The organism is Leptospira koniambonensis (genome assembly GCF_004769555.1).
GTDB classification, from domain to species: Bacteria; Spirochaetota; Leptospiria; order Leptospirales; family Leptospiraceae; genus Leptospira_B; species Leptospira_B koniambonensis.
Window position 1 is genome coordinate 57,672 of record NZ_RQFY01000004.1, and the last position, 115,343, is coordinate 173,014.

Consider the following 115,343-nt stretch of genomic DNA (forward strand, 5'->3'; position numbering starts at 1 on the left):
CGTATATACCGCTCTAGCGTTTCCATAGAATACAGGTTCTTTTTCGAGGACAATCACGCTTAATCCTCCTTTACCTAAAATATGGGCCAAGGTAAGTCCAGCTGGGCCTAATCCTATAATCGCAACATCGTAAATAAGTCCGTTTGAGTTACTTAAAGTTTCCATAATATAATATTCCTCCTAGATTAAAATGGGATATATTCTGAACGAAATAGAGAAAGAATTCCTCTTCTAAATTCATTTAATCTAGATAATGCAGTGGAGATCTCCGGTTCATGCCCCCAAGCACTGATCTGCTTATATTTATTTTGCTTCCATTGGATTTCGCTTACTGGGATCGGATTCCATCCCACTTCGAACTCAAAACCAGAAGGAGAAATCACATAAAAAGATAATTCTAGATCATTCGGATGTTGTCCGATCCCATGAGCGATCTCAAATCCTAACTCCTTACATCTACGATAAGCTTGAGTCATATCTTCTAAATTTTTCGCTTCTATATTCAAATGTTGGATCCGAGTAGAAAGTGGATCCATACGAAGCCCTCTTGTTGCAGCTATGGCTATAGAATGATGGCGAGGATTTATTCTCAGGAAGGTAATATCTAATACGACCCCAGACATTTTTTGTTCAATGTAGTCGCTAATCCTAGCTCCAAAGATCTCTTTCCAGAATTCGATTAACTTTTCAGGTTGTTTGGAAACCATGGCTACATGCCCCATCCCAAACTTCTCCGTAACAAAACCTTTAGATAACATATTCAAAGGTGTTTCAGTCAGAATAGGATTAGCGAAGATTTCGATCTTCAATCCCTTCGGCCCGAAAAACTCCCAATAGGATTCGACACCTCTTAGGCTTGATTCAATCCCGCTTCCTTTTCGAACTTCTATCTTTCGTTTTTTCAATATTTCTAATATGTTTTTTAAAGAATTTTCATCATTAACCTGAAATCCTAATGTAGTAAAATCTTCGGCGTCCCCTTTTTTAATCAGGAACCGTCGAGTATGCCAATCCATCCTAAAGGATAATGTATCTTCAGATAAATATTCCGCATGAAGTCCAATCGCTTCCTTACCGAATGTAAGCCATTTCTCCAAATGATTGGATTCGATGATCACATATCCTAATTGCGCGGAATTAAATAAATTTGCGGGTTCGGTCTCAAACATCTACTTGATCCTCTCCGGCATTTTCGATTGTGAATGTAATGTGATGAAAGTTTTCGTAATAGAATTGAATTCATCCGCTCTTTCCCATTGCACCCAATGTCCTGTTTTATTGAATAGATATAGATCACAATTTTGTAATCGTTTCTGTAAGGAAAGCCCACCGCTCGGACGGTTTACTTTATCTTCTGTCCCCCATAGAATTAATGTTGGGATTTCGCATTTAAGAAGTCTTGGATCTCTTGTAAAATCGATATTCTTAAAATTCGGAATTCTATTTGGTCTACGCAAAGGAGGAGCTTTGATTACTTCCGGATCTATGCTAGACTTATATCGTTCTTCGATCAATGCAGAAGGAATTTCGAGACCTTCATAAACCAAATACTCTCGAATGATTTCGGTAATCTTTTCTAAGCTTGGCCCTTTTCCCGAATAATAATCCAAAAGACGATTTAAACCTTTAGTGGGCAACGATCGAGTAGTGTCAATTCCTCCGGGTCCCATAAGGATTAGCGAAGAGATCATATTCGGTTTTTCTAATCCCATCCTGAGAGCACATGCCCCGCCCAATGAATTTCCGATCACATGAACTTTAGCGATATTAAGCACTTCTAAAAATTTCAGCATCGTGTCTGCAAGATCGCCAAAAGGGTCTTTTCTACTAATTCCCTTTGTTGATCCGCCATATCCGGGCATATCCGGAACGATTACTCGGAAATTTTGGCCAAGAACTTCTATATTTTTGGAATAATTCGATATTCCGGATGCCCCAGGCCCCCCTCCATGCAACATTAAAACCGGTTCACCTGAGCCAGTTTCATAGAATTGAATCTCTCTTTCTCCAACAGACAATTTCTTCAGTTCCATTTCCCCTTCCTTAAACTGTTTATAATCCTGATCGGTTACAGTTTCGAACGTTCGGATTATTTGACGTTCAAATTTATGAGATAACTCTCATTTTTATACATATAATTATTTTTTGCAACATTCCTCATTATCAACTTTTGTCAACGAAAAAGAATACCTTTGTGAAGAAATGGATACAAATTTTTGGTAAAAATGTTCAATTCAGATTGACTGATTATTATTTTTTGAGATATATCTCATTTTTAAGTAGTATACTTAATTATGAGTGTATACCTTTGCTGATCCCTTATCGCATTGTTTTATAGGATCGTTATTATTCATTAGGTTTGGAGTTTTTTATGCTTAAACAAATCAGAGCAATCGATGTGCATCATCATTTTATACCTTCTTTTTATACCGAAGCACTCAATCGACAGGGAATAAATATTGTAGCGGGTGCTCCTCTTCCGTCCTGGGATCCTGAACGTTCCTTAAATGTGATGGAGGTAAATGGGGTCCGAACCGCTATCACATCCATCTCTTCTCCGGGTGTTTACTTCGGAAATCGTGAAGAAGCAATTTCTTTGGCTCGCCGCTGCAACGAATATGCAAAAGAGATAAAAGAAACATATCCAGGAAGATTCGGATCTTTCGCTATCCTACCAATGCCTCTACCCAAAGAAGCAACAGAAGAAGCTATCTATGCTTTAGATACGTTAAAAGCAGAAGGGATTGTTCTTCTTGCGAGTACCAGAGGGAAATTCTTAGGAGATCCTGATTTTGAAGAACTAATGGCAGAATTAAATAAAAGGAATGCTGTCGTATTCGTACATCCTGATATTCATCCAAGCAGTGAAACGTTAGGCTTAAAAACTCCCGGTTTTATATTAGAGTTTCTTTGTGATACTACAAGAGCTGCGGTAAATTTAATCTATTCAGGTACACTTGAAAAATACCCAAGGATCAAATGGATACTTGCTCACGCAGGAGGATTTTTACCTTATGTTGTTTGGAGAGTATCTTTAGGGAATCTTCTACCTGAGATTTCCGAAAAAACCCCCCAAGGAATTCTAACCTATCTAAGAAGATTTTATTTTGATACTGCATTATCCCCTTCTCCTTTTGCAATGGCTGCTTTAAAAGAATTGGTAGAACCGGATCATATTTTGTTTGGCAGTGATTTTCCATTTGCTCCCGAACCTTTATTCGTTCACCAAAGAGAAGAACTTAGCCTATTAAAACAATTTGATACTTCCACTCTTGCCGGAATTGATAGAGATCATGCGCTGAAACTTTTCCCGAACCTATCAATGAAAGGAGAAATTTCGGGAGGAGCGCCCGTCTTTGATCGGATAAATCTAAGTACCGCGATCAAATTTCAAGTAATCAAACAATTTGTAAATTTGGCCTCGAAAGCTAGAAACCGTTAATTAAAATGAATATTGGAAGAGGATATTTATTCTTTCCAGACTCTATCAAATGCTTTTTGAGAGATATTCTTAGCATTGCTTGCGGAAACACCGAATGCTTTTAAAACAAAAGCGATCATTGCCATATCATGAGATTTATTTTTCACTCTACCTTCCAGAATATTTCTGATCCCATAATGCAAGGCGCCAATATATAAACCCAATGCGGATTCTTCCGAGTCGACTGTAAATTTCCCGGCTTTGATAGCCTTTTGCATATCTTTCAAAGGTTGAGCGCGAAGAAGTTCGCTCATCCTAGGTGCAACCGCAGCAACACGAATCAATGCCCAAGCCCAATCTGCATCGTTTCTTGCTCTTTTTAAAAAAATCATTCCGCCTACGGCCATTCTTTCAGCACCGTCAGCAATATCCGGCATCAATCGAACTGCTTCTGCAACCAAGGACTCTGCTAAGGCCAAAGCAGATGCTTCTAATAATTCTTCTTTTGTTTTGAAATAATTATAAAATGTTCCGTTTGCAATTTCAGCTTCCGCAGAAACTTCTGCGATTGAAGTTTCTCCTGCATCTTTGATCGCGAATAATCGTAGAGCCGCATTCATAATTTGCGCTCTTGTTCTTTCTCGTTTAGGAAGTAAAACTTTTCGACGTTTCGCAATTGCCATGACCACCATTTCGTTGCTGCTAACTACACGAGCAACTACAATATTGAGAGGGATCTCATTTATTGATTGTTTTATATCAAGATGTATTACTCGCTGACCTAATGGATTTACTTTCTTATAATACACCTGGATTACTTTTCCCTGCAATTTCCCTTTTGATGTTGGCATTCACGAATCGATTTTTCGGACTCACTTCTCTCGCGAGACAACTTTTAGAAAAATATAGGGAAACGAGAGAAGAACTACTTGTAGCTCAGGTAAAAAATTTAAGATTTCGGATCTCACTCGTCAGATATTCTCAATCTTTTGGGATCTTGAGCCTAATATCCTGTACGTTGTCTATCGGATCTATTTCATTATATAATAATTTGGCCTGGTTCTTCTTCGGCCTATCTCTGCTATTAATGATCATGTCTTTGGTCTACTCTTTGCTCGAAATCCACTTCTCGACCAAAGCACTAACGATAGAGATCGAAGATGCTCTTAAAAACTAATTGAACGAACGGCGAAATTCAATTGGAGAAAGATTCGTTTTATTTTTGAAAAATTTGCTAAACGACTGAGAATGTTCAAATCCCAATTCATAAGCAATAGCGCTCACTGATATATCAGTGGTGGATAATTTCTCTTTTGCTTTTTCGATTAATTTATCATGGATATGTTGTTGGGTGCTTTGCCCGGTCAATACCTTCAATAATACACTTAGATAATTCGGAGAAACACCTAAGGTTTCTGCTATGGTTTGGACCGAAGGTAAACCTTTTTCTTTTAAATCGTTACTTCTGAAATATTCAGTAAGTATCTCTTCTAATCGATCCAAAATTTTATGGTTCGTAACCTTTCGAGTGATAAACTGACGATGATAAAATCTTTCTCCATAGTTAAGTAAAAGATCTAACTGAGAGATAATGATACTCTGAGTAAACTGGTCAATATTCGATCTATATTCCCTTCGAATATTCTGCAGTACTTCTATAATTGTGTCTTCTTCCTTTTCAGATAGGAATAAAGCTTCATGCACGGAATAATCAAAATATTCAAATTGTTTAATGGATTTCGCTAAAGGGCTATTCCATAAAAAATCCGGATGGATCAATAGGATCCAACCGGAATGTTTTGGGACTGAGTTATTTTCAGTTTCCACACTAAAGACTTGGCCGGGAGCGATAAAGAACATGATACCTTCGTCAAAATCATATTCTTGCTGCCCGTATTTGATCTTTGCGCCAAAATCCCTTTTAAGAGAGATTGAATAAAAATCAAATACCCAGTTTATAGAATTATTTTCAAGCTTGTGCTTGATATCCCTGTAATCAACCAAACTGATCAGAGGATGCTCAGGCATTGCTAATCCTCTGACACGATGGAACTCGGTGATCGTTTTTATTCTATGAATTGGCCGATTTTCCATATTAGTATCCTACTCAATTTTGATGAAATACTGAAGCAAATTCTTTAGCAAACTCTGTCAATTTAACCTTACCCAAACTAACAGGTCGGTTACGATAATAGTTCTCCATTAAAGTTCCGTTATGCATTGAAGCGTTCATTTCAGTAAAGCCCTTAACGATACTTGGCGACATTCCGATCGCTTTTAGATGGTTTTGCATTTCCTCATCACTGATTAGCTCCCATTTTAAATCAGGTTTTCCAATTTCTGCACCTAAAGCATTTGCAATCTCATTACAAGTCGGCTCATCACTTGCCACATAGATTATTTTTCTTCCTTCGAGTGGAGTTACAATTTCCTCAGCAACTGCTTGAGCGATATCGATGGGGGAAACCCAAGGAACCCTATCTTCTCCTCCGTAATTGGAAGCAATCCTGCCTTCTTTTTTAATCCGAGCCAGAAAACCATAAAGATTATAGTAAAAAGCAGTAGGACGCATATGAGTTAATCCTACTCCAGAAAGTTCTTTAAGAATATTTTCTACAAAATGGTGGCCCACAATGATGCCGGAATTCTTTTCCAAATGAGCACCAATACTACTCAAATGAACAACTCGTTTAACTCCTGATTTTTGGATAGCTTGTGCGTAGTTTGTACCGATCTCTTTGTAAAAAGAAATAAGATCCAGCTCATGATCAAAATAATCATTCGGAGGGATCATACAATAAACAGCATCCACTCCTTTAAAAGTTTCGGTTAGAAAATTTAGATCCTCCAGGCTGCCTATGGCAGATTTCGCACCTAAAGCTTCTATTTCGTTTTTCTTCTTGGCATTACTGCTAATAACTGTAATCGAATGTCCTTTCTTCAGTAAATCTATAGTTAAAGGTTTGCTAATATGTCCTAAAGAACCAGTAATTACGATCTTCATATTTATTTCTCCTTTGAGAATTCTATATGAACCGTATTTCAAATTTTCTAATCCATCGGATAGTATTAGTTTATCGACCATCTCTTATTCTTGTAGCCGAATCTCAGATCCTGTAGTCTTTTCTTTCTTTGCCGATCGCAGCTTAGCATTTACGATAAAGATCCCAAAGATCACAAGAAAAGCTCCACCAAGATCATATACGTTAGGCGCTTCTCCCAAAACCCAGGAAGTCAACATCGCAACTACAGGGATCAGGTTCCCAAAAACAACCGCCTTATCAGGACCAACAGCTTGGATCCCGTAATTCCAACAAAGATATCCTAAGAATGTACTTAATCCGGCCATATATAAGATTGCTAGCCAAGCCGAATTTGGAATTTCTTTAAATTCAGTATTCCAATCTCCATTGATCAAAGTTAAAACGAGTAATGTGATAGTACCGAATAATGCAGTATATGCAGTTGTTTGAATCGTAGAAACTCCCGGAATATATTTTTTCATTCCAACAGAGTAAAAGCTCCAACAAGTAGCCGCCATCAGAATAAATAATATACCTTCTCCATGAAATGCATTTAAAAGAGCAGCTATACTTCCATCGGAAATAACAAGTATAACTCCTAAGAAAGAGATCAAGGTTCCAAGATAATGCTGAAACTTAATTTTTGTCTTTAAAAGAAAGTAAGAGAGAAAGATAGCGATCGCAGGACTCGCAGCAATCACTATAGCCGCATTCATGGGAGAAGCTTTTTTCATTCCAATAAAGAAGAAAAAATTAAATCCAAATACTCCTATAATTCCAAGAGAAACAAACACGAGTAAAGTTCTTCTGTCTACTTTTAGCAATTTTCGATTCGTAATGAATACAAACAAAAATAAGAAGAAGGTAGCGAATACAAAACGAAGTGCTCCTGCTAGGCTTGGCGAGAAGTAGGTAAGTGCTTCCTTCGCCACATGAAATGTTGTCCCTGTAATGAGGGCAAAAAATATTAGAGAAAGGTATGGTTTGATAGATGACATTTTGGAGTTCCTAATTTGTTTTTAAAAGATTATCGTATTCCTTTAATTTTGCTTTCGTAAGTCGGATCATCGATTCCAGATCCTTCTTCTTTTGTTCCAGCTTTTGAAGATGTGTCTCTAAGATCCGCATCCTTTTATTTAAAGGAGGTTTGAAATTTTCTCCGCTTTCCACTTTATCCAGGATACATCCTTCTATGAAGAATTCTTTGATATCATCCAAAGACATATTCATCTCTTTTAGAGTTTTTATTCCCTTAAGGTGCCGGATTTCTTTCTCAGAATATGTTCGATCCTTTCCATACATTCTTTCCGGTTTGCGTAGAATGCCGATCTTCTCGTAATAGCGAAGAGTATAAGGGCTAAAATCAGTAATCTCTGAAATTTCGGAAATACTTAGAAACTTGCTCATTCAACCCCTCTGGTGATTCTTTCGAATCTATAGATCAGACTCACCTAGAGTTAGCTCTAAGTGTAAATTTATATGGAAATTCAGAGATTTTTTAGTTTTCTTGGTGATGTTAGTTTTCTTACTAAAGGAAACAATCTCTCACATTTTTATTTACTAAACAACTGGCACTTCCAGAATCATCTTCCTATCTATAAATATAATGGTTTTTGCTAAAGCTCAAGAGGTCTGATGAAAAATTTTCTTTCTATTCTATTTTGCACGTTATTTCTGCTTACTTGCAGTTCCGGAAATATTAAAAAAGAAAATACTGCTCCACGATTTAATTTTGATAGCTATATCTCTTCTTCCTTCGAAGAAATTGTGAGACTCACAGATGGAGTCGATGCAGAAAAAGATCCCGGATTATCCATATTCACGAATAAATATAAGATACAAATGAAATGGAGCGACTTCCCAAAAGGTATATCAAATGATTCCCAAGGATCTGCCGAACTTATTGGTAAATTTATAAATTTAGATCCTAAATTTATTGAACTATTTCAACACGAGCTTACATTAACCGTTAAGAAAAAGAAGTTTGTTTTACTTTTTCAAAGAAATCTTGTTCCATTTCTTCATGAAGAAGTTAAAAAAGGAGAACCAATTACGTTATTCGTGTTCTTTGGCGGATACAATACCTTTGGAAAGGAACATACCCTATTTGTAAACGAGTTTAAGGCTGGCAAAGAGTAATCATATCCTCTACTCAAAAAGTATCCGCATCTTCTTGCTAAAAATATAATGCTGCAAGAAGACCATATCGTCCGGATTCGAATCAAAAAAGTTTACGCCTAATTGGTATTTCCCATTCCCAATTTCCAAGAATCGAACCACTTCTCCTCTTAGTACCAGATTTCTTTCGGAGATAGGAATAAACATTTTGATTATATTATGTTGTTTTAAATAATTAAAGGTTCTTTCATCTTCTATTTCGAATAGAAGACCATTCATACTAATGTCGAGTATACGAGTTACCGCTTCTTCATTTCTAAAGTTTTCCTGGCGAATATATACTTTAGTTAAAGCGTAAGTAAGAATATCTCCGAGCTCTTCTATATATAATGCCTGCTGCTGCACTATAGAAAATTTGTCCATTGCTGTAGAGAATACTTTTACATAACCGATGGGATCGTTGAATAAACGGATCGGAGTGACTATATACGAAATTAAGAAGTTACGAACTTCTTCTTTTTGAAGTTCTCTGAAAAATTCATCTGCTTTTGCCTGCCCTTTTGTTTGGATCAAACTTAAGTATTCATCTCTGAAATTATCCAGATACGGGTCCTTCTCTTCTCCTATATAACTTTTGATTAAAGAACAATCCGGGACATAGACAGATCGATTATACTTTTTAATAAAGTCTCCGAAAAATCCTCCGTCTTTTCCGGGCCCAAAAAATACGATCTCGTAATCTTTTGAAATTCCTAGAATATATTCGGTAACCATTAAATTGATCAACTTAAGGCTTGGATTATCCTTTTTGATCTCCTTCATCAAATGGAAAAATCTTTGTTCAACGCTTAGATTTTTTCCAAGTTCCCTTTCTCCACCGCTCAAGGAACGATAGAGGATCACGTAATTCATAAAGAGGTCGTCTACTGCAACCCTTAGGTTTTTACGGAATGCGGCTGCTTGTAATTCAGAAGGGATCTTGACGCGAACGTGGTCTTCCCAAAAGTCCAGAAGTACTACTTCGAATTGATAGAGTATATTCAAGATTTCGAAACTGATTTTTGCTCTTAATATTCCCTTTGGCTGGAGATATGGAACATATAGAACAAGAGTGTCTTCGCTTACTTCTTCTACTACAGAAGTAAGTTTCTCCCCTTCATAATCGAATGGGAACTCTCTTTGATCCGCTTTCAAACTATAGAATAGGTGTTTAACTAGATTAATATCAGAACCGATGATTGTTTCTCCAAACATCGTTTCTAAAATTGTAATCAATTCCTGGAGTGTATCCGATCGTCCTACAGCCATAGCGGTCCGGGTAAAATTCTCCCGTATCTTTATTTTCGACTTCGGGACTTTAGGAATCCAGTGCGGTCTTCTTTTTTTTCGTAAATGAGACATATACGAGTATTTTCCGGAAGGAAATTGTTCGGGGGATTTTTATGCTTCTGCCGAAAAATAAAGCATGGCAGAGAACAAGTCCGAACTGAATCCAGAACTTTTCGATATGATGCGTCGTGGACAACTTTCCGCGAATAAGATCCTTAACTTGATTTCACTTAGAGAACTTGTGGATAAATTCGCTTCCAAACCTTTTTTGGAAGAAGAAAAACTCCAAGAGATCAAGGAACGCACTGGAGTAGAGCCGGACATTCTTACTTGGGGTGATTATTTTCAAACTGAGATCGCATCCCGTTATTTTGATAAAGCTGATTCTGAATTTTCTAAGATCGTGGATACTATCCGTTTCGATCTTATCTCTGCTCATCTGATCTTCTCCGCCAAACCTGATTATTTTGTGGATTCTGTTAGAGGCCAGGCTCTGGTTTCTAAGTCTATCGATAGCTCTTTCTGGACTTTAGAAGATGAAGAGAATGTTCATTTAGAAATTTTATTAGATTATTATGACCAAATGGGTATAGGAGAGAAACCTCTTTCTATTTCTGATAGAGTTTGGTACGAAAGTTTTGAATTAAAACAGGAAGCTGTTTAATGGCATTAGTTGATTCAGAAACAGTAGAACTTTCTTCCGAATCTAGAATAGAAATTCTTTATCTGAACAACCCGGAAACCAAAAACTCCATGACTGTTTCCATGGGCCATGAGTTCCAAGCTCATATAGAAAAACTAAAAAAAAATCCACCTAGAGCGGTTGTCATCACAGGCAAGAACGATATCTTCTCCGCGGGTGGTAATTTCGAATTATTAAAATCTTTCGCTGAGAAATCATTCGAACAGAACAAAAAAGAAATGTTCGAATTCTATAATCTATTCTTAAGCGTTAGAGATCTGAATGTTCCTGTAATCTGTGCAGCAAATGGTCACGCAATCGGTGCCGGTCTTTCTATCACTCTTGCTTGCGACCTAAGAGTTTTTGCAGATGAAGGAAAATACCAATTCAATTTTGTAAAATTAGGAATTCACCCAGGAATGGGATCCAGTTATCTTGCAAAAGAATTATTCGGAATGGAAACTGCAAACAGACTTTTATTCTTAGCAGAAACTGTAAGCGGTAAAGAAGCTCTTTCTTTAGGAATTTGTTATGATTCAGTTCCAAAGGGAGAAGTTCTCCAAAGAGCAACAGAGATTGCAATCTCTCTGAGCGAAAGTGCTCCTATGGCTCTTAGTGAATTAAAGAAAAATATTTACGATCGTGAAAAATTGAATGCTGCTTTGCGCAAAGAAGCAGAATCTCAAGCTCTTAACTTCCTATCCCAGGATTTCAAAGAAACGATCAAATCAATCGAAGAGAAAAGAAAGCCAGTATTTAGAGGACGATAATCAAATTGCCTGTGAAAAAACAGGCAATAGGTGAATTATAAGAGCCTACCGGCTCTTGAAACTCGAAACGAGTTATAAATTCTTTAATAAAGGTTTTAATTCTAAAAGTATTTGTTCTTCCGGAATTGCCAAATCCAGCTTATCTACTTTTTTAGGGATTCTTCCGGAAGAAACATCATCTCCCAATGCTTTGATCTTAGTTAAGATTGTTTGATCTGTACAATTAGAGATAGAGATAATATTTGGGACTTCTTTTCCCCAAGAAAATTTTAGTCCAGGTGAATCTACAAAGAAAGATTCTGTGATACCATCTCCTTCTTTGTCTATCATAGTATAAACTGTAGAATCTCCTGTAACTACGGTAACCTTCTTTCCTTTTAGAAAACGATCCACTTTGATCCGAGTATTTGTCATGTCTCGGTTCCAAATATAATAGTATAATTTATCTATCTGAGAATCGATCAATCGATCCACTGCGGTTTTAAAAAGTTGCCCGTATTTTTTCCCGACTTCTTCTTCTCCTCTCATGAGGCCATCTACTTCCCTTGGAGTGCTGGAATGTAGATAAAAGTCAGGAAGCCCATTAGAATGATTCGTATAGAATATCTGCTCTTTTCTATCACCGGGATAAGGATTCGAATCTACAGAAGTATTATGCAAAAAACCTAATAGGAATTTTTTCCTTTCTTGGGTTTTGGATTTCAATTCTTCGAACCTTGCTCTAAGTGAACTTGTTTTAGGAGAATCTTTCCCATAAATACGTTCTGTTCTTGAATATTCCGCGTAGGCAGCCTTCTCCGCTGCATAAGATTTCAAAAGTTCATCATCATATTTTAATAGAAGATCAAACTCTTTATTCTTTTCTTCTGGCTCGGAAGAAGTGCCTGGACTATTATTCGCTTTAGTAGTTTCCGCCTGGTTTGGTTCTGTTTTAGAAGAAGGTTTGGTTCTTTCCGATTCAGGTAATTTATAATATTCTTGTTCCAGGTCTTTTAGTCTGGTGAATTTATAAATTTTATTTAAGTAATCCTTTTCCTTCTCTTTTATCTGAGCTGGATCGTCGAATCCATCCTTTAAAAGAGTAAGTTGTCCTCTATCAATGATGAGTAACGTGGATTCTGAAGTATCTCTATTCAAATTTCTTTCTGGAAGAGCCTTACCTTCTTTATCCACCAATTGTATATAATGAAATGCTACACGATCTGTGCGAAAATCGTTGATGTTTGTTACATCGGGAGAATTTTGCAGATCCGGAGCTGCAGATAATATGACCCCGGAGATCAAAAGAATGAAAACGACTAAGGTTGTACGTTTGGACCCGGACATATCCTTAATACTATCGGCTTTGAAAAGGGTCAAAACAACCCTTTCGTCTAGTTAATTTAGGGAGAAAACTCCGGAATACCGGATAAATATTAAGGCTGTCTTGTATGGGTAGAAGAGAGCAAATAGCTTAAACCAGGCAGATCTCCCACTTCTCCGCCTAACTTATATTCGATACGATTTAGATCTGGATAGTTTTCGAATAAGGTTCTTTCAGTCGCTAAGAATGCAGAAGATAATAGACCTAATTTTTTACGCTCTATCTCTGCAGATTTTTGATCTTCAGTCATCTGACTCGCGTAAGTATAATCAATCCTGAACTTCATGTCTGATAGTAAGTTTTCCAATGTGGACTTTCTCAAGTCCAAGATCAAAACATCTCCTCTTTTCCAGATAGAGATGACTGAGTCTTGCAAGTTAGGAAGTTTTTTCAGATTTCGATATTGTGCAGAAGCATTCGGAACAGTAGGATCGAAATAGCTGGATTCTCCTGCTTCTCCCACTAAGGTCAAAACATCATGTCTGAAATCTTCGCCAGTTAAGAGGACCTTTCTTTTAACAGGAAATACCTGACCTTCTCCATCCGAACCGTATATTACGATTTCTTTTCTAGGATCGAAGTTTGGAAGATCATATAATGTGAATGGAACAAGTAGTTTTAATGGATTTTTTCCTGCGAGGATGAAACCGGTTAGGAATAATAATACGATGATCCAAGAATAAGTTAAGAATAATATCCTTTTGGATTCTTTGGAATCGGCAGCTCTGGTTGCCAATTCGAAAACCCATGTATAGAAGGTGTCCAAATAGGTGAGGAAGCGATTCCAAATTTCCTTAATCTTTTGCAAGTTCATACGCTCTCACACCTTCTAATATACTTTTGGCCAATTTCACTTGATGAGTTTTATCAGCCAATACCTCTGATTCTTTATTATGGGTGAGGTAACCCATTTCGACTAGGATTGCAGGCATCAAACTTCCCCTTAACACGGAAAAGTCAGCTTTCTTCACTCCTCTAGACAATATCTTTGGACCAAGGTTTTTTTTCATCTCGGATTCAACACTTCTGGCAAGAAGACGGCTTCTTCTTTGGATCATAGAGGACATCATTCCGGCCTGGATCTTCCCGTAGGAGGTCCCACCTTTTTTACCCGAAATCCCATTTTCGAATAAAGAGACTTCTCTTGCGGTTTCTGTGCTGGGTGTCTGGGATAAATAATACACTTCGAATCCATTCACGTCCGAAGAAATAGAAGCATTACAATGCAAACTTACGAATAGAACAGATCCTCCCTTTTGGATCTCTTTATTCGCGATCTCTGACCTTCTCTCTAATTCTATAAATGAATCATTGGACCTGGTCAGGATGACCCGAACTTCTGGATATACCTTATTTAGGAATTTTTTTACGAAGCGGGCCACCTGGAGAGAAACCAACTTTTCCTGGGTTCCTTTATCTGAAGAAGTCCCCGGATCTTTTCCTCCATGTCCTGCATCCACTATGATCGCAGAAAGTTTTAATCTTTCTGCTTTAGGCAATAGATCGAATATCAGTTCGTCTTCTTTAAATTCGTAACTTACATCTCCAGGTAATAAGCGTACAAAGATCGCCTCTACCAAATCAGGAGGGAGCAAGAAGTCCTTATCTTTATAGACTACTGGTAAATTCGTTTTTTCTAAACTGCCATTGATTGCGTAAAAGGAAGCACCGATCCTAAATCGGATCTCACCGGAAGCATGTGATATAGAACCTACTAAAGTAGCAGACTCGAATTTGGATTGTAGCCCCGGGATCTTTTTATGGATCTCTTCAAAGGAAACGTATCCGTTCTTGCCGATGGTTTGTATCCTGGACTCGGCAAAAACAGGTGCGCTAAAAACTAAAAAGAATCCTAACCCCCAAAGAAGGATTTGATCCTTGTCCAAATTGATCCCTTCTTCTTATCTGAAGATCTTTTAGAATCGTTTATATCGAATAAGTTACGCTTGCTCTTATCGTAATTCGATTTTTGCTTTTTATTCTCGTGATTTTGATGATTTGGAGAATGTTGTTTTTGGAAATCGGAACGTTGTTTTCCTTTCTTCTGGTTTTGGTTTTTCTGGTTTCTGTCTTTACGACCGCCATTGGAACCAAATACACTGTCCGCTTTTTGTAAAAACTCTTGGGCTTCTTGGATAGCAGCTTCTGGTCTTTTTTTATGACCACCGTGTTGCTGCTTGCCGCCTGATTTAGAATCTCTATTGAAATCTTTTTTGCGATCTCCAGATTCTTTGTTCCAGGTTTTTTCCCCTCTTTGATTTCCGCCGTTACCGTTACGTTGGAAATCACCCCTTTGTTTTTTAGGACCTCTGTCGCCTCTTCTTTGGTTCCTGTTTCCATTTCTTTCGACAGGAGCATTATCAAATGCATCTCCACCTACAAAAACTTGGAACTCACCAGCAGGGAATGTAAGTGCTTCTTCGTGGACTGGCAGGACATCTATCTTTTGTTTCAGATATTTTTCGATCTTCTCCAATTCAACATAATCCGATTCGGAGCAGAAGCTGATGGATTTACCAACTCTTCCTGCCCTTGCAGTTCTTCCGATCCTATGCACATAATTCTCAGTATCCTGAGGAAGATCAAAATTGAAAACTACTTCGATATTTTCTACGTCGATACCGCGGCTTGCAACATCAGTCGCGACCATAAACTTGAACTTTCCGGATTTAAAATCCCTCATCAATCTAAGTCTTTTTTTCTGGTCAAGGTCAGAAGAAATCCCCGTGATAGGAATTCCATATTTTCTGAGAGAATAGACTATTTTTGGAATATTCGCTTTAAAATTTGTGAATATAATTCCTTGTCCTTCTAATTCTTCAGCAAGAATGGAGTTCACCATATAAGGTAACTTCTCCTCTCTTCCCAAATGAACTAGTTTCTGATCTATTCTTTCTGTGATCAGCTTATCTGGATTGATCTGGATCTCAACAGGCTCGTTCATAAAACGATATGCAAGTCGCATAACTTCGACCGAGAGAGTTGCAGAAAAAAGTAAGGTTTGTTTTCTATTCTTACATTTATGAAGAAGCCAACGTATATCGTAAATGAAACCCATGTCCAACATACGATCCGCTTCATCCAAAATGAAGAACTCGACCTTTTCTAGATCAGCGCTTCCGCTTCTTGCTAGATCGATCAATCTTCCTGGAGTTGCAACAATAAGACCGTTGAGTCCATTTAGATCTCTGTTCTGGACTTTATAATCAGTTCCACCAATGATTGGAACAACTCGATAGTCTGTATGTTTCAGTAACTTTTCGGCTTCTTCCGAAATTTGGATCACTAACTCTCTAGTAGGAGCAAGGATCAAAGTACTGACCCCTTGTATTCCTCTTGTCAAGATGGAGTGAATGGTTGGCACCAAGAATGCCACAGTTTTACCGGTTCCTGTTTGTGCTAAACCAGTAACATCCCTACCTTCTATTCCGGGCGGGATTGCTTTTTCTTGTATAGGAGTGAGCTCAATAAATCCTGCGTCTTGGATTGCTTTTTGCAGGTTAGGCTCTAGATTTAATTCTTCGAATTTCATATTTTTTTAATCGCGATTGAGTGGAATGTGTCGGCGTAGCAGGAGAGGTTTGCGTAGCGAACAAAGAGCCGATGTGTCAGGTATTTGCCTTTCCATCCCTTATCTCTATTAGGGTGGTATGACATTGGTTTCTTATATACCGTGACGAGACCGTACATTTTCAACAGTTTTTTAAGAGAATCGGGTGAGTAATCCCAAAAATGGTCCGACGGATGAGTACGAAACCATTCCTCAGGATTGGTTTGGAAAGAAGGTCCATTCAATGAAGGAAGACCTAAGAATAATAGCCCACCCGGCTTTAACAATTTATTAATCCTCTCGAGAACAAGCTCCGCATTCGGAAAATGTTCTATTACAAAAAACGCACAGACCGCATCGAAAGTTTCTTTGGGAAAAATGGAATCATCCAAGAAAGAACCGGAGACAACATCCAAACCTAATTTATCTTTGGAGTATTCCGCTTCTGTGGAAGAAAGTTCCAGACCTTTAACTTTGTATCCCTTTTTCTCCGCTTCGGATAAGAAGAAGCCAGCGGCAGATCCTATTTCGAAAAGAGTTTTACCTTTCGGATCTTGGAATGCGCTCATCATTTCTAAACGTGCCTTGGCTAAATTTCTAAGCTGAGGTTCGTCCTCGTAGTAGGTCTTTTTGTACTGATTCTTGTATTCTTCCTGAAAGTAGGAATCTTCGTAATCCCTTTCCTTTGCCAATTTATAGAAATGGACCCCCGTGCGACGGCATACCATATAGGCTTCCGGATATTCTGGGTGAGGTTCCAATTCGAGTATTGAGGACATGCTTGCCTACAAGAAGCTTGTCATAAAGTCTTCCCTACGTAAAGGAAAATCCCCGGGCCTGGAACGAAATACGTGCTTGAAAAAACGAGAAACCATCCAGGAATAGAAGAGAAACGGGAAAAGGAAGCCCTCATAGAATGAGCATACTCGAAAAAATCAAATCCCTTGGGTTGGAACTCCCACCGGCACCCAAGGCGATTGCAGCTTATATACCTGCCATACAAACAGGAAATCTGGTATTCACTTCCGGCCAATTGCCTTTAAAAGATGGCAAGCTCATGCTTACAGGAACTCTGGGGGCTGGACTTTCAATTGATGATGTAAAGGCTGCCACTGAACAAGCTGCATTGAACGGACTTGCAGCAATTGCAGGAGTCATCGGAGATTTGGATAAAGTAAAGAGTATTGTAAAGATAGGAGTATTTGTTTCATCTAGCCCTGATTTTATTGAACAACATCTAGTCGCAAATCATGCATCCAATCTACTCTTAAGTATTTTTGGAGAAGCAGGACGTCATGCACGCTTCGCAGTGGGGAATTCTTCTCTTCCATTAGGAGCTCCAGTAGAAGTAGAAATGACGGTTTCTTTAGGATGATCAAAAACCTTCTCAGAGATCTAAGCCTGGCATTGCCCGCAACATCTATAGTTTTAAATGGATGGAAAAGATTTCTTTCTCAACTTTTAGGAAGATTTATAGAATTCTATTCTGAAAAAAGTGGAAAGGAAAAGTTAATCTTTGTTTTAGCATTGTTACAATTATTCTTTAGCTTAGGAAGTTGGATCAATTATTCCATCAATTTAGGCGTAGAATCCCAGCAAGATCTGATTTCTAAACTAGGTAGCTTTTTCGGAATAGAACCAAATCGAAGTGGCTTAGAAGAAGTGAATGTAAGAACTGCGGCTAATATATTTTTCATCATCCCTTGCTTTTTGACATTCTTCTTTGGTGGTTTCTGGAGAAGTGAATGGGTAGGAAAAACAATTGTTATCCTGCAAGGATTTTCAGGTGGATTATTATTCTTAGGGATCTTATTGCCGGATGTATTCTTTGTAAGTTTTATTAGAGACCAGGACTATTATTATAATTTTAACTTTTATGCGTTTTGTTCTTTTTGGGCATTAACAACAATTTCTTCCCTAACATTATGGAATTCTAAAATTTAAGTGAATCTGATGGATACTTTCGACTGGGATTCCATCAGACATCCTTTATTTCTTACACTTAAGGTAACATTTTTTTCTACATTCTTGGCTGCATTACTCGGAATATTTTTCGCGTATTGGATGTCCAAGCTTAGATTTTTTGGAAGAGCATTTGCAGATGCAATATTGACCTTACCAATGGTCCTTCCACCGACAGTTCTCGGATATTACCTATTGGTGGTATTCGGCAAAAAAGGAATACTTGGACATCTTCTCCTAGAACAATTCCAATATTCTATATTATTTAATTTGCATGGAGCAGTTTTAGCATCTACAATCGTTTCTTTTCCTTTAGTATATAGATCTGCGAAAGCGGCCTTCGAAGATCTGGATCCAGAATACGAAGAAATTGCACTCACTTTGGGAAAATCAAAATGGGAAACTTTTTTAACTGTAATACTTCCACTTTCCTGGAGAGGAATTTTAGCAGGAGCTATGATGGCTTACGCAAGAGGAATGGGAGAATTCGGAGCCACATTAATGATCGCAGGAAATATTCCCGAAAAAACACAAACGATCGCACTTGCAATTTATGATTCTGTTCAATCTGGAAAAGATGAATTTTCTTTGGTCCTAGTATTTGTAGCATCTATTACTTGTGTATTGGTATTGACAGTTTCTGGGATCTTACTTAAAAAATCTCATTGGTAAGGATATTAGGACACGAATGATCAAAAGATTATATATATTACTCCCAGTTTTACTTCTACTCATCCAATCCCCTTCTTATTCACAAGAGAAGGAAAAAGAGATCACAATCTCAGCGGCATCTAGCTTAACCGATGTATTGAAAGAACTCGGAACAACATTCAAACAAAAGACAGGTATCAAAGCGGTATTCAATTTCGGATCTTCCGGAAGTTTATACCAACAAATAGAAAAAGGCGCTCCAGTAGATGTTTTCATCTCTGCCGATCAGGATATCGTAGATAAAGGGATCAAAGCAGAAGTTTTGGAATCTTCTACAAAGACGATCTTACTCAAAAATACCTTAGTCCTCATTCAGCCTAAAACTAGCGAACTCAAGATCAAAAAATTAGAAGACCTACAATTACCTGAGATCAAAAAGATTGCGATCGGAAATCCAAGTTCAGTTCCCGCAGGAAAATACGCAGAAGAAGCTCTAACCAAAAGTAATCTTAATGTTTCCTTAAAAGAAAAGTTTATCCCTGCAGAAAACGTAAGACAGGTTTTGGATTATGTTGGAAGAGAAGAAGTAGAAGCTGGATTTGTATACGTCACAGATGCAGCAATCGCAGAATCTAAAGTTAAGATCGCACTCATTCTAAGCGGGCACAAACCGATTTTATACCCAGGAATTTTAGTAACTGGAACCAAAAATTCAGAAGAAGCAAAATCCTTCTTAGATTTTTTAAAAAAATCTCCGGAAGCAAAAGAAGCTTTTCTAAAATATAAGTTTATACTTCCTTAATGTCTTTAACCGTAGATATCCGAAAAAAACTCTCCGATGGAAATCGAAAATTCGAGCTGGATGTTCAGTTCGAATTTTCTGGAGAATTTCAGGTATTATACGGTCCGTCTGGCGCAGGAAAAAGTCTCACCTTAAGAGCATTAGCCGGTCTTTTAAAACCAGATTCTGGAAAAATATCTTTTGCAAACACTGTCTATTTTGACTCTTCTTCCAAAAAATATATTCCTCCTCAAAAGAGAAATCTAGGCTATGTTCCTCAAAGTTATGGGTTATTCCCTCATCTCACTGTCAGAAAAAATATCGAATTCGGATTAAACAAATTCTTTCGCATTACTAGTCAAAAAGACAAAGAAACAGTTTCTTATCTGATGAACTTATTCGAGATACAGGAAACTTCTGAAAGTTATCCAAAACATCTTTCAGGCGGGCAAAAACAAAGAGCGGCGATCGCAAGAGCACTTGCAAGAGATCCTAAAATTTTACTTTTAGATGAACCGTTTGCAGCACTTCATACGGATCTAAGACAGAAGATGAGAGAAGAATTAAAAAGTTTAAGGAAGAAGATCAGTATGCCAATTCTTCTGATCTCACATGATCCCAAAGACCTAGAATATTTTGGGACTTCTGCTCTTTATATGGAAGATGGTAAAATAATCAGCAAACGTTCTTAATAATCGAAAATCCCAAGATCCATTTTAGCTTCTTCAGAAGCCATTGCGCGAGGATCCCATTTAGGAGTCCAAACTACTTCCACATCTACAGAGTTGATACCCTCTACTCTAAGAGCATTATCTTGGATGTCCTTTTTCATTTGAGGGCCGGCGGGACAAGCCATAGAAGTATAAGTCATTTCGATCCTGGCCTTATCACCTTCTACCTGGATCTTATAGATCAGACCTAACTCCGCCACGGAGATCCCTATCTCTGGATCTTCTACCCTATGGATCTCAGCGTAGACCCTTTTTTCGATCTCTTGAGTTGGTTGTTCTAATAATTGCATCTAACAATTAGTCTATCCAGACAGCGGCTTCGTGTAAAGAATTTTAAGGCTTCTATTGTTTTTCATCAGAACGGTTTTAAGAATGGGGCGATTAATCCAATGATCAATACCAACCAATTCGGAACTTTCAGAAAAACCATCATAGAAAACAATCCGCCAAATACGAATAGATCGTAAACAGAATATACAGAAGAAGTGAATACAGGAGTGCAGAATGCGGACAATAAAATTCCCAAAGCAGAAAACTGGATCGCATCAATCACTGTTCTCATTTTTGGATAATTTCGGATCTCTTCCCAAAGAGGAAAAAATCCAAATACCAAGAGAAAGGATGGAAAAAATACAAATAAAGTAGATAAGACCGCTCCACCTGGACCTGAGATCATATAGCCTAAATAAGAAGCGAATGTAAACAAAGGACCGGGCATCGCTTGAGCTGCCCCATATCCTGCTAAAAACTCTTCCTTTCCGATCCAACCTTGTCTTATCACTTCATTTTCTAATAAAGGAAGAACAACATGTCCTCCACCAAATACTAATGCACCCGATCTATAAAATGAATCAGAGATCGCAAAAGATAAAATCCCAGAGAATGATCTTAATAAAGGTAATATTAAAAGAAGAAAAAAGAAAGATCCTAAGGACCAGAATGCGATCTTTTTAGGAATGGAGAAGGAAACAGAAACATTAGGAAGATCAGACTCTTCTTTAAATAGAAAAAATCCAATACTTGCTCCGATCAAAATTACAATCAGCTGAGTAAATGCCCCCGAAAATACTAGTGCAATAATTGCAGAGCCAATGACCATATAGATCTTATAAGGATGGTTTTTGGAATTTTTCCACATGGTCAAAATTGCATGAGCCACAACTGCAGCAGCGACTAATTTTAAACCGTGGATCCATTTCAGATTTGGAACTATATTCGATTTTAATAAAATTCCAAAACCAACCATCAGTATTATAGAAGGAAGTGTAAATCCAATCCAGGCTATACATCCAGCTTTCCAACCGGATCGAAGAGTTCCGATACAGATCCCCAATTGGCTGCTTGCAGGACCAGGAAGAAATTGGCAGACCGCCAATAATTCTTTATAAACTTCTTCAGTGATCCATTTTTTGCGAATTACAAATTCTTGATAGAAATATGCTAAATGTGCAGTGGGCCCACCGAAAGAGATCAAACCTAGTTTTAAAAAAGTGAAGAAGACTTCTTTCATTCAAAAAAACTATTTAGGCCCTGCGTGTCGACTCCGCAAGACCTTTTGAAAAATTTAATCCTCTACTGGGATCCAAATTTCCAATCCGCCCATCCCTGTGATTGGATTGAATTCTTTGCCATATCTTTCTAAGTTCGCACCTTCGAATGGTTTTACCCCTGAATCAGGAAACCATTTACCTGCTGCTGCAAATGTTGCTCTGATCCCAGCGATATGGCCCTTATGAGTAAACACAGCATATTTCTGTGTAGGGATCTTTAATACCTGAAACTCTTTAGGTAAACCGGAAGAATTGGAAACTTCTACACCACACATATAATCGAAGTTACCTTCTGCATCGAAATTATAACAAACTCCGTATGCAGCATCTCCAACTTGAGAAGGAATGTTTCCAAGATATGCTCCAAAACTTTGCCATTGGTTTGGAATTCCTGCAGGCATTTGGCAATCGTAATGTTCTACAGTGCCTGCAAAAAGTCTAGGTGGGATAGTTTCGAATCTGGGTGGATCGATTTTAGGAATTGGTTCAGCGTTCAAGGTGATAGCCTCCACTAAGTTCACATTACCAAGATGACCCTGGGACTTAAGTTGTTCTGGAGTGATCGAAAACTGATCTCTAAAAGCTCTTGTAAATGCCTCGTGAGATCCGTAACCAATATCCAAAGCGAGATCTAAAATATTGGAGCTTTTTTCTACCAATATCTTTGCAGCCTCACTTAAACGTCGTCCTCTTAGATATCTCATCAAAGAAATTCCCATAGTTAAAGAGAAAGTTCGTGTCAGATGAAAGGGAGAAACCCCTGCATTCTTTGCGACATCTTCTAAAGAAATATCTTCTTTAGAATGACCTTCTATAAACCAGAGAGCTTTTTGAACGAAATCCATTACAGTCCTTGGTACTGTTTCTAAGTATCCTAAACTTTATCTTTTACTCTTGCTTGATAGTTCTTGCGATCTGAATTTTTTTTGGGATATAATTTAAAACCTAGTTTTTGGGCTACAGATCTGAATTTTTCGTCCATGGAACAAAGGATCAATTCGTCGGAGATTGACTTTCGGATATGCAATGCAGTCGCCAAATGAGCGGCATCCAATGATTTTAATTCCAGGACTTCCTTATTTTTTCGAATTTCCGTTCGAATATCGTCGTCTAGATTTTTTAAATTGATCTGAGAAATGAACTCACCCAGGAATCCTTCTGCATCTTTAATCCAATTTTTAGATAAATGTTTGGCTTCTTTAGAATAAATGAAATGTAAACTTCTGAAACTTTCTATCTCAAGTAAGATAGAACCGAATTTGAGATCCGATTTATTAAAATAATCTAAATGGTCTTCGTAACCTGCCTCTGCATAAAGAATATTTAATAGAAGACTAGTATCTATATATAAGACCATTTAATCCCTGTCCGCTTGGTAAGCCTCCTTCCAAGCTGTAGAGATTTTGGTTTTGATTCCAGCATTTAATAATAAGGATTTTGGAATATTGATTCCTTTCTGATTTTTAGCAGGAACAATAGAATTAGAAGCCACTGCTTCTTCTAAATATTGTTTGGTAAGATCCGATTTTTGGTCGAATTTTTTGATCTCTGCGATAGGTTGATTTCTGTCCAAAATGAGGACGGTCTCCCCACCTCGCACAAAATCCAGAAAACTGCTTAGATTATTTTTAAGATCCTTGATCCCGACCGCTTTCATGCCATTATAGTAGCTACCGTAGCCACCTTTGTCAATCCTTTTCACCCAAAAAAACTAGTTTCCAATCGCCTTTTCTAAAGTATTCCAGGCAAGTGTTGCACATTTAATGCGAGCCGGAATCTTCTTTACCGCTTCCATAGATCCAAGGTCTTCATATTCTTCCGAAAAATTCGGGACCTTATCTTCTAAAAGCATTCCTTTAAATTCATGCAGAATTGATTTTGCTTCGGAGATTGTTTTGCCGTAAAGACAGTCTGTTAACATGGAAGCGGAGGCTTGGGAAATAGAACAACCCTTCCCCACGAAACTAATTTCAGAGATAATATCTCCGTTCAGTTTTAGGAATAATTCTACTTCGTCACCACAGAGAGGATTCACTCCTTCTTGATGAAGATGGAACTGCTCCATCTTTCCATGATGCCTTGGATTTTGATAATGATCGAGTAGTACTTCCTGGTAAAGACTATCGCTTAAGGACACGGCCGAAAATCTCCTTCACTTTCTTTAGACCTACCAAAAGAGAATCTACGTCTTCTTTGGTATTATAAAGATAGAAAGAAGCGCGGCAGGTACCTGCGATCCCTTTGAAGTCCATAAACGGTTGGGCACAATGATGTCCCACACGGATTGCAATCCCTTCTTCGTCCAGAATCGAGCCCACGTCATGAGGGTGGACTCCAGGGAAATTGAAGGAAATCACTCCTCCTCTTTTGCTTAGATCGTTTGTTCCGTACAGTTCTAAACCGCCGAAATCTTCTAATCGATCCAAAGCATACTGTAGGAGTTCCAACTCATGGTTTCTGATCTCCTGCATTCCTACAGATTCCAGATATTCCAGAGCTGCTCCAAATCCGATAACACCAGAAATATTGGGAGTTCCTGCTTCTAATCTTGCAGGAAGATCCGCATAAGTGGATTTGTCCTTCCAAACTTTGGAGATCATATCTCCGCCGCCCATCCAAGGAGGCATTGTGTCTAAGATCTCTTCCTTAGCGTAAAGAATTCCTACACCAGTTGGCCCGAGCATCTTATGAGCGGAGAATGCGTAAAAATCAAAATCTTCTTTTTGAACATTTGTTGGAAGATGGCATATCCCTTGGGCTCCATCAATCAATACTTTTGCTCCAACTTCTCTTGCTCTACGAATAATAGCAGAAAGATCGTGAATAGTTCCTGTTACATTGGACATCTGAGCAAGAGCGACTAACTTTACTCTCTCGGTGATGATCTCGTCCAGATTACTTAGATCTAAAGTAGAATCTTGATTGAGAGGGATAAATTTTAAGACTGCTTGTTTTTCCTGGGCCAACATCTGCCAAGGAACTAAATTAGAATGATGCTCTAATTCAGTGAGTACGATCTCATCACCTTCGTGGATATTGGTGCGTCCCCAAGACTGAGCGACTAGGTTAATGGATTCAGTAGTATTGCGAGTAAAGATGACTACCTTAGCGCAGGCAGCTCCAATAAATCTGGAAGTTCTGATACGGGCCATCTCATATTTTTCTGTGGCCTTTTGGGAAAGATAATATACTCCGCGGTGAATATTCGCATTCTCCGCTTCATAATATTTACGTATAGTATCTATGACAGACTTAGGCTTTTGAGAACTGGCAGCACTGTCCAGAAACACCAAGGGCTTGCCGTTCATCTGTGTAGATAGAATCGGAAAATCTTTGCGTATCTTTTCGAGATCAAAACTCAAAGCTCTGTTTCTCCTCGGTTTCCCATGTCAATCCTCCAACTCTACTTCGACTTCGTCACCCACGATTCTAGTCTTATAGACTGGCAAATCTTCTACTGCAGGCATACAAAGTACCTTTCCGGTGCGAATATTAAACTTTGCAGAATGTCTTGGACAGACGATTACGTCGCCTTCCAAATCTCCTGTAGAAATATCCTCACCATCATGGGTGCAAAGATCTGCAAATGCACAAACTTCGTTCCCCAGTCTAGTCAACCCTACCCTATGGTAACGGGTTTCTGCTACGAATATCTCTCCCTCTTTCAGATCGGAAAGTTTAGCTAGTTTCTGAAATTCACCCATTACTCGCCCAACATCCTAGATTCTATCATAGAGGATAATTCTTCGCGAACAGTTTCGGAAGGAAATTCTCGAACTACTTCGTTCAAAAATCCTTCGACAATCATTTTGCGGGCTTCTTCTTCCGAGATACCTCTGGATGCTAAGTAGAATAATTGCTCTTCGTCTATTTCTCCGACAGTGGCGCCGTGCTCACATTTAACACTGTCAGCAAATACTTCCAATTTAGGAATGGATTCTGCTCTTGCAGTTCTGTCTAGAAGAAGGTTATTATTGATCTGGATCGCACCCACATCTTTACAATGAGAAGGTATATGAAGGTTTCCTGTAAAAACATGATGGGCCTTCTCTCTTACAACAGTACGATATAAAATAGAACTTTGTGCATGGCTTTCAGAATGAAGAATCCGGACTTCAGTGTCTTGGAATTCCCTCGCTTTTAAGGGAGAAAGGCCTACATAACGTGTCCAACATCCTTTTCCGGCAACATTCGTATCGTAAAAAGTCTTACCTTTATATCCACCCCAAGAAGCAAGACTCGCATGGAATTTAGAATCTTTTTCTTGGATGCCGTATGTAGATCTAAAATGAAAAGTAGAATCTCCCAAATTTTCCAAACTAGAATATTGGAAATCCCCATTCGGAGGAGTAAGAAGAATAGTGACTCCACTCATAAACACCAAATCTTTCTGAGAAGGTGATTCCCATCTTTCTATAAAATTAGATTTAGCTCCCGGGAAAGCATCCACGATCAGAAGAGGAAGAATGATATTTCCATCCTTACATTCCACTTTGATCTCAGGAAAAGAAGAAGGATCAGAACCAAGCTGCACATAATACGCATGAGTGAATCTGGAAAATACAAAAAGAGGAAACCATTCTTTAGAATAAAATGAAACTGCTAGTCCCGCTTTTTTCAAAACTTCCGCAAGTTTTTCAGGAGGAAGATCCTGTAATTTAGTAATCTTTGCGTTTCCGGAAACAGTTACAGAAGAATCAGGACAAACTTTAGTATATTCAGAAATTTTAAAATTAGAAAGACTGATCTTTCTCCAAGATTCCAAAGAAGAATCCGGAAATATAGCAGAGCCTAAAAGTTTTTCGGCGCTTGTACGGAATTCGGTAAGAATGGATGGCTCCTTCTTCTCCTTGATATATTCCGAAATAGATTCCGCCAAAAGCATTCCTTTAGTTCGCTCCGTTTAGGATCCAATCGTATCCTTTTTCTTCCAATTCAAGAGCGAGTTCACTCCCGCCTGTTTTAAGGATCTTACCTTGTGCAAAAACGTGAACAAAATCTGGAGTCACATAGTTCAACATTCTTTGGTAATGTGTGATCAGTAGAATAGATCTTTCTGCTGATTTATTTTTAGTGATCCCTTCGCTGATAATTCTAAGTGCATCAATGTCCAAACCTGAATCAGTCTCATCTAAAACTGAAAGTTTAGGTTTGAGAAGAGTCATTTGAAGGATCTCATTCCTTTTTTTCTCTCCACCGGAAAATCCGTCGTTCACGTATCTTCCAATCCAAGTATCAGGAACTTCTAATAAAGCTGTGGCTTCTTTCAGTTCTTTGCGGAATTCTTTTACAGGTAGATCCTTTCCTCGAACTGATTTTAAAATGGTACGTAAAAAATTTCCGATGGTTACACCAGGAATGCTAGTTGGATATTGGAAACAAAGAAAGATGCCTGCTCTTGCTCTTTCGTCTGTTGGTTTTTCCAGAAGGGATTCTCCTCTGAAAAATATATCCCCAGAGATCACCTTATATTTTGGGTGACCCATGATGACATTTGATAAGGTACTTTTTCCAGATCCGTTTGGACCCATGATGGCATGGACTTCTCCCTCACCAATGGTAAGGTCGACTCCCTTTAGGATTTCTTGGACTTCACCGGATTCGGTTTCCACTCCGGCGCGAAGATTTAAGATTTTGAGTAGTTCCGCCACGTATAGGACCCCTGCCTAGGACTATGTTTTTATGCCTGAGGCGGAGATCAATAGGAAAGATGTTTGGAAGCCGAGACTTCAGTAGGATTCCCAATCCAGGCGGAGAATGAGAACATGATTCTCGCCCAGATTCAGGGTGAATAAGACATATTGACGTTTGGTTTCTATATCATGGAAGGGCTCGGTAAATCCGGAAACTCTGCTGGAATGATAGGTTTCAGCCTTATGGCGGATGAAGAAAGGTTTCCAAGCGTAGTTATTCCCTACCTCGGTCAGCAATCTTGTCCAAGGAAGATCGTATGCTTCTCTTTTGAAAGTAGGAGTTACTTGATAACCATGCATATCGCATACAAGAACAGAAGTAGTTTCCAAAGGAAGTCTGTCCAGGATAGAACCCAATGCATCCGTCATCTTTTCTTCGGAAGAAGTTTCCAGATCTTTGAATAAATTTACGAACTGATCCAAGAAGGATTGTTCTTTCCTGAGATTCTCAAGAATTTCCAGGAATCTAAGTCCTGAGAATTTTTCGAGAGAGGTTTTGAGAGTTTTATTAAAACGTTTTTTGTCCTGAAAGTCCAATGCCGGACGAGAGAAATAAAAACCTTGTAGAAGATTTGCTCCCATGGAAAGAGCGAGATATAATTCTTCTTCGTTTTCTACACCTTCGAATAGAAGTTGAGAACCAAGTCTTTGGGACATTTCAGAAATTGCAGACAAAACGTTTTTGAAAGAGCGTCTGTTTAAACTCTCTCTCATAATTTTTATGTCCACTTTCATAATATCCGGATGAATATAACCGATCCTTTCCAAATTGGAAAAACCGACTCCAAGATCATCTACTGCGATCTTGATCCCTCTTTCTCTGAAAAGGCTTACTATATATAAAAGTTTTTCAATATTTCCCTCGAACTTATCTTCTGTGATCTCTAAAACTAGATCGTTCGGGTTAATATCATACTTGTCTATTAGATGAAGAATATGAAGACGTTTGATATCCAACACTTCTCCCGTGTAAACCATGGAGAGAAAGTTTGGCATCATGTTCAGGAAAATTTTAGTCTTAAGACCTGTTTCCTTCACATGTTTGATCGCCTTTTCACGAATGATACGATCAATATGAACTAAACGAACAGTATCCGTATCTGGATTATGAAAATGATAACCTAGAGAATGATATTGATTGGATTCAGGAGAAAATACTCTGCCCAAAACCTCGTAACCTATAATATTACGATTACCGACGTCTAAAATCGGCTGGTAATGAGGGGTATAATAACCTTCTCCCAGAGATAGAATTTGTTGGGACTCGTATTCGGCGAGCATGCAGATTCCTTCACTACTAGAATCCGGTTGAAGTATACACACAAGCATATTTCCCTGAAACTGAGTTAGGAATGAAGACGAAAGCTTGGAAAATTCCCCTTTTTTTCTTATTCTTTTCCTACATTATGGCAAATTATTTGTTTTCTTTTGTTACAAAGCCCCGTCTTAACCGGGGTTTTTATTCCAAAAAAAACGGCGACTAATCGCTATTAGATGAACATCCTATGAAAGAACATTTAGGCTCCATTCTTCATCCTTCTACATTAGAACCTTTGTTTGGAAAATATTTCGGTCCAGTGCAGATCGATAATTCCAAAGAATATAATGCAGGACTTTTTTCAAAATTCAGATCTATTGACTCAGTTCTCGTAGATATACTGGGTGAAAAAATCTTTTTAGAACTTAGGATCTATTCTACCAAATTTAAATCAGGTGCAAATCTTTTGCTTTGGAATAGAGAGACCGGAAATTTGCAGGAGGTATCTCTTTTAGAAAGTGGAACTTCTTCTTTTATTCACCAAGGAAGTTTTAAGAACGGTTATTGGAGTTTTACTAAATCGGACAAAAGATTCAATTTCAGATTGGATGATAATATCCGCCAAGGTTATACTCATTCTGCCATTTGGGAAAAAAATCTGAACTTCCAATTGGATGCACTTGCTTATACTGGAGATAAAAATAAAGGTAATTGGTTCACTCAAATTTCCCCTTCCGGGAAAGATTGGGTCTTTAAAAATCATTCTCCTGATTTAAGGGTAGAAGGTCAACTTTCCTGGAACGATCTATCCGTTTCTCTAGAAAATGGACTTTTATCTTATACTGTTTTTAAGGGATACAGCTCCGAAGTTTTTCCTTTGGAAAATAGGATTTATCTACAAATCGGAGTGAAGAAAAAAATACATCTGTATTTGGAAGAGGAAATTATAGCCTGGACAGACGGTGAAGTTCTAAACTTAGGCGATCCGGTTTGGGAATCTCAAGGCAAGAAGAAGGTTCTGAAAAATAAAAATTCCACTTTGGAGCTTGAGTTTGAGCCTGAAGTGGAAGCAAGTTTTCCAAGGCCAAAAAACTTCGGATCTGAAAAGTTTATAAAAACATTATATACTGTTTCGGGCTGGATTAAAACCAAAACGAGGAAGGAAAAGATAACAAGAGGAATTGCTCTTTTAGAGAAACGATAGGGTTCACGCTAAGGCACAAAGTTAAGAAGGTCTTCAGAGTAAAAAGAAAACATTCCTTGAAAAGAAAATAAACCTTCTCCCCTTAGCGACTTTGTGTGAAACTTTTAAAACTTTTTAAGAAGCGATCAGAAGATCTAAAACGGTTTTGCCGTCCATCTCCCCAGTGATCGGATTCATCGCTCTTTCAGGGTGAGGCATCATTCCTGCCACTTTGAAATCTGGAGAACAGATCCCAGCGATATCATCCAAACTTCCATTCGGATTATCTCCTGCATAAAGGAACAGAATACGACCTTCGTCTTTCAGTTGTTTGCGGATATCTGCAGAAGCAAAATAACATCCGTCTCCATGGGCCACTGGAACTCTTAAGATCTTATCATCAGCTAAACTGCCGCTGATCTTATTTGAGTTAGAAGCTTTTTTAAGACCGATGGTCCTGCAAACATACTTTAAATTTCTATTACGTATTAATGCGCCTGGAAGATAACCAGCTTCCGCTAATATTTGGAATCCATTGCAGATCCCGAATAGTTTTCCTCCACGATCAGTATGTTCTTTTACTGATTTCATCACGGGGGAAAAAGGAGCCATTGCTCCGGATCTTAGATAATCTCCGTAGGAAAATCCTCCCGGAAGAATTACCAGATCATATTTTTCGGAGAATTGGTCTTTATGCCAAACCTTGTCTACTTTCGCAGAATAGAATTCAGAAAGAACTCTTACGATATCATTATCACAATTGGAACCTGGAAAAGTGACTACCGCTGCTTTCATTCCGTTATGATCTCCGAACGATAAGTTTCAATCACATGATTTACTAAAAGTTTTTCGCAAAGATTTGCTACTGTCTTCTTTGCAGTTTCGAGATCTGGAGAATCCAATTTGACCTCGATATATTTTCCAACTCGAACATCTTGGACAGATTTTTCGCCAAGTTCTTGTAGAGTGGATTTTACAGTGTTCCCTTGAGGATCGAGAACTGATTCTTTTAGAGTTACGTTAATTCTTGCGATAAACATTTTAATAGTCGGTCCTGTATTTCCTTATATGCCGCTTGCAATTCCACAATCAGACTTTCCGGTAGATCCGGAGCTGGAGGAACTTTATTCCATCCGGATTTCTCCAGATAGTTCCTTAAGATCTGTTTGTCCATGCTGGGCGGAGTGGTCCCGATAACATAAGATTCATGCGCCCAGTACCTGGAAGAATCCGGAGTCAAAATTTCGTCGATCAAGATGACCTTATCTTCCGAAATTCCGAATTCGAATTTGGTATCGCAGAGCAAAATCCCGGCCCCAGCTACCAGTTCAGCGGCCCTGGTATAGAGGGAAATCGATTTTTCCTTCAAAATAGAGAAGAGTTCGGATCCAATCTCATTTTTCATTCTCTCTTCTGAGATGTTCTCATCGTGGCCTGTATCGTTTTTGATCGCAGGAGTAAAACTTGGTTCAGGCAGCTTTTCGGATTCTTTCAAACCTGGAGGAAGTTTTTTAAAAGCAAGGGTTCCATCTTGTTTGTATTCTTTCCAACCGGAACCGGAAAGATAACCGCGGACAACACATTCAAAGTCGATCCGTTTACATTTTTTAACAAGAACAGAACGATCCTTTAGATCTGGATGATCTTTATATGGAGAAGGGAATTTAGAAACATCAGTCTCTATGATATGATTCGGAATATCCTTAAAGTAGGAAAACCATTCTGCAGAGATCTTATTTAAAACTTTTCCTTTGCCTGGAACAATCTGGCGGAAAACAACATCGAATGCAGAAACTCTATCTGTAGAAGATAATATTAGGGAATTTCCTAAATCGTATACGTCTCTGACTTTGCCAATATAAGAAGGTTTTGGAAGTTCACTCATCCTTGGATAACCATGAGAGCGATATCATCGTCGTGGGTCATATTCCCTGAATGAGCCAATATTCTTTCCAAAGAGAAATTTAAAATGTCTTCCTTGGATTCAACGGCTTCTTTTAGGATCTTCTTCAGACTTTCTTCGCCCAAAATATTATAGTTCTCATCCGTTATTTCAGTGGCCCCGTCTGTGTAAAGTAATAGAGAAACACCTTTTTCTAAGACCACAGATCTAAACTCATCTTCTGTTCCAAGTTCTATAGGAATGATTAGAGGTCCCATACCAGGTAATTCCTCTACATTACCTTTATTGTACAATAGCGGAGGTGGATGACCTCCATTCGCGTATTCGAAATACCCTTTTTCATCTAGGATACCATAGAAGAATGTAATGGAAAAATCTTCTGGTAGGATCTTCTCCAATTGTTGGCGAAGAGTTTTTACTTTTTCAACAAGAGTATTACTTCTTCCTAAATTGGAAACCTGCATCTTTACCATTGCGGAAAGAAGTGCTGCAGAAGGTCCGTGGCCGGAACAATCTGCGATAAACACATGAAGTTTATCCTCTTCTATCCATGCGTCTATAAAATCTCCACCGATCTGCATCAAAGGATGGAAGACCGAATTCACACTGAAGCCGTTCCACTCCAATTGTTTTTCAGGCACGAGTTCTTGTTGTACCCTTCTCGCCATCACCAATTCTTTTTCGTACTTTTTCTTTTGGTGTAAAAGTTCGTCCTGAAGATTTTTAATACGGATGAAAGCTCTGATCTTTGCTACTAATTCTTTAGGCTGGAAAGGTTTATGAAGAAAGTCATCTCCACCATGAGTGATTGCCTCGTCAAATCCAAGCTCTCTATTATATGCAGTGATAAATAAGATAGGAAGAAGATTGAATCTATCTATTTCTCTCAGTTCCTTACAGAAAGAAAATCCGTCCTGGCCGGGCATACTCACATCTAAAAGTAAAACATCAACTTGGTTGGTAGCAAGAAGTGCGCGCGCCTCTTCCGTATTCATAGCAGTTAAAACTTGGAAACCCAAAGGTTTTAAAGTATGAACTAAAAGTTTGAGATTGATATCCGAATCATCCACCGCAAGGATAGAATAGTCGGAATAATTCAATTGGCTCTCTTGCTTCTCTCTATCCACGATCCGTCCCTATCATTACAAAATTCGTATTTTATTAAATTGAGTGAATTTTTCAATCCAACAATTCTTCCCTCACCGCTTTGATCTTATCCAAACGATAAACTATTCTATATAAGATCAAAAAAAGTAGGTGATAGGCCAAAATTCCTAACCAAAAAGAGATCCTCATGTCAGGATCCATTCCCTTTTTTCCGAGCACTGAAGAAGGGTGATTTCCAGGATTGTCCATCCAGCGAATTGCTCCCCAGGTTAGGATAGCATTCACGCTGCAGAACAAACTTAAAAAAGCGGAGAAGATATACTTTTTAGTTTGGTCCAGAACTAAAAACCTTAGAAGGAAATAAGCCACAAGACTGAGCACTAAAACAAAAAAAGAATTTAGACGAGCATCAGTTGTATCCCAAGGAGTTCCCCAAGCAAGATAAGCCCAGATTGGTCCTGAAAACAAAACTCCGATCGCAAACAAAAGAGAGATCTTATTTGCAGAAAGTGAAAGTGTGTCCCAGGTCCGATTTTTAGTCACGAGATAAGCAACCGCGCAGATGGAAGAAATTCCAGGACCATACAAAGCCACCCATGCAACTGGCACATGGAAATAAAAAATCCTGTGGGAGATCCCCTGTTCTAAGATCACATTCGGATAATATAAACCCAAAAGCACTGCAAACGGAAAAATTGATAAAAACAAAAGAGAGAGTATCCAGTCCCAGGCGGGATGCAGGAGGCGAATATTCATACGCTTGGAAGTGTGCAGGTATCCGCAAATTGTATCAACAAGAATCCTATTCGTCGGAAGTCATTTCTACCAGAAGTGCGCCCATGGAACCGTAAAAAAGAGCGAACGCCAAAATTAGAACAAATGAACCGACCAAGGCAGAAAAAGGTTGGGAGATAAATTTTCTCTCCGCTTCCATCCCATATAAAAATACAGGAATAGAAAGAGGTACGAGAAGCAAGGGTAGAAGTATTTCTTTCAAGCGAGAAGATAAGCTGATATGGGAAAGACAAACTCCCAAAAAGGAAATGCATAATAGACCCGGAAAGAAAAATACAATTTGTCTTCCGAATTCGTTTATGTCTGCGGGAAATGCGGAGAACATGAGAGCAAAAAGTCCCATCAAATAAATTGCGGCTGCAGACAACGCAATAAACACTAAAATTGATTTAGAAAAATATAAAACCCAGGGAGAAATAAAAAGCCTACTTGCGGTTCCACCACCAGCTTCTCTTTCTTCCCATGTAAACTGACCAACTAATACAAATGAGGCGACAAATAGAATGGCCCATTTTAATCCAATAAGAGCGACCAGATCAATTTTGCCGTTCCTTTCTAAAGCATAATGGAATAAAAATACCATCGCAGAAACTAATACAAGTAATGATAAAATTCCATTACTTGCTTTTCCTAATAATCGGAACTCTTTTCGGATCAGGGAAAGTATTGCTTTCATTTGGAATTTTCTCCTAATTCCAAAAGTCTGGACTTTGTATTTAAACTAAAATTAGGATCGTGGGTCACCATGATAATGGAAGAAGTTTCCAGAACATTCTCCAAAACAGATCTTGCTTTGGATTCTCCCTCACTGTCTAAAGCAGTCAAAGGTTCATCTAAAAGATAAAGATCCACGTTAGGCAAAAGAGCACGCACTAACGCGGCCTTCTGTTTCATCCCGCGAGAAAAAGAAGAAACAGGATCCTTCCTTCTTTGCCAAAGACGAAAATCTTTTAACCAAGAAATGATCTGATCTTCAGGACGGCAATCACCAGCGATACCTCTGAAATATTCTAAATTTTCCTCTAGACTAAGAGTAGTATATAGACCCAGATCATGGCCGAGATAAGAAAGTTTAGGTGATTTGGAAGAAGGAAATTTGATCTGGTCCTGAAATTTATCGTGTTGTAAAATAGACTTGAGCAATGTAGTCTTTCCAGAGCCGTTCATTCCTCTCACAAATAAAACTTCGTTCGGAAAAACGGAGAAGGAAACGTTCTTTAAAACCGATTTTCGTCCGATATTGTACGATAGGTTCGAACATTCCAATACTGGAATTGATGTTTGTAATGCAACCAATGAGGACAATTTCCCTTTTAAAAGAGTATTTACAAGGCTTAAATTTTGCCAAGTCACTCTGCATATTCCTATTATTGATCTTTCCCAATATTGTCCATGCTCAATTCAAAATAGGAGACTCTGAATACGCAGGTATACTCTGGGGAGAAAATGATTTTTTAGATCCTGAGTTTTACCAAGACGGAAGCCTCGCCCGATCAGAACAGGACTTTATAGTAGCAGCAGGTAGACATTGGAAAGGAGCTCCTCCTCCATCCAAAGCAAGTTTTGAATATGAAGGAAAACAGATCAATAATAGCGGGATCTTTAATAACGAAGCAGTAGGATTATTGCAGTCAGCAGATCCCAAAAAAAGAGAGAAGGCTATCTCCATGTTAGAAGCTGGAATGAGATTTGACCCCTCCTTCTTTGCTTTTAGATATAATTTAGGAAGGGCCTATCATATAGAAAAAAAATACCAGAAGGCTATCTTTCAGTATGAATACGCTATCGCAGAAGTCCCTAAATATTATAGAACTTATATGCATTTAGGAGTTCTATACGAACTTCTGAACGAACAAATACAAGCAGTGATATATTATAAAAAAGCGGTTGAATTAAATCAGTTCCAAACGGAGGCGCTGGTCCTTCTTGCAGAACATTATATCAGAACCGATCTTAAGAATAGAGCCCAAATTTATATTAAAAAAGCGTTAACCATAGACCAGAATAGCCCTGATGCCAAGCTTGGACTCGCTCGTCTGGAGATTATGGGCGGCAGAGATTATTACGCGTATAAGATATTCAGGAATACTGATCTATACGATGACCAAGGGAAGAAGAGACCCTATAATAAAAAATTTCATTTTTATTTTGCAGAGACAGCAAGTAAGATCGGCGATTATGTCACGGCTGCAAAAGAATATGAGGAGCTGCTAAAATTTCCCAATGACCCTTTCTTTACAGAATTCTCTCTTAAAATTATAGAAAGAAGAAGGGACCTGGCAAAAAGATTCGCAGAGATCAAGGCCGCCGACGAGGAAGCAGAGAAGGAAGGGCAATAGCCCAAACCCGAAAAAGACTTGGCAAATCAAAATAATCCGTCCAATCTTACGGACGGAGGATCCAATGAAAAACCAAACCAGGCTTTTCGCTTTGGCGACCCTCTTCTTCTTCGTTCCGTTATTGGCCCAACAAAAACAAAAGGTCAATGAGGCGGACGTATTTCAGGACGAAACAAGCGAGTACACTAAGTCCCTTAAAAAAATCATCGTAGGTCTGGAAACAACGATCAACGAACGATTAAAAGACTTAGAGCGCAAACACGATATCCTCGTGGTCCTGATGCCGAAGTATGAGAAACGCCAAACCATTGTCACGGAAGACATTCCTTTCCAAGTTCAGGACGGGTACGAAAGCAATTTGTTTAAGTACATCACCTTCCAGTTCAATAGCGGAAAGGTATCCGATATCACCTTAGCATCCGAAAGTAAAAGGATCTATTACGAGGTGATGTTCGAGAATAAAAAAATTGTCTTTAAACCGGCAGATTTAAAATCGAGCGAGGTTACTCATGAAGTTTTTGAAAAAACTGAGATAACCAGACTCAACGAGATGTCTCTCGAAAACCAGATCAAAGCTCTCAGATTGTTAGAAGCAAGTCTTCGTTCTTCCATTTACAGGATAGACATTCTATTAGCTTTGTATAAGGACAAAAAAGACCGCAAAAACTTGTATCATATAGAGTTCTAAAAAACTCTTTCGATCTAGTTTTGTTGGAACCCCGAGGTGTTATTACCTTGGGGTTTTTTATTTTCAGATCATATTATAATACTATAATCCAATAGATCGTTGAATATAAGATCCCGCCAATGATCGCAGAAGATGCAGAAAACCTAAGGATACCAGGAATAAGTCCGTCTGCAGTCTGGAATCTATCCCAGAGACCCAACTTTTTTTGTAATTCTCTTTCTTTGCCAGGAGTCATTTTAGGATAATCTTTCACGACTGCAGAAGCTTCAGGAGCCGATTCTATTTTGGACTTCTTACCTATAGTCCAATTTGAAATTTTAGCCTCCGTAAGAAGTAACTCTTCTAAGGCAGCATGATGTAAATGAGAGAGAGGACTGTAAGTTGCGTTTATCCAAGAGTCCATTACATTTATCCATTGGCTCATATTCTCCCGAGTAGGAGGAACAAACTCGAATTTTCCTAATCCAGAAGCCCAGGAATCTATTTCCAATCGTTTTAAAAGCACTGAGTCTAGCTGTATTCTTTCTGCATGTCTGAAAACAATCTCAAGTGCATTAAAAAGTTCAGTTCCTGCCGCTACCAATCTGTCCAATTCACTGGAGCTAACATCTCTATCCGCAGTTACTATAATATAAGCATTATTGAAAAATCCTTGGGCATCCTCTACATCCGTACGAGAATGATCCGCATAATGTAGGACTTCCAACAAGCCTGATAAATATTCAGACCAGCCTTTTCCTAGATCTTTTGCAGCCTGAAAATGTGCAGAATGACAAAGCCTATCATGCTCAAATACTTGCTGCAAAGAATGTTCATATTCTTTCCGAATTGTTTCGATCGCCTTAGGTAATTCCCTCTTCTTGATCTCATTTCCTCTAAAGCGTATAATACCATCCGGGGGAACTAAAAATCCATCTCTCAATGCAGAAAGTAAGTTTAGTTCTCTTTCTAAATTTTTCAACTTCTCTAGATCCTCGGATAATGAAGGAGGATATAATTCTCCCAAAGTTTTTGAAATAGAGTCAATCTTATGATCAAAGAAATTTTCTGGCTTCTCCGCATGCCTTACAAAGGATCTGCCAAGATAGGCTCCTCTATATTTACTATTTAAATATTCCTGTTGGTATTCCTCGTCTAACTTTGAGATCAGCTCTTCGTTAGTCCCAACCTCTTCAGGTAATTTTACGAGAAGTTGTTTTGTAAATTTGGCCTTAAGCTCTTCCGGATCGTCAAAGATCACCCAGCTGTCTCGATCATCTAATTTTGCAGAAACGTAATTTCTTTTAGCATTATTCTCTCTTTCATGATTATAAGGATGCGTAGCCCACATACGAGGAGGCTGCGCGATCTCAGAGGTAAAGACCCTATGCGCACCTGGATTTGTTTGCGGAAGAACTGTTACTCTACAAAAGTCAGGGTCGTTCAGGATTCTTCCCATATGATCGATTGTGCGTAAATGAAGTTTAAAAATACTTGCTGCAGCCTTATGTTCCTGAGCTTGTCTGTAAAAAAAATCTTGGGCGCTATCCCAAGTAGCGTCTGCTGCTTGTAATTTATGTAATGCATGGATCAATGCATCACTTCCAGTTACTGAAACAGATACCAAATCCGCCTGAAATTCCATTTCTCTGGACAGAGCATGTTGAGCCATGAGCACCAAATTAAAAATTGTTTCTAAAGATGCCCTTAAAGACCAAATGGCAAGACGCAAAATCCAGAATATCCATGCCAATCTGGGATCTGTATAAGACCAACTTTTCAAAAAATCATCTAATGCATCTCTTCTCGCAATAATATGAGCAGCGATTTGTTGAGCGATATAAACCCAATTACCAACAGCCATACTCTTTTGTGCAAAATGTCCGAACTCATGAGCGAGCACTGCTTTTAGTTCACTGATTGTAAGTACATTCACAAGGCCAAGACCTATCTCCAGATTTTTCTTGGATGGAAAAAAGAAATTCAGAATGGATAGATCATAGAATACACAAGCATTCACTCTAGAAGAAAGAAACACTCTATGAGGTCTAGGCGCTCCAGTCTCATCAGCTAATCTATATAAGAATTTAAATAGTTTAGGTTCAGTCTTTTCAGTGACCTCATACTCTTGGGAAATTTCACCTTTCTTTACGAAGAATAATGCCTTGAGCATAAAGAAAGAAATTATGCCTGAGACCATTGCAGAAATGATAGTATATAAATTGGAATGTCTAGATTCAAAGCCAGCAGTAATTAAATAAAAAGTGGCCCATGTAAACCAAGCCGCAATTGTTATATAAATGACTGCGAATCCGATTAGGCCTGCTACGGCTAACCATAGATTTCTTTTAAGATTTGCCGTAGGAGTTGTTAAATCTTTAGGAACATGGAGCGGGTTCTCAGGATATACAAAGTCCATAAATTCATTTCCCTTCTGTGGATCCAGGTGATAGCTATAATAAATAAACCTCAGATTCTCAGGTTCCCGACAGGATAATTCAATTTTTTTTTCGGATCCAGAATACTTTTAATGAGAGTTTATCGGAGCCCGATTCAGCTCCTCCATCTCTACAATACGTGAGCAGAACTTATTTGCGGATTTAATATTATGAGTTACCCAAAGGATCGTAACTCCTTCTTTCTTATTCAGATCAGAAAGGGCCCGTAAAACTTGATGATTTAATATTGGATCTAAAGCAGAAGTAGCTTCATCCAAACATAAAATTTTAGGGCGGCAAAGAAGTGCACGAAGAAGAGAAAATCTTTGTAGTTCTCCTCCCGAAAAAAAAGAAGGAAGACGATTTCTATCCTTACCCTCTAATCCCAAGATTGGGATCCATTTTTCTAATAAAGATCCGTATAAGTTTTCTTCTTTGAATAATTGCAAGGGCTCTCTTAAACTTTTTTCCAAGGTCCAAATTGGATTAAAACCTAAAACAGGATCTTGAAAAACAGGTTGGATCCATCTTGCTGGAATTTCTTTTTTGGATTTTCCGAAAATACGAATACTTCCTGTTTTTTTCCAAGAAGAAGGAATCGGAAGGTCTAATAATAGTCGCAAGAGTGTGGACTTTCCAGAACCGGAACGGCCCAAAATTCCGAGAAATTCTCCTGCTTCTACTTGTAGGTTCACCCCGGACATATAAGTCCTTTTGGAAGAAGATAGAGAAACTTCTTCCAAAACGATGATAGGTGTTTTTTTCTCGGACACGGATACCGGTTTAGTGCTTGCTTAGAATTCTGACAACCAATCCCTTAAAGACATGAGTTTGAAAATTACGGAAGTAGGACCAAGAGACGGACTCCAAAATGAAAAGTCGGAGGTCCCAACGCAGGATAAATTAGCTTTTATCCAAAAGCTGGTCGCGGCTGGCCTAAAACATATAGAAGCAACTTCTTTCGTAAGAAAAGAAAACATTCCACAACTTGGAGATGCAAAAGAACTCTCCGCCTCCTTGGATCTAAAAGGAGATATTCATTTTAGTGCACTCACTCCTAATTTAAAAGGATACCAAGCTGCAATCTCCTCCGGATTTAAAGAAGTAGCAGTTTTCACAGCAGCCTCTGAATCATTCACCAAAAAGAATATCAATCGAACCATACAAGAATCCATAGATGGTTTTAAGGAAATTTTTGCGGAAGCAAAGAAGGATGGAGTGCTGGTAAGAGGTTATGTTTCTACAGTAATCGATTGCCCTTACGAAGGAAAAATTGATCCAAAAAAGGTTTTAGAAGTTTCTAAAATACTTTTGGACCAAGGTGCATACGAGATCTCTTTAGGAGAAACGATTGGTACTGCAGTTCCTGCAGAAGTAGATAAATTGCTTAATACTCTTCTGAAAGAAATTCCTGCGGATAAATTAGCTGGGCATTTTCATGATACGTATGGAATGGCGATCTCTAATGTACAAAAATCCTATGAGTTAGGAATTCGATCTTTTGATTCTTCTTCAGGAGGACTCGGAGGTTGTCCTTATGCAAAAGGTGCATCCGGAAATCTGGCAACAGAAGATTTGGTTTATTTCTTCCATAAGTCGGGGATCCAAACCGGGATAGATCTTTCTAAATTATTAGAAGCTTCCGCGTTTATGGAAGGGATTTTACAAAGAAAATTAGCTTCTCGTTCCTATATTGCATTAAAAGCAAAAGCGGCTTCTTAAGTAGAAGTTGCTAGCGGAAATATGTCCTCTTCTACCCTTTCCAAAGAGAAAAATCTGAAAAAAAGTTTTGATCTTTTATATAAGAATTATACAAAACCTGAATTTTTAGATTCAGATCCATTATTTTTATGTTATCTATATGATTCGCCGGAAGACAGAGAATTTGTAGGACTTCTATCCGCGTTATTTGCCTATGGGAATGTAACTGCGATCAGAGGTTTTCTCGCAAGGCTTTTGGAGCCAATGGGTAAAAATCCAAAACAATATTTACTCAATCATGGAACCAAGATCTGGAAAAATAAATTAGGACCTTATCGCTTCCAAAAAGAAAAAGATATTTTATTATTCTTACAAGCAATCCGACTCGCCTATCTGGAAATTGGAAAATCAGGAGAGAAGTTTTTAGAATCTTGGTTTAGTCCGATCCATCCTAAAGATACAGGTTTAGAAAAAAGGATCTCCGGTTTTCAATCCAGACTTTCTGAAATTTTAAACGACTTGGATCCAGGTTGGAAGTCCTACGGGCTTGGTTTTTTGATCGGACTCGGAAATCCTAAATCTGCACACAAACGTTATTGTATGTTCTTAAGATGGATGGTTCGCAAAGAAGGACCTGATCTTGGGTTATACAAACAGATCAAAACCTCTGAGTTATTATTTCCTTTAGATACTCATATCAATCGTCTTTCTAATATTTTAGGAATTACTGAAAGAAGGACTTCTGATTTTAAAAAATCAAGAGAGGTCACAGATTATTTCCAAAAGTTTTATCCGGAAGACCCATTGAGAATGGACTTTGCTCTTTGTAGGCTTGGGATCTTACGTAAATGCAAAACTGCATACGTAGCTGAGCTATGTGAGTCCTGCGACTTAAAAGAGGTTTGTAAGATTTATGGGAAAAAGAAGAAGAGTGGTACCGCCACGGAGAATTGAACTCCGGTTACCAGGATGAAAACCTGGTGTCCTAACCACTAGACGATGGCGGCGTTTTAATTAGTTCAGCTTGAGTCGTTTGGGATTCGAACCCAAGACCCTCTCATTAAAAGTGAGATGCTCTACCAGCTGAGCTAACGACTCGAACGTAAGAACACGATATTTTTCGGCCCTCTCTGGTCAAACGAATTTCATATAGTTTTTTACTAGTTTGGAGAAGTTTCCAAACGCAAAAAATCTACGAAAAACTTTCGTCCGAATTAGAATCCGGAAGCGATCGTGTCCTTTCTGTCCGGTCCTGTAGAGATCAAATCAATACGAACACCTATCAGTTTTTCCAAAGCACGGATATAATCCTTACAAGCAGAAGGAAGTTTATCGAATTCTCCGATGCCAGTGATGTCCGTCTTCCAACCAGGGAATTCTTCGTAGATCACCTTTACTTGGTCTAGTCCCTGAGATGGGAAACAATCCAGTTTTTTGCCATTCCTTTCGTAAGCAACTGCCACAGGAATTTTATCATAAGCAGAAAGAACATCTATCTTAGTAAGTGCAATGGATGTAAGTCCGTTGATACGAACTGCATGTCTTAGAACTTCTGTATCAAACCAACCGCAACGTCTTGGTCTTCCGGTGGTAGCGCCATATTCTGCGCCTAGGGTTCTGAGTCTTTCTCCTTCTTCCCCAAGAAGTTCCGTAGGGAAAGGACCTTCTCCCACTCTTGTGGTATAAGCTTTTGTAATTCCGATCACACTTTTTAAATGATGGAATGCAATTCCAGAACCTATAAAAGCTCCACCAGTTGTAGGATTGGAACTGGTTACATAAGGATAAGTACCAAAATCAACATCTAGTCCTGTTCCTTGTGCACCTTCTAATAGTACTTTTTTGCCCGCTTTTAATTGGGATTCTAAGTAATAAGGAGTATTGATAATATTTTTTTGGATCTTAGAGTAGAATTTTTTTACATTCTCTAAAATATCTTTGGCGGAGAGTTCCTCTCCATCATAAAGTTTGACGAGTTCTCTATTCTTTTCATCTACCAGATGTTGTAGTCTGGTTTCGAAATCGCTCTCTCTAAGATCTCCTACACGAAGACCGATCCTCATCATTTTATCTGCGTAACAGATACCGATCCCTTTTTTAGTAGTTCCGATCTTACGATCTGGAGTGCAGGAACTTTCTCTAGCAGAATCGATGAGTCCATGGAATGGGAAAAGAAGATGGCATGCATCACTGATCAGAAGTTTATCATATACTGGAAATCCTTCTGCCTGTAGTTTATCACATTCTTCGATAAAAAATGTCGGGTCTAAAACAACTCCGTTCCCGATCACACAAACTGTCTGGTCGTAGATGATCCCTGATGGCACCAAATGAAAAACATATTTTTTGCCATGAACCACGACTGTATGTCCAGCGTTGGCTCCGCCCTGGTAACGTACTATGATATCCGTATCTTTGGAAAGGTAATCGATTACTTTTGCTTTCCCTTCGTCACCCCATTGGGTTCCGACCACTAATGTTGCGGGCATGGATTATTCCTTATTTCCTGTTTCTTTTGTATCTGACAGATTGATTTATATAATTTCATATTATCCCAATACCGCTTCCAGCGCATCAACATTGACCGCAAATCCGCAGGCGTCTTTTTGGGTTCCGGAGAATAGCTCATAAAGATGATCATAAGCTCCTCCGGTTAGAACTGGTTCTGAACTTCCGGACACGTAACCTTGGAAAACGAATCCAGTATAATATTCCAAATCTGGAATAAGAGTATAATCCGAACAAAATTCCACACCAGGAGTTTTGCCGAGTGAACCTATAATTTCTCCCGTTTCGGAGATGATTTTTTGGAAAGAATCAGAAAGTCCTAAAGAAGCAAACTTCTTACCTAGATCTTCCTTATGAGAAACAAATCCCAAACATAAAGATTCTAATACAGGAAAAATCCTAGAAGCCTTTCTATTTTCCAGAAACCGTCGGATCTCCGGAAGATTTTTCCTATATAATAAAAACGATAATTGCCTTTTTTCAGATCTGGAAAGTTCTAATGACTCCAGAACAGAATGAAAGACTCCAACATTGCCTAACACAACAGTCAATGGCGAACGCAGTTTAATTCCGGAGAATAATCCAGAAATCTCTTTCAAAATTCCTAAAATAGCTGGGGCGCCTGAACCACCTATATGTTCCGCACCTACTTGCAGGATTTCTTTTCTAGATCCGCTCTTTCTACCATAGTCTCTGAAAATTTTTCCCTGATAAAAGATACGTTGGTTTTCTTTGCGGTGCGCAAAACCGGCCATACCTTTTACAGCCTGAACAGTCAGATCCGCGCTAGGCGAGATCTCATTTCCATCAGAATCCCTGAATCTATATAAAGCAGAGGAGTCTTCTGCTGACATGGTAAGCAAAAAAGAAGAAGAATAATCAAAAGAAGGTAAAAATACCTCAGAGTATTTGAATTCTTTGAGCTTGGAACTGAGGGAATTTAGAAGTTCCCTTCTTTCCGAACTCTCGTTCGGTCCAAAAAAATGGAATCCGTCCGGGATCCATTTTTTCTCGCTAAACTCTGGAGGATTATGTGTCATCTGTTCTGTACGAAAAGCCCCAAAGAACAGTTCCTTTTGGCTAGGGTAGAATTCAAATCGTTTTTCCCAAAAAATAGAATGACAATAAGCCTTCCAAGGATAGAAAGTATTCTCCGGAAATCGCGTATCCAACCTTAAAGTTCGAGCTCTAAGCACCGAAACCAGATTAACCGCAAGACCTTAAATAGAGACGTAGCATGGCAGAAAAAGAACAATCCGTCGGAAGATGGCAGAAGGAATTCTTCGAGAACATTCACCTATTCAAAAGATCAGGAATGAGCGAAGAAGAAGCTAAAAAGATACTTCAGAAATTTCTTTATCTTTGTTCAGTAACTCCAATGCCTCCGGTCATGGATGTTTTTAAGGATCCATCTTCTTTAGAAAGGATCGGTGTATATACCCCTCCTGAAAAGAAAGCCAGGGAATTCATGATCGAATTCCTTTCTCCTATCATGAAATTTTTTACCGTCGAAGGTATCGAAAACCTAGCCGCAGTAAAACCTCTGATCGGAAAATACCCGGTTACCTTGATTTCCAATCACCTCAGCCATTTGGACGCTCCTGCAATCTTCCAACTTTTATATCATGCTTCTCCAGAAGGTAGAGAAGTAGCGGAACAACTCGTATTCATCGCTGGACGTTTGGCTTACGAACCAGATTTTACAAGACTCGGATTGTATATGTTCGGAACTCTTTTGGTCTGCTCTAAAAGAGACATGGCGGATAACCCAAGTCTTTCAGACGTGATGACCAAAATTAATATGAGGGCATTCCGACATTCTCAAAAATTACAACAAGAAGGAAAGATCGCTGCAATCTTCCCGGAAGGAACCAGATCCAGAGACGGAAGGTTAATGCCTTTTGTGGACACGGTCTATCACTATGTTGCAAACAAGGTCATTCTTCCAATTTCATTGGAGAAGACTGACAAAATCCTTCCTACCACAAGCCTACTCTTCAACCAGGTAGCAGGAAAACTAACTATCGGTAAACCAGTGTTAGTCGGAGAATTGTCTAAAAAGGAAATGGCTCATTTCCCTAAAGATGTTGAACATCTTCCATTCCCGGAACATGGGGACAAAAAACAATTCCTGATCGATAATTTGGCTCTACTTGTAGGGCAAAACCTGAACAAACACCAACATGGTATTTACAGAAACTTGTACAGTGCGGATGCTAGGGACGAAAACAAACTCATCAAGGTACCTAAAGAACCTAAAGAGAAGGTTGTGGTGATCGGAAATAGCAGTATGGGAATTGCGATCGCAACCGTGCTTGCCAATAAAGATGTGAATGTTTTGGTCTATCATCCTGACAAAGAATACACTTCTCAGTCGAATACAGAAAGAAGAGACCTAAGAACTTATTCTCTATACAAACTTCCTCCAAACCTAATATTCACTTCTGATCCGGAAGATCTAAAAACCGCAACATTATTTATCCAAGGAACCAATCCTTGGGAGTTGCATACGATCTATCCTGATCTTCAACCTTATCTTTCTAAGAACAAGGCTCCATTCTTCAATATTATCAAAGGTTTTACCAGTGCTGGTTTGATCCTAGACGATCTACAACATGGATTAGGAATAGAAGACGATAGGATAGGAGTGATCTCTGGTGCTTGTTATCCTGACCAGATCATGGAGAGAAAAATTTCTGGATTCGAGATCGCGGCCGTGAACGAAAGCCTGATCCCTCGCATTCAAAAATTATTAACTACAGGTTATATTTTCCCAAGATCTGCGATCATCCCTACAGATGTAAAAGGTGTTCAGTTAGGCGGAGCACTCAAAACAATTTATGCACTTGTAATGGGAATTGTAGAAGGTTATTTCCAACAAACTTTAGGTGGAAATGTGGATAATTCTCTATTCCATCTTTCCAATCGTTTCTTCAACGAGATGGTAAATGTGGGAGTTCGTATGGGAGGAAAACCAGAAACATTCCAAGGTTTATCTGGACTCACTGACTTTATGTTATCTTGTTTCGGAACAGATGCAAAAGATAGAAAAACAGGTTATGATATAGCGAACGGACATCCTTCTGAAAAAATGTCTAACGGATTCTACGGATTAAAGGTAATGCCAAACCTAATGAAAATAGATCCGAATGAAGTTCCTATCATGTATGCTGCTTACGAAGTGGTCATCAATAAAAAAGACGTTCGTAAAGTTGCAGAAGGAATGGAAGAGAGACTTTCGAGAGTTTAAAACTCTCGTCAGTCACAATCTGCGAAACCGGGACACAAAGACCCGGTTCTATCTTCCGTTTACGAAAATTTCCAGTAATCCTTCAGAAAGAGCTTCTATCTCAGAAGCTCTTTCTTTCAGAAGTCTGAAAGTTTTTTGTAATGCAATTTCCATTTCTTCTTTGGGAACTCCGAATGTAGTCAGCCCCAGTTGGATGACTGTGGTCATCATTCTGAGTCTGTCTATTTTTCCGGAATATACCATTTCTTCCAAAAGGCTTTGGAAGACCCCTCTGAAGGCCAAAGTACGGATTAGATATTCTTGTTCGTCAAATTCGGGATTATATTTTTCGAATAGGATCTTGCTTCTATGAGAGCCCCGATTTCCTATCATATCGGTCACACCCTGGGTCTTATAAGCCGCTAAGTATGTTTCCGCTATGGTAAGCTTTTTCTGGCAAAGATAGAATTGTAATCCTATTTCCATGGCAAAAACCAATGGAGGATCCATTTCACCTACCAGGCGTTCGGCGGTCTCACCCGCTTCATTGAATACTTCTCCCGCTATTGCGAGTAGTATCTCTTCCTTGTTCTTGAAAAAATGATAAAGACTTCCTGTAGTGATCTCTGCTTCCTCGATGATCCTACGTATGGTTGCCTTCTCATATCCTTCGCTTACGAAAAGTTTTCGGGATACTTCTAAAATTTTAGCCCGAACTCGATTGGACTGTTCTATTCTCTTCATCTGTTGACACCCTGCCGGAACAGAGCCTAACCATTTCACATAAGTAGTCCCTTATGGGATAAGCCTGTTCCTTTTTATTTATATGTATTTAAGATTGCGTAATGCGCCTTGTTAGCCTCATATAATTTTTTGAATACGGAAAAATTCCGATCATATACTAATTTATTCGCCGGATTCGGATTCCATCTTTCTTTGCTTGGTATTAAACTTTTGATCTCTTCGAAAGAATGAATTTTACCTAATCCTAATGCAGCTATTGCCGCGGCTCCAGTCGCCCCCGCATTCTGAGGATGATCTATTGTTTCTATCGTTCTACCTGTAATATCCGCCAAGATCTGGCAAATAATTGGAGAGCGTGCTACTCCGCCTACAAATCGAATGGTAGAAGAAGCAGGAACTTTTGCATGAGATAATTCTAAAATCCAACGTTTATGAAAGGATATACCTTCAATTACGGATCGGATGAGTTTTCTTTTTCCTGTATCCAAACCAATATTGAAGAACATTCCTCTTGCTGCAGGATCTTCGAATGGACAACGGTTTCCATGCAACCAAGGAGTAAAGATGACTCCATCACTTCCTGCAGGAGTATCCTTGATGGATTCGAATAAGTATGCGAAAAGACTTTCGTGGACTGCGTCTTCTCCTTCTGTTACATTCTTTTTTTCTAAATAAACATCTATTTCGTCCAGGGCAAGATGATCTTTTACCCATTGCAGACATTTACCGGAAGTTTCTTGTTCTCCGAAATAATTATAAAAGCCAGCTCTTGCACCAACGATAGATGCAATCCTCGCATTGATATCCACAGTTCTTCTTTTAGTTACTGTAGAAACCCAACCAGAAGTTCCTGCATAAATATGAGTGTCGCCCTCTTGTACTGCACCGGCGCCTATACCTATCAAAGTGGCGTCTCCACCTCCGCCGAAAACCGCAGTCCCTTCCTTTAATCCTAGTTCTTTTGCGGATATTTCAGTCAGACCGCCAATCAGGTCTGTGGATTGTATTAGATCAGGAAGATGTTCGAAACGGACTCCGAACATTTTGCAAAGCCCTTTATGCCAACGGCTTTTGCCTGGGCGAGAATCATATAAGAAAGTAGCAAATGCAGAATCCAAGGTCATGGTAGCTCTGCCAGTACATCTAGTAGTCAGATAATCTTTCACATCCAACCATTTATAGACTCTTGCAAATTTTTCTGCTTCTTTCGCCTCGACCCATTTATATTTCCATAATGGATCTTTTACACTTCCTGCAACTGCACCTGTGATCTGCAAGGAACGAAGAAGTTTATAAGCATTCAGACCTTCTATCTTGATCCCATGCTCTATTCCTTTTTTCATTTGCTCACGGGCTCTTTGGTCCATATAACTCATTGCTGGACGAACCGGCTTCAGATCCTTATCAACTAAGACAAGACCTTGCATTTGGGAACAGAAGGAGATCCCACGAATTTCTGCAGGATCTAATTTGGTTTCTTTTAAGACCTGAGCAGTGGTATCTTTCATAGAATTCCACCAATCTTGGGGATCCTGCTCCACTCCTCCGCCTTCTAAAAGTGTAAGTCCGTATTCTTGGGTGGCAGAATGTACAAGAGTAAGTCTATCACCTATTTCAAATAGGCAAGTTTTGGTCCCGGTAGTTCCTATATCGTAAGCCAAAACATAGACTTTTGATTTCATGCAGTAGATCCTCCGAAACCCATTTACGAGAAGTTCGATGAGTGAGCACTCACTCATCAGGAGATTGAAAAGCCCCTCAAAAAGGGCAATCCTTTTTTCTAAAATGAGAAGGCGGTTATATGCGATTGTCCTTTCGTGTCAATTGAATCGCGGCAACCAACCGCGACAGTGATGCGCAGGGGAAGTCCGAAGGACCTGAGCGAAGCGTAGCCCGAAGCAGCGCGATCCGAGCGAAGCGAGTGAGTCGCCCAAAAAATCTATCTACCTATGATCCCCTCTGCTTCCGGTTTGAATCTGTAAATATAATAAGGTCCTTTGCTTAAGATAGTGCTGTCTGTTTGTAGGAACACTTCGTTTAGCGCGCTGCAAGTTAGATACATATATCCATCTGGAGCATAACTAAATCCGTCAGGCCAACGGAAACTTGGATCCTTGAATAATGTGGTGATCTTTTTATCTGGATCGATCAGATTCACTGCAGAATGCTCCGCGTCGGTCACATAAATGTTTCCGTTCTTATCGATGCTAATCCCATCACTCATTGATTTTAAAGAATATTGTTCCACTTGCTCTGCAAGCCCCGCCGCGGTTAACGTAGAATCCCTTAAAACACTGGTTTTAGCACGGTATAATTCTCCTGAAGTGAAAGGAGCAAAATATAACCATTCTCTATTTTGGTCCAAAGCGATTGAGTCTGCATTAAATATGATAGAAACTCCTGCTACTTGGAAAGGAGATCCGTTTACTACGATCTCGTTCCTTTCTCCAACAACGGAGACATGATCTTTCAGCAGTCGTCTTGCTTTTTTGTTTGTGATATCGTACACCACGAGCCCTGGATCTGGTATCAAAGGACTTGTATCAGTAATAAAGATTGTCTCTGTCACAGTGTCTATTTGCATATCATTGAACAAAGAATCCTTAGGAGCGATAGAAACTGGGAATTCAAACTCGTGGATGGTAGTTCCTGTTTCTATATCAAATGCATAAACCTTTGGTCTTGTTAGGCCTAAATTTCCATAATCTAAGGTCCAGAGACGATTTTTATCATCTACTCTGACTGAAAGAACTGTATTAAAATTTTTCTGAAAATTCTGATTTGGAAATGGAAGGACCTGGCCATTTTTTAATTCAGCAACTTTAATTGGCGGAGAGCCTTGGGGGAAGAAGGAGAAGAAGATCCTTCCAGATGTGGAGGCACTGATATTGCCAGGTGGGCGATCCAGCTGGATCACTTTTTCTAAAGAAGTATGTGGATACTTTGGTAACGTTGTCCTATCTTCTAAATTTCCTGTTTCGCATTTTACAATGGTCAAAACAAATGCAAAGACTATAGCCCATTTTTTTAACATAGAATTTTCTCCACTGCCTCATATCATAAGGCAAAAAAGAAAATGGTCGTCCGCATTGTTTAAGTCGAACGTCCGAATTTAAGAAGTCGGTCTTTTATCAAAAATCAAAACTTACAACTTTCTTATTTCTTAAAGTACTAGTATACGATGTAAACTTGCGTTCATGTGAAAAAGAACGGGATTATAGGACCGAATTACCTTGTACTTATATGCGTCTTACATTCTACTAAATCACTTATTCGCATAATATTGAGATCGTTATAATTAGAATCTAAAATCATATGTACTTCCCATTCCAAAATTATAATTTGCTTGGAACTAGAACATATACCTCCTATACTGTCATTGTTACTTCCGAGCTTCTAGTGATGACTTCCTCGGACCTAAGTGATGCGAATTATTATCTTTTCACTATTTAAATAAAAACGGGGCTTTCTATGCGTGAAAACCAAGTAAAGGTATACGGCTACAGATGGGTAATTCTTGGTCTATACGCACTCATTACGGCGATTATTCAAATCCAATGGCTGACTTTTGCGCCTATAGCCAGAGAAGCTAAATTATTTTACGATGTTTCAAGCCTACAAATAGATCTTCTCTCCCTTATCTTCATGGGAGTATTCGTATTAATGGCGATCCCTGCTTCTTATATTATCGATACTTATGGAATTAAGATCGGAGTAGGAGTTGGCGCTGCTCTCACTGGAATTTTCTCCTTAAGCAAAGGAGTTTACGCAGATAATTTTAGCATAGTAGTTGCATCTCAAATTGGTTTAGCGATCGCACAACCTTTCATATTAAACGCAGTCACAAAAGTAAGCGTTCAATGGTTTCCTATCACCGAAAGAGCCACCGCAGTAGCAATTGGAACCTTAGCGCAATTTATAGGTATTATTTTAGTAATGGCAATCACTCCTAGAATGTTAGGAGAAGCGAATCCAAATCCTCAAGAGATCCCAGGAATTCTTTTAAATTATGGATTAGTTGCTGTAGCAGGAGCTGTAATCTTCTTAGCATTTTTCAGAGAGAAACCACCAACTGCTCCAGATAAAGCAAATCTTCAAGAGACTAAATTTAAAGTATTCGAAGGTTTAAAACATATCTTAAGCCAAAAGGATATGAGAAAATCTCTGCTTCTATTCTTAATTGGACTCGGAGTATTTAATGCAGTCAGTACTTGTATAGATCAGATCTGTGAAACAAAACATCTGAACATGACCCAGTCCGGAGAAATTGCTGGAATGATGTTAATGTCGGGAATTATCGCAGGTATCTTTGTTCCATTGATCTCTGATAAGGTTGGAAAAAGACAACCTTTCCTTGTAATCTCTATGGCTGGATTTTTGCCTGGAATGTTATTATTTTCCTTAGCGAATGATTATACATTAGTTTTAACTGGAGCATTCTTGATAGGATTCTTCTTACTCGGGATTGGTGCTCCGATCGGATTCCAATATTGCGCAGAAATCACTTCTCCTGCACCTGAATCTTCTTCCCAAGGACTTTTACTTTGGATTGGTCAGATCTCTGGGATATTCTTTATATTAGGTCTGAACTTTTTAGGAATCGATCTATTCTTAAAAATATTCATAGGTCTTGGGGTTCTAAACTTAGCACTTTCTTTCTTACTTAAAGAATCTCCTTTGATGTTAGGAACAAAAGTACAAGAGAATTCTCTCTCCAGAAAATAAATAAAAAAAGGTCCGTCGGAATTACTCCGACGGACGGTTTAAGGTTTGCTATTCAATGGATTAAGTCGTTTCAGATTTGATCCGCTTTTAAGAAATTCGTTCCAAAAATTTTCGATAGTCCGCTTTAAAAGTAAAGGCTATCGATTAGTGTCGAGGTCGGGCTTCAAGAGCCGGCGAAGCAGGCTCTTATAATTTTTAGCGTTACGTCTTCCTCTAATCTGATCTCGTATCATATTCCAAATCAAAGAACCTGGTAGCCTAGGTTCTTTTCCTTCTCCCATTCTTCTGAACTGAAGACGGATCGCGGACATCTTAGAAAGTGAATTTAATGCAGGGTTAGAAAGTTTCGGTATTTCTACCGAGACCTTTTCTATTTTTCCGGAAAGTAATCCATTTACGAATGTAGGATGAAATGCAAAAGGTGCAGCGATCCCAACGAGATCTGCTTCTTTAGAAACAATAGCTTCTTCCATTACAGATTTGCTTCTGAATCCTCCGGTAACGAGTAGAGGGATTTTAGTGATCTCTTTTGCCTTTTTAGCAAAATCTAAAAAGTAAGCTTCTCTTTTGTTTGTGCCTGTTCCTTGCATTGCAGGAGATTCATAATTCCCTCCTGAAATTTCCAAAAGATCCAAACCTATTGGTTCGAGCATTTTAATAACTTGGATAGAATCTTCTTCTTGGAAACCTCCACCTTGAAAGTCCGCAGAATTTAATTTAACTCCTATTCCGAAATCGGATCGCACAGATGCTTTGATACCTTTCAAAACTTCTAGAAGAAATCTTGCACGATTCTCTAAAGAACCACCCCATTCATCTTTTCTAATATTGGTAATTGGAGAAAGGAACTGATTTAATAAATATCCATGAGCAGAATGGACTTCTACCCCGTTGAATCCTGCTTTTTCTGCTAAGATAGCAGCATCTATGAATTTTTGGATGAGGGCTTTGATCTCTTCTCCGCTTAATGCTCTTGGTTCTCCAAAAACTTTTGCGAACATTCTTCCTGGTATATGTACTTTTATAGGAGAAGGTGCAACAGGTGTTTCAGTAATAAAACCAAATGTTTGTCTTCCTGGATGATTGATCTGCATCCAAATTTTGGATCCGCCGGACTGCCCTATCTCTGCCCACTTTTTGAGAGAAGAAAGATCCATATCCTTTCTTAAGATAACATTGCCAGGACCTGTAAGTCCATTTACGTCCACCATTACGTTTCCGGTAAGAAGGAGGCCAGCGCCTGATTGGGACCATCTTTCATAAAGTTTGAATAATCTTTGGCTGGGAAGAAATTCCTTATCCGAAAGACCTTCTTCCATAGATGCTTTAACAATTCTGTTTTTGAGTATTTGGCCGTTTGGAAGTTCAATTTCGGATGAAATTCCTTCCGTTGATAATGCCTGTATCATATAATTCTCACTCAAGTTATTTCCTACCATTCGGTATTTATTTGACTGGGTCGGTCAATAAAAATTCCTACCGGTTGGTATTTATTTTTAGGAAATTTGGAGAATTCGTTTGACGGGCGAAGGAAAAACATAGAAACAGAGGGCAGGAATGAAATTGAGCAAAGCTAAACCTGGCTGGAAAAAAATGCCGGAGGAAGTCCGAAAGGAATCCATCCTTCAGGCAGCTATGCAATGTTTCTTTAGTAAGGGTTTCGAAAGGACTTCTGTTCAGGACATAGCTGATGCGGCCGGACTCACAAAAGGTGGGATCTATTTCCATTTCGAAAGTAAAGAGGAGATCAGAGACACTCTTATCCAAAACTTTTTGTCCTGGGAACGATTCGGATTCGAAGAACCTGAAGTAAAAGCACTCCCTCCTCACCTGCGCTTGGTAGAATATTTAGAAAGACTTGCGAATCGTCTGGCAGTAGAGGGAAATTGCAGCCCTCGTCTGTTTGCAGAAGCCACTGCCTGTGGTGCAATGGAAAAAGAAATATTAAGTTTTTATGATTCTTTAGAAAAACTTTTTGCAAAAACCATCAGAGAATCTCAGGAAAACGGTAAGATCAAATCGGATCTTTCGCCTGAACTTTCTGCGAGAACTTTACTCGCACTCTTTGACGGTTTGCAGATACAGTCTGATATTTCTAATAAGAGAGCTTTGCAGACTGTGGGCAGAGAAGTTCTGAAAGTGTTTTTTAAATCTATGTTATTCCTTCCTCAGGATAACTGTGAAATTTGAGGAATTGTTTTTAGGCGGAAGTTTTTCAAACTTTGATCGGAAGATAAATGCTCACTAACAAAAATGCTAATGAAATCAAGATCGCCATCAGTGGTCTGATAATCCGATAAAATTTCCAAAGTCTCAATTTGAATCTTTTGTTCTTCATCTCTATATATTAGAGAACAAACGAAGAATCTCAGACTTACATTTTTGAAAAAATTTTCGGAATCCCTTAAGTGAGGGGTATCGACTCAAGTATTAGATTATTTTAATTCTTTATGTCTTTTTCTGATCCAGAGTCCGTACACTATCCCTACAGAAAATCCAGATATGATTACTATAATTAGAATTGGGTCCATCTTCTTCCCAGATTTATAATTGATCTAGGTTTTGCAAATCTTACTTAGATTTGCTAGTTACGGAGGTGATCTGAAGGGACACTCCAGCAACTTTTAGATATGTCCAGTCGGTAGTTAAAGTGGGAGAAATATCCGTAGTCCCGATAGAACCTGCGTCCCCCACAACTACCATTCTATTCAGTTTAGTGCTGTACGTTGCAGACATCCAATCTTGGTAAGCACTTGTAGTTCCGCAAGCATCCAATGTATTTATTGTAGTCCAAGATATTCCTTGGTTAGAAGAGTAAGCCCATTTGCAGGAATTTGCGAAGCTGTATATATTCCCAGACTCATCACTTGCAAAACCATTTGGTCGATTATTTGCTCCAAAGCCGATGGCAACTGATGCAGGCCACACACCACTTGTATTCATTTTAGAACTTACAGCTATAGAATCACTTTCTCTCATTCCAAATACCAAAAGTGAATTTGCCCTAGACACAAAGAACTGAAATGAATATTGGTCGTACACATTAACGTTCGGAGGTGCATATGTCAAAGATTCCAAGGCATTACCTCCACCGGATGGGGGAAAACCAGGCATGTCCGAAGTAGAAGTGCTAGGATTATATTCTAAGATCGCTGAATAAGAACCACCTTCTTGGGCACAGTAAAGAGTATCATTGTGGAACATCACTAAACAAGATCCGTTTGCTGTTCCATGTTCAGTTTCTGGAATATCTTCCATTGCAGTCCAAGTCTTTCCATTTGTACTTTGGATCATGTACAATTGGTTTGCGATTGAATCCGATCCAAACTTAGGACCTGCTGCCACAAATTTTTTTACACCACCTACCCTTCCGTAAGAAATAGATCGAAGTGGTAAATTTCCTTCTGATGGAAAACCACTATTATTAGGACAAGGGATCCTAGTCCAAGTTGCTCCGTCTGGACTTGTCCAAAGCCCACAGTTATCCGTTCTAGAGTCGAACTTTCCGGTGAGAGTTCCAACGACAACATACAACCCGTTGCCATAAGTTACCGAATATAAGCTTCCTCCGGAACAATCCGGAAATACAGAAGAGCCAGCGTCTGCGGCCCACTCGACTCCATCTTCACTTGTCCATAGAGAACAAGAAAGCCCCACTGCTAAAAACTCAGGTCCAATATCTGGTGTAGGCGAAAGTTGTTCAGATAATGTCAGATCCAAGCCAAGACCCACTAAGGATTGGGAAGCATCAATATTCACTTCCTTAGCTTGGTTGCAATATAGGATCTGCAAGATACTTAGAAATAGAATGATACGTTTCATGCCCGAGCCTTTACTTAATAACAAATTTCCATAAGATCTTTCCCATCTTTTTTGGGTCGCAATCGCCCATTTAAGCCGAACGTCGTTGGTTTTGTTACCGATTAGTTTAAGGCTCCAACTTATAATCAGGCTCTAAAATACGGGGACAATGGCTGAAAATAGTCCCTAAATAATGTCTGGCTAAAGAATGAAAGAGCCATTCCCCTGCTGTATTTTGCACTTCAGCAGATCCGATCTCAGAAAAGCCTTTTTTCTGAAAGAAAGAATCCAAACTCCAATCTTCTTCCCCAGGGAGCACTTGTACTTTTAACATGGCGTAGAAGGTACCTGAATCAGGATCGAATCTAAATACGATGGATCTACCGCCTAATGGATTTCGAATAGAGAAGGTCGCCCATTTTGCCTTGGGTCCTGAACCCTCTGCCTTTAAATCATACAATTCGTATTGTAAATCTTTCTCGTCTCCAAAAAACTCATGAAAAGCAGAACGGAATGCTTCTCCAAATTCCAATTGAGTTGGGAAATAAGAATCTTCCGAAGAATCCATAGTACTGATTCTTGGAAACTCGTATACACCATCAAGTTTTTAGAGATTTGGATCTTAGGAAAATAAAGCAGATGCTAGTTTTTTTTGAGAAATTGACCGAAATAAAAAACATGGACTGGAAAAGATCTAGGATCAACTCACTAAAAATTTTTTCCATAATTTCATTCACAGGAATTTTTATCTTATCCGGCCCAATCTTATCTAAAGATCTTTCTGGAATTTATAAAGAATACGTGGTCCAAGATTTTGAAACGGAAGTTTTCGGAGAAGAAAACGTAAAAGCAAAATTAGGTCCTGATTTTTCTCCTGAAGTAAGGATCTCTACTGTGTTTAGAACTCCTGAAAGAGAATCAGAAAAATCTTTGTATGTGGAACTAAGCGCAGAAAAAAACCAATCTTTTCAGATCTTATTCAAAAAGCCTTGGTCTTCCAAAGAATTTGTAAAAGAGTTCAAGTTCCATGTTTATGCAAATGATGGCGGAGGTTCTCTTTTTGTTTTAGTCAGAGATTCTAGTTTGGATCAAAAAAAGATACTGCTCACTCATTTTAATTTTTCAGGCTGGAAGGTATTATCTTTAGACATCACTCGCAAAGTAAGACAGGATGATTTGGTTACTCATAAAAATTCAGAACTTGTGTTCTTAGGATTTTTATATGAGGCTCCCTTCGAAAGAAAAAGAGGTACAAGAGAAGTTTTTGTAATAGATGATATTCTTGCTAAAACAAGACCTAAATATCTTTTGTTTCCTAACGAAAATGCCTTAGTGAAATAATCACACAAAGATCACGAGAACGAACTATTAAATTTCTAATCTAGATTTGCGAGTCCCAGATCTTTTCTTGCTGGGTAAGAGTTCCTTCTTCTTTCAAAATATTCCCAGTCAGCATTTTTCCAAGATTCTTTTAATTTTTGGTCTTCTTCTTTTAAAAAAGTTTCGGTTGAGATTGGCTGATTCGATCTTAAAAATTCGGAAAGTGGAGGAAGTTTATTCTCTTTATATAAAATACATAACTTCTCCGCAAGTCTATAGGTGCCTAGTAATCTCCCCAGTTGGCTATAACCTGCAATATGAGGAGTGAAAATTGAATTTTCTAAACTCGCCATTTGTTCTGCGATCTTTCCTTTAGGAGGTTCCGGATAAAAGACATCCATCACTCTAAATAAATCTTTTCTGTCTAAAATAGTTTGGAATGTTTCTTCGGACCAAACTTCTCCCCTGCTTGTGTTCAGAAGAAGTGTACCTTCTTTCAATTTAGAAATTTTATCTTTGTCTAACAAATTCAAGGTTGGATAAGGACCATTGGCAGTAAGAGGAACATGTAAACTAATAATGGAACATTTTAATATTTCATCCAAAGGAAGAGACTGGTCTTTGATAAAAGGATCGTTGTAGATATAAGGAATTTTTTTTTCTTCTAAAATTTTGGCGAATGTCTTGCCCGTATTACCGAAACCGATGATGCCAACATTCTTCTTTCTGAGCTCTTCTTCCGAAAAAAAATGAAGAAGTGAAACCCAACAATATTCTGCAACAGAACCTGCATTGCTTCCAGGAGAATTTATGAATACTCTGGATTCGTTTTTTAGATCCGAAAAATCCACATGATCTGTTCCGGAACTCACTGTTGCAAAAATTTTAACACTAGGAAACGTCCGACAGGTTTTTTGATTCACCTTCAGTCTAGTGTTTGCAATTAATATGGTAGGTTTAAATTTTTCGATCTCTTCCGGAGATTTGGCAGGATAAGATCTCACATCTAAGTTCCGGAAATGAGAAAAAATTTCAGAAGCCCCAACGGTTCCTTCCGGATAAAAAAGAATAGGAAGAGACATGAAGGAATCTTTTAAAAAAGGACCTGAATCGCCAATTTATTTTCCGTAAAAACTCTTGCCTTCTCGCGCCCGATCAATACCTTCAATGCTTTCCAACCGGTAAATATATCAAATGTTAGAACGTTTAAAAGAAATCCCCCCGAAAATCTGGCTTTTTGCCTCTGGTTTTTTAATCCTTATTGTATTGATCATATTCCTTCTCTGGGAGCCTGGTTCGACCGGCAGAGAATTTGGTTTTGATGGAGGAGATTCTCCAGGCTTTACTGTAACTCAAAACGAGAATGGAGAATGGATCATCAATCCAGAGATCATGGCTACTTCTCGCGAATTATATAAAGACGGCCAATGGTTAAGCTACGATGAGATCTTAAAATATGCCGCGAATGGGGAATTGGATCTGGTATCTTCTCTTTGGGAATTGAGAAGGAAATGCCCTACGGATTATACTCCAGAACAATGTAACGAAATAGTAAAAGCATTCATCTTAGAACAATATCCTGGAGCAGATGGAGAAAGACTAGTTGGTCTTTTTAGAAAGTATCTTTCTTATGAAATGGTTTTAAGAGAATTCGAACAACCTAGAGGCAAAAGCCAGGAAGAAATTTACGAAATCATAAAGAAGAAGAGAAGAGAACTTTTTTCCGACCAAGATGCTAAGTTGATCTTTGGATTAGAAGAAGCGGAGAAGGACTTCCAATTCGGATACGATCAATTCCTAAGCGAGGTCAAAAATCTTCCAGGAGACAAAAAGCTCGCAAGATATGAAGAATATCGTAAGGGAGTTTACGGAAATTATTATAATACGATCTATAAAAGAGAGCCTAAGTTCAATAAATATGAAACTGAACTTTATTTTAAAGAAACAGATCTAAACAAATTATCTGCTGCAGAAAAAGATCCTCAGGTGCGCGCGATCCGAGAAAAATATTTCGGTAAAGACGGAGCAGACAGGATCGAAAAAGTCCTGAAAGAAATAGACGCAGAAAAGAAGAAGGAAGAGCAAACTGCACAAGAAGAACAAACTTGGCTAAAAAGCCATCCAACCGCAAGACCTGAAGAAAGAGATAAAGCTTTGAATGAGATCAGAGTTAGAAATTTAGGCCAAGAAGAAGCAGAGGCATACGGTAGAAGAAAAGCCTTAGAAGAAGACCAAAGACGTTTGCAAGGCAAATGATCCGGTTTTCCAGAAATCCGATCCGTCCTTTTTTATGCCTGATCGGAATTGCGTCCGGAATCCTTTTCGGAATGGAGCCCTTCGAATTTTTTCCTGCAGGAGGGCTCTCCGCGTTATGTGCTTATATTCTATTTTTAGAATTAAGAGAATGGAAACTTAAGAAAGCAATTTTCTGGTTATTAGGACTTTCTCAGGTCATTAATCTGATCGTATTTTTCTGGATTCCTTCCTCTATTTCTGCAATTTCGGGAGCGGGTGCCGGCATTTCCTGGATACTATTTCTTATCTACGGGATTTTCTCCCATTTTAAACTGATCATCTTTTATCTGGGATGGCATTTTAGTTTATTCTTATATAATAAGTATATAAACTATCCAGAGAGATCTATTCTATTCGGTTGGTTGATCTTTCCTGTTTGGGGAGTTCTCTCCGACCTGATCATGCCTCAGTTATTCCCTTGGTATTGGGGAAATTTAGCGGAAGGAAATCTTTCCTTTTCTCAAATTGCATCTTGGACAGGAATATTTGGAGTAGGATTTTTTCTACTCTTAGGAAGTTCTTCTTTAGTATTGATCAGAAACCCTTCTTTAAAAAGATACGGGATTGCTGGTATTCTAATCTTCGGGATTGTTTGGACTCTGGGGAGTTTTAGACTTTATTCTGCTCCAGATTATACAGTTCCAAATTCCACTCCCGCGATAGAAGATGGGATCTTAAAACTTTCAGGAGTTCTAATCCAACCCAACACTTCTCCTGGCAAAAGAGAATTAGCTGAAAATCCTGAATTTGTAGGACAAACAATTAGTACAAGTCTCGAATTGGGTCTACGTTCTTCTTTGGAGACTTCTCCTCCGCCTGATCTTTTATTTTTACCTGAATCTGCTGTTCCATTTCATGGAACTATTCCGAATGAAAATCTGGGACAAGGAGTATATTCGTCTACATTCCATGGCGCTTTAATGTATCTAACGTATAAGTCTGGTGCAGATATTTTGTATAATGAGTTGAATCGTTTTCCAGAAGGTTTAAAAAATCAGGTTACACTTCTTTCTTCTTCCAATGGAGAAGTAGAACGTTACGATAAAAGAAGATTACTTGCTTTCGGAGAATATATTCCTTTCGAATCTACATTTCCTTTTTTAAGAAAATTATTTAAAGAAACTTCCTTTTATATCACTGGAGGAGATCCTAAACCTCTTATCGGAACTCGTTCTTTAAGAAGAGAAAGAACTCCTTCTTTGCCTACGGAAGAAGAAACTCCTTTGATCCAAACTCCAAATCATTTCCGTCCAATTTTAGCAAGCTCAGGCACAGAAGAGAATGTTTTCTACCAGATCTTACCTTTGATCTGCTACGAAGCTATGTTCTCCTATCTTGTAAGAGACTCTGTAAAATTTGCTTCTAAGGACACATATACATTTTTTGTAAATCCTACTAACGATTCTTGGTTCTCTTCGGATATAGAAGCTTGGCAGCATGCAGGAGCTGTTAGATTTAGAGCGATAGAATTTGGACTTACTTTAGTACGTCCTGCTGTCACAGGAATTTCAATCGCAGTGGATCCTTACGGTAGAAATCTAAATCATCCTACTAGATATGGAGAAAAAGATACCAGATCCTTTTTACTTCCTGCTACAAAATTGAAAGAAGGTGGAAATACATTCTATTCGGAATGGGGAAATCTTCCATTTTATCTATATACTATTCTGGTATTCACGTTATTCTTCCTTGTAGGAAAAAGGGCGTTTTTCAAAACTAAGGGTTAGCACACCAAGGGGGATCTTTGTTAGAACATACATTCTGCCATCTCCCTGGTATCGATGTGATCGAAGAAGGGAAACTCTGGGACCAAGGAATTCTTCATTGGAACGAATTCAGAGAAGTATTAAAAGAAAAAGTAAAGTCCCCATCCGACATGCATTCCAGATTACTTTTGGACTCTTTGGATTTTTCCAGAAAGGAAATGGATAGAAAGAACTGGGATTATTTTTTCTTCGCCCTACCCAGCCAACAAAAATGGAGACTATTCCCAATTATCAGAGAAAATCTTCTCTATTTAGATATTGAAACTTCCGGTTTAGGAAGTGGTGATTTTGTAACTGTTGTAGGAACTTACGACGGTAAAGATTTTAAAACTTATCTGAGAGGAAGGAATATGGATGATTTCCCGGAAGAACTTTCTTCTTCTCATGTTTTTGTAACTTATAATGGTGCAGCATTCGATGTTCCTTTTTTAGAAAGAGAATTCAGTAAAAAATTTAAGAACCGTCATTTGGATCTGATGTATATCCTGAGGAGTCTCGGGATCAAAGGTGGTTTGAAAGGTTGTGAGAAGGCTCTCGGTATAAAAAGAGATCTTCCTTACGAAGTCAACGGCGCTGATGCAGTTCGATTATGGTGGCAGTACGTTCAGTACGATGACCAAGACGCATTGGATCTTCTTTTAAAATATAATAAAGAAGATGTGGTTAACCTAGAACTTTTGTTTATCAAAGCGTATAACTTAAAAATCAAGGAAACACGCTTTTTTGGGGAAGTGATCCCAGAGAGTTAAGACGCGGGGGAGCAGAGGCACGGAAGGTTTGATTTGTTGTTTTGAATTTTTTTCCTTACGTAGGCTGGTCTTTTGATTTTGTAAATTTCTAAATTTTCACGCAAAGGCGCTAAGAAGAGAAGATTCTGGGATAACGCAAAAGACTCTTTTTAGCTTCGCGTGGAAAAAAAGAGCACTATAGTAGCCAGGCTCGTAGAGCCTCAAATTAGTATCATATTTACGACTACTTTGCCTAAAATCTCTCTGCGTCTTAGCGCCTCTGCGTGCCCAATTTCTGCGTCTCTTTTAACTCTGCGACTCTGATTCAGCTATCCAGCGGTAAGTTTCGTAAGGCGGTTCTGTTTCTATAATTTCCACCCAGCCTTTGTCTATAAACTTACGAACCATAGAATGTAAGATCGCCATCGCAGTATTATAATATCCTGAATTAGCAACCTTCTCCCCCATTGCCTCCAAAGTTAAGGAAGAAAGATCGTATTCTTTTTCCTTAAGTCTGCGGATCACACCTCTTTCCAAGATCTGTAATGTTTTGTGAAGAAGTTTAATTGCCTTTTGAGGAGATTCAGGCTCCGGTCCATGAGCTGGCAATAATCTGCGAATACTCATCTTGGAAATTCTTTCTAAAGAACGATAATAATCCTCGAGGTTTCCATCTATCTCCGCATAAATGGAAGAGATGTTTTGTAATACAAGATCACCTGTGAAAAATATATTCTCTTCTAAGATATAAGGAGTGAGATGCCAAAGATTATGGCCTGGGGTATGTAAAAATCCGATATCTCTTCCACCGGCATGGATCACGTCTCCTTCTTCTAATTCTATATCGAATTTTAAAATAGGATCAATACGAGTTCCTCTACTTAATGTATTTCTTAAGTTTAGATTTCCTTCTTCTATCCTTGCTAATTCTTTTTTGCGATCTTCCGGAACTCTATGGCCTTTGTATACCAGACGTTTGGATGCTCTATTGAACATTTCCACATGTTCCAAATAATTCCCAATTCCAGAAGCCATTCCTTTCATTGCATAAAGTTTTGCGTCTGTATAATAACGGATCGTGAGAACAGCACTAAGATGATCCAAATGATTATGAGTGTAGAAGATATGTTTGATCTTATTTAAGCTAAGTCCGATCTTTCGGAGTGCCCTTTGGAGCATCCCCAAATTAGCGAGATAACCTGAATCTATAAGCGCAGGCTCTCCATCAGGAAGAATATAAATATTATTGGGTGCATAAAACGGCTGAGGGATCTCTGTTTTAAAAATTCCGTCCCCGATTTCTTTTACGTCTGGAATTGAGTCGTAGTGATAAATTTTCAAACTCTAATTCTCCCTTGACTAAATCGATCTGCCTAGTCCGTCTTCTAGGAAAATAGGCGACTCCTTTCTCTGCAAGCTTCTAAATTTCCTTTTCGGATATACTCTGAAAGAATTCGAATTGAGTCTAAACTCTCTTCTGCTTCTTCTCTAAGAATTCGTTTAATATGTTTTGTTTCGAACGATGATAGTTTTCCATCGAAGGAGCAAGCGATACATAATAATCTCAAGCAGGCTTTCTTTTCTTCCTTAGATAATTGGGAGACCAAACTTCCGAATGTATCTAGATCATCTAAGGATCCATCGTGAGAACTCAAACCGAATCCTTTATGCATTTTGATCAGCATGTATTCCAAATTAGGATGGAATATTTGGGTGAATACTACTGAGTTTCCAACAGCGGCTAAGAATGCGATTTTTCCCTCTTTGCTTAGTTTATCCCTATTTTTTAGTATCTCGTCTGTAACTTCTTTTGCTATGATCCGAGAAAGTAATCTGATCCTAAGTTCTTTTAAGATCAGATACATTACTACTCCATCCCAAATCGCTGTGATGGGGGCAGCGATATAATCTGCATAAACTCTTAGAGAGTTTCTCGCTAAAATTTTTCGTAATACGATCTTTGCGATCAAGTTAGAAAGTAAAACCTTTGTCTTATAAAAGAATGTTCTTATAAGCAAACTTCTTTTGTCAGTAAGTCGTAGTGGATCTATTCCTAATAGTTTTAGATCGGGGTCTGGAATTTCCAATGCCATTCTAGAAAGTAGATTTGCGTTTCCAGTGACAAGGTCTGGATCTTCTTCCAATTGAATGCCTGAAAGTTTTGTAAGTTTATACGCGGCCCATAATCCTAATTTATAGAGTAGATAAAATTCTATGACTGTTCCTAGAGCAAGCGCCGCTCCTGCATAACTCCATTTTTCTATAAACTCAGGGGAGAATGTTTCAGGTGATTCTGGAAAAAGTTTCTCTACTAAGATTATAAAATAAGTAGTCCAGAATCCGATCTGCAATCCTAAGAAGGAAGCCCAACGTATGACCTTATTACTTTTGGGAAAGAAGTCAGGGCTTGGTCCAAAAGTTTTCTCTTCTTCCTTCTCCCCATTGACATAATTCTGGAGAATTTTGATGCCCCATTTTTCTAAAACACCTGGTTTATAATCTGAATAAGATTCGGCCCTTACATTCATCAGGAGGACGATCGGAAACTAAAATAGAAGGTTAGTCAACTCAATGGTGGAACCTCCCGGGTAGTTTTCAGGGTCTAAGGCCCAACTGGTCGAGTTTTCGTTCCCAAGATTTCATTCTTGACCATGATTTTCCGAAGATAGATATTAGAATTATGGCGTTCTCCAAACCGTTTATTTCCAAATTATTCCCTGCATTTGTCGGCCTAATCGCCACGGTCGCGGTGCTCGTGTCTTGTAATACTGGTGATACTAATAAAGTAGATCTTACCGTAACAGGAACCGATGGCTCTACCTTCCCTATCCAGGGAGAAGTTGATAAGGATAAAACCTCCAATTGTGGAACAGCAACTCCTTACTCTAGTTCCGGAACCGGAACAACGACAGGAACCACCACCGGAAGTACAGGCTCCACTACGAATTTATTTACAATCAACTCCAGGATGTATTTTACTACGGGAGCATTCGTAACTTTAAAATTCGTTTATGATGCTACTCAAAACCAAGGAACTGTAGATGCTCAGCAAGGATTTTCCTTCTCTGGTCTTCCGGCTCTGGGAATTTCACCAGTAGTAGCAAACTATGGAAAAATTTTCTGGGGAGGAAGCGGAGTGCCAGTGGATACTGGAACTTCGAGTACACAGGCTCTTTCCTATTTAACAGTTACTCTGGACTTAGTAGGAAATAAAGTAACAACAGGATCAGCTGGTCTTGCTTTGACACAATGTTATACTACAGACTTTATCAACTGTACTTCTGCTACTTCTTCCAGTATGTGTTATACACAAGATGGTTTAAAATGTTATAATACGAATACTGCAAGTGGTCCTACTGTTTCTATCAAAGGTGATATTAACTGTACAAGTAACGCGATCCCTTCTGGTTCTTCAACTACCGGTCAGTAATCAAAGTCTAGTTTAATAAGGCGAAAAGAAAAGCCGCGGTGAAGATCGCGGCTTTTTTGTTTTTAGAGAGTTCGTTAAGAAGAAGTGAACTATCTTTAAAAGATCAAACTTCCATTAATTTGCGGAATTGTTCTTTAACCAAATTTCCTTCGTTGGACTCAGGATAAGATTTTAAGAAGTTTAAGAGACCTTCTACATCTGATACGAATTCTTCGTTCAGACTTTTTCGAATATTATATCTGTTTAGTAAGGATAGAATGACCAGATCATCATCCGAATTTCTTTCTTCCTTAGCGAATAAGGAATGAGCCAGCTTTTTGTCGTTCTTATCTGCAATTTCCAGCAGTTTTAAGATCGGATACGTATATAGACCATTGCGAAAATCTTTTAGAGGGATTTTTCCAGTTTGATCTCCAGCTTGGAAATAATCGATAGCATCATCTTGTTTCTGGAATAAAGAACCTAAACGGATCCCAAACTCATGAAGTTTTTTCCTGGTCTTCTTGGGAGCTTCTACCAATATTCCTGCTGCTTCTGATACAGCTCCGAATAAGGATGCAGTTTTTCCGTAGACCACTTTATTATAGATGTCTAATGTAATTTTGGGATTTTTTTCCCATTCCATCTGAATGAGTTCGCTAATGGAAAGATCTTTGATCACAGTTGTGAAAAGATCCATCAAATCCGGAGAACCCAAGCTGTTAAGATGATCAATCCCGCATGCGAGAAGATAATCTCCCGCTAAGATCGAAGTTTTATTCCCAAATTTAGAAGGAACACTTGGCATTCCTCTTCTTGTCTGAGCCTCGTCTACCACGTCGTCATGAAGAAGGCTAGCCGCATGGATAAGCTCCGCGATCGCACCTACGTCTGAGTATTTATCTCCCTTATAACCAAGGATCTTACAAAGGCAATAATGTAGAATAGGACGTATTCTTTTTCCGCCGGACCGGATCGTATATTCTTTGATCTCGGCCAGAATACGTAGATCTTCGTCTATGATATCTTTTAGTTTTTTATCGAACTTACGGACTAATAGATCTTTCAATCCTTTTGCTTTCACGCGGGTTTCCTGTTACGACAGTATTTAGAAACGAATTTTCGGCTCAAGCAGTAAAGGAAGTAAGGGGAGAAGTTCCAGACCAATTTATGGTCAAGGTTTCCATTTATTGTCAAGGGCAAGAAGATGACGGGAAAGGATCTTTTCCATATCTCTGTCCTCTTTTTTGCGATAGATATGAATTAGGTTACGGAACATTCTTTTGAGAATTGTCAAACTGCTTGCATGAGTGAAATATCTTTCATGAGCCTGGAATCCATTTGCTTTTAGAAAACGAATGCAGGTAGAACGATCCAACATCACACCACCATGATACGAATCTATATACGTTTGGAATTCGGAAGATTCAAAATGTAATAGAAAATGCAAAGGCATATTCACCCCATATAAGGGGAGCTCTAATCTATGAGCCACTAACAAATAAATAACAGAAAGTGAGATTGGTATCCCTTTTTTAGAAGAGAATACCTTGTGAAGATAAGAATTATTCGGGTCCTCATATTGGTCATGGTTTCCGCCGAAACCTTCTTCCTGGGAGAGGACTCTGGTTAAAAAATGCACTTTGACTTCGTCAGAAGCGAGATCTTCATTCAGATCTACTAACTCTTCTACACGAATTGCGATCTTATCTAAGTACGTTCTGAATTCCAAATAAGAAAGATCTGAATCAATCACTGAAGAAAGAAGGAACACACCTTCTTCCAAATCGTCATAATGATTTGGATGGCCCTTCTCCGCTAAGATAGAATAACGATAACTAATCCTTTCTGAATGAACTTCAGCACTTACTGAACGTGCAAAAACTCTAAGAGTTGGATCTTTTAGTTCGTCTGCAATTTCTTGGACTCTAACTTGCCAAGGGATCATACTAGCGATCTCTTTTATGATCCTAGATTTATCTTGAAGAGAAGAAAACTCTAACTGATAAAACTTGTCCTCGATCTTGTCCGGGGGAAAAGGAACTGTGCCGAAGAAAGAATCGGAGAATTGCATATCTATAAAATCTATTTTCAAAAACGAAAGTCAATTCAGATCTGAAATGATTATGTAAAAAAGGATGAGCAGTATAAATTAACTATGTCTTCCATCTTTTTCGAACACACTTGTTCAAGTGATCGGAAAAATTGAATGAGACTTTTGTTATGTTAAGAGCAATAAGGAGGGTTAGAAAAATTTCTTTCTCTAACCCAAGAGGATTAAGCAGTTACTTGCTCTAATTCTTCTAATGCTTTCTTTTCTTGTTCTGCATTTGGAGGAGTTCCATGCCATCCTGGATTATTTTCCATGAAGGAGACACCTTTTCCGAGTACAGTTTCGAAAAGAATAATTGTAGGAGAACCTTTATGAGCTTTTGCCTTCTCGAAAGCAGAGATAATGGACTCGATATTATGACCATCTGCTTCTAATACATTCCATCCGAACGCAGCAAACTTTTTGTTTAGAGGTTCCAGATTCATTACATCTTTAGTGAATCCGTCGATTTGGATCCCGTTCTTATCCATAAACGCAATCAGGTTATCAGTTTTATAATGAGCAGCTGATTGTGCCGCTTCCCAGGTCATACCTTCTCCACATTCTCCGTCAGAGATACATGCATATACTTTGTAGTCTTTTTTAGAAAGTCTTGCACCTAAAGCGATCCCAACGGAAACAGAAAGTCCCTGACCCAAAGATCCGGAAGAACTTTCGATCCCTTTTAAATAACGGGTAGAAGGATGTCCCTGTAATTTAGAGTTTATGTTCCTAAAGGTAAGAAGTTCAGACTCAGGAAAAAATCCAGCTTGAGCCATGGCAGCATAACGTACTGCGCATACGTGACCGTTAGAAAGGATAAGTCTGTCTCTATCTTCCCAATCCGGATCACTAGGTTTATGATTTAGGACCTTTTTGTATAATACTGCGTAAATATCCGCAAGTCCGAGAGGACCTCCCGGGTGACCGGATTTTGCCGCAGTGACCATTTTGATCACATTTTTGCGGATATTATTAGCGAATATTTTGATTTCTTTGGTGTCTTCCACGTAAGCAAGCTCCGGCATTAATTCGAGCGGAACAAAAACAGTCCCGAGAGATAAACGAGTGTGTATAATGGTAGAAAAATAAAATGAAGCTTCCTATGGAATTCTTTTTTTCTAGTCAGTCCTGACCAACCCATGAGTAACATCAGAATAAGCGTAATAGCTGCAATTGCTCTGTGAATATCTATATACAGTTTATCAACAGTAGCGATCAGGCCGGATTGCTCTATCCCTGGTCCCAAATATTTTAAGCCTAGCAAATAAACTGCAGTGCTTAAATTAAAAAGGATCCCTCCTAAATTAAAGATCCTATGTAATCGGTTGTTCCGAAAACGAAACCAATACCCTGTATAAAAAAATAGGATAGAGAGAGTCATTCCAGTATTGATCAGAAAAAGAGACATCTGTCCAAAAGACAATATTCAAAAGCAGGAGAAAATCCTTTTTAATCGATTGACCCGACAAAATCATTTCGAAAACTGTCTCTTGAACGCTGCCTTAGCTCAATTGGTAGAGCATCTGATTTGTAATCAGACGGTTGTGGGTTCGATTCCTATAGGCAGCTCGTTCATTTTCCGAATAAGATTGACCAGCCACCCTGAGCAAAAATAATGGCTCTCAACAACGGGTAGGTACTCAAGCGGTCAACGAGGGCAGACTGTAAATCTGCTGGCCAAGCCTTCGAAGGTTCGAATCCTTCCCTGCCCAATTTCTTTTCTCTCTTCCCTTACAACAAAATCCTAATACACAAAAAAGTCCGGAAGGATTCGAAGATCGTTCGCGAAAGCGTTTGCAGCGACTCGTAGGGAGCGTAAGCAAACGCGTGCCGAGTCCATGGATGGACGAAGGCGCGAACGAGACGCCTCGGAGCCCAGTCGAGCACGACGCGAGACTGCGTAGAGGCGAATCCGTTCTTCTTTCTACCCTACAAATCTTCATTTATTCAGCTTGTCTTACTTCGAAGCTCTACTCTAATTCATCGTAACCAAATGAAACAGATCTCCCTAATATACCTACTTCTAATCATTCCATTTTTCTTAATCAATTGTCCTGATTCTCCGGCTCATAATTGTAAGGAAAAATACGATATGATCCAGGCAGAGAGGGATCTTTATACCTTTTGCCTAACTGATCCGGAGATGTCTGAAAATAGAAAAAACTTTTGCACTCTCTCTCTGGCAGATGCAATTCCCAAATGGGAAAAAAATTATGAGCATTGCAGGGGTTTCTTCGATCGAAACCCGTGTATCGATATAAAATCTTGTAAATTATAAATGATTTTTCCCCGCGACAGCGATGCGCAGGGCTTTAGTCCGGGCTTGGCCGGATGAGCGCGAATGCGCGAACCCGAAGCAGCGCGATCTCTCGCGAAGCGAGGGAGTCGCCCAAATCATAAATTCATGGAACCTCCACACCAAGCAAGGTCTCATGAAGAACAAGAGAGCTATTCATGAAACTCAAAAAAGAATTCGTTACACCTTACTTAGTTTTTATATTCCTTATTGTCGGGGCCACAGGTGTCTTGATGTTCTTTCATCTATTGGATGATTATACAAAAGTTGTTCATGAATTTCTGGGCATAAGTTTCGTTTTGTTCGCGATCTTTCATATACGAATGAATTGGAGCAGTATCAAAAATTATGCAAAGAAGAAACAACTTCTTCTTCCGAGTATTGCAATTCTTATCATTTCAATCGCATTTATCGTTGGCGGAAAAATGCATGGGAACCTGGAACATGATATTTTGGAGAAGGTATTAAGATCTCCTGTTTCAGATTCTTTTAAACTCATCAATGGGAACTATCAACAAGCGGAAGAGATTTTAAAAAAGAATCATATTATCATAGATGATCCTTCTAAATCTTTGGAAGAGATCAGCATTCATAATAAAAAATCTCCAGAAGAAATTGTAGAATTGATTTTGAAGTGAGTTGAGACATGAACTTATATAGCTTGATTAAAACTTATAAACAGTCCAAATATTATGCTCTAAATGCAATTACAATCGCTGTAATAGCTGCCGCTTGCTTTTTGATTGACTGCAAAAAATTTTCGGCTTCGGAAGATCAAACGATCGCAATCATCAATGCGAATATCTTCGACGGAGAAGAGTTAATTAAAGATCATACTCTTATCATCCAAGGGAATCGTATTCATTCTATCGGTGGAGATATTCCTACGGGTGCAAGGATTGTAGATGCTGAGGGCGGTATGTTAATGCCGGGCCTGATAGATTCTCATGTTCATACGGATATTGATGGTTTACGTGATGCGCTTCTGTTTGGAGTTACTACTGAACTTGAAATGACAGGGCAATGGATGTTTTGGGAACGTTGGCAACTTGCAAATCGAAATGATATTGCGGATATGCGTTCTGCAGGTATGGGAATCACTCCTCCTGGTGGACATCCAACACAATACATGCAGTTAAGCAGTAACTGGTTTTTAAAGACTTTTTATCGTTATCCATTCGTTTCCACTCCAGAAGAAGCGATCGAGTTTGTAGACAAACAAGTGGAAGGAGGTTCCGACTTCATTAAGATCATTATAGAAGATGGAGACACAGTCGGCACACCGGGACTTCCCGTAATTGATGATGCTACCCTAGTCGCTTCCGTGAAAGCAGCTCATCGTAGAGGAAAGATGGCAATCGCTCATGTTACTTCTCTTGCAGGAGGACGAAGAGCGATTTCTGCAGGAGTAGATGGGCTCGCTCATATGTTTTTTGATGAAAAACCTGACAAAGAAATGATTGCAGCAATCAAGTCTTCCGGTGCTTTTATTGTGCCAACATTAACTACACTCTCTACAGCTTTTGGAAATAGTCCTCACGCATTACTTTCAGATAAACGTGTTAGTTCCAAGCTAAGCAAAGAATGGTTAGAAGCTCTTTCCAAAAATATGAATGTTTATCCTAAAGGAAGATTAGAAGATTCTTTTGAAAGTGTATTAGTTCTTCATAAAGCTGGTGTGGACATATTAGCAGGAAGTGATGTTTCTGAACCGATCGCAAATCTTGGAGGACTTGTTCATGGTGCAAGTCTTCATCATGAATTGCAATTATTGGTAGCGGCGGGATTTAAACCTATTGAAGCAATGCGTGCCGCTACTTCTGTTCCCGCCAAAAGATTTAGTTTAGATGATCGTGGTAGAATTTTTCCAGGAGCAAGAGCGGATCTAGTGTTGGTGGATGGAAATCCGCTTCAAGATATTTCGAATACTTTATCGATTCGTACAGTTTGGCGTGCAGGTGCCGAGCAGTAAGTTAGAGATAAACTCTTAATTCTTATTCCAAATCACATAAGAAGGTTTTACAGAAACCACAAAATATTTGTCCTTCATGCGGATCTCAGCATAAGCACGATTTAGGATTTTACGATATACTATAAATTCCAGATTCCAAGGGCCAGGTTCAGAAGAAGGACCCAAAACTTTTGGTAACACTGAGTCTGCATTCGATTCAGATTCGGATCCGTTTTTCCAGATCCATTTTACGGAAAGAGGAAGATAAGCAGGATCAGCGAATGCAAAACTCGCCTCTTCCTCTTCTTCCGCCACTATAGAAAGTAATGTTTCCAAACTTCCTGGAGAAACTTCTTTGCAGAATTGAGGTTGGATGGATGGAGTTCCGAAAAATGGCCTACGTATCACTTTACACAAATATTTTGCTCTGTCTGGAACTACAAGATCCGCTTCTTTGTCTCGTGCGTCCCAGAAAGGAAATTTATTTCTGCCATCCGGTGGGATAAGTTTATTTAGAATATCTGCGGATTCTGAATCTTCTTCTGAGTCGTCGTCTTTGTCTGTCGTTTTAGAACCGACTTGTTTTAAGAATAGATCAATTGCTTCTCTGCCACCACCTTCGAGTGCATAAGCAAATACTGGATCTGGGTTTTCTCTCATTAGAATTTTAAGAGCAGGTAAATAGGTTTGGATCCAATCCCAATTTCCTGACTGACAGATCTTCTTCATTAGTATTTCGGATTCATCGCCTGCATTGAATGAATCACCGATCATTGTGCAGGCTTCTTTTTTTCTGTCCATGATCAGCAGATTTTTTGCAGTCTCCCATTTTCCTCTTTTAGAAGAAGCGTACGTGCTACTTGTTAAAAAATATCTGGTACTGGATTCGAATTTTCCAGTATGTCTGAGAAACTTTGCATATAAGAATAATAGATCCGATTTGGATTCATTGCTTAATTCTTTGAATCTTCCAGAAAGGAATACTCTTTTGTATGGAGTTCCTTTTCCAGATTGGATAGAAGATCCGACCCAAAGTGGAAGTGCCTCATCTTTTGTAAGAACATCCTTGGAGAATAGATAAAAGAATATATTATCCCATCCTTCAAAATCTCTTTGTTTCATTTTGAGAGAATAACAAAGACGGATCAAAGAATGATTTTCTTTTTTAGATAATACTCTATAAGGATCTGGAGGAGTTGGTTGTATGAGTTCTCCTGTTTCTGGATGAACTGTTGGTTCAGGTGACACCCAAACTGGAGTTTCCTTAGAACAAGAATTTATAACTGCAAGTAAAGAAAATGGTGTGACTCCCAATCCATCAGATAATGTTTTTACGAGAGAAGACCATTCTCCTTTTTTATTTTTTAAACTTCCTGCTTTTGTTTGGTATTGGATTGCAGGAAGGTATTTATTAAATTTTTCATATAGAAAATAGAGTCTGGAAGATGCAGTTTTTTTAAAGTCTCCTGTGCCTGAAGATCTAACCACTTCTTCGTATAATGGGATCGCAAATACTGGAGAAAGTTTTTCTAACTCGTAAGCTTCTTCATAAGAAACCGCGAAGCTCAAACTCGGGAATAAAGAAAATACCAGAAAGAAAAGAGCTGCGTTCTTTCTTTTAGAAAACATTCTTTAAAAGCTCCTGTTTTGCATCAGACTTATGGGTCAGAGGACAGGTCTCCGCAGGAAGATGAGATGGATGAAATATTTCGCTAGTCTTTTTAGGGCAGTCCGGTCCAGGAAGTTTTCCTGATTCAGGACAGATTTCCATAGTCACTGCTCTTTGGGAGTATGTGTATTTTTTTCTTTCTTCCTTGTCGCCTGATTCTGCGGAATCAAATAGTTTAGCGATGGTTCCCCATAAAGGAGCAGCAATTGTTCCGCCTAACGCAGAATTCCCCATTCCAAAACTTGGAGAATCGTAACCCAACCAAACAGCCATAGAAATCCCTGGCCTTACTCCTACGAACCAAGCATCTCTGTGCTCATTTGTGGTCCCAGTTTTTCCGGCGACTTCTCCCCTATAACCTGTGTTGCGGACTCCTGCATGATTTGCACTTCCATGCAGTAGGTCCACCATGATCTCCGCAGTAGGAGGTGTTATTGCTTTTCTAGTTTGAGGCCATTTCAAATTGAATTCGTCTTGGTCTTTTCTTTGGTAGACAACGTTACCCGCTCTATCCACCACTTTTTCGATCAAATGAGGTCGAACTATATTTCCATCGTTTGCAAATGCAGAATATGCAGAGGCCATTTCTAAAGGAGAAAGTTCCAGGGAACCTAATGCCAAAGAAAGATCCCGCCTGAATCTACTTTTCAGAACTTTTTCTTCCGGAAAGAAAAACCTTTCGAATGCCGCCGAAATTTCGCCTAATCCTAGTTTTTCGGCAATCTGGACCGCTGCAGTGTTTTTGGATTTTGCAAGCGCAACCCTAAGAGAAATATCTCCGTCGTATTGGTTCCCTATATTCTCAGGCATCCAATTCGAAACTGAGTTTTTATAGATCAAAGGTGCATCTAATATATGTGTAGCAGGATTTGCGATCCCAGAATCAATCGCTTCCGAATACAGGATCGGTTTGATCGTAGATCCTGTTTGTCTAAACATTCCAGTCGCTCTTGGAAATTGGTTATCGGATTTGAACTCTGTTCCTCCATGTAAAAGAAGAACATCTCCAGTTTGAGGATCCACTGCTACGACTGCAGCTTGCAGCCCACTATCTCCTCCGGTTACAAATCGATCCGTATCTATAAATAATTCCAATGCAGGAGAAAGATCAGCGACTAAATTTCGGAAAGGAGTTACATCCGCATTTTTACCATTCTCTGTGAGACGGTTTCGTCTAACCTGTCCGCTTTTTAGAAGATTTTCCACATGTGTTTTGACCACCTTCTGCAATTCTGCCTGAACAGGTTGAGAAATTGTGGTATAAACTGAAAATCCACCGCTTTCATAAATGTTTGTATCAGGATACATTGTTTGGAGAAATTTTCTGACATGTTCAGTCACATAAGGAGAATCATCCTTACGATTCCCGTAGACTGTCTCTCCTGGAGAACGAGTATTGAATGTTTGGTAGATGTCTTGTATCGTAGGCCTTAGATCTTCTTTTAATGCGCCATCATTTTCCAGAGATCGGAGGATTGCTTCTACCCTTCCGGAAGATAGATCAGGATTTTTTAATGGAGAAAAACGATTAGGAGCAGAAGCCAAAGAAGCAAGAACGATCATCTCTGATACATTTAAATCTTTTGGCTTTTTCCCAAAATAGAACTCGGAGGCACTTGCAAATCCAAACGCACCATGGCCCAAATACACATTATTCATATAATGTAATAGGATCTTTTCTTTATCTAAGGAAGATTCCAAGGCATATGCAAGTTGGGCTTCTTTCAACTTTCTTCCCAAACTTTTTTCACGATCGTTCAGAAGTATACGCGCTAACTGCTGAGTAATTGTAGAAGCACCCTGTTTAAATCGAAAGCTGATTATATTTACAAAAAACGCACGTAACACAGAAGAATAATGAATTCCACCATGCGAGAAAAAGCTGCGATCTTCTACAAGAAGAACCATTCTTTTTAAATTTTCAGGATAAGCTTCCCATTCTAGGTTACTTGTCTTCTTGCCGAAAATTTCAGAAACTTTTCTTCCATCTCTATCATAGATGACAGTTGGTTGATGAATATAAAAAATACTTAATAGCCCCGGAACTTCTGCTTCTCTTTGGATAACTCCCATCCAGAAAAAGATCAGGAACACTAATGCCAACGGCAAAGGGATTAGAACTAGCCAGATATTCGGGCGGAATTTAGGGAATTGGAATCTTCTGCCCTTTTCTAATAATCTTTCGGACAAAGTTTTGATAGGACGATGGAAAGCTGTAGGAGACGATTCTGTTTCTGTTCTGACCTTTTGGAACCAAGGACGATCTTCAGACGAATTTTTAGCCCAGGACTCTTTCCAATTCTCCCACTTAGTTTGCAAACTTTCTAAGAAGTTTGAAAGCGGAGATTCTTTTGAGACTTCTTTAGGAACCTCTTTCTGGATAGGACGAATAGCAGGTCTTTCTATTTCCTGATATGTTGGAGTTCCAACAGGTGGTGCAGGCATCTCCTCTTTGGGAGATGGTTTTTCTTCTATAGTTTGAATTGGAGAAGATACGTATCTAACTAATGCCTTCTGGCCGCAGCGATAACAGGTAAGTTTAAAAACAGTCCCTGTAGGAACTCCCTCAGGCAGCCTGGAAATGGTTCCGCAAGAAAGGCATTCAAACTTGGATTCTGTAAGAGTGCGGACCGAAGTTTCCAACATCTCTATTAATGTCGGAGAGATCCGCTAACCCTACAAGCAAGAAAGTGTTAAGGCACTGGTTTTCTTTCGGTGATTACCAGGAAATCGGCCAATTTCCAATCTTCTTCTTGAAAACTTTTGCCTTCTTCGGATGGAAAAATGCTGACCGTTAAAACATTCAGACCCATCTGTTTCAGCCTATATGTCAGCCCTAAACTTCTATCAGAATGAAATCTTCCATTCACATGAACTACCTTTCTTTTTAATAAAAAGTAAGCCTCAGCAATTGAGTCTGCCATAGAAGCGTCCCAAACATATTGGGCATCTATAAACTTTTGTTTATCTGGAGAAAATCCTGTAGGAGAATGTTCTGTGATCATCGCAGACAAAAGTTCTTCGTATTCTTTTTGTCTGAATAAATTATAAGTGTATCTAGGAGGAAGGAAAGGAGATCTGATCTTATATAAAGAATCCAATCCTTGGTGAGATACAAGGTTTACATATTTTCTGGGAGCGTTAGCCGCAAGCACAGGAAGATTTTTTTCTTTTGCAAACGAAACCATTGGATGATAATCCGTTAGGTAATTCGGCCAAAATTTTCCAGAGTTCAAAAAACCTTTTTCAGTGATCTCACCCTTGCAATATTCATCCACTGATCTTTGCTGATCCTTTTCTAACATTTCCAAGGAAAGAAGTGTAGAATAGACGTCAGCCAATTTTTTGAAAACCTCCAATTTCCAAGCATGTCCTATCTTATCATTATGCTCTTCTCCAAAAATAATCACATCTGCATCTTTCGCCTTTTCAATGATAGACGAAAGTTCTACCTTAGATTTACTTTTTGAATCATAAACTTCAGGGTTAAAAGTTTGAGAGAATATAAAAGAAGGGAAAAGAAGAAGGAACAAAAAAATACGAACCATCATGAAACTTAGTTTGGAAATCGAAAGAAAAAAGAAAAGAACTTAAATGGGCATTAGAAGGTTGTAAATCGATCGACAAGTATCCGAATCTGCAGATCATTCAACCTGCTTTTGAAGAGGTGAAAATGAATACGGAAACGATTATTATAAAAACAGCTCATGGAGATATGCAAACATTCGTGGCCTATCCTGATTCTTCTCCTTCTCCCTGCATTTTAGTATTGCAAGAAGCTTTTGGAGTAAACAATCATATCAAAGATATTGCAGTTCGATTTGCTAAAGAAGGTTATCTTGCAGTCGCTCCAGAACTTTATTATAGAACTGCGCCTCCAGGATTTGCCGGAAGTTACGAAGACTTCATGGCATTAAAACCTCATTTCAGCCAATTGACTCCTGAAAATTTACAATCGGATCTGAATTCAATTTTGGATTGGATCAAAACAAATCCAAAAAGTATTCCAGATCGAATTGCAAGCATAGGTTATTGTTTAGGTGGATGGGTTTCTTTTTTTGCAAATTCAATTTATAATTTCAAGGCGGCTATTTCATATTATGGATCTAGAATTGTCCAAACTTCGGAAGAATATTCTCCCAAACAAAACGCGCCTTTACTTTTAGTTTGGGCGGGCCAGGATAGAAGTGTAAAACCAACTCATATAGCTGCAATCTCAGAATTACTAAAAAGTTCGGGAAAAAATTATGTGGAGTTGGTTTTTTCAGAAGCGGAGCATGGATTTTTCTGTGATGCAAGAGCGGCTTATCATAAAACTTCTGCCGCTCAGGCATGGGCAATCACATTAGCTTTTCTGAAAGAACATTTGTAGGAACCTTTTTGTTGGAATTCCTACATCGCGATCATAAACACTAAATTCGGATGTTGGAGTTCCAACACGCGGCTTTATTTTAAATTTTTCTCAATTTGATCAGTGACTTCTTTACTATCTGGCTCAGTCCCAGAACGAAATCTTGCAACGATCTTACCAGCAGGAGAGATCAGGAATTTTTCGAAATTCCATTTTACATCGCCTGGATCCGGAGAAGTGGAAGTGAGATACGTATAAAGAGGATGTTGGTCTTCTCCCTTGACTGATATCTTAGACATCATATCGAAGGTGGCACCTTTTTTCACTCTGCAGAATTGTTCTATCTCTGCATCGCTACCAGGTTCTTGGGAGAGAAAATTATTCGCAGGAAAGCCTAGGATCTCGAAACCCTTCTCCTTATATTTTTTGTATACCTTTTCCAAGTTTTCGTATTGGTAGGTATACCCACATTTAGAAGCAACGTTTACGATAAGTAGAGTTTTACCTTTATATTTGGAAAGTGTAACATCCTTTCCTTTGATATCCTTTACTGTAAAATCATACACAGCTTTAGGAGCAGCGAATAAAGAAGAGGAAACAATCAATAAGGAAAGAAAGATCAAAACAGATTTGAGAGCCATAGTGGAATCATATCCGAATCCCGGAAACAGGTCCATCCGTTTCCGGGATATTATTTAGGTCTTAAACCAGTTTTTTTAAAGAAGATCGTTTTATTGCAAAACAAACTCTTTGGAAGTCCCAGTGAATTTTTTGTAAGTCCAGAAAATTCCCCAGAACTGTTTCGCTAAACCGTTGTATACAACTCTGTAAGTTCCAGCTTGTTGGTTACGGATCAACCAAGTAATAGTCACTTCAGATGTAGCAGAAAGATCTCCGCCGGTTCTCGCCCAATCATAAGCCGTATAAGGATTATTATCGTTTGCAACAGTTGTCCAAGAGCTTCCATTCTTCTTTTGGATTTCTAAATACGTGTAAGTATTCGGATCATAATAAGAAGAAAGAGATCCATCCAGTTTTTTATCCTGAACCACTCTTGGATGTGAGCCTTGGAATTTTACCGTAACAGTATCTTTGACTCGATTATAAGAAGAATTCGAATCAGTCAGAACTTTTCCGAAATCTCCTCCATCATTCACTACACCGTTTTGGGATAACCCAGTTTGTATAAACTGTTGGTAAGAAAGATCAGGGGGATTCGGTCCAGCTGTAGTAGAACGATTTGCAACTATATCCTTAGCAATTCGATCAAACTCTTGGATCAGCGCTGCATTTGCCCAAGGACCATAAGCAGTAAATCCACCTTCGAAGTTCTGAGCGGAATATTCTTCACGAGTAGTTAGATACTGAGCATAAGCATTTGCCATTGCTCCCACAACTACGTTAGAAATCCCCACAGAAGCAAGAGTTGTAGTTAATTTTGCTTTCAATCTTCTGCCTGCATTCGTAGTCACTTCAAATGGAGAAGCCACAATCGCAGTATTGCCTATCGTGATCACTTGTAATGGAAGAACCACCGGCACAAAAGGCACTTGCGGATTTGGGAACCAGAATGAATCCACTTCTCCTACAGGTAGAAGAGTGAATTTTTCTTTATCGCATGCTTCATACTTTGTAGAACTCAATGCCAATTGAGCAAGAGGCCAGAGATATCCTAAAATCTGAGCGGCTCCACTTAAGTTAGTTAAAGAATAATTCTTTTTAACCCAGGCACCATTTTCGAAAACGAAATCATTTCGGATCTCACCTTCTTTTGCAAATTCTACAGGAGCACCTTCTTCATCTCCCGCCAAAAATCCTCCACCGATCGTAGCCACACAGGTTGTATTTCCAGTACCAGTATCCCAAGGCATAGTAAATGTACCGATATAGGAAGGATCTACAGAAACTTTATTATTCCAAACCACATGAGAATGTCTATAACCAATATTCCCAGTAAGCGTGGTGGTAGCTGCATTATATAATTCTAATGCTCTGCTTCCTTGTTTAGTTCCATGAACGATAGGATTTTCCAAAGCATCTAAACTTGGATCTATATCATTCGGCCTTAAGAAAGGTTTTGTAATATCGGATGGATTCGGGGTATTCGGACTTACATCTCCCATAGGTCCCTGAGGGAATGCAGCCACAAAGTTTCCACCAAATGTGCTTTCTGCCAAATAAGAAGCGTATCCCTTATTATCCCCGTGAGCCCTACGATTTGTAATTCCTAGAGAAGTTCCGTGAACCGCAAACCAGTTCAGTAATCCAATTGGAGAACCATCAGTCCCTTCGAAACGAAGCAAACTCATTGTCTCATTTATATTAGAAGAATAATTTGTTTTGTCTAAGTTCCATGCGTAAGCAGCAGACGATCTATTATTTGCAAAATTGGAAAGATTTCCAGCAGCAAATTTGATCCTTGCTTCTCTTCTATTATTATAAGCAGCCTTGATAGATTCAGCGATACCGTTCACTACTATATTATAATGAACCTTATCAAAACCGATCACTCCATTGAATAAGTTGAATAATGTGTACCAAGAAATATTAGAAGGAGCGGAATGTGTATGGGTTGCAAACAAAAGAACATTATCATTGTTAAACGCTGATCCATAACCGTCGGCCTGTAATTTCTTAACGACACCCATCTTTACACTTTGGTACATATGGATCATATCGTTGGTAACAATAGCCACTCTTGCGCCACCAGGGCGCTCAATCACAAATGCTCTAGAATAAAGCCTCATCGCCAAACCTGACATCTGGTCACCCGGACTATTATATCCAGTGCTCGATTGCACAAAAGGTCCAGTAATATCAGCCTTTGCTGCACCTACCAAAAACACATCCGTAGGAGTAGATGTAGGTAAAGCGAGACTATTCAGAATAGGATTAGAATTGGGTTCCGTAACTCTATTAGAAGAAACGGCCAACTCTAGTAATTTATCGTCGTTTGACTTCTGATCGCAACCAGTTAGGATGAATATCAGAGCCAATGCCAAGGTTAAAAATTTCGTATATTTGTTTTTCATTTACCTTGCCTCCACAGTTCAGGAAGTGGGGTAACCGAAATTTAAGGAAGGTCAAACGATTTTTAAAAAAGATGTAAGTAGGCGCTTACGTTCGAAAAAAGTATTATAAGTTTTTAATTTATTTCGAACGTATTTGTATCACTAATCGGATAATTTTATAATTAAAATATAAGTGATCGGTACATCAATGTAAGTGGGACTGCGAGATTGGCTGGTCTATAATAAAACAGCCCAAGCAAAAATACAGTCTCGTATCCTTTACTTGGGCTGATATAAGATATAATTAGAAGTAATTTTATTTCTTAGCGATAAACCAATCGAAGCTAAAACTTGCTACATTCGCTTGAGTTTCATCAAAAAGTTCAACTCCAACTGTGAGTCCTGCTCTTCCTTTCTTTTCGAGTTGGGCCATAAATGCGGACCATTCTTGTTCATCGATAACTCCCCTGGAAACGACTCTTCCTTGTGCAGGCTTTTTATATTTTACTTCGGACTTACGCACTACTGGAATAATCTCAAAAGGGAGAGAAGCTACTTTGGAAAGTAAATATTCCCCTCCACTTCCTTCTGCGAGAGCGAATAACGCAGCGGCATGTCCAGAACCAACATGGTTTTTGTAGATAGGTTTGTCTTCCATGACTAAGAGAGCATCTTCTCCCTGTTTAGGTCTAGAAAGCTGGATATGAACGTTGAAAGGTATGGATAAAACGTCGAATTTCTCTGTCATATACCTAGTAAGAAATTTCGTTCGTTTTATATCAAATCGAAAAGAAAATGAAATATCGATTTATTCTTAGATTCGTTTGTAAAACGAACTTTTGAATTATTCCATATCCAGCATTTTCATCTGGTATTGTAATTTTCCCCTGGAGATTTTCAGAAGCCTGGCGGCCTCAGATTTATTTCCTTTACATTTCTGTAATGCAGTTTCAATCAATCTCCTAGAATACATGGAAACCAGAGATTCAAACCCTGCTGCATAAGATCCATTTGCGATCGGTATTTCTCCAATCTCTTCTCTCCCGGAACTTTTGAGTTCTAATAACTCAGGAGGAAGGTCCGAAATTTTAATATGATCTCCTTTTAGATCGGCAAGCGTTCTGATTATACAATTTTCCAATTCACGTATATTTCCGGACCAAGGAAATTCCAAAAACAGATCCATAACTTCTTCGCTTATATTCGGTTTATCCAGCTCCATTTGTTTGGAATAATGTTCTACAAATCGATTTGCAAGAAAAGGGATGTCTGATCTTCTTTCTCTCAAAGGAGGTATCCCGATCTCGAACACATTGATCCTATAGTACAAATCTTCTCTAAAAGTTCCTTTTGCAACCATAGATCTTAGATTTCTATGTGTAGCGAAAATCGCCCTACATTCTGCTTTAAGTTCGGAACGTCCACCTACTTGTTTGTATTTACGTTCCTGTAGTAATCTTAATATTTTAGGTTGGATCTCAATAGGCATCTCGCCTACTTCATCAAAAAATAATGTTCCACCGTTTGCTTCTGCGACAAGTCCTGCATAATCAGATTTTGCATCTGTAAATGCTCCTTTTACATATCCGAAAATCTGGCTTTCCCAAAGATTAGCAGGCACTGCAGCACAGTTGATCGGCACAAATGGGCTGTCTTTTCCTTTTCCTAATTCATGAAGAAGTCCCGCAATGATCTCTTTTCCAGTGCCAGTCTCTCCTGTGATCAATACAGGTTGTTCTCTTCCTGAAATTCTTTCTACTCTGTCAACAACAGCCTGCATACTTCTGGAGGCGTATATTAAGGTTTTATTAGATAATATTCTTTCTTGAGGAACCGCATCGTAGATAGAATCTCTTTCTAAAATAGTTCTTTCTAGATTAGAAGTGTATTGTTGTAATTCCTGTCTTGCCTCTCGAATGGAACGAACCATTGCATTGAATGCCTGGGTTAATAATCCAATCTCATCTTTATTGCGGACCTCTACCTCAACAGAAAGTTCTCCTCCTTCTACCCTATCTAATCCTTTTAACAAAGCGAATAGTGGATTTAAGATAGAGATTTTCATAAAGAGCAAAAATCCGAAAATTAATACGCATAGGCCTACAAAAAGTCGAATCGCCCAATCCAAAACATATCCATGGACAAAACTTCTGTAAGAAGAATATTCCAGACCCATTTCGGTATTATTTATAAAATTCTGATAAATAATTAGAGGTTTTCCGGAAGAAGTCAGGATAAAAGATCGAACCCCCAGAACCACAGCACTCAGATCCGATTTGGGAGTATTCTCCCCAATTTTAGAAAGAAAAACGGAATCTTTAGGAGGAGAAGATAGTTTCGCATTTTGTAATGCATTTGTTTGGATACTATCGTATTCGTTTTCTATCGCTTTACTCAATCCGCCAGACATTACCTGAGTCACTGACAGTGCCATTGCAAGAACTATGGTTAAGATCCTAACAGTGAGAGAAGTTCGATGTCCTCCGTAACTTACGAAAAATATATGGAATACAAAAAATCCTGAAATAACAGAGATCGCTAATGCATTTACGAATACTTCTGCACTTACTTGTCCCAATCTAAACAAGGTAAGATAGATTGTAGGTATCAAAAAATTTAAGAAGAAGGATCCCAAAATACCAGCAAGAGCGATCCTTTTCTGATCCTTGTTCTTTAAGATCTGAACGATTGCAATTCCGATCACGCTCAAAACAAAAAGCAAAGAGAAGATTGCGACTACTCTTCCTGGAAAAGTTGCGGATAGATCCCAGTATTGTCCGTTAAATCTAAATGTTTTAACTGCGTCTTTTGTTTCCCATACAAACCAGAGAGAAATAGATGCGGCAATCCCTAATTGTGCCTTAAAAAGATAAGAGGAAAACTTAGGAAAAATGGCAGATGGAAATTTAAGAAAAAATCTTTGGAAAAAAACTGCCGCAAATAGTGCAGCTGAAACTGTGATCCATCTATGCAATGCACCTCGCGGATCTGTTTCGATAGAAGCATAAACACATGCAGAATATAGAATTACTAAACATAAAAAGGAGAGCATCAACTCTCTGATCCCAGAGATCTTATTTTTTACACTCAGACAATACACTACTCCTAAAATACATAGTAGTACTGCGATTAAAAAGGAAAGGGTCAGAAATTGAAGATACATGAAATAAAAGCGGAGTTTAAAAAGACCATTCCGAAATGGAAGGTCAAGCGACATTTCGATTTTATTGGATCAAGTCGAAACGCCGCTTAAGTGATATTTCTAACGTTTTCCTTTTTTATTAAAATATTCTTCTAATCTTTCTTTCACATTCTCTCTAATATCCAAATAGAAGAGTCCGTAATCCGAAATATGATAATTTTTCTTATTCCCTCTTCTGGATTCGTAATTCGGATTAGAAGGTAGATCCACCCAAAGCATCTCTCCTTCACATTTTGTTCTAACATAGGCTTTATCTAACTCAGAAAATTGAATACCAACTCCACCCTTATGTTCTGCTTTAGGAGTTTCAGGGCTATCTTGCGTCCAATTCACTGGATTCACACAAACTCCTCCTACATATCTTTCTGGAGGAAGTGCAAAATCAGAAAGTTGAGATCCCCATTTTTTGGAATTCCAACTGATATAACATCCTAGATCTTTAGAATTCCTACATACTTTCAAATTTTTAAATTCAGAAGAATGTACAGCCCAACCAGGAAGATATGCCGCTACAAAGTTCGAGACCTTCTTCTTATCTAAATACTCTTTTAATACATAGGTAAGCATCATAGAACCTTGGCTATGACCCGCGATAAAAAACGGTCTTCCTTGATTATAATGTTTTAAGTAATGATCGAATGCAGAGAGCACATCTTTTTTTGCGATCTCGAATGCCTTCTCTCCATTTCCAGAATCATCAATAAAAGAATATAATGCGGCTTGTCTGTATCTAGGTGCATAAATTTTCGCAGACTCATTAAAAACGGATGCCTGCATTTTTAAGGGAGAAAGTCCGTAAACGATCAAACTACTTCCTATCTCTGCATTCCATCCTTCTGCTTTAATAAAAGTTGTAGGATGCACGAAGAATACATCTGCCTTTGCAATATTTTGCCCATCCTTGAAACCGGAGATTGCAGGCACTTCATCCGGATCATCTTTCAATTCCGGAAGAGCCGCCCAAGATTCTTTTTTAGAATAATCAGGAGAATTCGGAACATTTTCCTGTGTAAAAGGACCAGAAGGTTTAATCAAATACAGAAAGATTGAAGTACAGTTTGAAAATAGAAATCCCCAAAACAACAGCGAAGAATATAAGAAAAGTCTCATACGTTAGAAATCCTCCTCTTTCCCTCTGATTTTATTTTGGGAAAGATAACAGAAGATACAAAGCAATATCCGTGCCGAGTGGAGAAGGACCTAACCTTTCAATCATTCGCATATAACAGCGATTCTACTAGTTTGGCGGAATAGAAATCGATTGAAATCAATCAATTGTCCATTTTCGGCGATTGAAAATGATCATCTATATTTTCTTTGAATAGCGATTCAGCGAATACTTTCAAAATTTTGAATCCATTTTGTAGAACATACGCTATGCAAAACATTTTTTGCGTTAGGCACAGGTCTTGCTTTAGGAAGCATACCGACCGAATGAATTCGGCTCGGGGAGGAAAAAAATGCTGAAGAGAATCACGATGTTAATGCCTATACTGATCGGCGCTCTGTTATTCGCAGGTGCTGGAGAAGTGGATGCTGCTCGTTGTAAAACAACCGGTCTATTGATCAAGACGACTAGTTGCTCTTACTCTACAAAAAAAATCGAAGCAAGACCAGGGATATTTAGGGACGTAAGATACCAAGTACCTGAAGGAACTGCTCCTGCAGGAGGATGGCCTGTCGTAGTGATGTACCAAGGATCTTTCTTTACGGTACAATTCTCACGTACCCAAGGAGCGCCATTCGGTGGATATTACGAAGTAAAGGTCATCGAGAAGATGTTGGATAATGGATTCGCAGTGATCGCTCCGGACGCGGGGTTGGATCTTTTCTGGGAAACCAATCTACCTACGATCTACGAACTTACAGCAGATTATATTTTCTTAAATAATTTATTTGCTGCTATCCGCAACGGAAGTTTTGGTCCTATCAATTCGAATAAAAAATTCGCAACTGGTATTTCCAGCGGAGGATACAACACAAGCCGCATGGCAGTATCTTTCCCAGGAGAATTCAAAGCACTGGCGATCCAATCAGGTTCTTATGCTACTTGTAGCGGTCCGATCTGCATTGTTCCAACTCTTCCTTCCAATCATCCGCCTACATTCTTTATGCACGGATTTTTGGATGCGGTCGTTCCTTGGTGGACCATGGATTTGTATTATGACAAACTCAGATCCCAAGGAATTCCTACGGACAGATACACAGATTACCTAGCTGGACATGAATGGGTATCTGCTTCCGCAGGAAAAATATATTCTTGGTTTAACCAATACCGTTAAGTAAATTCCAACTCGAATCCGGTGATCCCCGCCGGATTCTTTTTTTTAGGAAGGATCATGAGATCATTATCTAAATCGCAAATTCTAATCTTCTTATCCCTATTCACAGTAATAATACTCTGCCTTTATTTTATGTTGTCTGGATATGATCCTGAACCCTCCTTTAGTTCAAAAACTAGCAGGCGTTCAGAAGACCAAGCAAGCTTTGTAGAAACTTTCAACGACTCTAATTTTACCGAAGAAACCACTGACAGCGATATAGACGAAAATTTTGCAGACTCTTTTGTATTAACGGAATTAGTAGGTTTTCCTTTCTTATCTAAGACTATAGAGATCTTTGAAAATTTAGGGGAGAATATTTTCCGTCCCGATCCAGACCAAACGGAAAAATCGAAATCATTTCATGAAAAATTGGAATATTTAGAGAGCAAAAGATCTTTTGCGGGCTTAAATACTTTCGAAGAAGAAGAATATCTGTCCTTGCAGTTGAGAAAAAAAAAGGATCTCCGAGAGATCCTGAACAAAACATTCGAAAAGCTTAAAGAAGAACTTTCTGAGACCCGGAAAAAAGAATTCCGAATGGAACTGGAATCTTTGGATCGGTCGATCTCCGAACTTTCTCAAAAATCCGGAAACCGTTAGTCTTATTTACGCATTAGGTCGATCTTTCCAAGCGACCTCTTTTTTCTATTTTCCTATCCAATAACTATATATATATATTTCCTTTTTAGAATGTGGTAGTGAATACTGGCCCGATCGCCCAGGATCTATTAAAGCTAAACAAGATCTCAGGTTCGGAATATGCATAGTTCGCCATGATCCCCATATTCGGATGTAGGAACACAAGCAAGGTGGCAGAAACGTTCCAAGCGGCCTGGGTAAAGTTCCTTCTCGCATTGATCGTAAGGCTTATGAATTTTTTATAATCCATAAAGAGAACAACACCTGCGCTTCTAGCCTGCCTAGAAACTTGTGTCATTGAATCAACTGTGCTAACAGAACCCACTCCTTGGTAATACCAAGCATCCAACATTCCATTTGGATCCGCTGGATATCCATTCACATTATTCTGAACAGTTCCCGCAGTGGTTCTTACATTTATATGGTATTCGTTACCTGCATATTGAAAGTATGGGGTGATATACCAACTTTGGATTGGTAACTTGATACGAAGCCCTGCCTTACCAACATCAGAACTATATCCGTCGTCTGCGTCTATCGTAGGAAAAGATTCGTAAAGTCCGTTACCAACAGTTGTTCCTACAACATTACGTGCCTTATAGTAAGCTCCAAAAGCCGCGTAACCTATTCCAACCATTGGCTGAACATAACGACTTATATTCATATAATAGTCTAGGTTAGTAGAATAAACATTACCTCCCGCATTTCCTTCAGCTGTATTCACTCCTATCGAAGGACTTCTTAGAGGAGCGAAATTCACATCTACTCTGGCGTATGTAGCTTGGAAAACTAAAGAGTCACTTAGTACCATGAACTGTAATCCTTTCTGAGGACCGATCCCTTCTACACCTAAGTCCATAGCTCCGTTTTGTGTAAGACCACTCGCTCTGCCTAAAGAAGGAATTTCTTTTTGGCCAGAGTTTGGATTTACATAGTTAAACGGAAGTTTCGTTTGTAATTGTAAATCGAATTGTCCAGCAAAGGCTCCGAGTAAAACTCTCCATTTATCCTTAGGTGGTTCCGCAGAATCTTTTTCTTCTGCGGAGATCGGTAAGACCATCAATGGAAGAAATAGTAAAAGAACTAAGGTCCTCACTAACTTCCTTTTCCATCCGTATCGCATTAACATTCTCCTCGTTTTTTATACGAGTCTCCTAAATCCATTTTGAAGTTTTCAGAAGACTAACCTCCTTAAGCAGTTTTCGTGCCAGAAAGAAATTTATTAAACTTCGCAGAGAAACATGCATAAAACAAAGAGATAAAGCATTCTAATTGGTAACTGATTAAAATCGATCGACTGTTCTTTACCATACTGATTGAAAACAATCAATGATATAGGTTTCAAAACGATTGGAATAAATTAAACGCGGAATCGGCCCAAGATATAAGGAGTCATCTAATATAAAAATCTAAACTAGCATTGGCACAGTTCCTGCTAAAAGTCATTGGGGGCTTTATGAGCTTACAGCTGACTTTTTTTTCCTTTGGATCCTTAATCGTTTGTATATTCACCGCCGTTCTTGGAAGTTTTTTGGCCGCTATCCAGAATAGATCCAAATCCAGTTCTTATTTAGCTGGGGCATTTTTTCTATTATCAATTCACGCGTTCGCATTCGTGATCGCGTACAGTATAGATTCTCCTATAGCAGCTTATCATAGATGGTTGATCTTGGCTGTAATTCCAGCGTTCTCCTGTATGGGACAGTTCTTCTTCTTTTATCCAATCCCTACAAAAGAAAAATTCGCGTTTCGATTTTTTAGCACCCAATTATTCGTTTGGCTCGCCTTCTCTATATATTATATTTTCTGCACCTTCAACAAGGATCCTATATTTGATTTTACAGAGCAGATCTGGACATTCTCCCTTCCTTTGGAGAATAAGATTCTTGGAGTTTTAGTATTAGTTTATTCTTTTCTAATGATCTTTACAGGGATATGGAGAAGCTGGACTGCATCTAAAGAATCCAACCGCTTTACAGGACTATTTGTTCTATTCTTCTCTCTTCTTATTTTTCCTCCGGTGATCGCAAACAGTATGAGTCGCGCAGGACTGATCTCCAGAACAGACTTTCTTACCGTTTATACATTCTTCATGATCCCTGGAAGTTTTGTGATCTTGGTGCTTTATATAAATACTACTTCTGACCAAACTCGTTTTCTAAACAGGATTACCGGGATTTGTTTAGGAACATTCTTGCTCATTCTATATTGGATAGGACTCGCTTCTGTTTCTAGACAAGAAGATACATTCGATCTAAGCAAATTAAGAGAAGCAGAAAATTCGATTTTTAGTAAGAAGAATGGTCCAAGAACAGAATCTGTCTCCCGTGTAGGAATTCCTACAGAACATTCCACCTTACATGTTGGAATTCCAACGAATCATGAATCACATTCTGACTTGCGTGGTGGAACTCCTACAAAACAAAAATCGAATCCAACTGACTCTCTAAAAAGATTTCCTAGACAGTCCTCAGGATATTATGACTCTGTTTTCCCTACGGAAGCAGAACGTTATTTTGCAGAAGGTAACAAAGAAGAACCTAGGTCTGTACTATATAACTTCTCCTTAGAAAATCAAAAATACGAAGCGAGATTTCCATACGAAGAATATAGAAACTTTCTTCATGTAGCTATTCGACCTTATTTCGCTGTTTTATTCATCACTGTGCTTGTGATCCTCTTTGGGTTCAGACTTTTCTTTAGAGGAGCAATTTGGAATCCTCTAAAGAATTTATTAATTGGAATTGGAAAAGTTAACCAAGGAGACCTAAATACAAAAATCCAAGTTCGTATCCAAGATGAGATCGGTTTTCTTACTGATTCATTCAATGGAATGGTAAGCTCAATACGAGAAGCAAGAACTGCTCTATCTGTATATGCGGATACGTTAGAAGATCAGGTTAAAGATAGAACTTCTAGACTTACCAAATTATTGGAACAACAACAAGGAGATTATTTTTTAACATCCCTTCTTCTTAAACCTTTCGGAATAGAGACAATTCGAAACGGAAAAGTATTCGTAGAATCATTTACTCGCCAGAAAAAACAATTCGTCTTCAAAGAACAAAACCATGAGATCGGTGGAGATCTCTGCATGTCTACAAGCCTCAAGATAGGAGGAACAAATTGTACTGTATTCATGAACGCAGATGCGATGGGTAAATCTATCCAAGGTGCGGGAGGTGCAATCGTTTTAGGTTCTGTATTCGGTGCCATCTTAAACAGGACCAGACTATTCGAAGATAAATCTTTAGAGTTCAGTCCGCAACGCTGGTTGAGATCTGCTTTTTTAGAACTTTCTAAAGTGTTTGAAATTTTCGAAGGAAGTATGTTAGTCACTGCAGTTCTTGGAGTAATCGAAGAATCTACAGGCAGAACATATATAGTAAACGCAGAGCACCCTTCTCCCATTTTATACAGGAATGGAAAGGCAAGCCTGATCCCAACTAAACATTTTTTCAATCGTATAGGATTACCTTTCGATCCTTCTTCGATATTTACAGTTCAATCTTTTCAACTTAAGAGTGGAGATTGTTTGTTTATAGGCTCTGACGGTAAAGACGATCTAATCGTCGGCATCAGAGAAGATGGCAGCAAAGAGATCAACGAAAACCAAGAAGCATTTTTATCAAGGATAGAAGAAGCGAAAGGAGATCTACACAAGATCTACCAAGACATGGAAGAATATCTCACCGACGATATTTCCTTTTTAAAGATAGAATACTCATATTCCAAAGAGCCGCTTAAAACAAACGGACAATCTACAAGATTAGTATCAAAAGAAATAAATTAAAAACAATAAGGAGAAAAAAATGCAAAGTGGATTTTTACTGGAGATAGTTCTTCCGATCTCACTTTTTATAATCATGTTCGGGATGGGACTGTCTTTGACATTCAAAGATTTCGAGAGAGTGGCTTTATTTCCTAAAGCTGTACTAGTTGGACTTTTAGCACAACTTTTACTATTACCGTTTTTAGGATTTATGGTAGCTACAATGTTCCATCTGGAGCCGCTACTTGCAGTTGGACTAATGGTATTGTCCTGCTGCCCTTCTGGCCCGACTTCGAACATGTATTCGTATCTATTCAAAGGTGATGTAGCTCTATCGGTGACGTTAACCGCTCTAATCAGCGTGATCAAACCTTTCACTCTTCCCTTTTTAACTTACTATTCGATGGTATATTTTATGGGAGAAGGAAAAACAATAGATCTTCCTATTCTTAAAACTATACTGCAACTTTTTGTAATTACTGTTCTTCCTGTTGGGATTGGAATGGTCGTAAAAAATTATTCTCCAAAATTTGCAGAAGCTTGCGAGAAACCTGTTAAAATTTTTTCGATGATCATTCTATTCGCGATCATCGCAGGTTTAGTAAAACAAAATTGGGAAAAGATGTGGGGATTTTTTGCTCAAAGTGGAGCTGCTGCTTTAACTATGAATTGTATCTGCATTAGTCTTGGATTTTTACTCGGACTACTTTTACGTTTGAGCAGAACCCAAGCAGTTACAATTGCTTTCGAATTAGGGATCCAAAATGGAACCACTGCACTCCTGGTAACTGGGACCATTCTACAAGTTCCTACAATGACAGTTGTTCCTATTACTTATAGCCTTCTAATGTTCGTGACTGCACTAGTATTCGGACTATTTATATTAAGGAATAGAAGATCCATTTTGGACCATCCTTCTTTAGAAAGTGTAAGTTAAGTTTTAACGATAAAAAAACCCCGAAAGGCTCTCTCCTTCGGGGTTTTGATTTTAGAATTAAGCTTTATATCTTTCAATCAACATGGAACCTGCAATACCTCCATGAGCGCATGCAGTGAGTAACACTTTATTCGCCTTAGGATCTTCTTGCAAATCCATGATCGCGTTATTCACCAAACGAACTCCCGTGGCTCCAAATGGATGACCAATTGCGATAGATCCGCCATTAGGATTGATCTTCTTCTCATCAAATTTTTTCTCCCAATCCCAACCTGTATCCATTTTTAATTGTTCCATAGCAGCAACTGCGGTAGAAGCATAAGCCTCATGGATCTCAACATAATCCATGTCTTCTAATTTTAATTGTAGGTCTGCAAGCAAACCTTCTGTGGCAACAGCTTGTCCAAGTCCCATTAAATTTGGATGAACACCTTTCATTCTCCAACCAGAAAGTAATCCCTCTATCTTTAAACCGAGAGCTTTTGCTTTTTCGACAGTGGTGATGATCACACCTGCGGCTCCGTCAGAACGAGGACTTGCATTGAAGATAGAAACTGTTGGTCCATGAGTTTTCTTCAGATCTTTACCGTATTTTTTCTTAAAGTCCTCAAATTTACTTTGAGGATTATCAAAAAGAAGCATCGCTCTTCCCATACGACTTGGATTTTCTACGAGACCTTTTCTGAGTTCTACTGCCTCGTCTATTTTCAGTGTATTGCCTTCTTGGTCTTTTACAGGAATGATGAATGGTTCGTATCTTCCTTCCATTGAAGCCTCGTAAGTACGTTTGAATGATTCGAATGCGACCTTATCAGTGATTTCTCTAGATAATTCGTAATTCTGGGCGAGAATTTCTGCAGTTACCTGCATTCCATAGGAGTTTTCTCCATCATCTAAACCGTCTTCCAGAGTATCTCTAAGTTCAACCCCTTCCGGGAAGTTATCAGGCATAAGTTTATTCAATTTTTCTAATGATCCGGATTTCTTATTCAGGCGGGCATTTTTTATGATAAAAGGCATGTCGGTCTGGGATTCTTCTCCGATTACAAGAAATACTTCTCCTTCTCCCAATATAATCCGTCTCGCTGCTTCAGAAATAGCCTCCAATCCGGACACACAGTTATTGGACAAAGTGATAGAAGGAATTTCATCTCTAAGTCCGATCAGATTTGCGATTACTCGAGCTGGATTCGGAGAACTTGGAAAGCCCTCTCCTACTACGATACCATCTATGTCCTCTTTTTTGATCCCACTTTTTTGGATAATACTCTCCGCTACTATCTTACCCAAATGATGAGCAGGATAAGCTCCTAATCCTTTTGCGATTTGTGCGAATGGAGTTCTTAAAGGTGTGCAAATTGCGAGTTTAGTTTCGAGTTTCATCGTTTTTCTCCCGATTCAGTTCCGAAAATTTTTCATTGGTGCATATACACTATTTAGACCACAAAAACTATAACATTGAAAGCAAAATATTTTGAGGCAACGTATATAAAGTATTTAAGTATATAAACGAAAGATTAAAAATAAAAGTATAAGAGAAAGAATATAGAGTCGAAGACATAAAAAAGCCCCGAAGAAGTTTCCCTCTTCAGGGCTTAAACAATTCGAGATATTAAGAATTAACCTTCGAATCTTTCGATGAGCATAGCGCCTGCAATTCCACCGTGAGCACAAGCAGTAAGAACCACTTTTTTAGCTTTAGGGTCGTCTTGAAGGTCCATGATCGCATTGCTCACCAAACGGATACCAGTAGCTCCGAATGGGTGACCGATAGCGATAGATCCACCGTTAGGGTTGATCTTTTTCTCGTCGAATTTTTGCTCCCATTTCCAACCGGTATCTTTTTCGATTTGAACAAGAGCCGCAACTGCAGTAGCTGCAAATGCTTCGTGGATCTCTACGTAGTCTACGTCTTCGATCTTAACTCCGGTGTCTTTAAGAAGTGCTTCGGTAGCATAAGCTTGCCCGATTCCCATTAAGTTAGGATCAACACCATACATTTTCCATCCGGAAAGAACTGCTTCGATCTTTAATCCAAGAGCTTTTGCTTTTTCAACAGTAGTTAAGATAACACCAGCTGCTCCATCAGAACGAGGGCTCGCGTTAAAGATAGAAACGGTTGGTCCGTGAGATTTTTTAAGATATTTGGAATATTTAGTTTTGAACTCATCAAATTTCATTTGAGGATTTTCAAAAAGAAGCATTGCTCTTCCCATACGGCTTGGGTTTTCTACAAGTCCTTCACGAAGTCCAACTGCCTCATCAATAGTAAGTTCAGTTCCATCTTCGTCTTTCATTGGGATGATGAATGGAGCGTATTTTCCTGCTTTAGAAGCTTCTAATGCTCTTTTGAAAGATTCGAAAGCTAGTTTATCAGTGATCTCACGAGAAAGTTCGTAGTTCTGAGCAAGGATCTCAGCAGTTACTTGCATTCCGTAAGAAGTTTCTCCGTCACCAAGTCCGTCCTCAAGAGTGTCTCTAAGTTCAACACCTTCTGGAAGATTGTCAGGAAGAAGTTTTTTCAGTTTATCCAAAGAGCCTGCTTTCTTGTTCAATCTTGCGTTTTTCACAACGAAAGGCATAGAAGTTTGGGATTCTTCTCCGATTACTAAGAAAAGTTCACCTTCTCCAAGAATAATACGGCGAGCTGCTTCTGAAAGAGCTTCAATTCCAGATACACAGTTATTAGAAACAGTGATCGAAGGAACTTCGTCTCTGAGTCCGATTAGGTTAGCGATCACTCTCGCGGAGTTCGGAGCGTTAGAGAAACCTTCTCCAACTACGATTCCGTCGATTTGATCTTTTTTAACTCCACTCTTTGCAATAATGTCTTCAGCCACTATACGACCTAGGTGATGGCCAGGATAGGGTCCTAAAGCTTTCGCAATCTGAGCGAAGGGAGTTCTTCTTGGCGTACAAATCGCCAATTTTTGATCGAGTTTCATTGTCTTTCTCCAGACCTTTTATTTGATATGTTCATTAGAATAAGATAATATTTCATTTGGAGGCCCCCTCAGAAAATTCGGTGACCCTTGCGAATATTTTCAGCAAATCCTCTCCAGGTTTTTTAGGTCTGGACTTGCTTACAGATACTACGAGTAGATCATCCATGGATTCTGCCAGGATCTCTCCAGTTTCAGAGTCGCTGACCTCTTGTCTCATACGGCTCCAAATTTTATCAAAACTATGAATCCAAGTTTGTATCTTAGCTCTTCTTCCTGCAGCGAGAGGTTTACGATAACGTATTTTTCCGCCCATATAGAAAAGTGTGGTGTCCATAGCGACTAGATCCTCTAGGCTAAGTCCACATTCTGCAGTAAAATTCCAGCGACCTTCTTCCAATAGTCTCCAATAATGAGAAGGATTATAGTCACCGAATGGATTTCTTTCGCAGAAAAAAAGATCTCTTACTGCAAGTGTGCGCTCGCAAGCACCTGAAAAAGAAGGTATAGATTCGAATGAAGAGATTAATTCTTCGGAAGGATCTTGAGCTGCGATAAGCTGGAAAGGTTTTCCGTCTTTCTCTGTTCTTGCTAATGTTCTGATCTCTGCGGCAACTTTTCCGTTTGGATCCAAAACTTCTTGGGAGAAGGACAATAGGCCATCTTGGCCAGAGCGATAACTAGTGCGTACGGATAATTCAGTGTTTTCCATTTGTTGGGCAAGAAAACGTATATCTGCCCCGACGGTTTGTAATCGAACTGATTCTTCGATCATTCTTTTCCAAGAATAACCCGCTTCTTCTAAGATACGATATCTATCCCCTAGACAAGAGTCTTCGTAAGTCCTGCTAGTGGTATGTCTTTGTGTATCTAGATCCGAAAATCTTGTTCTGACTTGTTCTTTTTCCGTTACCGACATTTTGAACCGTCCTGACAATAGCTTAGACCCCTGGGAAATCGGGGCAATAAAAAAATACAGAACGTTCGTTCTGGTTTTTTATACGCTAAACCCAAATTCTATTGACGAAACGAGGTTTTTAGGGCAATACTGAAAAAATAACGTATTTAAGCACATGACCGCTCAGAGAAAAAAAAGAGATTCCGGGGCCAGTGTCCGAGAAAGAATTCTAGATACTGCGACAGATCTTTTCTACAAACAAGGATTCTCCAATACCGGAATGAGACAGATTATCCAAGAATCGGGCTCAGTCGCTGCGAGTCTTTACGATCATTTTCCATCTAAAAAAGAACTAGGGATCGCTTACCTCGCTCGTCAGGAAGAAAAGACTCTTTCTGATCTCGCTTCTCTTATGGAAAGATATCCAGAGGTCCAAGAATTTTTAAGAGCTTGGGTAATCTTGAAAGAGAGACAGATCCGCCATCATGAATTTTTCGGAGATCCGTTTGCAGGTTTTGCAAATCAAGTCATGGATGCGGATCCTGAATATACAGAATTTTTAAAAGGTATCGCTGAGAAATGGACTAAGATGATCCGAGATTATCTAAGTCGTGCGGTTGCTTCCGGACAATTTTCCAGAAACATGGACATTCAATACACTTCTAGAAGAGTATTGATGGCTTACCACGGTTCCATCACTCTTTGGAGAATGACAAAAGATCTACGTTATATCCGAGAGATGGAAGATAGTCTGAGAGAAATTTTCGACGAATACACTGCTAAATAGATCTCCCAATTTGAATATTTTTTCCCAAAAACTGTCTGAAAAGTAAAAAGCATCGGTTATACTTGTTCTACATGGGCAGGTAATATTATGAAGCTTACGATCGTAAAGGAATCTACCTCATTTAGGATATTCTTACTTTTATTCTTTTTGCAATCTTCTCTTTTGAATATAAATTGCTCTGAAAAAGCGAATAACGGTGAACCAGCTACTGGATGCCTTATTTATAAAATATACAATATGTCCTGTCCCGGATGTAAATTGGACCTTTCATTCAATTCATCCAGCTCTTCTTTTTCCACGACTGCGGCACTTAAAAATCCTAGCTATGGTTTTTCTCAACCTTGGAGCTCGAGTTCATCCGAAAAGATCTCCATCTCTTTCCCTAGTTCGGAAGGAACAATGGTCCTAAGCCAGGGTTTGGTGTTCGAATATACTGATAGCTCAGGTACTGTTTACGAAAACTTCGATGATGGTTTTCAGTTGGAACAAAGTGTTCCTGAACCAAATAATCTCCCCTTAACTCTTTACGATTATTGGGTTTCCGGAACTTTTAGCGGACAACTTAGAAATAAAGCAAATTCTGGAGATATCCGAAATGCTTCTGGAACCATACAAAACCTTTTGTCCGACTATAGCCCGCATATGTCCTGCAGTATATAAACGATTCTGTATATATTCACTTCCGGGCTTTGGATCCAAATTTGATCTTAGATGCAGATCTATTTTTTTGAGGTTCTTCGATCACATCCTTTAATTCTGTTTTTTCTGCATGCAAAAGTTTTAAAGGACTGTCCACAGTTACCCTACAATCTTGCATATGAGTTGCGGAGAAGTTCGTAACCGCTAACATCATCTGAGTCCAAGCAGTCATAGTTTCCGGATTTCTTTTTGCACTTTGTAATCCGTAAAGGATAGGATCTTTCATCTTATCCATCAGATTGCAGGAAGGAAAATAAACTCCAGCTCCCTTCTTTAAAAATCTAGAAACTGGAATAAAAAGAAAATTTCTGATATGACTCGGCTTTCCTTTAGAAGCTTCTGCGAATTTCAGATATAGGATTAAATTTTTCTCTGCAAGAGTTTCTGCCTCTTTTACCGAAGCAGGATTTTTCCTTAAAATAGAAGAGGATTTTGCAAATCCCCTTTCTATTTCGTGGCGAATATGACGAGCACATAGATGCTGGATCATCTCCCAACCACCAAGTACGACCGCTTGGGGACGATAATAAGCTATAGAGTCATCACCTTCCAGATAGAAATGCCTTCCTTCTTTCTGGTTCAAATCATAATATAAATCTCCGATGATCACACTATTAGAAGCATGTTCTTCGGCAGAATGCCTCAATTCATCCAAAGCGACTGCATCCGTCAAAGGAACAAAAGAATCACTTCCTGCCAAAAAGTCCAAACAACTCCCGATAAATTCGTGGTGTTCACTGTGCTCCTGGTATGCGATTACTTGAGGAGAATTGCAGGAGATTAGAAAAAATAAACTATATAGAAAAAAGAACAAGATGCGAGCCATAATCTGATCGAGAGAGTGTTTCACATTCCTCGAATTTTGTCGGTCAAAATCTTAGATCCAGTTCTATAAATATTCGGGTTTAGATTGATTATAAATCGGGTTTTGCGGCAGTAATTCTTTGATCAACCTTCTTCCAAAAAAATCCCTCAGTTGGGATATTTCTTTCCAAAAAATTATGTTTGAAAATTAATAAAGAACGTTATTGTTTCTTTCGTGGATCTGATTAAGATATTTTCATCTTCCCATAATTTAATAAATGAATTTATTCGATTCGGAATATTTTCTCTGTTATTCTTCTTACAATGTTCTTTATTACCTTTTGATTTTTTGGGTCCGGAAAGCAGCAGCACCGATGGATACAGCTCGCCTTGTTTAGCATTCAAATTATATAATACTACTTGTCCAAACTGCAGATTGAATATAGAAGTAGGTTCGGACACTATTAGTTTGTTCACAAAAAATTCCATAGAATATCCATATACTAATTCTCCGAGAAACACCTCCAATTCTCCAACCACTCCTCAGCATTGGGCATCGAATCATTCTGAATACGTTTATATAGAGATGCCTTCTCCTTCGGGCATTATGGTCCTAAGTCAAGGTCTCATTTTTGAATTTACAGATTCTAATTCTAAAGTGTATGAAAATTTTGATGATGGTTTTCAATTAGATCAGACTCTCTTTTTCCCAAACTATTCTGATTCTGGGATTTCAGGAACAATCTCTGGACAACTTAGGAATAAATCCGATTTTTCGGAGACTATCAACGTAAATGGTTCAGTCGTAAATTTTACGTCAGATTATAGCTATATATCCTGTTCTAATGGAGTGTGAGCTTAATAAATTCTCAGACAGGATATTTTCCGCTGGAAATAAATAATTATTAATTAACTCTTCACCACTCATGAAAGATAAACCTGGTGTTTTCAAAAGGCTCCGTTACCATTTCGATAATTTTATGTCTAGGGGAGGAGGTTCTGTATTTGCGGCACTAATGACCCTATTCTTAGGAGCATTTGTATTCTTATCTTTAGTGCGAATACTTGGTACATTCTTATTTCCGGATGAATCAATTAAAGAATCCGGAGATTTTTTATGGAGAGTGTTCCTACAGATCTCTGACGCGGGAGCAGTTGCAGAAGATGGGGAATCTAATTGGTTCAATAAGGTTGCAGGCATCTTAAGTGTATTCTCCGGTTTAGTTTTATTCTCCAGCTTAGTTGCATTTATCACAAACCAATTCGACCAGAAAATACAAGAACTCAGAAAAGGTAAAAGTGAAGTTTTAGAATCGAATCATACTCTGATCTTAGGATTTGGAATACGGACCATTGAAATATTAAGGGAATTGATAGAAGCAAATTCTTCTGAATCCAAAAAGGCAGCTGTTATACTTGCAGACCAAGATAAAGAAGAAATGGACGATTTCCTTTCTGAAAATCTGGAAGATACTAAAACCACAAAAATTATCACAAGATCCGGACTACCTTCTCATCTTAATTCCCTAAAAAAAGTAAACGCTTCTAAAGCAAAAAGTATTATCATACTAAATCCTTCAGGCTCTGAAGAATCAGAAGAAGGTAAATCTATAGGGGATGCAAAAGTATTAAAGTCCATTATGGCTCTTGTTGCATTAAATGGAGAATCTGGACTTCCCCCAATCGTTGCAGAACTCCATGGATTAGAAAATCGAAATATTGCTTCTGATCTTTCTGAATCTGTTCAGGTTATGGATGAAAGAAGTATTCTTTCTAAATTACTTGTACAAACTTCCAGGACATCCGGTCTTGCGATCGTGTATTCAAATTTAGTAGGTTTTGAAGGAAATGAGATTTATTTTTATAAACCTAAGAATGGTTGGAGAGGTTTAAATTTCTCTGAAATTTCATTTAGATTTAAGGAATCAGTTCCATTGGGTTTTAGAAAAATTAATGGAGAGATCATTTTAAATCCAGACCCTGAGTATTCTCCTGAAAATGAAGAAGATGCGATCATTCTTGCTGAAGACGATTCTAAGATAAAATTCGATGAAAGACCTGTAGTTGTGAACGCCGCACTTTCTTATCCAAATACTAGTTTATCTAGGCCTATCGATAAACAATTGATCGTAGGTTGGAATTCCAAAAGTAAGATTATAGTGGATGAATATGCAAAATTTTCCTCTCCCGATTCCGAAATTGATCTTTTAATCCATGAATCCAACGAAGAGATCAAATCTGCACTTGCAAAACTCAAAACAAAATATCCTCAGATCAAACTCAGATCATTGATCGCAAATCTTTCCCAAGAAGGTATCTTGGAAAAACTTTCTCCGGAACAGTATGATTCCGTAATATTCTTAGCAGAGGAGAAGGAGAATATTGAAGAAGTAGATGCAAGAACCATTTCTCTTTTATTAAGATTCCGCCAATATTTTAAGAAAAAAGAGCTGGCAGGTGCTAAAAAAGCGGAAACACAGTTAATCACAGAAATTATGAATTCTGAAAATACTGAATTAGTTTTGGAAACTGGAGTGAAAGACTTTTTGATCTCTAACCAATTTGTTTCTAAAATGATGGCCCAAGTTTCCCAAGAGCCTGACGTGATGAGAGTATATGATAGTTTATTTGATCCGGATGGAAGCGAGATCTATCTCAAACCCGCATTTTTATATTTCGAAGACTTTCCAAAACGTGTAAATTTTGCAGAATGTATGTTAGCAGCCCAACAAAGAAAGGAAACCTGCTTTGGAGTCAGGATTGTTTCACAAGAAACAGATGAATCCAAAGGTTACGGTGTATATCTGATCCCTGACAAATTGGAATATTTTACCCTACATGAATCTGATTCTTTGATCGTTTTGTCAGAAGATCAATCTTAGTTTATTTCGTCTCTTCTTACATAAAGTGGGAGAAATACTTTGAGACTAAGAATTCTTCAGGTCATAATTTATATTCTAATTTTTGCTTCTGCGTTTTATGCGCAGGGTCAAGCGCCGAAAGTGGATTTAGCAAATGGTTTTAGTTCTCCCAAATTCATTTTATCAAATTGGAAAACTGCTCCTTCTAGTTGGGAAGAATTGGACAAATTTCCGTTCCCGACCGAGAAAGATTTTGCATTAAAAATTCCAAATGCTGTTGGATACTATACTGGTCCTGATGGAGGAACTGTCTACCAGTGGAGCCCTGGAGTTTATAAATGGGATCTAAAAGATGGAACTAGTTTTATGCATAGATCCTCGGAAGAATGGGGGTTAGACAAAGGGGATTTTAAGATCTATTCTTGGCCTAAAAAATGCCCGAACTGCCCATCGGAGCAAGTGTTTACATTTCCGGACAAATCCCAAATCACAGCTTCTTTTTATACTGTTGCAGGCAAGTTAGAATTTTTGTATGAGAATCCTGCAGAAAAAAAATTCTTCAGATTCACTAAACCAGGACGATACGGAAAACTTTCAGAAGAGAAAGATCGTTTTTATTTCGAGTTCGAACCTAAAAATTCTCTTTTCGTTCATGCATTTACAGAATCCAGAACAACTAAAGATTTTTTCAAAAAAGCGGAGAATGATTTTGATTTGGTACCTTCTTCCAAGATACTCGTGGCTTTCTTTCAGGACGCAAAGTCTTTTAGAGAATTTAATAATCTAGCCGGGATCGCGTGTAGTGGAGGTAGAGGTGGAATTTATGGGATCAGTTTCTGCGATCCAAGTTCCGACATGATCCCAGAAGACTCAGATCAGGATATCAGAAGACATCAATATTCTACCCAACCCACTCATATGATCTATCATGAGATCACCCACCATATGCAGCAAATCAGATGTAATACGATCCGAACTGGAAAAAGCCAACCTCCAATTGTTCAACCAGCTTGGCTTGTAGAAGGTCACGCAGAATTTATAGCTCAATATGGTTGGCCAAAGTATAAAGGAACTAAATATAGAGAATATTATGAAAATTTTATACTCAAAAAAAGTAAGTTACAGTTAGAAAGATCAGATCCTTATCTTGCAGGATTTTTGGCCATGGATTTCATTTCTCAAAAATATGGGAATTCTAAGGTTAAAGATATCTGGGATAAAACCTGCGAGGGAGAAAGTATAGACTCCGCATTAAAATCTACGCTTAATTCAAATGTTTCCAAATTACAGTCCGATCTATTAAACTATCTGGATTCCGGATCAAAAGATCTTCCTGCAAAATTTTTGGAATGGGAAATCATTGGAACTATTACATTACCTTTTACTTCTTCGGAAGCTTCTTCTTTTAAAACGGAAGAGATTGCGGACTTAACGAATATTACTGATCCTTCTTCCATACCTGATATTAGGATCCCTTTTTCTTTGAAGATAGAATCTTTAAAAGGTAAGGTAGAAGGTGTGTTCCAATCTTCTAGAAAAGAAAGAGTTTATCTTTTTAAGAACGGAACCTATAGATTCGAAACTCCGAAGTATCAGGTGAATGTTTTCCCAGATGGAACTACAAGTTTTACTTCTGAAAAAAATTTGATTACTGTTTGGGCAAACGGAACAAGGAAATGGGACTCCGGCGGAAAAACTCTTACGTATTTTCCGCCGAAATAATAAAGAAGTTTAACGTTTCTTCTTAGGTTTTGCTTTTTTAGGAGCAGTCTTAGCTACTTTCTTTTTAGCAGGACTTGTTTTTTTAGTCGCAGTTGTTTTAGTAGAAACTTTTTTGGAAGGAGCAGATGCGACTGTTTCCTTCTTCATATCTTCCTTAACAGCTGGTTTTTGTTTGATTGGAAGAGGCTCCTTCTTCTCTTCTGACGTAACTAAAGAGCCAAGGCATTCTATTCCTAGTGGTCCTAAATATAAATTCAAATGTCCGTATTCAGGGATCTCTACATCATCAAAATGACCTAAGGTAGCACTTTCCCAAGGACGGACGATACCTTCTCCCTTTGTAAACACTGCTTGTACATTATGAAATTTTGAATAAGTTTCTACAACTTCCTTCACTAATTTGGATCCAGGCATCATCTGCCAGGTGCAAGGAAAGATTGGAGCGAGGTAAGCCATATAAGTTCCGTGCATAGGAGATCCTACCACGAATATTTTTCTGACTCTATCTCTTCCTTTATAACTTAAACCTGCAGCGATCAGTCCTCCCATGGAGTGACAGATCAAATAACAATCTTTAATATTCTTCTCTATTAAGAAATTCTCAAGTATCTTACTCTTTTTACGGATATTTCCAGTTTGAAATCCAAGTGGAACCACATAGACAGGATGCCCAAGAGAGATTAGATGTTTGCGCATCGCAGTCCAAGTCAGACCTCTTCCTAAAAATCCAGAAACACATACGATAGGGCGTTTATATCCCTCAGTATGATCCGGAAGTTCTATAAAGATCCCCAGGATATGACAGAAAAAATAATATATATGGTGATAGATCTCGGCTAAATGTTGTACGATTACAGGACGGATATTCCCTTTTTCGGGAAGGTAAGTAAGATGGTCTCTCTTCATTCTGTTTCTGCCGCGGGCGAATATCCCGCCCTACGGTAGAATCCATTCTCAGCCCCGAGGCGCAAACAGAATTTTATGTCATTCTGCTCTATGAAATATAGGAGAATGTCATTTTGTTTTGGCCTCATATTCTGCAAAAAAATCGCATAATTCTTTATGAGAATACTGATGATCCGCATAGGTAAATGTGCCGGAGTTCTTTATTTCAAGTGCAGCCTGTCGGATGAGATGAAAACAAGCTCTAGCAAGACTTCCGCCTATACTAATTCTTCGGACTCCAAGAGATCTTAGCTCTTCAACTGTAAGTTGATTATGACTTAAACCCATTACTACATTCAATGGGCCATTGATAGAATTTACCAATGTACCTATCGTTTTAGGATCTCCGATCCCTGGTATAAAAAGACAATCTGCTCCTGCTTCTCTATAGGAATTACAACGGGTGATTGCTTCTTCCATTGCGCTAGGATGATTTGTTAAGAATGCATCTGTTCTTGCGGTAAGAGTAAAAGGAATACCGCTTTGATCTGCGATCTTTCTGATCGCAGAAATTCTTTCCGTAGCTAGTTTGATATCTAACAAAGGAGAGGAAGGATCTCCACTTAGATCTTCTATATTACAACCAACCACTCCAATCCCAATCGCTTGTTTTATAGTTTCTGCTGCTTGAGAAGGTTGTATCGCATAGCCGCCTTCCAGGTCTGCGCTTACTGGAATTCCCACCGAATCCACAATCGATTTTACTTCGGCAAGCATGTCTTCTTTACTCATGATCTGGTGATCTGGTAACCCGGCTGCAAAAGCGATACCGGCACTCGTAGTCCCTATTGCAGAATATCCTGCACCTGCCAGCATGCGAGCGCTTCCCGCGTCCCATGCATTAGGCATCACAAAGATATCTTTAGAATGTAGGTTTCGAAATATTTCACCTAATCTGTTTTGTTCAGAAGCCATGCTTTCCTTTGAATATTAATCTTTTTTAAACTTTAAAGAAGCTGAATTGATACAGTATCTTAACCCAGTAGGTTCTGGACCATCAGGGAATACATGCCCTAAATGTCCTCCACATCTGGCACACATAACTTCTGTGCGGGTCATTCCATGACTATTATCTGTTTCGGATTGAACAGATTTGTCTGCTGCTGGTTTATAAAAAGAAGGCCAGCCGCTTCCTGATTCATATTTTGTATCCGAGTTGAATAATTCAGCGCCGCAGGCAGCACAAAGATATTTTCCTTTATCTTTATTATAATAATATTCTCCGGTAAATGCTCTTTCTGTCCCTTTTTCTCTAATGATCCTATATTGATCCGCACTAAGGACTTTTTTCCATTCTTCTTCTGACTTTTGGACTTCGTATTTCATCTTACCTCCCTTTTTCTCTTTTGGAGCTCCTTCAGATTCGGAACATCCTGACAAAACGATCCCTAATAAATATAAAAAACCGATACTTAGTCCGATTTTATTCATGGTTCTATTCCTCGGCTGATACTTCGGTTTCTTCCCGAAAAGGTTACTTTTAAACCATGGTCTTGAAGAGTTTAATATTCTGTTGTTCGAGTTGTAAAGCTCAAACATTATTCCAAACACCTGTTCGGTTCATTATCCTTTGTTCGTATTACAAACCAACGCCACTCTTCAAAAAGTTAAGCAATCACGTAATACTTGACACAAGCATAATAAAGCAGTACACCTAAGGCCTTAAGCGACAGGGAGCATACAAATGATTCAAGGAAACTATTTCCAGGATAATACCGACTTACAAACTCATTTTGATAATCTTATAGATTGGAAGGAGATCGTAGCAGCATACGAAGGCGACTTCCATGATGCAGCTAAATATAAGCAGACTAACGACGACAGATTTGCATATGCACCTTCTACGGTGCAAGAAGCGATAGATTATTATAAATCTACTGTGGATGCATTGGGAGAAATTATGGGGGACTTTGTGGCTCCTCGTAGTAAGGAAATGGACCAAACAGGTTTAAAATACGAGAATGGAAAAGTCACATTCCCAAAAGCACAAGAAGAATGTTATAAAACCTTAAAGGATGCAGGCCTTATGCCTATCTCCATCTCCCGACAATATGGAGGTTTAGGTTTACCTGCAACTGTTCAATCCATTATGTGTGAGATAGCTGCCAGGGCAGATGCAGCATTTTGTCTAGCATACGGAAATATTAATATAGTTGAGATCATGGAAAGATTTGCTTCGGAAGAGATGTGTAATGAATGGTTACCTCAAATCGCTGCAGGAAAATTCAGCGCTGCCATGGCTTTAACAGAACCTAATTACGGTTCAGATCTTCCAAATGTGCAAACTAGGGCCACCCAAGACGCTGACGGGACTTGGAAAATTAACGGAGCAAAACGTTTTATCACTCACGCCTGTGGTTATGTGGATTCCCCTTCTGTAATTCTTACATTAGCGAGAACAGGAAGCCCTGAAAGTGGAGCAAGAGGCCTTTCTTTCTTCTTAGTAGAAGGTAAAGACGTTCACGTAGCAGGAATCGAACATAAAATGGGATTACATTGTTCTCCTACCTGCGAAGTAGTTTTTGAAAATTCTCCAGGATTACTGATCGGAAAAACTGGTTATGGTCTTGTGAAATATTCTATGGGAATGATGAATGCTGCAAGGCTTACAATCGCAACCCAATCTTTAGGAATTGGAACTGCTGCTTATTTCGAAGCAAAAAAATATGCTTCTGAAAGGATACAATTCGGCAAACCAATAGAGAAGATACCAGCAGTCCGAAAAATTTTGGACAAGATGGAAAGAGAAATTTTAGCCACAAGATGCCTAGTTTCAGAAACAGGAAGAGCAATCGATCTTTATCATTGGAGAAAAGAAAGAATGCTTAAAGAAGAAGGTAAGAGCGAGAGAGATGTAAACCAAGACGAAACAATCCGCCGTTGGGAAAAACTCGCAGACTTATTCACTCCAATGAGCAAATATTATGCTTCTGAAGGTTGTGTTGCTCTTGCGTCAGACGCAATCCAAATTCATGGAGGAAGCGGATACACTGAAGATTATGATGTAGCAAGGATCTACAGAGATAGCAGGATCACTACAATCTACGAAGGTACAACTCAACTACAGATCGTTGCTGCAATCGGAGGAGTTGTTTCTGGAATGTCAGCAAGTGGACAACTAAGAGCATACGCAGAAGAAGAAATGTCTAAATTTTCCCCTTCTACAGATCTTAGATCTCTTTGGGAAAAATTAGAACAAGCAGTTCATTCTTACAAATCAATAGCAGATGGTTTTACAAAAGACGAACTCGCTTTTGAAACCGTGGAGATTGCTGCAAGATTTGTAGCGGGAATGCTATTAGAAAAATCTATAGGCCAAGTGAATGGAGATCTGAAAAAACAGAGAACCAAACATTCAGAAGATTATAATATAGATTCTTTAGCTATTGCAGAAGGAAATCTATTACGTTTAGAAAGAGCAAACAGGCAAGCTGCTGCAGTTTAAAATATAGAACGGCCGGCAGTCGTCGGCCGTTTTTTTATTCTTCCTTTTTTTCTCCGGGAAGATGAGGAATTTCTCCAATCGCAACTCCAAGAGCAATACGATTCAAAGAATGTTGGTGTAACATTTTACGATAAGTGATCTCTGCATTTAACATCCCAATTCTAGATGCAATCGCTTCTATCCTGCTATTTCTACCCGAACGATAACCGCTTGCCTGGCTTTGAGAAGTTTCTTGGGCAGACACAAATGCCTTTTGGTAGATCGCTAATATCTTTTGAGAATTCTTAAAACTTTCGAAAGCATTACGGATTTCTTGGGTAGCTGTTCTTCTTGTTTGAGAAGCAGTTAATTTTGCCTGTTTTTTAGCAGAGTCCGCTGCTTTTAGATCTGCCATTTGTGAAAATGGAGTCAAAGGCATAGTGATCTGCAATTGAGCAGTAACATCCTTGGAATGTGTTTGGCCAGGATAAGGAAAAGAATAATAATTATTTAATGCGATTGTAGGAGCAAAACCCACCCAGGCCTTATCCTTTTGTGCTTCGGCCACCTTAACACTTTGGAAAGCAGAAAGAACATCATATCTTTTTGCTAAATATTCTTCGGCTGCCATACCTGTCGGGATCGGCTCTAATTCAGCTTTAAATCCTGCAACGGAGATAGGTTTTTCATAACCCACCATTGTAGCCAATGTGATACGCACCTGTTCTAATTGGAATTTTGCATCTGCAAGAACTGCTTCCGCATTGGATAAACTTGTTTCTGAATTTAGAAGATCAGATCTCATGATCCTTCCAACTGCATACATTCTTTTTCTTTCCTGTAAAGAGTCTTGGTTTAACTCGTACGCTTCTTGGGAAATTTTAACACTTTCTTCCAATTGCAAAAAGTTGAAGTAGGCTTGTGCGATCTCTAGATACATTCGGCCTGCTTCGTGTTTTGCTTCTAATCTTCTCTGTTCTGCCAAACTTTTGGAAGCTCTATAATCTTGGTAAGAAGCAAGTCCTGCAGATATTGGAATACTGAGTAATAAACGAGAACCCGCGCCCACTGTAGGAGGAAGATTACTTCCTGAACTGGAAGAGGGTAATAGAGAAAGAGGGTCTCCGCTTTGGATCGCCTTATATGTTTTATAATTATCTATAACGGAAGGCTGTTGTGTATGGCCAGGAACAGAATAGAATTTGTTAAACACATAAGAAAGAGTAGGCATAAAACCGGCGAATGCCTTGTCCTTCTGTGCCAAAGCCTGTTCAGTTGCCTCGTTCTTTAGAGCAATCCTTTCAGTTCTTTCTACCGCAAGAATATAAAGATCGTCCAGACCGAAAGTTTCTTTCGCGACTGTTTTCTCTACATCCTGGGTAGTAATCCCAGTGATATTTTTTAAACTTTCCTCTACTACCCCATCTGCGACTTTTACTTCCGGACTAGACGCACATTCCCAGAAGACTAAACAGGCAAGAATCGAGAGTATTATTTTTTTATAATTATTAAGAGTATCTACGTACTTCATCTTTCTCATTTTCCATAAGATAATAAGCGGCTGGAACTACAACCAAAGTGATCAATGTAGAAACGATCAAACCGCCTAAAATGGTGATCGCCATTGGGATCCTAGTTTCTGCTCCGGGTCCCAATGCCAAAGCGGGAGGAATAGCAGCCGCAATCGAAGAGAATGTTGTCATTAGCACAGGCCTTAAACGGACAGGGCAACCGATACGGATCGCATCCGCAATATTCTTCCCTTCACTTCTAACATGATTCACAAATTCCACCAGGAGAATTGAGTTCTTCTTCACAAGTCCTAAGAGCAAAATTAAGCCTATAAAACTATACATATTGAAGGATTGCCCAGCAATATAAAGAGCGATTAACGCGCCCGAAAAACTAAAAGGCATAGAAAGAAGAATATAAAAAGGCTGCTTCAAACTATTGAACTGACTCGCTAAGATCATAAAAGACATTATAATCCCCAAGATCAAAGCTCCAGACAAACTGGACTGTGATTCGGAAGCAGTTTTTGCAGAACCAGTAACTTCTACATGATAACCTTCCGGAAGCATTTCTCTTGCGATACGGATTGCTTCGTTGGTTGCCCAAGTTTGTCCTTTTTCCTTAGGTGGATTTCCGAAAATTTTAATGGATCTATCTCGGTTTACTCGAGTGATATTCTTAAGAGTATTTGTAGCTTGAAGGACCAAAACATCTTTCAATCGTACGATCTCTCCGTAAGTATTTCTAACACCTATATTCGGAATGATATCAGTGCTTTCTCCCTTGTCTTTGTCTATCTTGACCCTAACATCGAAACTTCTGCCATTCTCAGTAAAACGACTTACGTTACGTCCTCCCATTAAAGGTCCGATGGTATTTCCGATATTCGCCATACTCACACCACGAAGTGCTGCCGCTTCTCTGTTTGGAACAATTTTGACTTCTGGTTGTCCAGAAACATAATCAGTATCTATATCCAAAATCGTTTTAGAAGAATCTAATTTTTCTCGGATAGAATCTGAAAGTTTTGCGAGTGTGGCCCAATCAGGTCCTGTCAAAACCAATTCAACAGGATAACCCCTTCCCGCACTAAAACCTCTTTGAGAAAGATCTTGGACAGAAAATTTTGCTTCAGGCACAAGATCTTTCAGATCTTTTCTGAATTCCATAAAAACTTCAGACTGAGTGATCTCTCTTCCTGTCTTTTTACTCTTAGGACGCTTTCCCATGTCCTTCATGGTAACAAAGAACATACCTGTATTGGATTCAGTTCCTCCCATTCCGCCCACATTGCTCATATACTTTTCAACAATCGGACGAGAGCTGAGATAACCTTCTACCTTCTTCATTGCTTCATCTGTACGAATGATAGAAGAGCCAATCGGCATTTTTGCTCGGACAATAAATCTTCCCATGTCTTGAGGAGGAATGAACTCCTTCTTCAGTAAGAATAAAAAGATAATGGAGAATGCAAAAAATAGAACGGAAGAAACGATTACTGTTCCAGGTTTACGAATTACAAATTCTAAAACTTTTCCATAAACTCTTTCACAGAATTGAAGAAAGTGTTCTATGACTGGATCCATTCTTTTGAAAAAAGAAAAACGATCCGCGGCATTCTTAAGTTTAGAAAAGAGAGTATCCGCAGGTAAGGTAAACGGAGATTTGGATTTTTGTTTTTTCTGAGCCTCTTTACTTTCTTTATAACGAGAAGCTCTCATTGGAGTAAAACTCAATGCTTCAAAAAGAGAAAGTGCAACTGCTACGGAAACCGTAACTCCAAATTCCAAAAAGTAACGACCGATAATCCCGGACATAAACGCAACAGGAAGGAAGATTGCAATGATAGCAAGTGTCGCAGCTAATGCAGCAAATCTAATCTCAGATGCTCCATCTAACGATGCTTGAAACCAGGTTTTTCCAGATTCTCTATGCCTACTGATATTCTCCAACACCATAATTGCATCATCCACAACTATACCCGTCGCTAAAGAAAGACCAAGCAACGTAAATGTGTTTAACGTAAATCCAGCAAAATACAGGATTAAAAAAGTTCCCATTACGGAAGTAGGAATTGCAAGGAGAACGTTCCAAGTGCTGCTCCAATTTCCTAAGAACAATCTACACACAATCCCAGTAAGCACCGCAGAAAGTATAAGAGTAAAAACTAATTCATGAACTGAATCTCTAATAAAAGTAGTATTATCGTTAGAGACATTCAGTTCAAATCCAGGAGGAAGACTAGGTCTCAGCTCTTCTAATTTCTCCTTCACTAGATCGCCTACTTCTACAGCGTTTGCACCTTTGATCTTTTTGATCCCGAGACCAACAGCAGAAACTCCGTTAAATCTGGAAATTCTTCTGATCTCATCCAGACCATCTTCGATCTTAGCAACTTCTCTCAAGCGAACCGGACGGAACATCGCGGCTCCACTTCTGGAGTTTATATATATATTAGAAAATTGTTCTACAGTTGGAACATCTCCTACTGCTCTTAAGGAAACTTCGGAAAGTTTATTCTGCACTCTTCCAGAAGGAACTTCTATATTCTGTTCCGTTAATGTATTGATGATATCGTTTACAGTAAGTTCCACTCTAAAAAGTCGGATCGGATCCAAGAACACATTGATTGTGCGGTCTACATAACCGCCTAGTATAATCTCTCCTACTCCTGGAACTTCTTGGAACTTATCTTTGAGTCTGGTCTTAACGAAGACCATCTTCTCTTGGTCGCTTCTGTTCGGAGCAGTTAATGTAACCCAGATAATTGGTTGATCGTCTGGATTAGATTTCATGATGATCGCTGGATCCAGATCGTCCGGAAGTTTATTACTTACCTGTGCGATCTTAGTTTGGATCTCTTGGACTGCGACATCCACATCACGTTTGAGTTCCAACTCAACAGTGATCGTAGCAGAACCGTCTGTGGAAACAGAACGAACTTCTACCACACCCTGGACTGTCATTAAAACTTCTTCGATTGGATCGACTACGTCTGTCTCCATAACCTGAGCATTTGCTCCGGTTAAGTTGAGAGTAACGTTTACGATCGGGAAGTCCACGTCTGGCATCTGAGAAAGACCCATACGAGAGAAGCCGATACTTCCGAGCAGGATGATAGCTGCCATCATCATCCATGCAAAAATTGGATTGCGAATAGAAACCTCAGAAAGCTTCAAAGGAACCTCTTTCTATATATATTTGTAGGGAGGGATTTTTTGTTTAGTAATAGGACCTGTCTTTTTCGCCGAAGTGCCAGATTTTTTCTTGTCCGAAAGATCAGAAAAGTGTACTAAACAGAACTCATGTCGTTTCAATTATTGGATCCCGAAAAAGGAATATTTCTATCAGAAGCAGGTTCCACGAATACCATACTAAAAGGAAAGGAATTCCCACCAGGATCCTGGATCCTAGCGGATTTTCAATCTTCCGGAAGGGGAAGAAAAGGAAAAACCTGGAGCATACTGGGAGAAGAGCCTTTTATATTTTCAGGTAAATTCTCTTCGGATTCGAACCTATCTTCTCCAGGGCTATTCTCCTTGTATGTTGGAGTCGCGGTAGCAAAGGCGATTTTGTCAGTATATCCTTCTGCCAGTAAAAAAGATCTTAGGATCAAGTGGCCGAATGATATTTATTTAAATGGTAAAAAAGTTTGCGGCATACTGATCGAAACGGAGAAGGAAGGAGAAGTTTGGGATTGGATCCTAGGAATAGGCGCCAATCTGTATGGCATTGAAATTCCAGATTATCTGACTGATGCGGGATTTATCACTGATGATCAAAACGAAAAAGGAAGAAGAGCCAAATTTTTAGAAACATTACTTCCTCTTCTAAACGATGCAGTACTCGCAATTTCAGATGGAGACAAAAGAATAGAATTCATCAATGAAAAACTTCTTTGGAAGGGAGAAACAATTGCTTGGACAGAAAGCGGAGAACAAAAAACCGCAATATTGTTAGGAGTAAATGAAGAAGGAAAATTATTAGCCCGGACCTCGGTCGGAAACATGGTCGAATTCATTGACAGCCCCGAGGATTTCAGGTCCTTGGGATAGAATGATCCTAGTAATCGACGTTGGGAATACCAACACTGTCTTCGGTATTTATAAGAACGGTTCAAAAGAGCCAATTTTCCATAGAAGAACAGTTACTCGAAGAGATAGAACCTCTGATGAAATGGGACTTTATCTGAAGGGTTTCCTTCGAGAATTCGAAATAGATAGCAGCCAAATTGTTGGTGGAATCTATTCTTCTGTTGTTCCTACGTTGAATCCGATCTTAGAAAGAATGATACATGATTGGTTTCAGATAGAACCGATCAGAGTTCAGTATCAAATGAACCTTCCTTTCGGGATTAAATATCCAAGGCCTTTCGAAATAGGTGCTGATAGATTAGTAAACGCTGCTGCCGCAGTAAAGGATCATCCAGGAAAATCAATCATCATTGATTTAGGAACTGCTACAACATTCTGCGTAGTAGATGATACTCCTGATTATTTGGGAGGAGTGATTGCTCCAGGACTAAAAGGTTCCATGGATGCTTTGACAAGAAACACTGCTCAATTACCTCCGATCGTATTCCAAGCTCCTTCTAAAATATTAGGAGATTCTACTATAGAATCTATACAGGCAGGATTTTTCTTTGGATGGATAGGGCTGTTAGAAGGTATCATAAAAGAAGTAAAAGCCGCTCACGGAAATGATTATAGAGTGATCGGAACCGGTGGACTTGTAACTACCATTCACGCAGCAAATCCTAAAATTTTTGATAAGATAGAGCCTCTACTTACATTAAGGGGATTACAAATCTTATACGAAGATAATGCAAAATGAATCTTTTGATCGTAGGACTGGGAGGATTTTTGGGATCTGTTTGTAGATATATGATATCGCAAATGATCATCCCAAAAGAATCCGGACCATTTCCTCTTTCTACATTTGTAGTAAATATAGCGGGCTCTCTGCTAATAGGAATATTTTACGGACTATCCCAGGGAAAAATTTCAGAAGATATAAGATTGTTTGCAACAGTTGGGTTTTGCGGAGGATTTACAACCTTCTCCACATTTGCTTTGGAGAACCTAAAATTACTCCAATCAGGAAACTATTTTAGTTTTTTTGCATATATACTTCTGAGCACGACAATCTGTATCACTGCCGTGCTATTAGGTGTATATTTAAGTAAATAAGAAGAGACTGATCCTAAGGAAGTTTAATCTCTTTTTTAACTCCACCCTTAGATCCCTGTAATGTTTTAGTTTCGGGATTGATTTCAGAAAGGGAATCATATTCTACCTGGACTATAACCTTCCCAGTTTTATCGATCACGCCGTATTTTCCACCTTCGATAGTGGAATGCTCTCCATCACTAACTGACTTACAACCGTTACAAACGATCGAGAAACCTCCTGTGATCGGAAAAGCAAAATCATAATTTGCAGAAATCACCTTTTTACAAGAAGCATCGAAAAATCCAAATTTAGAATTTTCCACAAACCGAGCCAGACCCTCGGAAAAATAATCCGGACCATTATCATAAGTAAAAGCATTCAATAAGACTTTGTTTTCAGAATCTATACAGATCCATCCGCCTTTGCCAAAAGAAAAACCTACACCATTCTCATTAAAATCATAAGCGAGTGCATATTGAGGAGAGATTTGGACTTTTCCGTTCTGGTCTTTATAACCATAAACGCCATTCTCTTCGAAAGCAGTTAACTGTAATTTTTTAGAACAGAAAACAAACAGAGGCAAAAATGCCAAAATCACAAAGAGGTAAATTTTTCGATCCATAGATACTCCAATATATCATTTATTTCTAAAAGAGCCGCTCATCGCGAAACCTACATAAGCAGACGCAATAGCATCCCAAGAATCATCATGCCCAGTCAAATTTTCGAGACCCAAAAGGAGTTTTAAAGCAGCTTTAATATCTTTTTTGTCTGCCGTCCCGCTGCCTGTAGTTCCTTTTTTTATCTGGGAAGCGGTCGGTTCTACCAAAGGAATATTATGCTCTCCTAATGTAAGGAGAACAACTCCTCTCGCTTCATAAACTCTTGCAGCGGTCGTTCTATTCTTAGCAAAAAATAATTCTTCCACAGAAGCAAGGTCTGGATGATATTCATCCAAGATCGCGTCCAACTGTCTGCGAATAGCGATTAAATTGACAGGACTTTTTGTTCCGCTCGGAACTTCTATTGTCCCGTAAGTGAGAACATGAATTACAGATTTATCTTTCTGAAGAACGGAATAACCTAGACGATGGGAGCCAGGGTCTATTCCTAAAATTTTCACCAAAAAGACTTCCTTGAATTAAGTTTCTAAATAAGCTGTAGGAGTTCCTACATGAGCGAAAGGGGCGCCCCCTCCCTGGTTCGGGTGGGGGGAGTGGCCCGTGGGAGAGCTAATTCCCCTATATCACAAATCCATCAAACCGGCAATCTCATTTTCTTACTCAAAACCTTGTTGGAATTCCAACAAAACCTCACAGCTATCAGAAAAGAAAGAAGTTGAAGAAAAAACCTCAGCCGAATTCTTTTTCTAATTCGGGAGAAAGTTCGAAGTTGGAGTTCACACCCTGAACATCATCATGACCTTCTAAGTTGTCGATGAGCTTCATTACTTTTTCTGCAACCTCTTTGTCAGAAACTTCTGCACCGACTAAGGCAACGAATTTGATCTCAGATTCTTCTGATTTAATCCCTTTATCATTCAAAGCAGTTTGAACAGCTTCGTAATCATCCGGAGAAGTTACTACTCTGAAAACCTCTCCTTCATTCTGAACGTCTTCTGCGCCAGCACCAACTGCTAATTCGAACAATTCTTCTTCGGAAATTTGATCAGAAGGAATTACGATAATACCTTTTCTTTCGAAAAGACGACTAACGCTGCCAGTAGTTGCCAAAGAACCACCCAATTTAGTAAGAATACTTTTGATCTCAGGTGTGGTCCTGGTTTTTTTA

109 protein-coding genes and 4 tRNA genes (2 of these 113 cut by a window edge) are annotated in these 115,343 nt (G+C 38.8%); 41 read left to right on the top strand and 72 right to left on the bottom strand.

The genetic code is table 11. The annotated features are described in order from the left end of the window. The 3 genes in view from EHQ52_RS04295 to EHQ52_RS04305 are tightly spaced (at most 20 nt apart) and all read right to left on the bottom strand, a layout consistent with a single transcriptional unit that may run on beyond the window. Positions 1 to 165, bottom strand: partial view of a bifunctional 3-(3-hydroxy-phenyl)propionate/3-hydroxycinnamic acid hydroxylase gene (locus tag EHQ52_RS04295; protein WP_135614045.1) — the 5' end (the start) only. The gene continues 1,578 nt to the left of window position 1, outside the view; only the first 165 of its 1,743 coding nucleotides appear in the window; it begins with the start codon at positions 163 to 165; its stop codon lies off the left edge, out of view. A gap of 20 nt (positions 166 to 185) precedes the next feature. Continuing rightward, entirely contained in the window at positions 186 to 1,169 is a 984-nt protein-coding gene (locus tag EHQ52_RS04300; RefSeq protein ID WP_135614046.1) for a VOC family protein, read from the bottom strand. Beyond that, the gene (locus EHQ52_RS04305) at positions 1,170 to 2,033 is read right to left on the bottom strand and encodes an alpha/beta fold hydrolase (protein WP_208653452.1); all 864 of its coding nucleotides are present in this window, start codon (positions 2,031 to 2,033) and stop codon (positions 1,170 to 1,172) included. A 338-nt stretch (positions 2,034 to 2,371) separates the two neighbouring features. Here EHQ52_RS04305 and EHQ52_RS04310 point away from each other — a divergent pair, with 338 nt between their 5' ends. Further along, positions 2,372 to 3,442 (top strand): amidohydrolase family protein, encoded by a 1,071-nt coding sequence (locus EHQ52_RS04310; RefSeq protein ID WP_135614047.1) that lies wholly within the window; start codon positions 2,372 to 2,374, stop codon positions 3,440 to 3,442. Between the two features lie 26 nt (positions 3,443 to 3,468). Here the strand turns inward: EHQ52_RS04310 and EHQ52_RS04315 are convergent, their stop codons facing one another. Next, the gene (locus EHQ52_RS04315; RefSeq protein WP_135614048.1) at positions 3,469 to 4,104 is read right to left on the bottom strand and encodes a TetR/AcrR family transcriptional regulator; all 636 of its coding nucleotides are present in this window, start codon (positions 4,102 to 4,104) and stop codon (positions 3,469 to 3,471) included. Between the two features lie 101 nt (positions 4,105 to 4,205). Here EHQ52_RS04315 and EHQ52_RS04320 point away from each other — a divergent pair, with 101 nt between their 5' ends. Then, on the top strand, positions 4,206 to 4,598 hold the full coding sequence (locus tag EHQ52_RS04320) for a DUF2721 domain-containing protein (protein ID WP_135615645.1): 393 nt from the start codon (positions 4,206 to 4,208) through the stop codon (positions 4,596 to 4,598). Here EHQ52_RS04320 and EHQ52_RS04325 read toward each other — a convergent pair. The 4 genes from EHQ52_RS04325 to EHQ52_RS04340 form a co-directional block, all read right to left on the bottom strand. Continuing rightward, positions 4,595 to 5,515 carry a helix-turn-helix domain-containing protein gene (locus tag EHQ52_RS04325; protein WP_135614049.1) on the bottom strand — a complete coding sequence of 307 codons (921 nt, stop codon included), beginning with the start codon at positions 5,513 to 5,515 and terminating at the stop codon, positions 4,595 to 4,597. The genes EHQ52_RS04320 and EHQ52_RS04325 overlap by 4 nt on opposite strands. Before the next feature lie 13 nt (positions 5,516 to 5,528). Further along, positions 5,529 to 6,425 carry an NmrA family NAD(P)-binding protein gene (locus EHQ52_RS04330; RefSeq protein ID WP_135614050.1) on the bottom strand — a complete coding sequence of 299 codons (897 nt, stop codon included), beginning with the start codon at positions 6,423 to 6,425 and terminating at the stop codon, positions 5,529 to 5,531. Between the two features lie 84 nt (positions 6,426 to 6,509). Continuing rightward, positions 6,510 to 7,442, bottom strand: a complete 933-nt coding sequence (locus EHQ52_RS04335) for a DMT family transporter (protein ID WP_135614051.1) — start codon at positions 7,440 to 7,442, stop codon at positions 6,510 to 6,512. 10 nt (positions 7,443 to 7,452) lie between these two features. Then, a complete protein-coding gene (locus EHQ52_RS04340; protein ID WP_135614052.1) occupies positions 7,453 to 7,851 on the bottom strand; it encodes a MerR family transcriptional regulator in 399 nt (132 codons plus the stop codon). Between the two features lie 228 nt (positions 7,852 to 8,079). On the opposite strand from EHQ52_RS04340, the gene EHQ52_RS04345 reads away from it, so the two are divergent. Continuing rightward, positions 8,080 to 8,583: a hypothetical protein gene (locus EHQ52_RS04345; protein WP_135614053.1), complete on the top strand. Its 504-nt coding sequence runs from the start codon at positions 8,080 to 8,082 to the stop codon at positions 8,581 to 8,583. A gap of 9 nt (positions 8,584 to 8,592) precedes the next feature. Here the strand turns inward: EHQ52_RS04345 and EHQ52_RS04350 are convergent, their stop codons facing one another. Next, the gene (locus EHQ52_RS04350; RefSeq protein ID WP_135614054.1) at positions 8,593 to 9,870 is read right to left on the bottom strand and encodes a PilZ domain-containing protein; all 1,278 of its coding nucleotides are present in this window, start codon (positions 9,868 to 9,870) and stop codon (positions 8,593 to 8,595) included. Positions 9,871 to 10,027: 157 nt separating this feature from the next. Here EHQ52_RS04350 and EHQ52_RS04355 point away from each other — a divergent pair, with 157 nt between their 5' ends. Then, entirely contained in the window at positions 10,028 to 10,555 is a 528-nt protein-coding gene (locus tag EHQ52_RS04355) for a hypothetical protein (protein WP_135614055.1), read from the top strand. Then, on the top strand, positions 10,555 to 11,343 hold the full coding sequence (locus EHQ52_RS04360; protein ID WP_135614056.1) for an enoyl-CoA hydratase/isomerase family protein: 789 nt from the start codon (positions 10,555 to 10,557) through the stop codon (positions 11,341 to 11,343). Before EHQ52_RS04355 ends, EHQ52_RS04360 begins: the two co-directional genes overlap by 1 nt. 72 nt (positions 11,344 to 11,415) lie before the next feature. Here the strand turns inward: EHQ52_RS04360 and EHQ52_RS04365 are convergent, their stop codons facing one another. The 5 genes from EHQ52_RS04365 to EHQ52_RS04385 form a co-directional block, all read right to left on the bottom strand. Next, positions 11,416 to 12,669 (bottom strand): hypothetical protein, encoded by a 1,254-nt coding sequence (locus EHQ52_RS04365; RefSeq protein ID WP_135615646.1) that lies wholly within the window; start codon positions 12,667 to 12,669, stop codon positions 11,416 to 11,418. An 89-nt stretch (positions 12,670 to 12,758) separates the two neighbouring features. After that, the gene (locus tag EHQ52_RS04370) at positions 12,759 to 13,520 is read right to left on the bottom strand and encodes an LIC_10740 family protein (RefSeq protein WP_135614057.1); all 762 of its coding nucleotides are present in this window, start codon (positions 13,518 to 13,520) and stop codon (positions 12,759 to 12,761) included. After that, positions 13,501 to 14,592, bottom strand: coding sequence for an N-acetylmuramoyl-L-alanine amidase family protein (locus EHQ52_RS04375; protein ID WP_135614058.1), 1,092 nt, complete (start codon positions 14,590 to 14,592; stop codon positions 13,501 to 13,503). The genes EHQ52_RS04370 and EHQ52_RS04375 overlap by 20 nt, the downstream gene beginning before the upstream one ends. Then, on the bottom strand, positions 14,559 to 16,238 hold the full coding sequence (locus EHQ52_RS04380) for a DEAD/DEAH box helicase (RefSeq protein ID WP_135614059.1): 1,680 nt from the start codon (positions 16,236 to 16,238) through the stop codon (positions 14,559 to 14,561). The genes EHQ52_RS04375 and EHQ52_RS04380 overlap by 34 nt, the downstream gene beginning before the upstream one ends. Beyond that, on the bottom strand, positions 16,235 to 17,035 hold the full coding sequence (locus EHQ52_RS04385; RefSeq protein WP_135614060.1) for a class I SAM-dependent methyltransferase: 801 nt from the start codon (positions 17,033 to 17,035) through the stop codon (positions 16,235 to 16,237). Before EHQ52_RS04385 ends, EHQ52_RS04380 begins: the two co-directional genes overlap by 4 nt. 137 nt (positions 17,036 to 17,172) lie before the next feature. On the opposite strand from EHQ52_RS04385, the gene EHQ52_RS04390 reads away from it, so the two are divergent. The 5 genes from EHQ52_RS04390 to EHQ52_RS04410 are packed head-to-tail and all read left to right on the top strand — an operon-like array spanning position 17,173 to position 20,342. Next, complete coding sequence (locus EHQ52_RS04390) at positions 17,173 to 17,631, top strand: RidA family protein (RefSeq protein WP_135614061.1); 459 nt, start codon at positions 17,173 to 17,175, stop codon at positions 17,629 to 17,631. Beyond that, a complete protein-coding gene (locus EHQ52_RS04395; RefSeq protein ID WP_135614062.1) occupies positions 17,628 to 18,200 on the top strand; it encodes a hypothetical protein in 573 nt (190 codons plus the stop codon). Before EHQ52_RS04390 ends, EHQ52_RS04395 begins: the two co-directional genes overlap by 4 nt. A gap of 9 nt (positions 18,201 to 18,209) precedes the next feature. Beyond that, entirely contained in the window at positions 18,210 to 18,890 is a 681-nt protein-coding gene (gene modB, locus EHQ52_RS04400; RefSeq protein WP_135614063.1) for a molybdate ABC transporter permease subunit, read from the top strand. A gap of 16 nt (positions 18,891 to 18,906) precedes the next feature. After that, positions 18,907 to 19,671, top strand: coding sequence for a molybdate ABC transporter substrate-binding protein (modA, locus tag EHQ52_RS04405; protein WP_135614064.1), 765 nt, complete (start codon positions 18,907 to 18,909; stop codon positions 19,669 to 19,671). Further along, on the top strand, positions 19,671 to 20,342 hold the full coding sequence (locus EHQ52_RS04410; protein WP_135614065.1) for an ATP-binding cassette domain-containing protein: 672 nt from the start codon (positions 19,671 to 19,673) through the stop codon (positions 20,340 to 20,342). The genes modA and EHQ52_RS04410 overlap by 1 nt, the downstream gene beginning before the upstream one ends. Here the strand turns inward: EHQ52_RS04410 and EHQ52_RS04415 are convergent. The 11 genes from EHQ52_RS04415 to EHQ52_RS04465 all read right to left on the bottom strand — a co-directional run bounded on the left by EHQ52_RS04415 (position 20,339) and on the right by EHQ52_RS04465 (position 28,905). Then, a complete protein-coding gene (locus EHQ52_RS04415) occupies positions 20,339 to 20,671 on the bottom strand; it encodes a metal-sulfur cluster assembly factor (RefSeq protein ID WP_100706353.1) in 333 nt (110 codons plus the stop codon). The two genes, EHQ52_RS04410 and EHQ52_RS04415, sit on opposite strands and share 4 nt — an antisense overlap. A gap of 65 nt (positions 20,672 to 20,736) precedes the next feature. After that, complete coding sequence (chrA, locus tag EHQ52_RS04420; protein ID WP_135614066.1) at positions 20,737 to 21,891, bottom strand: chromate efflux transporter; 1,155 nt, start codon at positions 21,889 to 21,891, stop codon at positions 20,737 to 20,739. 54 nt (positions 21,892 to 21,945) lie between these two features. Next, entirely contained in the window at positions 21,946 to 22,776 is an 831-nt protein-coding gene (locus tag EHQ52_RS04425; protein WP_135614067.1) for an AraC family transcriptional regulator, read from the bottom strand. Between the two features lie 29 nt (positions 22,777 to 22,805). Then, positions 22,806 to 23,288, bottom strand: coding sequence for a PIN domain-containing protein (locus EHQ52_RS04430; protein WP_135614068.1), 483 nt, complete (start codon positions 23,286 to 23,288; stop codon positions 22,806 to 22,808). Next, the gene (locus tag EHQ52_RS04435) at positions 23,289 to 23,588 is read right to left on the bottom strand and encodes a type II toxin-antitoxin system Phd/YefM family antitoxin (protein ID WP_135615647.1); all 300 of its coding nucleotides are present in this window, start codon (positions 23,586 to 23,588) and stop codon (positions 23,289 to 23,291) included. A 54-nt stretch (positions 23,589 to 23,642) separates the two neighbouring features. Continuing rightward, positions 23,643 to 24,068, bottom strand: coding sequence for a Fe-S cluster assembly sulfur transfer protein SufU (gene sufU, locus EHQ52_RS04440; protein WP_135614069.1), 426 nt, complete (start codon positions 24,066 to 24,068; stop codon positions 23,643 to 23,645). Then, entirely contained in the window at positions 24,052 to 25,293 is a 1,242-nt protein-coding gene (locus tag EHQ52_RS04445; RefSeq protein ID WP_135614070.1) for a cysteine desulfurase, read from the bottom strand. The genes sufU and EHQ52_RS04445 overlap by 17 nt, the downstream gene beginning before the upstream one ends. A 27-nt stretch (positions 25,294 to 25,320) precedes the next feature. After that, positions 25,321 to 25,635 (bottom strand): Rieske (2Fe-2S) protein, encoded by a 315-nt coding sequence (locus EHQ52_RS04450; RefSeq protein ID WP_135614071.1) that lies wholly within the window; start codon positions 25,633 to 25,635, stop codon positions 25,321 to 25,323. Next, entirely contained in the window at positions 25,635 to 26,816 is a 1,182-nt protein-coding gene (locus EHQ52_RS04455) for a SufB/SufD family protein (RefSeq protein ID WP_135614072.1), read from the bottom strand. The genes EHQ52_RS04450 and EHQ52_RS04455 overlap by 1 nt, the downstream gene beginning before the upstream one ends. 4 nt (positions 26,817 to 26,820) lie before the next feature. After that, positions 26,821 to 27,582, bottom strand: a complete 762-nt coding sequence (gene sufC / locus EHQ52_RS04460) for a Fe-S cluster assembly ATPase SufC (protein WP_135614073.1) — start codon at positions 27,580 to 27,582, stop codon at positions 26,821 to 26,823. 78 nt (positions 27,583 to 27,660) lie between these two features. Further along, complete coding sequence (locus EHQ52_RS04465) at positions 27,661 to 28,905, bottom strand: EAL domain-containing protein (RefSeq protein ID WP_135614074.1); 1,245 nt, start codon at positions 28,903 to 28,905, stop codon at positions 27,661 to 27,663. Positions 28,906 to 29,129: 224 nt separating this feature from the next. Between EHQ52_RS04465 and EHQ52_RS04470 the strand changes: the two genes are divergently transcribed. Next, positions 29,130 to 30,086, top strand: a complete 957-nt coding sequence (locus EHQ52_RS04470; protein WP_135614075.1) for a DUF2804 domain-containing protein — start codon at positions 29,130 to 29,132, stop codon at positions 30,084 to 30,086. Positions 30,087 to 30,200: 114 nt separating this feature from the next. Here EHQ52_RS04470 and purQ read toward each other — a convergent pair whose 3' ends face one another. Genes purQ through EHQ52_RS04505 form a run of 7 tightly spaced genes read right to left on the bottom strand, consistent with a single transcriptional unit; the run spans position 30,201 to position 35,166 of the window. Beyond that, entirely contained in the window at positions 30,201 to 30,860 is a 660-nt protein-coding gene (gene purQ, locus EHQ52_RS04475; protein WP_135614076.1) for a phosphoribosylformylglycinamidine synthase subunit PurQ, read from the bottom strand. Beyond that, complete coding sequence (gene purS, locus EHQ52_RS04480) at positions 30,857 to 31,105, bottom strand: phosphoribosylformylglycinamidine synthase subunit PurS (RefSeq protein WP_100706364.1); 249 nt, start codon at positions 31,103 to 31,105, stop codon at positions 30,857 to 30,859. The genes purQ and purS overlap by 4 nt, the downstream gene beginning before the upstream one ends. Then, positions 31,081 to 31,950, bottom strand: coding sequence for a phosphoribosylaminoimidazolesuccinocarboxamide synthase (locus tag EHQ52_RS04485; RefSeq protein ID WP_135614077.1), 870 nt, complete (start codon positions 31,948 to 31,950; stop codon positions 31,081 to 31,083). Before EHQ52_RS04485 ends, purS begins: the two co-directional genes overlap by 25 nt. Beyond that, positions 31,947 to 33,095, bottom strand: coding sequence for a PP2C family protein-serine/threonine phosphatase (locus tag EHQ52_RS04490; protein ID WP_135614078.1), 1,149 nt, complete (start codon positions 33,093 to 33,095; stop codon positions 31,947 to 31,949). Before EHQ52_RS04490 ends, EHQ52_RS04485 begins: the two co-directional genes overlap by 4 nt. Positions 33,096 to 33,147: 52 nt before the next feature. After that, complete coding sequence (ccsA, locus tag EHQ52_RS04495) at positions 33,148 to 33,831, bottom strand: cytochrome c biogenesis protein CcsA (RefSeq protein ID WP_135614079.1); 684 nt, start codon at positions 33,829 to 33,831, stop codon at positions 33,148 to 33,150. 46 nt (positions 33,832 to 33,877) lie between these two features. Further along, positions 33,878 to 34,546, bottom strand: coding sequence for a heme exporter protein CcmB (locus EHQ52_RS04500; RefSeq protein ID WP_135614080.1), 669 nt, complete (start codon positions 34,544 to 34,546; stop codon positions 33,878 to 33,880). Then, the gene (locus EHQ52_RS04505) at positions 34,543 to 35,166 is read right to left on the bottom strand and encodes an ABC transporter ATP-binding protein (RefSeq protein ID WP_135615648.1); all 624 of its coding nucleotides are present in this window, start codon (positions 35,164 to 35,166) and stop codon (positions 34,543 to 34,545) included. Before EHQ52_RS04505 ends, EHQ52_RS04500 begins: the two co-directional genes overlap by 4 nt. Here EHQ52_RS04505 and EHQ52_RS04510 point away from each other — a divergent pair. Together EHQ52_RS04510 and EHQ52_RS04515 are read left to right on the top strand one after the other, a co-directional pair. After that, positions 35,148 to 36,209 carry a tetratricopeptide repeat protein gene (locus tag EHQ52_RS04510; protein WP_425269377.1) on the top strand — a complete coding sequence of 354 codons (1,062 nt, stop codon included), beginning with the start codon at positions 35,148 to 35,150 and terminating at the stop codon, positions 36,207 to 36,209. The two genes, EHQ52_RS04505 and EHQ52_RS04510, sit on opposite strands and share 19 nt — an antisense overlap. Before the next feature lie 64 nt (positions 36,210 to 36,273). Then, entirely contained in the window at positions 36,274 to 36,897 is a 624-nt protein-coding gene (locus tag EHQ52_RS04515) for a hypothetical protein (protein WP_100711376.1), read from the top strand. Positions 36,898 to 36,970: 73 nt separating this feature from the next. Here EHQ52_RS04515 and EHQ52_RS04520 read toward each other — a convergent pair whose 3' ends face one another. Continuing rightward, the gene (locus tag EHQ52_RS04520; protein WP_135614082.1) at positions 36,971 to 39,295 is read right to left on the bottom strand and encodes a M48 family metallopeptidase; all 2,325 of its coding nucleotides are present in this window, start codon (positions 39,293 to 39,295) and stop codon (positions 36,971 to 36,973) included. A 108-nt stretch (positions 39,296 to 39,403) separates the two neighbouring features. Further along, positions 39,404 to 40,087 (bottom strand): ATP-binding cassette domain-containing protein, encoded by a 684-nt coding sequence (locus tag EHQ52_RS04525; protein WP_135614083.1) that lies wholly within the window; start codon positions 40,085 to 40,087, stop codon positions 39,404 to 39,406. Between the two features lie 52 nt (positions 40,088 to 40,139). Here EHQ52_RS04525 and EHQ52_RS04530 point away from each other — a divergent pair, with 52 nt between their 5' ends. Then, positions 40,140 to 41,036, top strand: coding sequence for a hydroxymethylglutaryl-CoA lyase (locus tag EHQ52_RS04530; protein WP_135614084.1), 897 nt, complete (start codon positions 40,140 to 40,142; stop codon positions 41,034 to 41,036). A gap of 21 nt (positions 41,037 to 41,057) precedes the next feature. Beyond that, complete coding sequence (locus EHQ52_RS04535; RefSeq protein WP_135614085.1) at positions 41,058 to 41,969, top strand: TIGR02757 family protein; 912 nt, start codon at positions 41,058 to 41,060, stop codon at positions 41,967 to 41,969. On the opposite strand, the gene EHQ52_RS04540 is transcribed toward EHQ52_RS04535, so the two are convergent. From EHQ52_RS04540 to EHQ52_RS04555, 4 genes are all read right to left on the bottom strand, one after another. Continuing rightward, positions 41,948 to 42,022: transfer RNA gene (locus EHQ52_RS04540), tRNA-Glu, on the bottom strand. The two genes, EHQ52_RS04535 and EHQ52_RS04540, sit on opposite strands and share 22 nt — an antisense overlap. An 18-nt stretch (positions 42,023 to 42,040) precedes the next feature. After that, positions 42,041 to 42,113: transfer RNA gene (locus EHQ52_RS04545), tRNA-Lys, on the bottom strand. A 116-nt stretch (positions 42,114 to 42,229) separates the two neighbouring features. Then, entirely contained in the window at positions 42,230 to 43,504 is a 1,275-nt protein-coding gene (locus EHQ52_RS04550) for an adenylosuccinate synthase (RefSeq protein ID WP_135614086.1), read from the bottom strand. A gap of 60 nt (positions 43,505 to 43,564) precedes the next feature. Next, entirely contained in the window at positions 43,565 to 44,563 is a 999-nt protein-coding gene (locus tag EHQ52_RS04555) for an ATP phosphoribosyltransferase regulatory subunit (RefSeq protein ID WP_208653453.1), read from the bottom strand. Between the two features lie 197 nt (positions 44,564 to 44,760). Here EHQ52_RS04555 and EHQ52_RS04560 point away from each other — a divergent pair, with 197 nt between their 5' ends. Continuing rightward, positions 44,761 to 46,773 carry a 1-acyl-sn-glycerol-3-phosphate acyltransferase gene (locus EHQ52_RS04560; protein WP_135614088.1) on the top strand — a complete coding sequence of 671 codons (2,013 nt, stop codon included), beginning with the start codon at positions 44,761 to 44,763 and terminating at the stop codon, positions 46,771 to 46,773. Positions 46,774 to 46,821: 48 nt separating this feature from the next. On the opposite strand, the gene EHQ52_RS04565 is transcribed toward EHQ52_RS04560, so the two are convergent. The 3 genes from EHQ52_RS04565 to EHQ52_RS04575 all read right to left on the bottom strand — a co-directional run bounded on the left by EHQ52_RS04565 (position 46,822) and on the right by EHQ52_RS04575 (position 50,530). Further along, positions 46,822 to 47,496, bottom strand: coding sequence for a TetR/AcrR family transcriptional regulator (locus EHQ52_RS04565; protein ID WP_135614089.1), 675 nt, complete (start codon positions 47,494 to 47,496; stop codon positions 46,822 to 46,824). Positions 47,497 to 47,570: 74 nt separating this feature from the next. Continuing rightward, positions 47,571 to 49,178: a xylulokinase gene (locus EHQ52_RS04570; protein WP_135614090.1), complete on the bottom strand. Its 1,608-nt coding sequence runs from the start codon at positions 49,176 to 49,178 to the stop codon at positions 47,571 to 47,573. A 257-nt stretch (positions 49,179 to 49,435) separates the two neighbouring features. Next, a complete protein-coding gene (locus tag EHQ52_RS04575; protein ID WP_135614091.1) occupies positions 49,436 to 50,530 on the bottom strand; it encodes an L-dopachrome tautomerase-related protein in 1,095 nt (364 codons plus the stop codon). A gap of 437 nt (positions 50,531 to 50,967) precedes the next feature. Here EHQ52_RS04575 and EHQ52_RS04580 point away from each other — a divergent pair, with 437 nt between their 5' ends. Next, positions 50,968 to 52,221, top strand: a complete 1,254-nt coding sequence (locus EHQ52_RS04580; protein ID WP_135614092.1) for an MFS transporter — start codon at positions 50,968 to 50,970, stop codon at positions 52,219 to 52,221. A gap of 137 nt (positions 52,222 to 52,358) precedes the next feature. Here the strand turns inward: EHQ52_RS04580 and EHQ52_RS04585 are convergent, their stop codons facing one another. Beyond that, complete coding sequence (locus tag EHQ52_RS04585) at positions 52,359 to 53,645, bottom strand: NADH:flavin oxidoreductase/NADH oxidase family protein (RefSeq protein WP_135614093.1); 1,287 nt, start codon at positions 53,643 to 53,645, stop codon at positions 52,359 to 52,361. Between the two features lie 133 nt (positions 53,646 to 53,778). On the opposite strand from EHQ52_RS04585, the gene EHQ52_RS04590 reads away from it, so the two are divergent. Beyond that, a complete protein-coding gene (locus EHQ52_RS04590; RefSeq protein WP_135614094.1) occupies positions 53,779 to 54,411 on the top strand; it encodes a TetR/AcrR family transcriptional regulator in 633 nt (210 codons plus the stop codon). 381 nt (positions 54,412 to 54,792) lie between these two features. Here the strand turns inward: EHQ52_RS04590 and EHQ52_RS04595 are convergent, their stop codons facing one another. Further along, positions 54,793 to 56,043 carry a beta propeller repeat protein gene (locus EHQ52_RS04595; protein ID WP_135614095.1) on the bottom strand — a complete coding sequence of 417 codons (1,251 nt, stop codon included), beginning with the start codon at positions 56,041 to 56,043 and terminating at the stop codon, positions 54,793 to 54,795. Positions 56,044 to 56,149: 106 nt separating this feature from the next. Further along, positions 56,150 to 56,590 (bottom strand): hypothetical protein, encoded by a 441-nt coding sequence (locus EHQ52_RS04600; protein ID WP_135614096.1) that lies wholly within the window; start codon positions 56,588 to 56,590, stop codon positions 56,150 to 56,152. Between the two features lie 110 nt (positions 56,591 to 56,700). Here EHQ52_RS04600 and EHQ52_RS04605 point away from each other — a divergent pair, with 110 nt between their 5' ends. Continuing rightward, a complete protein-coding gene (locus EHQ52_RS04605; RefSeq protein WP_425269378.1) occupies positions 56,701 to 57,363 on the top strand; it encodes a flagellar assembly protein FlaA in 663 nt (220 codons plus the stop codon). 35 nt (positions 57,364 to 57,398) lie between these two features. Here the strand turns inward: EHQ52_RS04605 and EHQ52_RS04610 are convergent, their stop codons facing one another. Then, entirely contained in the window at positions 57,399 to 58,424 is a 1,026-nt protein-coding gene (locus EHQ52_RS04610; RefSeq protein ID WP_135614098.1) for an NAD(P)-dependent oxidoreductase, read from the bottom strand. Between the two features lie 112 nt (positions 58,425 to 58,536). Between EHQ52_RS04610 and EHQ52_RS04615 the strand changes: the two genes are divergently transcribed. From EHQ52_RS04615 to EHQ52_RS04625, 3 genes are read left to right on the top strand one after another with little or no spacing between them, the layout of a single operon-like run. Continuing rightward, positions 58,537 to 59,598: a lipase secretion chaperone gene (locus tag EHQ52_RS04615; RefSeq protein ID WP_135614099.1), complete on the top strand. Its 1,062-nt coding sequence runs from the start codon at positions 58,537 to 58,539 to the stop codon at positions 59,596 to 59,598. Next, positions 59,595 to 61,364 carry an apolipoprotein N-acyltransferase gene (locus EHQ52_RS04620; protein WP_135614100.1) on the top strand — a complete coding sequence of 590 codons (1,770 nt, stop codon included), beginning with the start codon at positions 59,595 to 59,597 and terminating at the stop codon, positions 61,362 to 61,364. The genes EHQ52_RS04615 and EHQ52_RS04620 overlap by 4 nt, the downstream gene beginning before the upstream one ends. A gap of 17 nt (positions 61,365 to 61,381) precedes the next feature. Continuing rightward, entirely contained in the window at positions 61,382 to 62,152 is a 771-nt protein-coding gene (locus EHQ52_RS04625) for a ribonuclease H-like domain-containing protein (RefSeq protein ID WP_135614101.1), read from the top strand. Between the two features lie 285 nt (positions 62,153 to 62,437). Here EHQ52_RS04625 and EHQ52_RS04630 read toward each other — a convergent pair whose 3' ends face one another. Together EHQ52_RS04630 and EHQ52_RS04635 are read right to left on the bottom strand one after the other, a co-directional pair. Continuing rightward, positions 62,438 to 63,472 (bottom strand): MBL fold metallo-hydrolase, encoded by a 1,035-nt coding sequence (locus tag EHQ52_RS04630; RefSeq protein ID WP_135614102.1) that lies wholly within the window; start codon positions 63,470 to 63,472, stop codon positions 62,438 to 62,440. Positions 63,473 to 63,516: 44 nt separating this feature from the next. Continuing rightward, a complete protein-coding gene (locus EHQ52_RS04635; protein WP_135614103.1) occupies positions 63,517 to 64,659 on the bottom strand; it encodes an LBF_2804 family protein in 1,143 nt (380 codons plus the stop codon). A gap of 152 nt (positions 64,660 to 64,811) precedes the next feature. On the opposite strand from EHQ52_RS04635, the gene EHQ52_RS04640 reads away from it, so the two are divergent. Further along, positions 64,812 to 65,561, top strand: a complete 750-nt coding sequence (locus tag EHQ52_RS04640) for an LIC10920 family plasminogen-binding lipoprotein (RefSeq protein ID WP_135614104.1) — start codon at positions 64,812 to 64,814, stop codon at positions 65,559 to 65,561. 103 nt (positions 65,562 to 65,664) lie between these two features. Here the strand turns inward: EHQ52_RS04640 and EHQ52_RS04645 are convergent, their stop codons facing one another. From EHQ52_RS04645 to EHQ52_RS04660, 4 genes are all read right to left on the bottom strand, one after another. After that, positions 65,665 to 66,624, bottom strand: coding sequence for a polyprenyl synthetase family protein (locus EHQ52_RS04645; RefSeq protein WP_135614105.1), 960 nt, complete (start codon positions 66,622 to 66,624; stop codon positions 65,665 to 65,667). A 90-nt stretch (positions 66,625 to 66,714) separates the two neighbouring features. Then, a complete protein-coding gene (locus EHQ52_RS04650; RefSeq protein ID WP_167492176.1) occupies positions 66,715 to 67,614 on the bottom strand; it encodes a transglutaminase-like domain-containing protein in 900 nt (299 codons plus the stop codon). 203 nt (positions 67,615 to 67,817) lie between these two features. Then, on the bottom strand, positions 67,818 to 68,642 hold the full coding sequence (locus tag EHQ52_RS04655; RefSeq protein ID WP_135614107.1) for a transketolase: 825 nt from the start codon (positions 68,640 to 68,642) through the stop codon (positions 67,818 to 67,820). Positions 68,643 to 68,659: 17 nt separating this feature from the next. After that, the gene (locus EHQ52_RS04660) at positions 68,660 to 69,043 is read right to left on the bottom strand and encodes a hypothetical protein (RefSeq protein WP_086447090.1); all 384 of its coding nucleotides are present in this window, start codon (positions 69,041 to 69,043) and stop codon (positions 68,660 to 68,662) included. 88 nt (positions 69,044 to 69,131) lie between these two features. Here EHQ52_RS04660 and EHQ52_RS04665 point away from each other — a divergent pair. From EHQ52_RS04665 to EHQ52_RS04680, 4 genes are all read left to right on the top strand, one after another. Further along, positions 69,132 to 69,204 (top strand) — tRNA-Thr (locus tag EHQ52_RS04665). A 61-nt stretch (positions 69,205 to 69,265) separates the two neighbouring features. Then, a tRNA-Tyr gene (locus EHQ52_RS04670) sits at positions 69,266 to 69,347 on the top strand. A 742-nt stretch (positions 69,348 to 70,089) separates the two neighbouring features. Continuing rightward, positions 70,090 to 70,569, top strand: a complete 480-nt coding sequence (locus EHQ52_RS04675) for a DUF4405 domain-containing protein (RefSeq protein ID WP_135614108.1) — start codon at positions 70,090 to 70,092, stop codon at positions 70,567 to 70,569. An 8-nt stretch (positions 70,570 to 70,577) separates the two neighbouring features. Further along, positions 70,578 to 71,903 carry an amidohydrolase family protein gene (locus EHQ52_RS04680; RefSeq protein WP_135614109.1) on the top strand — a complete coding sequence of 442 codons (1,326 nt, stop codon included), beginning with the start codon at positions 70,578 to 70,580 and terminating at the stop codon, positions 71,901 to 71,903. Positions 71,904 to 71,918: 15 nt separating this feature from the next. Here the strand turns inward: EHQ52_RS04680 and EHQ52_RS04685 are convergent, their stop codons facing one another. The 3 genes from EHQ52_RS04685 to EHQ52_RS04695 are packed head-to-tail and all read right to left on the bottom strand — an operon-like array spanning position 71,919 to position 77,102. Further along, positions 71,919 to 73,511 (bottom strand): hypothetical protein, encoded by a 1,593-nt coding sequence (locus EHQ52_RS04685; protein WP_135614110.1) that lies wholly within the window; start codon positions 73,509 to 73,511, stop codon positions 71,919 to 71,921. Beyond that, a complete protein-coding gene (locus tag EHQ52_RS04690) occupies positions 73,501 to 76,197 on the bottom strand; it encodes a transglycosylase domain-containing protein (protein ID WP_135614111.1) in 2,697 nt (898 codons plus the stop codon). The genes EHQ52_RS04685 and EHQ52_RS04690 overlap by 11 nt, the downstream gene beginning before the upstream one ends. A gap of 47 nt (positions 76,198 to 76,244) precedes the next feature. After that, positions 76,245 to 77,102: a ChaN family lipoprotein gene (locus tag EHQ52_RS04695; RefSeq protein ID WP_135614112.1), complete on the bottom strand. Its 858-nt coding sequence runs from the start codon at positions 77,100 to 77,102 to the stop codon at positions 76,245 to 76,247. Positions 77,103 to 77,224: 122 nt separating this feature from the next. On the opposite strand from EHQ52_RS04695, the gene EHQ52_RS04700 reads away from it, so the two are divergent. Continuing rightward, positions 77,225 to 77,923: a dienelactone hydrolase family protein gene (locus tag EHQ52_RS04700; RefSeq protein ID WP_135614113.1), complete on the top strand. Its 699-nt coding sequence runs from the start codon at positions 77,225 to 77,227 to the stop codon at positions 77,921 to 77,923. 74 nt (positions 77,924 to 77,997) lie between these two features. Here the strand turns inward: EHQ52_RS04700 and EHQ52_RS04705 are convergent, their stop codons facing one another. The 5 genes from EHQ52_RS04705 to EHQ52_RS04725 all read right to left on the bottom strand — a co-directional run bounded on the left by EHQ52_RS04705 (position 77,998) and on the right by EHQ52_RS04725 (position 85,225). Continuing rightward, positions 77,998 to 78,543 (bottom strand): glutathione peroxidase, encoded by a 546-nt coding sequence (locus EHQ52_RS04705; RefSeq protein ID WP_135615649.1) that lies wholly within the window; start codon positions 78,541 to 78,543, stop codon positions 77,998 to 78,000. Between the two features lie 90 nt (positions 78,544 to 78,633). Next, on the bottom strand, positions 78,634 to 80,934 hold the full coding sequence (locus EHQ52_RS04710; protein ID WP_135614114.1) for a neutral/alkaline non-lysosomal ceramidase N-terminal domain-containing protein: 2,301 nt from the start codon (positions 80,932 to 80,934) through the stop codon (positions 78,634 to 78,636). A 295-nt stretch (positions 80,935 to 81,229) separates the two neighbouring features. Next, positions 81,230 to 81,661 (bottom strand): YiiD C-terminal domain-containing protein, encoded by a 432-nt coding sequence (locus EHQ52_RS04715; RefSeq protein WP_100711729.1) that lies wholly within the window; start codon positions 81,659 to 81,661, stop codon positions 81,230 to 81,232. 96 nt (positions 81,662 to 81,757) lie between these two features. Next, positions 81,758 to 84,076, bottom strand: a complete 2,319-nt coding sequence (locus EHQ52_RS04720; protein WP_135614115.1) for a sigma 54-interacting transcriptional regulator — start codon at positions 84,074 to 84,076, stop codon at positions 81,758 to 81,760. Positions 84,077 to 84,175: 99 nt separating this feature from the next. Next, positions 84,176 to 85,225: a DUF3089 domain-containing protein gene (locus tag EHQ52_RS04725; RefSeq protein ID WP_135614116.1), complete on the bottom strand. Its 1,050-nt coding sequence runs from the start codon at positions 85,223 to 85,225 to the stop codon at positions 84,176 to 84,178. A 350-nt stretch (positions 85,226 to 85,575) separates the two neighbouring features. Here EHQ52_RS04725 and EHQ52_RS04730 point away from each other — a divergent pair, with 350 nt between their 5' ends. Together EHQ52_RS04730 and EHQ52_RS04735 are read left to right on the top strand one after the other, a co-directional pair. Then, the gene (locus EHQ52_RS04730; RefSeq protein WP_135614117.1) at positions 85,576 to 86,397 is read left to right on the top strand and encodes an extracellular medium-chain-length polyhydroxyalkanoate depolymerase; all 822 of its coding nucleotides are present in this window, start codon (positions 85,576 to 85,578) and stop codon (positions 86,395 to 86,397) included. A gap of 57 nt (positions 86,398 to 86,454) precedes the next feature. Further along, the gene (locus tag EHQ52_RS04735) at positions 86,455 to 87,039 is read left to right on the top strand and encodes a hypothetical protein (RefSeq protein ID WP_135614118.1); all 585 of its coding nucleotides are present in this window, start codon (positions 86,455 to 86,457) and stop codon (positions 87,037 to 87,039) included. Between the two features lie 85 nt (positions 87,040 to 87,124). Here EHQ52_RS04735 and EHQ52_RS04740 read toward each other — a convergent pair whose 3' ends face one another. Continuing rightward, the gene (locus EHQ52_RS04740; RefSeq protein WP_135614119.1) at positions 87,125 to 88,201 is read right to left on the bottom strand and encodes a hypothetical protein; all 1,077 of its coding nucleotides are present in this window, start codon (positions 88,199 to 88,201) and stop codon (positions 87,125 to 87,127) included. Between the two features lie 333 nt (positions 88,202 to 88,534). Between EHQ52_RS04740 and EHQ52_RS04745 the strand changes: the two genes are divergently transcribed. After that, on the top strand, positions 88,535 to 90,871 hold the full coding sequence (locus EHQ52_RS04745; RefSeq protein ID WP_135614120.1) for a SpoIIE family protein phosphatase: 2,337 nt from the start codon (positions 88,535 to 88,537) through the stop codon (positions 90,869 to 90,871). 19 nt (positions 90,872 to 90,890) lie between these two features. Beyond that, positions 90,891 to 91,787 (top strand): bile acid:sodium symporter family protein, encoded by an 897-nt coding sequence (locus EHQ52_RS04750; RefSeq protein ID WP_135614121.1) that lies wholly within the window; start codon positions 90,891 to 90,893, stop codon positions 91,785 to 91,787. 57 nt (positions 91,788 to 91,844) lie between these two features. Here the strand turns inward: EHQ52_RS04750 and EHQ52_RS04755 are convergent, their stop codons facing one another. From EHQ52_RS04755 to EHQ52_RS04765, 3 genes are all read right to left on the bottom strand, one after another. Beyond that, positions 91,845 to 93,170, bottom strand: a complete 1,326-nt coding sequence (locus tag EHQ52_RS04755; protein WP_135614122.1) for a thiolase family protein — start codon at positions 93,168 to 93,170, stop codon at positions 91,845 to 91,847. Positions 93,171 to 93,406: 236 nt separating this feature from the next. Beyond that, positions 93,407 to 94,732, bottom strand: coding sequence for a thiolase family protein (locus tag EHQ52_RS04760; RefSeq protein ID WP_135614123.1), 1,326 nt, complete (start codon positions 94,730 to 94,732; stop codon positions 93,407 to 93,409). A 52-nt stretch (positions 94,733 to 94,784) separates the two neighbouring features. Then, complete coding sequence (locus EHQ52_RS04765; protein WP_135614124.1) at positions 94,785 to 95,648, bottom strand: thioesterase family protein; 864 nt, start codon at positions 95,646 to 95,648, stop codon at positions 94,785 to 94,787. A gap of 154 nt (positions 95,649 to 95,802) precedes the next feature. Between EHQ52_RS04765 and EHQ52_RS04770 the strand changes: the two genes are divergently transcribed. Both EHQ52_RS04770 and EHQ52_RS04775 read left to right on the top strand, forming a co-directional pair. Beyond that, positions 95,803 to 96,414, top strand: a complete 612-nt coding sequence (locus EHQ52_RS04770; RefSeq protein WP_135614125.1) for a TetR/AcrR family transcriptional regulator — start codon at positions 95,803 to 95,805, stop codon at positions 96,412 to 96,414. A gap of 87 nt (positions 96,415 to 96,501) precedes the next feature. Continuing rightward, a complete protein-coding gene (locus EHQ52_RS04775; protein ID WP_135614126.1) occupies positions 96,502 to 97,074 on the top strand; it encodes a hypothetical protein in 573 nt (190 codons plus the stop codon). Between the two features lie 16 nt (positions 97,075 to 97,090). Here EHQ52_RS04775 and EHQ52_RS04780 read toward each other — a convergent pair whose 3' ends face one another. Then, entirely contained in the window at positions 97,091 to 97,963 is an 873-nt protein-coding gene (locus tag EHQ52_RS04780) for a hypothetical protein (RefSeq protein WP_244244795.1), read from the bottom strand. A 423-nt stretch (positions 97,964 to 98,386) separates the two neighbouring features. On the opposite strand from EHQ52_RS04780, the gene EHQ52_RS04785 reads away from it, so the two are divergent. The 3 genes from EHQ52_RS04785 to EHQ52_RS04795 all read left to right on the top strand — a co-directional run bounded on the left by EHQ52_RS04785 (position 98,387) and on the right by EHQ52_RS04795 (position 102,500). Continuing rightward, complete coding sequence (locus EHQ52_RS04785; RefSeq protein ID WP_135614127.1) at positions 98,387 to 98,773, top strand: hypothetical protein; 387 nt, start codon at positions 98,387 to 98,389, stop codon at positions 98,771 to 98,773. Positions 98,774 to 98,897: 124 nt separating this feature from the next. Then, positions 98,898 to 100,799: a CASTOR/POLLUX-related putative ion channel gene (locus EHQ52_RS04790; RefSeq protein WP_208653454.1), complete on the top strand. Its 1,902-nt coding sequence runs from the start codon at positions 98,898 to 98,900 to the stop codon at positions 100,797 to 100,799. A gap of 39 nt (positions 100,800 to 100,838) precedes the next feature. Next, positions 100,839 to 102,500 carry a DUF6055 domain-containing protein gene (locus tag EHQ52_RS04795; protein WP_167492177.1) on the top strand — a complete coding sequence of 554 codons (1,662 nt, stop codon included), beginning with the start codon at positions 100,839 to 100,841 and terminating at the stop codon, positions 102,498 to 102,500. Between the two features lie 9 nt (positions 102,501 to 102,509). On the opposite strand, the gene EHQ52_RS04800 is transcribed toward EHQ52_RS04795, so the two are convergent. The 3 genes from EHQ52_RS04800 to msrB form a co-directional block, all read right to left on the bottom strand. Next, positions 102,510 to 103,406, bottom strand: coding sequence for an esterase/lipase family protein (locus tag EHQ52_RS04800; protein WP_135614130.1), 897 nt, complete (start codon positions 103,404 to 103,406; stop codon positions 102,510 to 102,512). A gap of 108 nt (positions 103,407 to 103,514) precedes the next feature. Further along, positions 103,515 to 104,360: an isocitrate lyase/PEP mutase family protein gene (locus EHQ52_RS04805; RefSeq protein WP_135614131.1), complete on the bottom strand. Its 846-nt coding sequence runs from the start codon at positions 104,358 to 104,360 to the stop codon at positions 103,515 to 103,517. A gap of 15 nt (positions 104,361 to 104,375) precedes the next feature. Next, positions 104,376 to 104,771, bottom strand: a complete 396-nt coding sequence (msrB, locus tag EHQ52_RS04810) for a peptide-methionine (R)-S-oxide reductase MsrB (RefSeq protein ID WP_208653489.1) — start codon at positions 104,769 to 104,771, stop codon at positions 104,376 to 104,378. A 358-nt stretch (positions 104,772 to 105,129) separates the two neighbouring features. Here msrB and EHQ52_RS04815 point away from each other — a divergent pair, with 358 nt between their 5' ends. Further along, the gene (locus EHQ52_RS04815; RefSeq protein WP_135614133.1) at positions 105,130 to 106,890 is read left to right on the top strand and encodes an acyl-CoA dehydrogenase family protein; all 1,761 of its coding nucleotides are present in this window, start codon (positions 105,130 to 105,132) and stop codon (positions 106,888 to 106,890) included. A 34-nt stretch (positions 106,891 to 106,924) separates the two neighbouring features. Here EHQ52_RS04815 and EHQ52_RS04820 read toward each other — a convergent pair whose 3' ends face one another. Both EHQ52_RS04820 and EHQ52_RS04825 read right to left on the bottom strand, forming a co-directional pair. Continuing rightward, on the bottom strand, positions 106,925 to 108,400 hold the full coding sequence (locus EHQ52_RS04820) for a TolC family protein (RefSeq protein WP_135615651.1): 1,476 nt from the start codon (positions 108,398 to 108,400) through the stop codon (positions 106,925 to 106,927). Next, the gene (locus EHQ52_RS04825) at positions 108,378 to 111,515 is read right to left on the bottom strand and encodes an efflux RND transporter permease subunit (RefSeq protein ID WP_244244872.1); all 3,138 of its coding nucleotides are present in this window, start codon (positions 111,513 to 111,515) and stop codon (positions 108,378 to 108,380) included. Before EHQ52_RS04825 ends, EHQ52_RS04820 begins: the two co-directional genes overlap by 23 nt. Positions 111,516 to 111,686: 171 nt before the next feature. Between EHQ52_RS04825 and EHQ52_RS04830 the strand changes: the two genes are divergently transcribed. From EHQ52_RS04830 to crcB, 3 genes are read left to right on the top strand one after another with little or no spacing between them, the layout of a single operon-like run. Further along, positions 111,687 to 112,436 carry a biotin--[acetyl-CoA-carboxylase] ligase gene (locus tag EHQ52_RS04830; RefSeq protein WP_135614135.1) on the top strand — a complete coding sequence of 250 codons (750 nt, stop codon included), beginning with the start codon at positions 111,687 to 111,689 and terminating at the stop codon, positions 112,434 to 112,436. A gap of 1 nt (position 112,437) precedes the next feature. After that, complete coding sequence (locus EHQ52_RS04835) at positions 112,438 to 113,214, top strand: type III pantothenate kinase (RefSeq protein WP_135615652.1); 777 nt, start codon at positions 112,438 to 112,440, stop codon at positions 113,212 to 113,214. Continuing rightward, entirely contained in the window at positions 113,211 to 113,570 is a 360-nt protein-coding gene (crcB, locus tag EHQ52_RS04840; RefSeq protein ID WP_135614136.1) for a fluoride efflux transporter CrcB, read from the top strand. Before EHQ52_RS04835 ends, crcB begins: the two co-directional genes overlap by 4 nt. Before the next feature lie 13 nt (positions 113,571 to 113,583). On the opposite strand, the gene EHQ52_RS04845 is transcribed toward crcB, so the two are convergent. From EHQ52_RS04845 to EHQ52_RS04855, 3 genes are all read right to left on the bottom strand, one after another. Beyond that, positions 113,584 to 114,174 (bottom strand): WG repeat-containing protein, encoded by a 591-nt coding sequence (locus tag EHQ52_RS04845; RefSeq protein ID WP_135614137.1) that lies wholly within the window; start codon positions 114,172 to 114,174, stop codon positions 113,584 to 113,586. A gap of 15 nt (positions 114,175 to 114,189) precedes the next feature. Then, entirely contained in the window at positions 114,190 to 114,675 is a 486-nt protein-coding gene (locus EHQ52_RS04850) for a crossover junction endodeoxyribonuclease RuvC (protein WP_100724899.1), read from the bottom strand. A gap of 229 nt (positions 114,676 to 114,904) precedes the next feature. Then, positions 114,905 to 115,343 carry the 3' portion of a YebC/PmpR family DNA-binding transcriptional regulator gene (locus EHQ52_RS04855; RefSeq protein ID WP_100724898.1) on the bottom strand. Its footprint extends 311 nt past the window's final position, so 439 of the gene's 750 nt are visible here — the last part of the coding sequence; the start codon falls outside the window, past its right edge — the gene reads right to left on this strand; it ends in the stop codon at positions 114,905 to 114,907.

Excerpts from the sequence above, each read along its gene's own strand:
- EHQ52_RS04820 (WP_135615651.1), bottom strand. The coding sequence starts at position 108,400 with ATGAAGTACGTAGATACTCTTAATAATTATAAAAAAATAATACTCTCG.
- EHQ52_RS04560 (WP_135614088.1), top strand. The coding sequence starts at position 44,761 with ATGGCAGAAAAAGAACAATCCGTCGGAAGATGGCAGAAGGAATTCTTC.
- EHQ52_RS04825 (WP_244244872.1), bottom strand. The coding sequence starts at position 111,515 with ATGATGATGGCAGCTATCATCCTGCTCGGAAGTATCGGCTTCTCTCGT.
- EHQ52_RS04590 (WP_135614094.1), top strand. The coding sequence starts at position 53,779 with ATGAAATTGAGCAAAGCTAAACCTGGCTGGAAAAAAATGCCGGAGGAA.
- EHQ52_RS04680 (WP_135614109.1), top strand. The coding sequence starts at position 70,578 with ATGAACTTATATAGCTTGATTAAAACTTATAAACAGTCCAAATATTAT.
- EHQ52_RS04770 (WP_135614125.1), top strand. The coding sequence starts at position 95,803 with ATGACCGCTCAGAGAAAAAAAAGAGATTCCGGGGCCAGTGTCCGAGAA.
- EHQ52_RS04790 (WP_208653454.1), top strand. The coding sequence starts at position 98,898 with ATGTCTAGGGGAGGAGGTTCTGTATTTGCGGCACTAATGACCCTATTC.
- EHQ52_RS04765 (WP_135614124.1), bottom strand. The coding sequence starts at position 95,648 with ATGTCGGTAACGGAAAAAGAACAAGTCAGAACAAGATTTTCGGATCTA.
- EHQ52_RS04760 (WP_135614123.1), bottom strand. The coding sequence starts at position 94,732 with ATGAAACTCGATCAAAAATTGGCGATTTGTACGCCAAGAAGAACTCCC.
- EHQ52_RS04515 (WP_100711376.1), top strand. The coding sequence starts at position 36,274 with ATGAAAAACCAAACCAGGCTTTTCGCTTTGGCGACCCTCTTCTTCTTC.
- EHQ52_RS04615 (WP_135614099.1), top strand. The coding sequence starts at position 58,537 with ATGTTAGAACGTTTAAAAGAAATCCCCCCGAAAATCTGGCTTTTTGCC.
- EHQ52_RS04690 (WP_135614111.1), bottom strand. The coding sequence starts at position 76,197 with ATGTTGGAAACTTCGGTCCGCACTCTTACAGAATCCAAGTTTGAATGC.
- EHQ52_RS04395 (WP_135614062.1), top strand. The coding sequence starts at position 17,628 with ATGATCAAAAACCTTCTCAGAGATCTAAGCCTGGCATTGCCCGCAACA.
- EHQ52_RS04345 (WP_135614053.1), top strand. The coding sequence starts at position 8,080 with ATGAAAAATTTTCTTTCTATTCTATTTTGCACGTTATTTCTGCTTACT.
- EHQ52_RS04650 (WP_167492176.1), bottom strand. The coding sequence starts at position 67,614 with ATGCAATTCTCCGATTCTTTCTTCGGCACAGTTCCTTTTCCCCCGGAC.
- EHQ52_RS04530 (WP_135614084.1), top strand. The coding sequence starts at position 40,140 with ATGAGTTTGAAAATTACGGAAGTAGGACCAAGAGACGGACTCCAAAAT.
- EHQ52_RS04520 (WP_135614082.1), bottom strand. The coding sequence starts at position 39,295 with ATGGACTTTGTATATCCTGAGAACCCGCTCCATGTTCCTAAAGATTTA.
- EHQ52_RS04425 (WP_135614067.1), bottom strand. The coding sequence starts at position 22,776 with ATGGATTTCGTTCAAAAAGCTCTCTGGTTTATAGAAGGTCATTCTAAA.
- EHQ52_RS04830 (WP_135614135.1), top strand. The coding sequence starts at position 111,687 with ATGTCGTTTCAATTATTGGATCCCGAAAAAGGAATATTTCTATCAGAA.
- EHQ52_RS04510 (WP_425269377.1), top strand. The coding sequence starts at position 35,148 with ATGTTTGTAATGCAACCAATGAGGACAATTTCCCTTTTAAAAGAGTAT.
- EHQ52_RS04325 (WP_135614049.1), bottom strand. The coding sequence starts at position 5,515 with ATGGAAAATCGGCCAATTCATAGAATAAAAACGATCACCGAGTTCCAT.
- EHQ52_RS04415 (WP_100706353.1), bottom strand. The coding sequence starts at position 20,671 with ATGCAATTATTAGAACAACCAACTCAAGAGATCGAAAAAAGGGTCTAC.
- modA (WP_135614064.1), top strand. The coding sequence starts at position 18,907 with ATGATCAAAAGATTATATATATTACTCCCAGTTTTACTTCTACTCATC.
- EHQ52_RS04565 (WP_135614089.1), bottom strand. The coding sequence starts at position 47,496 with ATGAAGAGAATAGAACAGTCCAATCGAGTTCGGGCTAAAATTTTAGAA.
- EHQ52_RS04470 (WP_135614075.1), top strand. The coding sequence starts at position 29,130 with ATGAAAGAACATTTAGGCTCCATTCTTCATCCTTCTACATTAGAACCT.
- EHQ52_RS04835 (WP_135615652.1), top strand. The coding sequence starts at position 112,438 with ATGATCCTAGTAATCGACGTTGGGAATACCAACACTGTCTTCGGTATT.
- EHQ52_RS04710 (WP_135614114.1), bottom strand. The coding sequence starts at position 80,934 with ATGAAAAACAAATATACGAAATTTTTAACCTTGGCATTGGCTCTGATA.
- EHQ52_RS04450 (WP_135614071.1), bottom strand. The coding sequence starts at position 25,635 with ATGGGTGAATTTCAGAAACTAGCTAAACTTTCCGATCTGAAAGAGGGA.
- msrB (WP_208653489.1), bottom strand. The coding sequence starts at position 104,771 with ATGAAATACGAAGTCCAAAAGTCAGAAGAAGAATGGAAAAAAGTCCTT.
- EHQ52_RS04715 (WP_100711729.1), bottom strand. The coding sequence starts at position 81,661 with ATGACAGAGAAATTCGACGTTTTATCCATACCTTTCAACGTTCATATC.
- EHQ52_RS04685 (WP_135614110.1), bottom strand. The coding sequence starts at position 73,511 with ATGTTTTCTAAAAGAAAGAACGCAGCTCTTTTCTTTCTGGTATTTTCT.
- EHQ52_RS04500 (WP_135614080.1), bottom strand. The coding sequence starts at position 34,546 with ATGAAAGCAATACTTTCCCTGATCCGAAAAGAGTTCCGATTATTAGGA.
- purQ (WP_135614076.1), bottom strand. The coding sequence starts at position 30,860 with ATGAAAGCAGCGGTAGTCACTTTTCCAGGTTCCAATTGTGATAATGAT.
- EHQ52_RS04305 (WP_208653452.1), bottom strand. The coding sequence starts at position 2,033 with ATGGAACTGAAGAAATTGTCTGTTGGAGAAAGAGAGATTCAATTCTAT.
- EHQ52_RS04435 (WP_135615647.1), bottom strand. The coding sequence starts at position 23,588 with ATGAAAGCGGTCGGGATCAAGGATCTTAAAAATAATCTAAGCAGTTTT.
- modB (WP_135614063.1), top strand. The coding sequence starts at position 18,210 with ATGGATACTTTCGACTGGGATTCCATCAGACATCCTTTATTTCTTACA.
- purS (WP_100706364.1), bottom strand. The coding sequence starts at position 31,105 with ATGTTTATCGCAAGAATTAACGTAACTCTAAAAGAATCAGTTCTCGAT.
- ccsA (WP_135614079.1), bottom strand. The coding sequence starts at position 33,831 with ATGAATATTCGCCTCCTGCATCCCGCCTGGGACTGGATACTCTCTCTT.
- EHQ52_RS04350 (WP_135614054.1), bottom strand. The coding sequence starts at position 9,870 with ATGGCTGTAGGACGATCGGATACACTCCAGGAATTGATTACAATTTTA.
- EHQ52_RS04730 (WP_135614117.1), top strand. The coding sequence starts at position 85,576 with ATGCTGAAGAGAATCACGATGTTAATGCCTATACTGATCGGCGCTCTG.
- EHQ52_RS04740 (WP_135614119.1), bottom strand. The coding sequence starts at position 88,201 with ATGCGATACGGATGGAAAAGGAAGTTAGTGAGGACCTTAGTTCTTTTA.
- EHQ52_RS04605 (WP_425269378.1), top strand. The coding sequence starts at position 56,701 with ATGGACTGGAAAAGATCTAGGATCAACTCACTAAAAATTTTTTCCATA.
- EHQ52_RS04735 (WP_135614118.1), top strand. The coding sequence starts at position 86,455 with ATGAGATCATTATCTAAATCGCAAATTCTAATCTTCTTATCCCTATTC.
- EHQ52_RS04755 (WP_135614122.1), bottom strand. The coding sequence starts at position 93,170 with ATGAAACTCGAAACTAAACTCGCAATTTGCACACCTTTAAGAACTCCA.
- EHQ52_RS04430 (WP_135614068.1), bottom strand. The coding sequence starts at position 23,288 with ATGGTCTTATATATAGATACTAGTCTTCTATTAAATATTCTTTATGCA.
- EHQ52_RS04300 (WP_135614046.1), bottom strand. The coding sequence starts at position 1,169 with ATGTTTGAGACCGAACCCGCAAATTTATTTAATTCCGCGCAATTAGGA.
- EHQ52_RS04750 (WP_135614121.1), top strand. The coding sequence starts at position 90,891 with ATGCAAAGTGGATTTTTACTGGAGATAGTTCTTCCGATCTCACTTTTT.
- EHQ52_RS04315 (WP_135614048.1), bottom strand. The coding sequence starts at position 4,104 with ATGGCAATTGCGAAACGTCGAAAAGTTTTACTTCCTAAACGAGAAAGA.
- chrA (WP_135614066.1), bottom strand. The coding sequence starts at position 21,891 with ATGAAAGAAGTCTTCTTCACTTTTTTAAAACTAGGTTTGATCTCTTTC.
- EHQ52_RS04535 (WP_135614085.1), top strand. The coding sequence starts at position 41,058 with ATGTCCTCTTCTACCCTTTCCAAAGAGAAAAATCTGAAAAAAAGTTTT.
- EHQ52_RS04365 (WP_135615646.1), bottom strand. The coding sequence starts at position 12,669 with ATGTCCGGGTCCAAACGTACAACCTTAGTCGTTTTCATTCTTTTGATC.
- EHQ52_RS04620 (WP_135614100.1), top strand. The coding sequence starts at position 59,595 with ATGATCCGGTTTTCCAGAAATCCGATCCGTCCTTTTTTATGCCTGATC.
- EHQ52_RS04815 (WP_135614133.1), top strand. The coding sequence starts at position 105,130 with ATGATTCAAGGAAACTATTTCCAGGATAATACCGACTTACAAACTCAT.
- EHQ52_RS04410 (WP_135614065.1), top strand. The coding sequence starts at position 19,671 with ATGTCTTTAACCGTAGATATCCGAAAAAAACTCTCCGATGGAAATCGA.
- EHQ52_RS04675 (WP_135614108.1), top strand. The coding sequence starts at position 70,090 with ATGAAACTCAAAAAAGAATTCGTTACACCTTACTTAGTTTTTATATTC.
- EHQ52_RS04635 (WP_135614103.1), bottom strand. The coding sequence starts at position 64,659 with ATGAATGTAAGGGCCGAATCTTATTCAGATTATAAACCAGGTGTTTTA.
- EHQ52_RS04580 (WP_135614092.1), top strand. The coding sequence starts at position 50,968 with ATGCGTGAAAACCAAGTAAAGGTATACGGCTACAGATGGGTAATTCTT.
- EHQ52_RS04335 (WP_135614051.1), bottom strand. The coding sequence starts at position 7,442 with ATGTCATCTATCAAACCATACCTTTCTCTAATATTTTTTGCCCTCATT.
- EHQ52_RS04610 (WP_135614098.1), bottom strand. The coding sequence starts at position 58,424 with ATGTCTCTTCCTATTCTTTTTTATCCGGAAGGAACCGTTGGGGCTTCT.
- EHQ52_RS04555 (WP_208653453.1), bottom strand. The coding sequence starts at position 44,563 with ATGACACATAATCCTCCAGAGTTTAGCGAGAAAAAATGGATCCCGGAC.
- EHQ52_RS04800 (WP_135614130.1), bottom strand. The coding sequence starts at position 103,406 with ATGAAGAGAGACCATCTTACTTACCTTCCCGAAAAAGGGAATATCCGT.
- EHQ52_RS04775 (WP_135614126.1), top strand. The coding sequence starts at position 96,502 with ATGAAGCTTACGATCGTAAAGGAATCTACCTCATTTAGGATATTCTTA.
- EHQ52_RS04455 (WP_135614072.1), bottom strand. The coding sequence starts at position 26,816 with ATGCTTTTGGCGGAATCTATTTCGGAATATATCAAGGAGAAGAAGGAG.
- EHQ52_RS04355 (WP_135614055.1), top strand. The coding sequence starts at position 10,028 with ATGGCAGAGAACAAGTCCGAACTGAATCCAGAACTTTTCGATATGATG.
- EHQ52_RS04705 (WP_135615649.1), bottom strand. The coding sequence starts at position 78,543 with ATGGCTCTCAAATCTGTTTTGATCTTTCTTTCCTTATTGATTGTTTCC.
- EHQ52_RS04640 (WP_135614104.1), top strand. The coding sequence starts at position 64,812 with ATGGCGTTCTCCAAACCGTTTATTTCCAAATTATTCCCTGCATTTGTC.
- EHQ52_RS04370 (WP_135614057.1), bottom strand. The coding sequence starts at position 13,520 with ATGAACTTGCAAAAGATTAAGGAAATTTGGAATCGCTTCCTCACCTAT.
- EHQ52_RS04360 (WP_135614056.1), top strand. The coding sequence starts at position 10,555 with ATGGCATTAGTTGATTCAGAAACAGTAGAACTTTCTTCCGAATCTAGA.
- EHQ52_RS04745 (WP_135614120.1), top strand. The coding sequence starts at position 88,535 with ATGAGCTTACAGCTGACTTTTTTTTCCTTTGGATCCTTAATCGTTTGT.
- EHQ52_RS04570 (WP_135614090.1), bottom strand. The coding sequence starts at position 49,178 with ATGAAATCAAAAGTCTATGTTTTGGCTTACGATATAGGAACTACCGGG.
- EHQ52_RS04390 (WP_135614061.1), top strand. The coding sequence starts at position 17,173 with ATGAGCATACTCGAAAAAATCAAATCCCTTGGGTTGGAACTCCCACCG.
- crcB (WP_135614136.1), top strand. The coding sequence starts at position 113,211 with ATGAATCTTTTGATCGTAGGACTGGGAGGATTTTTGGGATCTGTTTGT.
- EHQ52_RS04595 (WP_135614095.1), bottom strand. The coding sequence starts at position 56,043 with ATGAAACGTATCATTCTATTTCTAAGTATCTTGCAGATCCTATATTGC.
- EHQ52_RS04700 (WP_135614113.1), top strand. The coding sequence starts at position 77,225 with ATGAATACGGAAACGATTATTATAAAAACAGCTCATGGAGATATGCAA.
- EHQ52_RS04600 (WP_135614096.1), bottom strand. The coding sequence starts at position 56,590 with ATGGATTCTTCGGAAGATTCTTATTTCCCAACTCAATTGGAATTTGGA.
- EHQ52_RS04660 (WP_086447090.1), bottom strand. The coding sequence starts at position 69,043 with ATGTCTCTTTTTCTGATCAATACTGGAATGACTCTCTCTATCCTATTT.
- EHQ52_RS04805 (WP_135614131.1), bottom strand. The coding sequence starts at position 104,360 with ATGGCTTCTGAACAAAACAGATTAGGTGAAATATTTCGAAACCTACAT.
- EHQ52_RS04550 (WP_135614086.1), bottom strand. The coding sequence starts at position 43,504 with ATGCCCGCAACATTAGTGGTCGGAACCCAATGGGGTGACGAAGGGAAA.
- EHQ52_RS04310 (WP_135614047.1), top strand. The coding sequence starts at position 2,372 with ATGCTTAAACAAATCAGAGCAATCGATGTGCATCATCATTTTATACCT.
- EHQ52_RS04340 (WP_135614052.1), bottom strand. The coding sequence starts at position 7,851 with ATGAGCAAGTTTCTAAGTATTTCCGAAATTTCAGAGATTACTGATTTT.
- EHQ52_RS04575 (WP_135614091.1), bottom strand. The coding sequence starts at position 50,530 with ATGTTAAAAAAATGGGCTATAGTCTTTGCATTTGTTTTGACCATTGTA.
- EHQ52_RS04380 (WP_135614059.1), bottom strand. The coding sequence starts at position 16,238 with ATGAAATTCGAAGAATTAAATCTAGAGCCTAACCTGCAAAAAGCAATC.
- EHQ52_RS04845 (WP_135614137.1), bottom strand. The coding sequence starts at position 114,174 with ATGGATCGAAAAATTTACCTCTTTGTGATTTTGGCATTTTTGCCTCTG.
- EHQ52_RS04720 (WP_135614115.1), bottom strand. The coding sequence starts at position 84,076 with ATGTATCTTCAATTTCTGACCCTTTCCTTTTTAATCGCAGTACTACTA.
- EHQ52_RS04485 (WP_135614077.1), bottom strand. The coding sequence starts at position 31,950 with ATGAGTGAACTTCCAAAACCTTCTTATATTGGCAAAGTCAGAGACGTA.
- EHQ52_RS04695 (WP_135614112.1), bottom strand. The coding sequence starts at position 77,102 with ATGATGGTTCGTATTTTTTTGTTCCTTCTTCTTTTCCCTTCTTTTATA.
- EHQ52_RS04385 (WP_135614060.1), bottom strand. The coding sequence starts at position 17,035 with ATGTCCTCAATACTCGAATTGGAACCTCACCCAGAATATCCGGAAGCC.
- EHQ52_RS04330 (WP_135614050.1), bottom strand. The coding sequence starts at position 6,425 with ATGAAGATCGTAATTACTGGTTCTTTAGGACATATTAGCAAACCTTTA.
- EHQ52_RS04465 (WP_135614074.1), bottom strand. The coding sequence starts at position 28,905 with ATGCTCGCCGAATACGAGTCCCAACAAATTCTATCTCTGGGAGAAGGT.
- EHQ52_RS04320 (WP_135615645.1), top strand. The coding sequence starts at position 4,206 with ATGGATTTACTTTCTTATAATACACCTGGATTACTTTTCCCTGCAATT.
- EHQ52_RS04725 (WP_135614116.1), bottom strand. The coding sequence starts at position 85,225 with ATGAGACTTTTCTTATATTCTTCGCTGTTGTTTTGGGGATTTCTATTT.